We start from the raw sequence: 115,343 nt of genomic DNA, 5'->3' as shown, positions 1-115,343 counted from the left end.
TGCGCGGCAATCCAGCCCATCACTTGCGGCCCGAGCACCATCAGCGCGGCGGCCACCAGCAACATGCCGGCAATGCCCACGGTGTAGAAAATCGACAGCGGAAAACGTTTCCAGATCGGCCGTCCCTCGACCACGTCATACGCGGCGTTCATCGCGCTCATCATCAGGCGCACACCGGCAGACGCGGTGTACAGGGCGATGACGATACCCACCGAGAGCAAGCCGCCCTTGGACTGCTGCAACTGATCGATCACCGGGTTGACCTGCTCCAGTGCCTGCGGCGGCAATACCAGCTCCGACTGCAGGCGCAGCCAGGTGAAGAAGTCCGGCAGGTGCAGGAAACCGATCAAGGCGATCAAAAACAGGATGAACGGGAACAGCGAGAACAGCATCTGGTAGGCCAGTGCCGAGGCGTAGGTCGACATTTCGTCGTCGACGAATTCAGTGACCGTGCGCACCATCACCCGGTGCAGTGGCAGACCTTTCATGTCTGGAAAAATCATTCGCGTCTCCTTTCGCCGCATTACAGGTTGAAGTCGTGGCGACTCAGGGGCCGTTTTCTACATCACGGTAGCCTACTTGGCGACCTTCGTGGATGGCTGTCGGGTTTTGACACAAAAACGGCCATCCTTGGATGGCCGCTCGTGTGTTTCGTTCAAGGCGGAATTACGCCTTGTCGACACCTTTCTTGATGGCGTCTTTGGCTTTGCCGACAGCTTGCTGGGCTTCACCTTTTTTCTCTTGCAGTTTGCCTTCGGCTTGCAGCTTGGTGTTGTCGGTGGCTTTACCGACACCTTGCTTGACGTTGCCGACGGCTTCGTTAGCCATGCCTTTTACTTTATCGCCAGTGCTACTCATGGTGTTTCTCCTTGGTGCATTGAAGGGGAAAAGTCAGTACGTAATGATTGACTGGCCGGGTTTGCCACGAGTTTCATTTATTTTTGCCGTTCATTTCGTCGTGCAATGCAGGTTGGGCTTTATGTTTGCCCCCCTAGCCCCGAGAATGCGCAGCTATGGGCGCGCTGCGCCAACGATCAGACCCCGCAGGAATGTTATGAAACTCGATAAAAAGCAGGCCATTGCCCGTCGCAACCAGGAACTGGGCGGCGCTGTGCTCGGCACCAACAACTGCCACTTCGCCGAACTCAACCGCAACCGCAACATCTGGTGGTTTGACCTGCCGGTGACGCGCCTGGCCGTCGGTCAGTACGAGTGGATTCACCTGCTGATGCACACCCCGGCCACCGACGAACTGCTGCACCTGAAAGTGCCAACCGTGTTCCTGCGGGAAAAGCTCGAAGGCCTGGTGATTCGCAACGAAGGCAAGCGCAAGGCGGCGTTGAGCCTGGAATTGAGTGCAGACAAGGATTCGTACCTGCAGGACATGCGTCCGGCGGGCACCAACGTGAATTTCGCGCCGTTCCGGCAGTAACCATTCCTCGTGGCAACTGGACTCTGTGGCGAGGGAGCTTGCTCCCGCTGGGCTGCGAAGCAGCCCCATAACCCCGTGTCAGTTGAGTCCTGACACACCACATTCACCGTACTTACGACTGCTGCGCAGCCGAGCGGGAGCAAGCTCCCTCGCCACAGGGTCGAAGAACGCCGCCCAACAAAAAGCCCCGCACTTGCGGGGCTTTCTGTTTTACGCGGCGGACTTCGCCTTGATCTTCTTCAGCTCTTCGTCACGCAGCTCGCGGCGCAGGATCTTGCCGACGTTGGTGGTCGGCAGTGCATCGCGGAATTCCACCGAACGCGGCACCTTGTAACCGGTGACGTTGGCGCGCATGTGTTCCATCACGGTTTCCTTGGTCAGGGTCACGCCCGGTTTGGCCACGATGAAGATCTTGATCGCTTCGCCCGACTTCTCGTCCGGCACGCCGATGGCCGCGCACTGCAACACGCCCGGCAAGGTTGCCAGCACGTCTTCCAGTTCGTTCGGGTAAACGTTGAAACCGGACACCAGGATCATGTCCTTCTTGCGATCGACAATGCGCATGTAGCCATCGGGCTGGATCAGCGCGATATCACCGGTCTTCAGCCAGCCTTCGCTGTCGAGGATCTCGTCGGTGGCTTCCTGACGCTGCCAGTAGCCCTTCATCACTTGCGGGCCCTTGACGCACAGCTCGCCGATTTCGCCCATGGGCTGCTCGACACCGGCATCGTCGATGACTTTGCACAGGGTCGACGGCACCGGAATACCGATGGTGCCGATCTGGATGTTCTGGATCGGGTTGACCGTGGCCACCGGGCTGGTTTCGGTCATGCCGTAACCTTCGCAGATCGAGCAGCCGGTCACGGCTTTCCAACGCTCGGCCGCGGCCAGTTGCAGGGCCATACCGCCGGACAGGGTGACTTTCAGGTTGGAGAAATCCAGCTTGCGGAAACCTTCGTTGTTGCACAGCGCCACGAACAGTGTGTTCAGGCCGACGAAACCGCTGAACTTCCACTTCGACAGTTCCTTGACCATCGCTGGCAGGTCGCGCGGGTTGCTGATCAGGATGTTGTGGTTGCCGATCAGCATCATCGCCATGCAATGAAAGGTGAACGCATAGATGTGGTACAGCGGCAACGGGGTGATCAGGATCTCGCAGCCTTCGTTGAGGTTGGAGCCCATCAGCGCCTTGCACTGCAGCATGTTGGCGACGAGGTTGCGATGGGTGAGCATCGCGCCCTTGGCCACGCCGGTGGTGCCGCCGGTGTATTGCAGTACCGCGACGTCGCTGCTGTGCGGGTTGGCTTCGGTCACCGGCTGGCCCTGGCCCTTGCTCAGCACGTCATTGAACTTGACGGCCTTAGGCAGGTGATAGGCCGGCACCATCTTCTTCACGTACTTGATCACGCTGTTGATCAGCAGGCGCTTGACCGGCGGCAGCAGGTCGGCGACTTCGGTGACGATGACGTGTTTGACGCCGGTTTTCGGCACCACGGCTTCCGCCAGGTGCGCCATGTTGGCCAGACACACCAGGGCTTTGGCGCCGGAGTCGTTGAATTGGTGTTCCATTTCCCGCGCGGTGTACAGCGGGTTGGTGTTGACCACGATCAGCCCGGCGCGGATCGCACCGAAGACGGCGACCGGGTACTGCAGAACGTTGGGCAGTTGCACGGCGATTCGATCACCGGGCTGCAAGTCGGTATGCTGTTGCAGATACGCGGCAAACGCACCGGACAATTCGTACAGTTCACCGTAGGTGATTGTCTTGCCCAGGTTGCTGAAAGCCGGTTTGTTGGCGAAGCGTTGGCAGGACTGCTTCAACACTGCCTGAATATTCGGGTACTCGTCTGGATTGATGTCGGCAGCAATTCCAGCCGGGTATTTATCCTTCCAAAAGTCTTCGATCATGGAAGCCCACTCCTCAGCAACGCGAATTCTTCACCGCATTTGATGCGATTATTATTGGTGTGTGTTTTGTATTGGTGAATCTGGCTTTTCTACAGGCCGAGAAGTCACAAAGCGCGCCGAGAGTAGCAGCTTTGCCAAGGGCCGACTAGAGCCAAAAGCGGCCTCCATGGTCACTTTAATGACTCAAGACTTTCTAACAGTCATTTTAGAGCAAAAATCCTATATCACCCTGAAAGCCCCGGTTTTCCGGGCCTTCACCCCCAAAAAGCATCGCGGGCAAGCCCGCTCCCGCAAGGTTGATGGAGATCCCTGTGGGAGCGTGGCTTGCCCGCGATCCGCGCAACGCGCGGCCATTCACCGATCAGGCGATATCGCGCAACTCCCGCCGCAAAATCTTGCCGACCGGCGTCATCGGCAATGACTCACGCAGCACGATGTGTTTCGGCACCTTGTAAGCCGTGAAATTCTCTTTGCAGTACGCCTTGAGCTCTTCGAGGCTGACCCCGGTTTCCCGCGCCACCACAAACAGCTTCACCGCCTCGCCCGAACGCTCGTCCGGCACACCGATCACCGCGCAGTTGGCGACTTTCGGGTGAGCCATCACCACGTCCTCGATCTCGTTGGGGTACACGTTGAAACCGGAGACGATGATCATGTCCTTCTTGCGGTCGACGATGCGCACGAAGCCGTCCGGGTCGATCACCGCAATATCACCGGACTTGAACCAGCCCTCGGCGTCCAGCACTTCGGCGGTGGCCTCGGGTTTGTGCCAGTAGCCTTTCATGATCTGCGGGCCCTTGATGCACAACTCGCCGCGCTCGCCCATCGACTGCTCGACACCCTCGTCATCGATAACCTTCAGCAGCGTACCCGGCACCGGCAGACCGACCGTGCCCAGGCGCGACTTTTCGCCATACGGGTTGGTGCAGGCCACCGGCGAGGTTTCGGTCAGACCGTAACCTTCGGTGATGCGGCAACCGGTGATCTGCTCCCAGCGCTCGGCGGTGGCCTTGACCAGCGCGGTACCGCCGGAGTTGGTCAGCTTGAGGCTGGAGAAATCCAGGGTCTTGAAGTCCGGGTGATCCATCAGCGCGACGAACAACGTATTCAGCCCGAGCAACGCCGAGAATCGCCAGTTCTTCAGTTCCTTGATGAAGCCGGCGATGTCTCGCGGATTGGTGATCAGCACGTTGTGGTTGCCGGAAACCATCATGCACATGCAGTTCGCAGTGAAGGCATAGATGTGATACAGCGGCAGCGGCGCCACCATCACCTCCTGCCCTTCACGCAGCAGTGGCTGACCGTCAGGCCCCAGTTGGGCGAGACAGGCGCGCACTTGTTGCATGTTCGCCACGAGGTTGCCGTGGGTCAGCATCGCGCCCTTGGCCAGCCCGGTGGTGCCACCGGTGTATTGCAACACGGCGATGTCGTCGAGGCTGACTTTCAGCGGTTTGATTCCCAAACCACGGCCCAGCCGCAGCGCACTCTTGAACGAGATGGCCTGCGGCAGCGAATAGTCCGGGACCATTTTCTTCACTTTGCTGACCACAGTGTTGATCAGCCAGCCCTTGGCGGTGGGCATCAGATCGCCCATTTTCGCTTCGATCAAGTATTGCAGGTCGGTGTCCGGCAGCACTTCCTGGACCTTCTGCCCGAACATGTTCAGGTACACCAGCGCCCGGGCACCGGAGTCCTTGAACTGGTGGCGCATCTCGCGCGCGGTGTACAGCGGGTTGGTGTTGACCACGATCAGCCCGGCGCGCAAGGCGCCGAACACGGCAATCGGATATTGCAGCACATTGGGCATCTGCACCGCGATGCGATCCCCCGGCACCAGATCGGTGTGGGCTTGCAGGTAACCGGCGAACGCCGCGCTGTAGCGCTCGAGTTCCGCGTAGGTCAGGGTCACGCCCATATTGCTGAAGGCCGGACGGTCCGCGAATTTCTTGCAGGAACGCTCAAACACCTCGATCACCGACTTGAACTCGCCCATGTCGATGTCCAGGGGTACGCCGGCGGGGCGTTTGTCATTCCAGAAATCAGGTTGCATTGTTCTTGTCCTCTTTACCTGAATCGATCCGGGAGCCGCTTTTCTGTGGTTTCGCGCTTATCCCTGAGGGCACAAAGCAAAAAGCGGAGCTTCACGGACACTAGCAGTTATGGCCATTGAGGCAAATAAGGGCAATGGCGACATTGATCGTATGAATCTTCCTGCCGTGGCGTGAGCTGATCGGACGCGCTATACAATGCTACGACTGCGGGCCGTAACCGCTCGATAAAAAGGAATTGCCATGATCCACCGTGCCTTCTGGCTGGACGCGAGTGACCGCAGCCGCCTGTTCGTCAACCAGTGGCTGCCCGCCGCGCCATTGAAAGCAGTGATCCTGCTGGCCCACGGCATGGCCGAACACAGCGCTCGCTACGAAAGGCTGGCGAATGCGTTCTGCGAACAAGGCTACGGTGTGTACGCCCCGGATTTGCGCGGGCATGGCAAAACCGCCGAACACGGGACGCTCGGGCATTTCGCCGATGACGACGGCTGGTGCAAAGTGATCGGCGATCTGGCCAGCCTCAATCAGCACATCGGCCAGCAGCATCCCGAGGTACCGATCATCCTGCTCGGGCACAGCATGGGCAGCTACCTCGCCCAGGGTTACCTGCTGCATCACAGCGCCAGCCTGCACGGGGCGATTCTCAGCGGCTCGAATTTTCAGCCTGTCGCGCTTTACGGCGCGGCGCGGCAAATCGCCCGTTTCGAAAAACTGCGTCAGGGTGGCAAGGGCCGCAGCGCGTTGATCGAGTGGTTGTCATTCGGCTCGTTCAACAAAAAATTCAAACCGGCGCGTACCCCGTTCGACTGGCTGAGCCGCGACCCGGTGGAGGTCGATCGCTATGCCAGCGACCCGCTTTGCGGCTTTCGCTGCACCAACCAACTGTGGATCGACTTGCTCGGCGGCTTGCAGCAGATCAGCAAAGCGTCCAATCTCGCCCAGATCGACCCGGGCCTGCCGCTGCTGGTGATCGGCGGTGAATGTGATCCGGTGAGCGAAGGCAAGCGTCTGACAGATCTGGCCGAAGCGTTGCGCTCGGCCGGCAGCCAGAACCTGCAACTGAAGATCTACCCGCAGGCGCGGCACGAATTGTTCAATGAAACCAATCGCGACGAAGTGATCGCCGATGTGCTGGCCTGGATCGACCAGGCGCTGAGCCATCGCCGCCCTCATCGCAGCGAATAATTTTTTGTGGATTCACTTTAATCCGTCACAGGAATCAAGACCGATGACCCAGGTTACCAACATCCCTTACGAAGCCCTCGAAGTCGGCCAGACCGCCAGCTACAGCAAGACGGTCGAAGAGCGCGACATTCAGCTGTTCGCCGCGATGTCCGGCGACCACAACCCGGTGCACCTGGACGCCGAGTTCGCCGCCGCCAGCATGTTCAAGGAACGCATCGCCCATGGCATGTTCAGTGGTGCGTTGATCAGCGCGGCCGTGGCGTGCGAGCTGCCTGGGCCGGGCACCATCTACATCGGTCAGCAAATGAGCTTTCAGAAGCCGGTGAAGATTGGCGACACCCTGACCGTGCGTCTGGAAATTCTCGAGAAATTGCCGAAGTTTCGCGTGCGCATCGCCACTCGCGTGTTCAATCAGCGTGATGAATTGGTGGTGGATGGCGAGGCCGAGATTCTCGCGCCGCGCAAGCAACAGACCGTGACCCTGCCGACGTTGCCGGCGATCAGCATCGGCTGATGGAAAAGATCGCAGCCTTCGGCAGCTCCTGCCCTGGAATGCGATCCCCTGTAGGAGCTGCCGCAGGCTGCGATCTTTGGCTTTTCCCTCACGCATAAAAAAACGCCAGACTAGCTGGCGTTTTTTATAACCTGCAAACGCTTACGAACGCGCGCGAGCCTGGTTACGCAGGGCTTTCACCTGGTCGTGATTGCGTTGCACGCCGTGGTACTGACGCTCAACCAGGTCACGGATCCCGACCAGGTTGTGCTTGTTGATTTTCTCGATGGCTTCACGATAAGCCTTGAGTGCATGATCTTCACCGCGCTCGGCTTCGTTCAGTACAGCCTCTTCGTCCTTGCCGGTGAACATGGCTTTGACGTCGACCCAGCGACGGTGCAGGTCACCGCTGACGCTGGTAGAGGTTTCCGGATCACCGCCCATCGAGCGCACGGTAGCCTGCAGTTCGGCAGCGGCAGTGGCGCAATCGGCAGAACGCTTGGCGAACAGCGCTTTGAGTTCTGGATGCTTGATGTCTTCGGCGCAAGTCTTGAACCCTTCCTGACCGTCCTTGCTGGTTTCGATCAGGTCGTTGAGTACAGAGATGGCTTCTTTGTTCATGTCAGTCATTTTTCAATTCCTTGCGGTTGGTTGAAGATGCAAGGGTTATTGCAGTGTGCGTGCCAGCTTTTTGATAAAAAATAAATCCTTATTTTTCAACAACTTAAAGATATTTGAACTATCTGTATCACGGTTATTTGCATGATCTGTCATTTGGCCTGCATGCAGAATGCCTGTATTTTCCAGAGTGTTCCGAAGCCAGATGATTGCCCCTGATGAATCCTGAAAAACTCGAACTGCTGATCACCCGTGAAATGCCCTTTGGCAAGTACAAGGGCCGGATCATTGCCGACCTGCCGGGCCCTTATTTGAACTGGTTCGCTCGCGAAGGCTTCCCTCACGGCGAGCTCGGCGGACTGTTGGCGCTGATGCAGGAAATCGACCATAACGGTCTGTCGGAGCTGCTTGAACCGCTACGCGCCAAACACGGCAAACCCGCCCCGCGCCACTGAAGCGCCCTCCCCCCAAGCCGAGTCGACCATGCCTGACAACACCCGCCGCGCCCGTGACGAAGCATTCTGGCAAACCTTCGCCGATCGCTACGAAGCACAAACCGGTCCGCTGAACCTGGAAAACGGCTACTTCGGACGCATGTCGCGCACGGTGATCGAGGACTACCAGCGCAACATCGAGCTGATCAACACCCGCAACTCGGTGTATGTGCGCCAGCGTTTCGAGCAACACGACAGCCTCGACATCCGCGCGCAACTGGCCGAGACGATCGGCGTGCGCGCGCAGAGCATCGCCTTCACCCGCAACGCCAGCGATGCGCTGCAGTCGCTGATCCGCAATTACAATCGCCTGCAGCCGGGCGATCAGGTGCTGATCTGCGACCTGGAATACGACACGGTCAAAGGCGCCATGCGCTGGCTGGCGCGCCATCGCGGCGTAGAGGTGATCGAGATCAGCCACACCCATCCGGCCACTTTCGACAGCCTGCTGGATACCTATCGCGAAACCTTCGTCCGCTATCCAAAACTCAAGCTGATGGCCCTGACCCACGTGACTCATCGCACGGGGCTGGTGATGCCGGTGCAGGCCATCGCTGCGCTGGCGAAACAACATGACGTAGACATTATCCTCGACGGCGCCCACGCCCTCGGCCAGATAGAGTTCAACCTTGAAGCCTTGGGCATCTCGTTCGCTGGTTTCAATCTGCACAAATGGATTGGTGCACCGTTGACTCTGGGTTTTCTGTACATCGCCCCGCAGCGCCTTGCCGACATTGATCCGGACATGGGCGAAATGCACTTTCCGGCCAGCGATATCCGCGCGCGCACGCCGTACAGCACACCGAACATTCCGGCGTTGATGTCCCTGCCGCTGGCGCTCGAGGAGCATCGTTCGCTCGGCGGCGCAGCAGCCAAGGGCGCGCGACTGAATTACCTGCGCAACCTGTGGGTCAGCGCCGTGCGCCACTTGCCGGGGATCGAAGTGATGACCCCGGACGATCCGCGCTTGTATTGCGGCATCACCTCGATGCGCTTCACTCGCCACACCGATCAACAGGCGATGGTCGAACGTCTGCTCGATGAGTACCACTTGTTCACCGTGGTGCGTAACGGTGCGGCGAGCGGGCCGAGCATCCGTATCACTCCGGGATTGACCACCACGGCGGCTGACATGCAGTTGCTGACCCGTGCACTCAACGAGCTGCGCTGATCCGTTCACACAGTGTACTTGTCGAAGTCCTCGGGCTTGATCTGCGACGAGGCGGCAAAGGTGTCGATGCCGATGGTCAGGTGGCCGAAAAAACCGTCCTCGTGCGATTCACGCCCGATCGGCCACACCGTCAAGGTTGAGCCCTCGCCGCCCATGTTGGCGTAGTAGCTGTCCTCGGCATTGTTCAACGGTGCAGAGGCCCGCCCGCGATAGTCCCGGGCATTGAGCACGGCGCGTGACACCACCTCGGGAAAATACAGCTGACCGACCCAGGCCACGTTGCGCTCATCCAGATATTCACTGCCGGTAACCATGCGCACGGCCACATGAATGTGCAGCGCCCGACCGGCATAGAACCCCGGATAGATGGTGGTGAAGCGCGCCCGTCCCTGCTGATCACAGAACTGGCTGCCGCGCAGGTAGGTGTCATCATCGGTACGCGGGATCGAGCCGATGGCATCGGTGTCGACCTCCCGATCCGGATTGATCCGGCTCCACCCCGAATAGGCGCCCCGCGCATTGCAGTGCCAGATATCCACCAGCGCGCCGCTCACCGGCTCGCCGGTCATCGCGTCGACGATCGTCAGGCGCAGCAGCAGTGGCAGGCCCTCGGCGCCCTCGCTGATATTGCGTCGCAGTAATTTGGGGTTGCGGAAATACGGCCCGGCGATCTGCTCGGGCGCCAGTTGATACACCGGTTGGGGTGTTGCGGCTGAAGTGTCTCGTTCCATGACGCGTTCTCTCTTCCATAAGATGAACGCAGATTAACGGCGCGCGCCGCTCTCGGTGCGGTAACTATGTATCGCGTCATTTCTCATGACTTTTTCCGGGCAAAAAAAAACGGTGCACCGACCAAGCGCACCGTAAAGCCGTAGAACACACAACGAAGTGTCAGGTAAAACGTTTAGTCCAGCAGTGCCAGGGCCTCGGCAGTGCATTCCTGAATGCGCGCCCAGTCGCCGTTCTTGATCCACTCCGGATCGAGCATCCAGCTGCCGCCCACGCACATGACGTTTTTCAGCGCCATGTAGCTCTTGATATTGGCCGGGCCGACGCCACCGGTCGGGCAGAATTTCACTTCACCGAACGGGCCGCCGAGGGCCTTGATCGCCGCCACGCCACCGCTGACTTCCGCCGGGAACAGCTTGAAGCGGCGATAGCCCAGGCCATAGCCTTCCATGATGCCAGAGGCGTTGCTGATGCCCGGCAGCAGCGGAATCGGGCTGTCGACGCTGGCTTCGAGCAGGTCACGGGTGATGCCCGGGGTGACGATGAATTGCGAACCCGCCGCTTCCGCTGCTGCAAGCATGTTGCGATCGAGCACGGTGCCGGCACCGGTCACCAGCTCCGGACGCTGCTCACGCAGGATCTGGATCGCCTTGAGACCGAACTGCGAACGCAGGGTCACTTCCAGCGCCGTCAGACCACCCGCGGCCAGGGCGTCGGCCAGCGGCAGCACGTCCTGTTCACGGGCGATGGTGATCACCGGCAGGATCCGCGCCTTGGCGCAGAGGCTGTCGATCAGGGCAACTTTGTCCGCCATGGAAACGGTCGGGGATGGGGTTGTCATAGCGGCTGTTCCTTGGCTCATGGGCACCAGTAGATCTCTAACGTAGGTTGCAGAAACGCGCGCACCGGCATGGCCGCGACGTCGTCGGATGCCAGTGCGGCATTCAGTGTGGTCAGTTTCGATTGACCGGAAATCGACAGAATCTTGTGCTTCGCCGAAGCCAGCAGTGCGCGGCTCATGGTCAGGCGTTGACGCGGTACGCTCGGCGCCAGCATCGGCCAGCAGCGACGGCTGCCGTCAGCCTGCAAGGCTTCAGTCAGGTTCGGGCTGTCGGGGAACAGCGACGCGGTGTGACCGTCATCGCCCATGCCCAGCACCAGCACGTCGATCGGCGGCAATTCTGCAAGCAAGCGGTCGGCCTGCTCCGCAGCCTGCTCGACGTTGGCCGCCGCGCTGTAGAGGCTGAGGAACTGCGCCTTGGCGGCCGGGCCCTTGAGCAGGTACTGCTTGAGCAGACCAGCGTTGCTGTCGGCGTGTTCAACCGGTACCCAGCGCTCGTCGGCGAGGGTCACGACGACCTTCGACCAGTCCAGCTCCTGCTTGGCCAAGTGCTGGAAAAACGCCACCGGGCTGCGACCGCCAGAAACCACCAGCACCGCGTTGCCGCGTGCCGAAATGGCTTCGCTCAGCTGCTTGGCGACATTCAGCGCCAGACCTTCGGCCAACAGCACCGGACTCTTGAATTCGTGGGCATTCACGCCCGCGGGCAGTTTCACATCAGATATCGCCATACCACGACCTCCCGTCCCGCGTGATCAGTGCAATCGAGCTCATCGGCCCCCACGACCCGGCCGCATACGGCTTGGGCGCGTCACCGGATTTTTTCCAGCCGGCGATCAACTGGTCACACCACTTCCACGCGGCTTCGATTTCATCTTTACGGACAAACAGGTTCTGATTGCCGTTCATCACTTCCAGCAACAACCGCTCGTAGGCGTCGGGAATCCGCGCACTGCGCCAGGTGTCGGAGAAATTCAGTTGCAGCGGGCCGCTGCGCAGTTGCATGCCCTTGTCCAGACCCTGCTCCTTGGTCATCACACGCAAGGAAATGCCTTCGTCCGGTTGCAGACGGATGATCAGTTTGTTGCTGATCTGCAGGCGCTGTTCCGGCGCAAAGATATAGTGCGACGGCTCCTTGAAGTGAATGACGATCTGCGACAGCTTCTGCGGCATGCGCTTGCCAGTCCGCAGGTAGAACGGCACGCCGGCCCAGCGCCAGTTGCGGATGTCGGCACGCAGGGCAACGAAGGTTTCGGTGTCGCTCTGGGTGTTGGAATTCGGCTCTTCGAGGTAGCCCGGTACGGATTTGCCTTCGCTGTGGCCGGCGATGTACTGACCGCGCACCACTTGCGTGGTCAGGCCTTCCGGGCTGATCGGCGCCAGGGCCTTGAGCACCTTTACCTTTTCATCACGAATGCTGTCGGCGGACAGGTCGGCCGGCGGGTCCATGGCGATCAGGCACAGCAGCTGCAACAGGTGATTCTGGATCATGTCGCGCAGCTGGCCGGCCTTGTCGAAGTAGCCCCAACGGCCTTCGATACCGACCTTCTCGGCCACGGTGATTTCCACGTGGGAGATGTAATTCTGGTTCCACTGGGTTTCGAACAGGCTGTTGGCGAAACGCAGGGCGATCAGGTTCTGGACGGTCTCTTTGCCCAGGTAGTGGTCGATGCGATAGGTGCGGTTCTCCGGGAAGAACTGCGCCACGGCGTCGTTCACCTTGCGCGAGGATTCCAGATCGGAGCCGATCGGCTTTTCCAGAACCACGCGGGTGTTTTCTGCCAGACCGACTTTCGCCAGGTTCTCGCAGATCGCGCCGTACACCGCTGCCGGTGTGGCGAAGTAGGCAATCATGCGTTGCCCGCTGCCGGCCGCTTCGGCCAGCGCCACATAGTCTTCAGCCTTGAGGAAGTCGACGTGCAGATAGCTCAGGCGCGCGAGAAAGCGCTCGGCCACCGCCTCGTCCAGCTCTTTGCCGACGTAACGGCGCAATTCGGCGGCGATAAACGCCAGGTGCTGCTGCTCGGAACCGGGTTCACGGGCCAGCGCAATAATGCGCGTGTTCTCGTGCAACAGGTCGGCGCCATCGAGGTGATAAAGGGCAGGAAACAGCTTGCGCAGGGCCAGATCGCCCAGAGCGCCGAACAAGGCAAAGGTGCACGGTTCAACCGTAATCGAAGGCATGATGTTTGTTCTTTTATCAAGTTAAGCTACAAATACCTTTTTTCAAGGCATCACTCAAGGGAAAATGTAGTAATAACCACAACATTTTCGCAAAATACAGATTCCGAGTGGTGGTCGGTCGGAGCCATCAGTAGGATAGGCCACCGTCACGGGCCACATCAAAGGCCCAATTTGCATAGCCCGGCGCACCTTTGCGCAGGTGAATTAGGAATTCCATATGGACCGCGTGCGAAATTTACTGGAACAGATCCAGAGTCGCCTTGAAGAGCTGAACAAGGCCGAACGCAAAGTCGCCGAGGTGATCCTGCTCAACCCGCAGCAGGCCACCCGCTTCAGCATCGCCGCCCTCGCCCAGGCCGCGTCGGTGAGCGAGCCGACGGTCAACCGTTTCTGCCGTTCGTTCGGTGTCAGCGGCTACCCTGAACTCAAGCTGCAACTGGCGCAGAGCCTGGCCAGTGGCGCGGCGTATGTCAGCCGCGCGGTGGAGGCCGATGACAATCCCGAGGCGTACACGCAGAAGATTTTCGGCAGTGCCATCGCTTCGCTGGACAGCGCTTGCCAGGCGCTCGATCCGAACCTGATCAGCCGCGCCGTCGACCTGTTGATCCAGGCGCGGCAGATCCACTTTTTCGGCCTGGGTGCTTCGGCTCCGGTGGCGCTGGATGCGCAACACAAGTTCTTCCGTTTCAACCTCGCCGTCACCGCGCATGCCGATGTGCTGATGCAGCGGATGATTGCGTCAGTGGCACACACCGGCGAGCTGTTCGTGATCATTTCCTACACCGGGCGCACCCGCGAACTGGTGGAAGTGGCGCGCATCGCCCGTGAGAACGGCGCTTCGGTGTTGGGCCTGACCGCAGAGAATTCGCCGCTGGCCAAGGCCAGTACCCTGAGCCTGAATATTCCGCTGCCGGAAGACACCGACATCTATATGCCGATGACCTCACGGATCATTCAGTTGACAGTGCTGGATGTGCTGGCGACCGGCATGACCCTGCGTCGCGGGGTGGATTTCCAGCCGCATCTGCGCAAGATCAAGGAGAGCTTGAATGCCAGCCGGTATCCGGTGGGTGACGAGTTCAACTGAGGCCTGATAATTCTTTATTGAATGATCCGGCCTCATCGCTGGCAAGCCAGCTCCCACAGTGTCCGGGTCGTCCACAAAATCCATGACCGCCACTGAGTCTGTGGGAGCTGGCTTGCCAGCGATGGGGCCAGCAGCCACCGTACAAACTCAGGCAGCAGCCCACGCCTGCAAACTCAAATGCGCCTTCTCCCCCGGCGCCAGATGCAGGCTGTCGGTACCGCCCGCCGCCGCTTCGACACAGACAAACTCCGCCACTTCATCCCAGCTCACCCCCAGCAATGGTCGCGAGCCAGGATGCCAGACCACGGTGTCGCCGCTGTCACCGGTATCGATGCACAATTCGCGCTGCCAGGCATGATCCTTGAGCTGCAATTCGCCGTCGTGCTGGAACACCCGCTGACAACCACCCTCCACGCGCAATTCGCCTTCCTGCTGGCAGGACTGGCGGCTCAACTGGTCATAACCCTGCGCCCCTTCGAGGCCAGACAGCGCTATCTCACCCACGTCACCAATACGCCAGTAAGCATGCAAAGCCTGGCTCAACTGGCACGGCATGTCGTCCTGATGCTCGGTGCTCAGGCGTAATTCCATGCGTTCGCCCAGATGCGCGTGCAGGTCGACCTGCCAGTCGCACAGCTGCAATTGCCAATGCAGGCGCACGCCATCCTCGGCACTGCTGCTGTCGATCAGTTTCCAGTCGAGCAGTCGCGCCCAACCGTGAGAGGGCCAGGCGTTTTCGCTCGGATGGCGGCCATACCACGGCCAGCACACCGGCACACCACCGCGAATGGCGCCCACGTGCGGCCACTTCGCCGCGCACCACAACCACGGTTTCTGCCCGCGCGGCTGAAAGTGCAGCAACTGCGCGCCCTGCCGACTGAACACCGCCTGACACAGCGGATGGTCGATCACCAGCACATCGCGCATCTGATAGCGCTCCCAGGCAAACACCGGTCGTTCGCGCAGGGATTTGAAGAAGCGTTGCAGCGGATGCTCATGCATTGGCCACGGTTCCGAATTCGACTGTCATGGGTTGCGCCACCCTCAAAAAAAAGCGGACAGCCTGGGCTGTCCGCAAATATGCGCACATGGAGAGGAGCTTATCGCAGACGCGTCAGAACGTAGACTGAATTTTCAGGCCAGCGACCAAAGCGTTGTCCACGGCATCAACACCGCCCGGGTGAGTGATGTACTGCAGGTTAGGACGCACGGTCAGCCAGTTGGTGACGTGGAAGCCGTAGTTGATCTCGTAGTTGTATTCGGTTTCACGAATCGGCGAGAACACCGGATTGTCGTAATCCGAGACACCGTTGGAGGCATTCAGCAGTTCGGCGTTTTTCTTCACGTCATCGTTGACGTGGATACGCGCCGCGCCAATGCCGACGTCATCCTTCGGACGGGCGTCGAACGGGCCTTTGTAGACAAACATCACCGACTGGTAGTTATCGATGAAGTTGGTGTCCTTGTCGTGGAAGGTCGCGTTGGCGGCAATGTTCAGACCGCGGCTGGCATCACCGTTGTGGCTGGTGAGTTGCTGCTGCGCGACGAACCAGTAACCGTGTTTGCTGCTGTGGGTCTTGTAGGCGTCACCAGTGGTTGCCGCGTCGAAACCGTTGACGTCTTCGCGGACGTCGCTGGCATCAGCGGTGCTCTTGTAGTAACCGACGCGGTATTCGCCCGGCAGGCTGTTGACCTTCGGCGACCAGACCAGTTCGACTGGCAGAACAGTCCCTTTGGTGCCGCTGCCGCTGAGCTTGAAGCCGTTGCCGTGTTCCAGCTGCGACGGGTTCTGGTTGTACGCACCGATCTGCGCGTAGAGCTCGTCGTTGATGTTGTACTTCACGCGGATCGCGGCCTGGCTGACGGGCCAGTTGTACCAGATGTTGGTCGCCCAGTTACCCACTTGCGAGCCGCAGAACGCCAGGTTCTGGAAGTCGCACGGGAAGGTGTTGAAGTCTTCGCCCTCACCGAAGTAACCGGCCTTGACGTCGAGTTTGTTGTCGAAGAACTGGTGCTGAATCCACAACTGGGTCAGACGCACCATGTGGCCACGGCCGTAGACTTCCTGCGAAGACGACAGCGTGCCGGCACGCGGATCGCCAATACGATCGTTGGAGATGTTCTGACCGTTACGATTGGTCAACTGGATCTTGGCCTGAGTGTTGTCCCAGCCCCAGAGTTTTTGCAGGTCCAGCGCCACGCCCAGACCGAACTGATCGCTGTAGCGACCGGTCTTGTCGTCGTTGTAGCCGCCATGCAGGTTGGCACCCATTTCCCCAACATAGTCGGCCTTGATGTCGATACCCTGCTCGATCAGCTTGGTCCGCTCGCCACCCCAGTCACCGGTCATCCATTTCGAGTCGGAGCTGAACGCATCCGCAGCCATTGCATTGCCGGCCAGCACCAATGCCGCCGCGGCTGACACTTGGCAGATCAACCGGGCATTGACGTGTTTCTTTTTCATCCCTACATCCTCGTCTTTATTGTTATTAACTGTTTTTTTCCAACGCGGTTTACATAAATTGCGCTGGATTACAGGCAATCCAGCGCGTGCTCCTGTTTGGAACCCGATCCCTGTGGGAGCTGGCTTGCCAGCGATGGCGGTGATTCAGGCGACATCCATGTTGGATGTGCCGGCCCCATCGCTGGCAAGCCAGCTCCCACATGACCGCATTCCAGCATTGATCTTCAGCGACCTTTGAACTGCGCCACGTTCGCCGACCGCGCCTCGGTCTGCGCCTGGCCCGCAACGCCCAGACGCTCGCCAGTCTTGGCATCGAACAACAACACTTTCGACGGATCGAATTGCAGGGTCAGGGTTTCGCCCACCTGCGGCGCCACGTCCGGTGCCAGGCGGCAGCAGACCTTGGTCTCATTCAGGTTGACGAACACCAGGGTGTCCGGACCGGTCGGCTCGGTGACCTGCACTTCGGCCTTGATGCTCGGCAGACCATTGCCCTCGCCGTTCGCCAGAACAATCTGCTCCGGGCGCAGGCCGAGGATCACTTCGCGATCTTCCAGCCCTGCATCCTGCATGCTCATCGGCAACTCGCAACGCGCCTGACCGCTGTCGAGCAGTGCCAGCAGACGACCGTCCTTGCGTTGCAGACGCAGCGGAATGAAGTTCATCGGCGGCGAACCGATGAAGCTCGCCACAAACAGGTTGGCCGGGTCGTTGTAAATCTCTTTCGGCGTGCCGAACTGCTGAATGATGCCGTCCTTCATCACCGCAACCTTGTCGCCCAGGGTCATCGCTTCGATCTGGTCGTGGGTCACGTAAACGGTGGTGGTTTTCAGACGCTGGTGCATCAGTTTCATTTCGGTGCGCATCTCGACGCGCAGCTTGGCGTCGAGGTTGGACAGCGGTTCGTCGAACAGATAGATCTTCGGCCGCCGCGCCAACGCACGACCCATTGCCACGCGCTGTTGCTGGCCACCGGAGAGCTGACCCGGCTTGCGGTTGAGCAGGTGTTCGATCTGCAGCAGCTTGGCCACGCGCGCGACCTCTTCGTCGATCGCCGACTGGCTCATCTTGCGAATTTTCAGACCGAACTCGATGTTCTCGCGCACGCTCATGGTCGGGTACAGCGCGTAGGACTGGAACACCATGGCGATGTCGCGATCCTTCGGGCTCATGCCGCTGACGTCCTGGTCGCCGATCATGATCGCGCCACCGGTGATGGTCTCCAGGCCGGCGATGCAGTTCATCAGGGTCGACTTGCCGCAGCCCGACGGGCCGACCAGGATCAGGAACTCACCGTCCTTGATCGACAGTTCGATGTTCTTCAGGGTATCCGGCAGGCCGGCACCGTAGGTCTTGTTGACGTTGCGAAGTTCGAGCGTTGCCATGATTACCCCTTGACTGCGCCGGCCGTCAGCCCGCGCACGAAATACTTGCCTGCGACCACATAGACCAGCAGGGTCGGCAGCCCGGCGATCATCGCCGCTGCCATATCAACGTTGTATTCCTTGGCCCCGGTGCTGGTGTTGACCAGGTTGTTCAGCGCCACCGTGATCGGTTGCGAATCACCGCTGGAGAACACCACACCGAACAGGAAGTCGTTCCAGATCTGGGTGAACTGCCAGATCAGGCAGACCATGATGATCGGGGTCGACATCGGCAGAATGATCTGCCGAAAAATCGTGAAGAACCCCGCGCCATCCAGCCGTGCTGCCTTGATCAGCGCATCGGGAATGCTCACGTAGTAGTTGCGGAAGAACAGCGTGGTGAACGCCAGACCATAGACCACGTGCACGAACACAAGGCCGGTGGTGGTGCTCGCCAGGCCCATCTTGCCGAGGGTGAACGAGGCCGGCAGCAGCACGGTCTGGAACGGCAGGAAGCAGCCGAACAGCAGCAGACCGAAGAACAGCTGCGAACCACGGAAGCGCCAGAACGACAGCACGTAGCCGTTCAACGCGCCAATGGCGGTGGAGATGACCACGGCCGGCACGGTGATCTTGATCGAGTTCCAGAAGTAACCGTCAACCGTGGCCCAGGCCTTGACCCAGCCGATGCCGCTGACCACGGTCGGCCAGCTCAGCAGGTTGCCGGTGCTGATGTCTTCCGGCGTCTTGAAGCTGGTCAGCAACATCACCACCAGCGGAATCAGATACAGCAATACCGCGAGGATCAGCACCGCGTAGATCGCGACGCGACTGAGGCTGAACGCGGGTTTGGCAGCGAGACTAGTCATGACGCTTGGTCCTCAGCTCGGAGTACAGGTAAGGCACGATGATCGCGAGAATCGCACCGAGCATCAGAATCGCACTGGCCGAGCCCATGCCCATCTGGCCGCGACTGAAGGTGAAGGAGTACATGAACATCGCCGGCAGGTCGGAGGAATAACCCGGGCCACCCGCCGTCATCGCCGCAACCAGGTCGAAGCTCTTGATCGCGATGTGGGCGAGGATCATCACCGCACTGAAGAACACCGGACGCAGGCTTGGCAGTACGACTTTCCAGTAGATGGTCGGCATGCTCGCACCGTCGATCTGTGCGGCACGGATGATCGACTGATCAACTCCGCGCAGGCCGGCGAGGAACATCGCCATGATGAAGCCCGAGGCTTGCCACACAGCGGCGATCACCAGGCAGTAAACCACGCGATCCGGGTCGATCAACCAGTCCAGACGGAAGCCTTCCCAGCCCCAGTCACGCAACAATTTGTCCAGGCCCATGCCCGGGTTGAGCAGCCATTTCCACGCGGTACCGGTGACGATCATCGAGAGCGCCATCGGGTACAGGTAAATGGTGCGGATAAAGCCTTCGCGACGGATGCGCTGGTCGAGGAACACCGCCAGCAGCACGCCGATCACCAGGGTGATGCCGATGAACATGCCACCGAACACCGCGAGGTTCTTGCTCGCCACCCACCAGCGATCGTTGTCGAACAGCCGGGCGTATTGCGCCAGACCGGCCCACTTGTAGTTGGGCAGGAATGTCGAGGTGGTGAACGACAGCACGAACGTCCACAGGATGTAGCCATAGAAGCCCACCAGTACGATGAACATGCTCGGCGCCAGCACCAGTTTCGGTAGCCAGCGCTGCAGTGCATCGAACGGCGAGGCTTTGCTGAACACAGCAACAGAACTCATGGGGAAATCCAGTACGAGGGTAGAAAATTCACACGCTTTCCCCTTGTGGGAGCAAGCTTGCTCGCGAAGGCGTCCTGTCAGTTGATATTTCGATTGCCTGACACTCCGCTTTCGCGAGCAAGCTCGCTCCCACAGGGGCTGCGGTGCTGATGCTTATTTGGCCGACTGAACCGCCGCGCCCAGTTTCTTGGCCGCATCGGCCGGGTCGGCTTTCGGGTCGTTGATGTAGTTGGTCACGACATCAAAGAACGCGCCCTGCACCGCCAGCGTGGTCGCCATGTTGTGCGCCATGCTCGGTTGCAGGCCCCCGGACTTGGCGTCAGCCAGGAAGTCCTTGGCAGCGGTCTGCGCGCAGGAGTCGAAACCGAGTTTGTCCATGTTGTTCAACATGTCGTTACGTACCGGGATCGAGCCTTTGTTGATGCTGAAGACTTTCTGGAAGTTTTCCCCCAGCACGACTTTGGCGATGTCTTGCTGACCGGCCGCAGTGCCTTTGTCTTTCTGCTTGAACACCGCCAGGGAGTCGATGTTGTAGGTGAACGCCTTGTCGGTGCCCGGGAAGGCTACGCACTCGTAGTCCTTGCCGGCGACTTTCTTGGCAGCGGTCCATTCGGACTTGGCCCAGTCACCCATGATCTGCATGCCGGCCTTGCCGTTGATGACCTTGGCCGCTTCCAGGTTCCAGTCCTGACCCTTGCCGTCGGCGTCCATGTAGGTCGCGACTTTCTTCAGCTCGGTCAGCGCCTTGACCATTTCCGGGCCGGTCAGCGCTTTGTTGTCCAGATCGACCAGGGCTTTCTTGTAGCCATCAACGCCCATGACCGAGAGCACAACGGCTTCGAACACGGTGCTGTCCTGCCAAGGCTGACCGCCGTGAGCCAGCGGGATGAAGCCCGCAGCCTTGAGCTTGTCGCCGGCGGCGTAGAATTCTTCGAGGGTGGTCGGGTTCTTGGTGATGCCGGCTTTCTTGAAGACTTCCGGGTTGATCCACAGCCAGTTCACGCGGTGAATGTTCACCGGTACGGCCACGTAATCACCGTCGTACTTCACGGTATCGGAGACTTTCTTGTCGAGCAGGCTGTCCCACTTCTCTTCTTTGGCCACGTCCTTCAGGACGTCGGTGTCGAGCAGACCGGTGGAGGCCCATTCCTGAATATCCGGGCCCTTGATCTGGGCGACACCTGGTGGGTTGCCGGCAACGGCGCGGCTTTTCAGCACGGTCATGGCCGTGGCACCGCCACCGCCGGCGACAGCGCCGTCTTTCCAGGTGAAACCGTCTTTTTCAACTTGCGCCTTGAGCACATCGACAGCGGCTTTTTCGCCACCGGACGTCCACCAGTGCACGACTTCGACCGAACCTTTGGATTCGGCAGCGGACACACTGAGGGGCAGAATTGCGAGCGGGAACAGGGAGGCGACAGAAATGACAGTAGCGAGGCGAGAAATCGCATTCATCTGAGATGTACCTTTCTTGTTGTTATGCATGCAAGTCTGGTGCTTGCGCTGCACAGGAGTTTAAACAGGGCGATTCCCTTCGCAGGTAACGAAGGGACGCGCAAATGTCACCACATGGTTACACAGGAACAGCCCGGGATATTTGCGCCAGAGCGGTTGCCATACTCGGTGACAAGGGTAGACGAGGGATCAACACCGCTTGCCACGCGTGGTAGAGATCGGGTTTGCCCGGCCAGATATCGGCGCTCGGACGGTTTTGCGGATCGAGTTCGTGATGCCAACTGCCATCGCAGCGATCGATGAAATGGCCTTCACAGAATTCCCAGAACAGCCGGTACCAGGTCTCGTATTGCGCGTCACCGGTGCGTTTGAGCAAAGCGCTGGCCGCCGCGCTGGCTTCGGCATGGGTCCAGTGCAAGCGATGACGCACCACGGCTTTGTTGTCCCAGTCGAGGGTATAAACGATCCCCGGCGCGCCATCGACGTCCCAGCCGTTTCGGCAATTCTGCTCGAAGAGTTTTTGCGCATCGGTCGCCAGCCAACCGGGCGTGAGCATCCCGGCCTGGACCCGCGCCGCTTCGAGGTGCAGCAGCAGCCGCGCCCACTCGAAACCGTGGCCCGGGGTGGTGCCGTATGGGCGAAAACCATCAGCCGGGTTGTCGTGGTTGTACTCGCGCAGCGGTTGCCAGTCGCGGTCGAAGTGTTCGATGACCATGTAGCCGTTAGCTGCTGCATGACCATGGATCACCCGCTCGACGATGCGTTGCGCGCGCACCAGCCAGCGCGGGTCTTCAGTGACATCGGCCAGCGCGAGGAACGCTTCGGTGGCGTGCATGTTGCTGTTGGCGCCGCGATAGGCTTCTTCTTCGCGCCAGTCGCGATTGAAGAATTCGCGCATGGCGCCCTCTTCTTCGCTCCAGAAATACGTGTCAATGATGTCGATCGCATCATCCAGCAACGCCTGGGCGCCGGGACGCTGCGCGACCACCGCCGAGCTCGCCGCGAGCGCAACAAAGGCATGCAGATAGGCATTCTTGCCGGTGTTGCCATCGCGATGTTCGGCGACCGCAAACCAGCCGCCGTGCAGCGCATCCCGCAACGGCCCGCGCAGGGCTGCAATGCCGTGATCGACCAGTTCGGCAAACCCCGGCAGACCCTGAATGTGAGCCATGGCGAAGCTGTGGGTCATGCGCGCGGTGTTCATGGTTTCAGCTTGCGCGTTCGCCGGCAGATGGCCGCGTTCGTCGAGGTTGCCGAAACCTTCGGGCAGTTTTGCCGCTCTGGCGAATGCCAGCAGGCGCAGACCTTCGTCGGCGAGCCATTGCTGGTGGGCAGGGGCATTCAGCCAACTGCTGAAGTCTGGGTGAAAGGTGTCCATGAGTGGCCCTTTTTTGTTGTTATGACTGCGGGCAGTCTAAACAACGGGCCGGGGTGGGCTTGTAACGAAGGGGGCGGGTTTTGTCACCAGCTCGTGACATTCACATATTACCTGTGGCGAGGGAGCTTGCTCCCGCTGTGGCGCGAAGCGGCACCAAAAAGAGGCCTGCTGCGCAGCCAGCGGGAGCAAGCTCCCTCGCCACGGGGGCAATATCAGTCAACACTGCGCGGCAATTGCAACGTCACCCGCAACCCGCCCTCACGCAGGTTCTGCAACGTCACCTCACCACCATGGCTGTGGGCAATGTTGCGCGCGATGCCCAGACCCAGGCCATAACCCTGCTGCTGCCCGGCCAGTCGGAAGTGCGGCTCGAACACCTGCTCCAGCCGCTGCTCCGGTACGCCCGGGCCTTCGTCGTCGACGTGCAGGACAAACGCGCGCTCATCGTCATCGATGTGCAGGTGCGCGTTCTGCCCGTACTTCAGCGCATTGTCGATGAGGTTGCCGATGCAGCGTTTCAACGCCAAAGGCTTGCCCGGATACGCCGCCAACGCCTTACCTTGCAGGGTCACGCGACCATTACCGTTGGGCGCCAGGTACGGTTCTACGAGGCAGTCGAGTACATGATTGAGATCCACCGGCTCGATGTTCTCGTGGATGTCGGTGTCTTTCACGCATTGCAGCGCGCCTTTGACCAGCAGCTCCAACTCATCCAGATCGCGACCGAACTTGGCTTGCAGCTGCTCGTCTTCGAGCAGTTCGACGCGCAAACGCAGGCGAGTGATCGGCGTGCGCAGGTCATGGGAAATCGCGCTGAACAATTGGCTGCGCTCGGTCAAGTAACGGCTGATGCGTTCGCGCATGGTGTTGAACGCACGGCCCACTTCCACCACTTCACTGCCGCCGCCCTCGGCCACCGGCTCGACATCGGCGCCCAGCGACAGATCCCGCGCCGCGCGCGCCAGACGCTTGAGCGGCCGGCTCTGCCAGTGCACCAGCAAGCCGATAAACAGCAGCAAAAAGCCGCTGGTGAGGACGATGAACCACACCTGCTGCGCCGGCAGGCCTTGTTCTTCAAGACTGGTGTAGGGCTCGGGCAGCAACGAGGCGATGTACAGCCACTCGCCCGGGGCCATTTGAATCTGCGTGACCAGCACCGGCGGATTCACCGGTTCCAGGGTCAACGCGTAATGCGCCCAGGAGCGCGGCAACTCATCGAGTTTCAGCCCGGCATTGAAGATCCGCAGGTCCTCGGGGCTGACGAAGGTCACGGAGATATCAGTGTCATGGCCCAGCGACTGACGCAGCACTTCATCCACCGCTTGAATCACCGCAGCCTTGCGCGGGGTGATCGGCAGCACGTCCATGCCCAGCGGTTTGTCATTGAGCGTCACCACGAAACGGGTGCCGCCCATGCTGCGCAACTGGTCGAGCACCAATGGCCGATACGCCACCGGTAACGAGCGGAAATAACTGACGCTGGCGGTCATCGAATGGGCGAGGCTGCGGGCGCTGGTGACCAGGCCCTCGAGCTGGGTGGCGCGCAGTTGCGAGACCCAGATCACGCTCGACAAAGTTTGCGCGAACAGCACCGCGAGCAACGTCAGCAGCAGCATCCGCCCGAGCAGCGAACGCGGCACCGGTACTGTGTTGGCGAGCCTGCGCAGCGACTCAGTGAGCATTGCCGGCAACCACATTGGCTGCCAGTTGGTAGCCACTGCCGCGCACGGTGCGGATCAGCCGTGGCGGTTTTTCCGTGTCACGTAGGCGCTGGCGCAAACGGCTGACGGCCATGTCGACGATGCGGTCGAGCGGCATCAGGTCACGGCCACGGGTGGCGTTGCCGATGGTGTCGCGGTCGAGAATTTCCTGCGGATGATCGAGAAACAACTTCAGCAGCGCGAAGTCGGCACCTGAGAGAATCACCTCTTCGCCGTCGGTGTGGAACAGTCGATGGCTGACCATGTCCAGCCGCCACTCGTCGAAGGCCAGCACGTCGCTGCCGCTGCGCTCCTGACCGAACTGCGCCCGTCGCAGCAGCGCCTTGATCCGCGCTTGCAGCTCGCGGGGGCTGAAAGGTTTGCCGAGGTAGTCGTCAGCGCCAAGCTCCAGCCCGATCACGCGGTCGGCTTCGTCGGAACTGGCGGTGAGCATGATGATCGGCACCTGCGCCTGACGCGGATGCTGACGCACCCAGCGGCACAGGCTGAAACCGTCCTCGTCGGGCAGCATCACATCGAGGATCACCAGATCGCTCGGCGCCTCGTTGAGTGCCTGGCGGAAACTGGCGCCATCGGCGGTGGCCCGCACCTGAAACCCGGCGCGGGTCAGGTAGGTTTCCAGCAACTCGCGTATTTCCTGGTCGTCATCGACCAACAATATCGACTTGTTGACTGAGCTCACTTCGAAGGCATCCTTGTTGTTGGAATTGGGGCGGATTATGCCTGATGAACCTTGGAAATTTGTTGTCTGTTCTGGCCCCATCGCTGGCAAGCCAGCTCCCACAAGGTCTTGTACACATCCTGAGGATGTCTTCGATCCTGTGGGAGCTGGCTTGCCAGCGATGCAGGCGACTCAGTCTCAAAACTGTTCGAGTGCCACACCAGCGCCAACAAGACCGGAATACGGCGCCGTCACCAGCCACACCGGAATGCCCTTGAAGTAGTCGCTCATGCAGCCCTTGTCGGCGAAACTGCGGGCAAAACCGCTATTGACGAAGAAATCGGCAAAACGCGGAATCACCCCGCCAACGATGTACACGCCGCCACGCCCACCGGTGGTCAGCACGTTGTTGCCGGCCACGCGGCCGAGCCAGCAGCAGAACTGTTCCAACACTTCCAGGGCGATCGGATCGCCAGCCAGACCGGCCGCGGTAATCGCTTCCGGCGTATCAAGCTTTGGTTCATGCCCATCCACCGCACAGATCGCCCGATACACCCGAGGCAAGCCACCACCGCTCAGCGCCGTTTCCGCGCTGACGTGGCCAATCTCGTTGTGGATGTGCTGCCAGAGTTGGGTTTCTCGCGGACTGCTCAGCGGCAGATCGACGTGCCCGCCCTCCCCCGGCAGCGCGGCAAACCGCCCTTCGCCGAGATCAAGCAAGGTACCGACGCCCAGCCCCGTGCCCGGACCGATCACCACCGCCGGGCGCAACGGCTCCGGCGTGCCTTCGCAGACCACACGGAATTCCCCGGGCTGCAAACGGGTCATGCCCAGCGCCATCGCCGAGAAGTCGTTGATCAACAGCAGTTGTTCGACCTGCAAGGTCTTGCAGAACGCCGTGCGACTCAAGCGCCAGTGATTGTTGGTGAATTTGAATTCATCCCCACTCACCGGCCCCGCCACCGACAGGCACACCGAACCGATCGAACCCGGCGCCAGACCGAGGCCGCTCAGGTACAGGCTGATCGCCTGTTCCGGGCTGGCATGGTCGGCTGTGGCCAGCACCTGAACCGATTGCAGTTGGTGGTTTTTCCACAACGCGAACCGCGCGTTGGTGCCTCCGATATCACCGACCAAAGCCAGTTTCAATTAAGCGTCTCCAGGGCAGAAGTGAAGGCGCTGGCGCCCTGCTCCGCCGAGCTGAAGGCCAAACGCATGAAGCCAAACAGTTCGCGACCGCTGCCGATGTTGTTGCCCAACAGGCCTTTGGCGGGTTCGCGCGCTGCAAATTCGGCGGCGTCGACCTTGAGTTCCAAAGTGCCTTTGACGCCATCGACGCGGATGATATCGCCCTCTTGCACCCGCGCCAAAGCACCGCCGACATACGCTTCGGGACTTACGTGAATCGCCGCCGGGATTTTCCCCGACGCGCCGGACATGCGCCCGTCGGTGACCAGCGCGACTTTGAAGCCACGATCCTGCAGCACGCCGAGGAACGGCGTCATCTTGTGCAGCTCGGGCATGCCGTTGGAGCGCGGGCCCTGGAAGCGCATCACCGCAACAAAATCCTTCTCCAGCAAACCGGCCTTGAACGCGTCGGCCAGGTCCTGCTGATCCTGGAACACCATGGCTGGCGCTTCGACGATCTGGTTTTCCAGCGCCACCGCGGAGACCTTCATCACGCCGCGACCGAGGTTGCCTTCCATCACCCGCAGACCGCCCTCGGCGGAGAATGCACGGGCGACCGGACGCAGGATGTTTTCGTCGAGGCTTTCGGTCGGGCCTTCGCGCCACACCAACTCACCGTTATCGAGGAATGGCTCCTTGGTGTACTGGCTCAAGCCGTGGCCGAGCACGGTGTTGACGTCCTCGTGCAGCAGGCCGGCCTCGAGCAGTTCGCGGATCAGGAACGACATGCCGCCAGCAGCCTGGAAGTGGTTGATGTCGGCTTTGCCGTTCGGGTAAACGTGGCTCAGGGTCGGCACGACTTCGGAGAGGTCGGCCATGTCCTGCCAGGTCAGCTGGATGCCCGCCGCCATGGCGATGGCCGGCATGTGCAGGGTGTGGTTGGTCGAGCCGCCGGTGGCGTGCAGTGCGACGATCGAATTGACCAGTGCCTTCTCGTCGACGATTTCGCCGATCGGCATGAAGTTGCCGTTTTGCTTGGTCAGACGCGTGACCTGATGCGCGGCTTCGCGGGTCAGGGCATCACGCAGCGGTGTGTTCGGGTTGACGAAAGACGCGCCCGGCAAGTGCAGGCCCATGACTTCCATCAGCAACTGGTTGGTATTGGCGGTGCCGTAGAAGGTGCAGGTGCCCGGGCTGTGGTAGGACTTCATTTCCGATTCCAACAGCTCTTCGCGGGTCGCCTTGCCTTCGGCGTACTTCTGCCGCACGTCGGCTTTTTCCTTGTTGGAAATCCCCGAGACCATCGGCCCGCCCGGGACGAAGATCGTCGGCAGATGGCCGAAGCGCAGCGAGCCCATCATCAGGCCCGGGACGATCTTGTCGCAGATGCCGAGCATCAGGGCGCCGTCGAACATGTTGTGCGACAGCGCCACCGCCGTCGACATCGCGATCACTTCGCGGCTCGGCAGGCTCAGCTCCATGCCCGGCTCGCCCTGGGTCACGCCATCGCACATTGCTGGCGTACCGCCAGCGAACTGGCCGACCGAGCCGATTTCGCGCAAGGCGTTTTTGATCTGCTGGGGAAACACTTCGTACGGCTGGTGCGCCGAGAGCATGTCGTTATACGAAGAAACAATGGCGATGTTCGCCGAGTTCATCATCCGTAGGCTGTGCTTGTCTTCGCTGCCACATCCGGCCACGCCGTGGGCGAAGTTGGCGCATTGCAGCTTGCCGCGCATCGGCCCGTCAGTGGCGGCGCCGCGAATCAGTGCAAGGTAAGCCTGACGCGTGGCGCGGCTGCGGGCGATAAGCCGTTCGGTGACCTCAAGAACGCGGGGATGCATGTGTAGAACTCCAGGCTAACGGATGTGGCGACCTGATTGTCTATGCTGATCAAACGCCGTTGTTGTTGGAATGACAGACGGCTTTTTTGACCATTCGGACCAGTTGATTCAGGTCACTCGTTGTAGATAAAACAAAATATTGCCACTAAAAAGGCTTGTTTTCTATTTTTATGCGAATAATCTTGTAATTCCAACAACAAAACGACGGCGGCGCTGTTCAATGACTCTTCGAATCGCAATCAATGGTTTTGGCCGCATCGGCCGTAATGTCCTGCGCGCACTGTATACCCAAGGCTATCGACAGGATTTGCAGATCGTCGCCATCAACGATCTGGGCGACAGCGCCATCAATGCCCATCTGCTCAAATACGACACCGTTCACGGCACATTCGACGCCGAAGTGGCCCATGACAATGAGAGCCTGACGGTCAATGGCGACCGCATTGCGGTCAGCGCCATTCGCAACCCGGCCGAGCTGCCATGGGCCGCGGAAAAGATCGATGTGGTGTTCGAATGCACCGGTCTGTTCACCGACCGCGCCAAAGCGGCCGCGCATATTACTGCCGGCGCGCGCAAAGTCATCATCTCGGCCCCGGCCAAAGGCGCCGACGCTACCGTCGTTTACGGCGTGAACCACGACATTCTGCGCCAGTCGCACCAGATCATCTCCAACGCTTCGTGCACCACCAACTGCCTGGCGCCCGTGGCGCAGGTGCTGCACCGCGAACTGGGCATTGAAAGCGGTCTGATGACCACGATTCATGCCTACACCAACGACCAGAACCTCACCGACGTCTATCACACCGACCCGTACCGCGCGCGTTCGGCCACGCAGAACATGATCCCGAGCAAGACCGGCGCCGCCGAAGCGGTAGGCCTGGTGTTGCCGGAACTGGCGGGCAAACTGACCGGCATGGCCGTGCGCGTGCCGGTGATCAATGTGTCGCTGGTGGACCTGACTGTGCAGTTGAAGAAGGAAGCCACGGCCGACGAAGTCAACGCGCTGATGAAAGCCGCCAGCCAACACTCGAAAATTTTGGGTTACAACACGTTGCCGCTGGTTTCCAGCGACTTCAACCACAACCCGCTGTCGTCGATCTTCGACGCCAATCACACCAAATCCAGCGGCAAACTGCTGAAGGTGCTGGCCTGGTACGACAACGAATGGGGCTTCTCCAACCGCATGCTGGATAACTGCCTGGCGCTCTGCAACGCCGAATAATTCCCTGTCCTTGTGGGAGCGAGCTTGCTCGCGAAAGCGCTGGGTCAGTCGCAAGTTGAATTGCCTGACACTACGCCTTCGCGAGCAAGCTCGCTCCCACAAGGTTTTTCGTTGTATTCAAAATCAGGGGTTGACCACTCGACTAGATGATAAGCATTATCATTCGCTCGAAATGGATCAGGTTCCCCCGTGAGTCAATCGCGCTTCAATCACGTCTTCCTCTCTCAGCGCACATCCCTGCTGCGTACGATCGAGCGGATGGTCAACAATCACAGCACCGCCGAAGACCTGTTGCAGGAAACCTACCTGCGCGTCACGCGGGCGTTGAGCGAGCGCGCCATCGATCACCTTGAACCCTTCGTGTTCCAGACCGCGCGCAACCTGGCGCTGGATCACCTGCGTGCGCGCAAGATCCATTCGCGAACCATGGTTGATGACGTGCCGCAGGACGTGGTGCACAGCGTCGCCGCCCCCGCCAGCAGCGCCGAAGACGCCGCCCACGCTGAACAATTGCTGGAGCGCCTGAACGTGAGCCTCAGTCAACTCAGCCCGCGTCAGCAGCAGATTTTCATCCTCAGCCGCCTGCACGGGCACAGTTATCAGGAAATCGCCGACGAGTTGAACGTGTCGCTCAGCACCGTGCAGAAGGAACTCAAGCTGATCATGTCGATCTGCATCGGTGTCGCCGAGCGCTTGAATGGTGCCTGAGGTCGCAGGCGATTTCTGTCAGCATCAGCATCGACTGCACTGATCAGCGGGCTTTGCTACCCTTGCCCGACTTTTACGCTTCACTAAAAAAACAGCCGTGCACAGACACTGCCGAGGAAACACCGTGACGGACACCCACCGCCCGCCTTCGCCCGACACGGCGCAGGACGCTGCCCGTGCAATGGACCAGGCTCTGGACTGGCTCATTGTGCTCGGCAGTGCGGACGAAGAGCAGACCCGGCAATTTCACGCGTGGTTGGCGGCCGATCCGTTGAATGCCGAGGCGTTCGCCAGGGCCCAGGCGATCTGGGACGGGCCGCAAGTGGTGCAATGCGCGCAGAGTCTCGCTGCGAAACCCGCGAAAGTGACGCTCATCAAACGTCTGCGCCCGCACTGGAAACCGTTGGCGACTGCTGCGGTGCTGATCCTCGGCCTGTTCAGTTTCAGCAATCTGCCGATGCGCCTGCAGGCCGATCATCTGACCGTGGTCGGCGAGCGTCAGCGCCTGCAACTGGAGGACGGCTCCAAGGTGCTGCTCAACACCAATTCGGCCTTTTCCAGCAGCATCAATGAGCGCCAGCGCGTGGCGCGGCTGTATCAGGGCGAAGCGTTTTTCGAGGTAGCGGCCAACCGGGCTCAGCCACTGGAAATCGATGCCGGCCCGGTGCAGGCCAGCGTGCGCGACACCGCGTTCGCCGTGCGCTATCTGGACGGCGTGGCGCAGGTCAATGTGCAACGCGGCGATGTCGATCTGCGTGCCACCCACAATGACGCGCGCGTGCGTTTGAGCGCCGGCGAAAGCATCCGTATCGGCCCCAACGGTTTCGATCGTCCGGCCAAACTCGATGCCGCCACCGACCTGGCCTGGGTCCAGGGCCGATTGATCTTTGAAAACTGTCCGCTCGACAAGGTGCTGGCCGAACTGCGCCGCTACTACCCGGGCTGGATCATCAACACCAACGAGCAGTTGGCCGACATCAACGTCACCGGCAACTACCGCCTCGACCAACCGCTGGACGTGGTGCGCTCCCTCGCCCACATCACCTCGGCGCGCCTGCAGGAATTCCCGGCGCTGGTGATCCTGAACTAAATGAGAATTATTTTTACTCGATAGCGAAACCCCATTCGTCTCGTTATAGCCAATGCAATTGATTCGCATCTTCGGAGGCGGATCAGCACCTATAAAGATTCGTGCGACACGGAGCGCTATCGATGTCCTCTCGCCTTACCCGCCAGACTGCTTCCCCTTCCCGCGTATTGTCGCTGCTGACGGCTGCCATCCTCATGGCCGGCACCGCACCGCTGATGGCTGCCACCGAGAAACCGGCACGCAACATGGGTGATTACTCGTTCTCGATCGGCCAGCAACCGCTGGTGTCGGCGCTCAATGCCTTTACCAGCGTGACCGGTTGGCAGGTCGGCTTGCCGGCGGAACTGGGTCAGGGCGTGTCGTCGCCGGGCGTACGCGGTTCGCTGCCGCCGGAGAAAGCCCTGGAACGTCTGTTAGTGGGGACCAACCTGAGCTTCCGCAAGCTGAGCAACAACAACGTGGTGCTGGAAAAACGCAGCACCAGCGGCACCTTGAATCTGGATCAGGTGACCATCAGCGCCACCCGCCAGGAACAGTCGGTCAACAGCGTGCCGGCCACTGTCACCGTGCAGACCCGTCAGGATCTGGACCGCAACAACGTCGACACCATCAAGGATCTGGTGCGCTACGAGCCGGGCGTGTCCGTCGGCGGCGCCGGTCAGCGCGGCGGTATCAGTGGCTACAACATTCGCGGCATCGACGGCGACCGCATCCTCACTCAGGTTGACGGCGTCGAAGTGCCGGATGGTTTCTTCAACGGCCCGTACGCCAAGACCCAGCGCAATTACGTCGATCCGGAGATCGTCAAACGCGTGGAAATCCTCCGGGGCCCAGCCTCGGTGCTGTACGGCAGCAACGCCATCGGCGGCGCCGTCAGCTACTACACCCTCGACCCGGACGACATCATCAAGCCCGGCAAAGATGTCGGTGCCCGGTTGAAGACCGGCTACAGCTCCGCCGATGAGAGCTGGCTGAAATCCGCCACGGTTGCCGGGCGTGCCGAGCAGTTCGACGGCTTGCTGCACTTCAGCCAGCGCGACGGTCACGAAACCGATTCCTACGGCAGCAACAACGGCACCGGCCTCGCCCGCACCGCCGCCAACCCGGAAGACGTCAAAGCCACCAACGTGCTGGCGAAGATCGGCTGGAACTACAACGAAGATTCGCGTCTGGGCCTGACCTACGAAAAGTACAAGGACGACCGCGACACCGATCAGAAAAGTGCCTACGGCGGCCCGTACTTCAACGGTGCCCCGACCATCCCCAACAGCGTACTGCCCGGCGGCATGTATCAGTGGCGCACCGGCAACGACACCATCACCCGCGAGCGTTTCGGCCTGGAGCACAGCTTCGCCCTCGACAGCCTGCTGGCCGACAACGTGAAGTGGAGCCTCAACCACCAGATCGCCAAGACCGACCAGAGCACTGAAGAGTTCTACTACCCGATGACCCGTAAAGTGCTACGCACCCGCGACACGGTCTACGAGGAAAAACAGTGGGTATTCGATGCGCAACTGGACAAGGCCTTCGCCATCGGTGACACCGATCACGTGCTGACCTACGGCACCACGATCAAACAGCAGAAGGTCACCGGCTCGCGCAGCGGCGATGGCAAGTGCCTGGCTGTCGGCCGTGGCTGCACCGCCATCGGCGCCACCAGCGCGGCGGACGTGCTGAAAAAATCCAGCGACTTCCCGGACCCGACCATCAACACCTACAGTTTGTTTGCCCAGGATCAGATCAGCTGGAACAAGTGGACCTTCCTGCCGGGCCTGCGCTACGACTACACCCAGCTCAAGCCGCACATCACTGAAGAATTCCTCAACACCGTGGCCGCCGACGGCAACGGCACCGTCAGCGACGAGAACAAGACCTGGCACAAAGTCTCGCCCAAATTCGGCCTGACCTACGCCCTGACCGACAACTACACCTGGTACGGCCAGTACGCCGAAGGCTTCCGCACGCCGACCGCGAAAGCGCTGTACGGGCGCTTTGAAAACAGCACCACCGGCTACAACGTGGCGCCGAACCCGAACCTGGAACCGGAAAAAAGCAAAAGCTATGAAACCGGTCTGCGCGGCAACTTCGAACAAGGCTCGTTCGACGTGGCGGTGTTCTATAACAAGTACCGCGATTTCATCAACGAAGACGCGGTCACTCCCGGTTACGACGAGCTGACCTTCCAGTCGAGCAACATCAAGCACGCGACCATCAAGGGCGCCGAAGTCAAAGGTCGCCTGAACCTCGATGCGTTCGGCGCGCCGCAGGGCCTCTACACCCAAGGCTCGATCGCCTATGCCTACGGTCGCAACAACGACAACGGCGAGCCTCTCAACAGCGTCAATCCGCTGACCGGCGTATTCGGTCTGGGTTACGACCAGGACAATTACGGCGGCCTGCTGAGCTGGACCGTGGTGAAGAAAAAGGATCGCGTCGACGACAGCAACTTCAAGTCGCCGGATGGCGTCAGCAGCCAGTTCAAGACCCCGGGCTTCGGCATTCTCGATCTGGCCGGCTATTACAAAGTCACCGACGACGTCACGGTCAGCGGCGGCATCTACAACCTGACCGACAAGAAGTACTGGCTGTGGGATGACGTGCGCGGCTACGACAGCGTTGGCGAAGCCTCTGTAACGCAGCCGGCCAACCTCGATCGTCTGACCCAGCCGGGCCGCAACTTCGCAATCAATCTGATCTGGGACATCTGATCCGCACAGCCCTGCGATACGCATTGATCAGCGCGTCGCGGGGCTTTTTTTACGGTTGGGCAGCTGCCCGTTCGTCTCGTTATCAAGCGCCTCTCTTTTATCAAGGACACCCCCATGACCACTTCGGAAAAAGCCCTGCGTTCACAGCGCCTGAACCAGATCACCCACGAGCCGCACAGCAAGCTCGACGCCCTGGTCAAGGCCCACGCGCCGTTCGAAACCCGCGCCAACTTCGCGCGTTTCGTGGTCGCGCAGTACCTGTTCCAGTCGGAACTGGTCGATTTCTATAACAACGCCGAACTGGCTGCAATCGTCCCGGATCTGCCGGCCCGTTGCCGCGCGGATGCGGCCAAGGCTGACCTGGCGGATCTCGACACCGACATCCCGCCACCGGTGGCCGGCGCGCTGAAAAACCCGAGCAAGGCCCGTGCCCTCGGCTGGATCTTCGTCTCCGAAGGTTCGAAGCTTGGCGCAGCGTTCCTGATCAAACGCGCGGTGGCGCTGGAGCTGAGCGAAACCTTCGGCGCCCGCCACCTGGGTGAACCGGAAGGTGGCCGCGCCGAGGGTTGGAAAAGCTTCGTGCGTACTCTCGACTCCCTGCCGTTCACCGCCGAAGAGGAAGCCGAAGTCGAGCAAGGCGCAATCGACGCGTTCAACCGCTTCACCGTGCTGCTGGAACAGGCTTACGCCACCGAAGCCGAACCGGCCTGATTTACCGGCACAACACAAAACCCTGTGGGAGCTGGCTTGCCAGCGATGGCGGCGGGTCAGACAGGATCTATTTCGACTGATACATCGCTATCGCTGGCAAGCCAGCTCCCACAGGGGTCTCCACAAGTCTGTAAGATTCCCTTTTCGCCTCACTGCAACCCCGAGCCCATGCCGCAACCCGCCACCTCAAAACTCGCCCGTCTGCTGTTCGGCCTGTTGGCCTATGTCAGTCTCGGCATTGGCCTGATCGCCATCGTCGTGCCCGGCCTGCCGACCACCGAGTTCATCCTGCTCGCCGCCTGGGCTGCGACCCGCAGCTCGCCGCGCCTGAGTGCCTGGCTGGAAAACCATCGGCTGTTCGGGCCGATCCTGAACAACTGGCGCAACGGCAAGATCATCGCGCGCAAGGCCAAGGTCAGCGCCACCGTCAGCATGCTGCTGTGCGCGACGTTGATGCTGGTAATGCTCGATCACGGCTGGCCGGTGTATCTGGCGATTGCCGGGATGAGCCTGGGCAATCTGTGGATCTGGTCGCGCCCGGAAACCATCGCCTCCTCCTGACTCACAGATTCCCTGTGGCGAGGGAGCTTGCTCCCGCTCGGCGGCGAAGCCGTCGCAAAACCTCCGCATGCGGTGAATCGGCAAGCATGCTGGGGAGCGCTGCGCACTCCAGCGGGAGCAAGCTCCCTCGCCACAACAGCCTTATCATCACCAGTTCCTCAGCGTCACCCGGCTGAAACTTCCCTGTAATTAATCGCCTTTTCAGCACAATCCCCTGCGCAAACGTTTAGCGCTGACCGTTCGTCGGCAAGCAACTCATGCGCGGTCGCTGTGCGCCGATGAGCAATGCATGGCGCTGAATGGATTTGGCGAACCGGGTAGTTCATCCCGTGGCCACCTGCTCATTCATTCACGAGATCGCCCCATGTTCGACTCTCTTTCCATTCGCCTGAAAATCGTCCTGCTCTCCGGTCTGTGTCTGCTCGGTGTGGTTGCGCTGATCGTCGGCATGAACATTTACCAGACCAACCAGAACGACGATCTGGTCAGTGACTCCAGCAGCAAGATGCTCACCGCCAGTGTGCAAAACCTGTTGCAGGCCAAGGCAGCCGAGCAAGCGGTGCGGGTACAGAAGACCTTTGGCGAAAGCCTGACGGTGATCACTGCCCTGGCCGACCAGATCAAGGACATGCGGGTGATGGCCGCCAAGCGTTCGCTGGACGCCGGTGCCCTGCGTGAAGAGTTGAACCAGAGCCTGAAAACCGCGTTCGAGCGCAACGACAAAGTGCTCGGCATCTGGCTCGCCTTCGAACCCAACGGCCTCGACGGCAAGGACAGCGAGTTCGTCAACGATGCCGCGCGCCAGTCCAACGAAGCCGGGCGCTTTGCGACTTACTGGAGCCGTGCCGCCGGTTCCGCGCTGAACACGATCATGGTCGAAGAAGACATGACCAAGACCACCCTCAGCGTCAGCGGCACGCCGTATAACAGCTGGTACACCTGCCCTCGCGACAACAAGCGTACCTGCCTGCTCGACCCGTACGCCGACACCGTGGGCGGCAAGGAAATGTTGATGACCACCATTTCCGTGCCGCTGATCGTCGACGGCAAGGCCATCGGTGTGGTCGGCGTCGATATCGCCCTCGATGCCCTGCAAGCAGCGGCGGTGGACTCCCAGCGCGACCTGTTCAACAACGCCGGGCACATGCTGATCGTCTCCGGCAGTGGCGTACTCGGCGCCGACAGTTCCGACGCAACCAGGGTCGGCAAAAAAATCAGCGATACCCTCGGCGCCGACGGCAAGGACCTGCTGCAACTGGTCAGCAGCGGTACGCCGAAGATTCTTGAACAGGGCGAGCTGATTCGCGCGGTGTACCCGGTCGATCCGATTGGCAATTCGCGGGCCTGGGGCGTGGTCATCGACCTGCCGAAACAGGTGCTGCTGGCCGACTCGGTCAAGCTGCAAGCGGTGCTCGACGATGCGCAGAAAAGCGGTTTGATCAGCGCGTTGCTGGTGGCCGTGGTCGCGGGTCTGATCGGTTTGCTGCTGATCTGGCTCACCGCCTCGGGCGTGACCCGGCCGATCAACAGTGTCGCTGGAATGCTGAAGAACATCGCCAGCGGTGAAGGCGATCTGACCCAGCGCCTGAACTACAGCAAGAAGGATGAACTGGGCGAACTGGTGAACTGGTTCAACCGCTTCCTCGACAAGCTGCAACCGACCATCGCCCAGATCAAACAGAGCATCACCGAAGCGCGTGGCACTGCTGATCAGTCCTCGGAAATCGCCCGCCAGACCAGCGAAGGCATGCAGGTGCAGTTCCGCGAAATCGATCAGGTCGCCACCGCGTCCAACGAAATGAGCGCCACCGCCCACGACGTCGCCAACAGCGCGTCGAACGCAGCAAACGCCGCCAAGGGCGCCGATCAGTCGGCCCGCGACGGCATGTCGATCATCGAACGCAGCACCCGCGACATCAATCAACTGGCCGACGAAGTCAGCAAAGCGGTGACCGAGGTCGAAGCACTGGCGGTCAACAGCGAGCAGATCGGTTCGGTGCTGGAAGTGATCCGCAGCATCGCCGAACAGACCAACCTGCTGGCGCTCAACGCCGCCATCGAAGCGGCCCGCGCCGGGGAAAGCGGTCGTGGTTTCGCAGTGGTCGCCGACGAGGTGCGCAACCTGGCCAAGCGCACTCAGGATTCGGTGGAAGAAATCCGCATCGTCATCGAGCGCATCCAGACCGGCACCCGTGGCGTGGTCGCGACCATGCATTCGAGCCAGACCCAGGCACACAACAACGCCGGGCAGATCCGTCAGGCCGTGGACGCGCTGGGCAAGATCAGCGACGCGGTCACCGTGATCAGCGACATGAACCTGCAGATCGCCAGTGCCGCCGAACAACAGAGCGCCGTGGCCGAAGAGGTCAACCGCAACGTCTCGGCGATTCGCACCGTGACCGAAACGCTGACCGAGCAAGCGACTGAGTCGGCGGCGATCAGCAGCCAGCTCAATTCCCTGGCAAGCCAGCAGATGAAGCTGATGGACCAGTTCCGCGTCTGATAATCACCACCGTCCCTGTGGGAGCTGGCTTGCCAGCGATTGCGGTGTGTCAGTCACTCATGTACTGACTGATCCACCGTCATCGCTGGCAAGCCAGCTCCCACAGGGGGCAGCGTGGGTTGTCCGGAATTTCATCTGGCCCGAGATTCTTTTGCACTATCATCGCCCTCTCTCCCGGAGGGCCTTCGATGACTGATCTACTCACGTCCATTCAAGCCGCACTCGGCTTGCCCCACACGCCGATTCCGTTCACGGGCCATGGCGCCCTGCCCTCGGCGTTCGCCGTGACCGACCTGGCCTGCGCCAGCATCGGCGCTGCCGGGCAGGCCGTCAGCGAACTGCTCCGGCAACAGACCGGGCACTTGCCCGCGGTGGAAGTCGATCGACGTCTGGCCTCGTTCTGGTTCGCCACTTCGCTGCGTCCGATGGGCTGGAACGTTCCGCCGCTGTGGGATCCGGTGGCCGGTGACTACGCAACCGAGGACGGCTGGATCCGCCTGCACACCAACGCCCCGCATCACCGCGCCGCCGCCGAACGCGTACTGGGCACCTGCGCCGACCGTGCCGCCATGGCAGCGAACGTCGCGCAATGGCGCAGTGCCGACCTGGAACAAGCAGTCGTCGACGCCAACGGCTGCGCCGCCGAAATGCGCAGTTGGGCCCAGTGGCAGCAGCATCCGCAGGGGCTGGCAGTGAATGCCGAACCGCTGGTGCATTTCCTCGATGCGCAGGATGAACACACCAACGCCTGGCAAGGCTCGGCAGCGCAGCCGCTGGCCGGCCTCAAGGTGCTGGACCTGACCCGCGTGCTTGCCGGCCCCACCGCCAGCCGTTTCCTTGCCGGTCTCGGCGCCAATGTGCTGCGCATCGATCCGCCGACCTGGAACGAACCGGGCGTTATCCCGGACATGACCCTTGGCAAACGCTGCGCGCGGCTGGATCTGCAGCAACCGGCAGATCGCGTGGTGTTTGAAAACCTGCTGAAGGACGCCGACATCCTCGTGCACGGCTACCGTGCCGACGCGCTGGAACACCTCGGCTTCGGCTCCGAGCACCGGCGGCTACTGGCGCCGGGGCTGATCGACGTCTGCCTCAACGCCTACGGCTGGAGCGGCCCGTGGCAGAACCGCCGTGGCTTCGACAGCCTGGTGCAGATGAGCAGCGGCATCGCCGAGGCCGGGCAACGCTGGAAGCACGCGGATCAACCGACGCCGCTGCCGGTGCAAGCGCTGGACCATGCAACCGGTTATCTGCTGGCGGCGAGTGCGATCCGGCTGTTGACGCAACGTTTGAAGACGGGTCGAGGTGGCTCGGCACGCTTGTCGCTGGCGCGCACCGCCAAGCTGTTGATCGAACAGGGGCCGGGGTCGAGCGAAGCGTTGCGGTCTGAAGATGCGCAGGATCAGAACCCGCTTCTGGAACAAACACCTTGGGGGCCTGCGCACCGCTTGCTGGTACCGGTGAAGATCAGCGGGACGCCGCTGCAATGGCAGTTGCCGGCCACAGAATTGGGTTCACATCGCCCGCTATGGTGAAACCATGGAGGCCTCTTCGCTGGCAAGCCAGCTCCCACAGGTTCAGGGATGTTCACAAACCCTGTGCTCGACACGGACACTGTGGGAGCTGGCTTGCCAGCGATGTGGCAACAACTGACAACACATAATCCGGGTCACCGAAAGGCGAGCGTCAACCTCACAGCGACAACACCCCGCTGTACAACCCATACGCCGCCAGCCCCGCGCCGATGATCACGCCGGTGAAAATCACCTTCTCGACATGGGTGAACAACGGCTCGCCCTGCTCATGCTTGGCCTTGGCGAACAGCACCACGCCTGGCGCATACAGCAGCGCCGACAGCAGCAGGTATTTCACCCCGCCGGCATACAACAGCCACACCGCGTAGCACAGCGCTATGCCGCCAATCAGCAGATCCTTGGTACGTTCGGCCGAGGCATGTTCATAGGTTTCGCCACGCCCGCTGAGCAACACCGCGTACGCCGCCGACCACAGGTACGGCACCAGAATCATCGACGAAGCGAGGTAGATCAGGCTGGTGTAGGTGCCGGCGGAAAACAGCGTGATCAGCAGGAAAATCTGAATCATCACGTTGGTCAGCCACAGCGCATTGACCGGCACGTGGTTGGCGTTTTCCTTTTTCAGAAACGCGGGCATGGTCTTGTCCCGCGCCGTGGCAAACAGGATTTCGGCGCACAACAACGCCCACGACAGCAACGCGCCGAGCAGCGACACCGCCAGACCAAGGCTGATCAACAACGCGCCCCATGGCCCGACGATGTGTTCCAGCACCGCCGCCAGCGACGGGTTTTGCAGGGTCGCCAGTTCTGGCTGGCTCATGATCCCCAGCGATAGCACGTTGACCAGCACCAGCAGTGCCAGCACGCCGAGAAAACCGATCACCGTGGCACGGCCGACATCGGTGCGTTTCTCCGCCCGTGCCGAGTACACGCTGGCGCCCTCGATGCCGATGAACACGAACACCGTCACCAGCATCATGTTGCGCACCTGATCCATCACCCCGCCGAAGCTCGGGTTGCTGCGGCCCCAGATGTCGCGGGTAAAGATATCGGCCTTGAACGCCACCGCCGCAATCACGATGAACATGATCAGCGGCACGATCTTGGCGACCGTGGTCACCTGATTGATGAAGGCCGCCTCCTTGATCCCGCGCATCACCAGAAAATGCACGGCCCACAACAGCACCGACGCACAGCCGATGGCGACCGGCGTGTTGCCCTGGCCAAACACCGGGAAGAAGTAACCGAGCGTGCTGAACAGCAACACGAAATAACCGACGTTGCCCAGCCAGGCGCTGATCCAGTAACCCCAGGCGGACGAGAAACCCATGTAGTCGCCAAACCCGGCCTTGGCGTAGGCGTAGACGCCGGAGTCCAGCTCAGGCTTGCGGTTGGCGAGGGTCTGGAACACGAACGCCAGGGTCAGCATGCCGATGGCGGTGATTCCCCAGCCGATCAGGATCGCCCCGGCATCGGCGCGCGCCGCCATGTTCTGCGGCAGGGAAAAAATCCCCCCGCCAATCATCGAACCTACAACCAGGGCGATCAACGCACCAAGGCGCAGCTTTTGCGTCGGTTGCGACATTCTTGTCTCCCTTAATTCATTTTGTAACAACTATTAACTAAATGTCTGATACCGAATGACGCTTATCAGGTAATGCCGACCAATACCCACTTATATATAGCGACTGACGCTAACGCATAGCACGTCGAGACAGTTTTGTGCGCTGATCCTGATAAATCAATTCTGTACTGAAAACAGATGTGAAAAATTTGCCAAAAGCTGAAAACCAACTAGCGTGATAATTCCAAAGTAATAGGAGAAATTCCCAACCACATCTGCCGCAAGCCTCTGGAATGGGCCTCTTCGGGCAGCAGCTTTATGCCATCAGCCTTTTCATAAGTCATTCATTAACAATGGAATGTGGCCATGAACTGATCTAAGTCAGCTGTTTGAACAGACAACGGCACTACGCTGTGAACTCTTCTCTCCTGCAATGGAGTCATGCAATGTCTGAAGCTCCCGGAAAACTACGACTCGGTGCACTGGTTGCATTGGTAGTCGGTTCAATGATCGGTGGCGGGATATTCTCTTTGCCACAAAACATGGCCGCCAGCGCCGACGTCGGTGCGGTGCTGATCGGTTGGGCCATCACCGCTGTCGGCATGCTCACCCTCGCTTTTGTCTTTCAAACCCTCGCCAATCGCAAGCCTGACCTGGACGGCGGTGTCTACGCCTACGCCAAGGCCGGATTCGGCGATTACATGGGTTTCTCGTCCGCCTGGGGCTACTGGATCAGCGCCTGGCTGGGTAACGTCGGTTACTTTGTTCTGTTGTTCAGTACCCTCGGGTATTTCTTTCCGGTTTTCGGCGAAGGCAACACGGTGGCCGCCGTGATCGGTGCCTCGGTGCTGCTGTGGGCCGTGCATTTCCTGGTGCTGCGCGGAATCAAGGAAGCGGCGTTCATCAACCTCGTGACCACCGTCGCCAAGGTCGTGCCGCTGCTGCTGTTCGTCCTGATCGCGGTCTTCGCCTTCAAACTGGACATCTTCACCGCTGACATCTGGGGCGTGAAAAACCCGGATCTGGGCAGCGTGATGAACCAGGTGCGCAACATGATGCTGGTCACCGTGTGGGTGTTCATCGGCATTGAAGGCGCGAGCATCTTCTCGGCCCGGGCGGAAAAACGCTCCGACGTCGGCAAGGCCACCGTGATCGGTTTCATCACCGTGCTGTTGTTCCTGGTGCTGGTCAACGTGCTGTCGCTGGGCATCATGACCCAACCGGAACTGGCCAAACTGCAGAACCCGTCGATGGCTGCCGTGCTCGAGCACGTGGTCGGTCACTGGGGCGCGGTGCTGATCAGCGTCGGTCTGATCATCTCGCTGCTGGGCGCGCTGCTGTCGTGGGTGCTGCTGTGTGCGGAGATCATGTTCGCCGCCGCCAAAGACCACACCATGCCGGAGTTCCTGCGCAAGGAGAACGCCAACCACGTACCGGTCAATGCGTTGTGGCTGACCAACGCGATGGTTCAGTTGTTCCTGATCATCACCCTGTTTTCGGCCAGCACTTACCTGTCGCTGATCTACCTCGCCACTTCGATGATTCTGGTGCCGTACCTGTGGTCGGCGGCCTACGCCCTGCTGCTCGCCGTACGCGGCGAAACCTACGAAGGCTTCGCCGCCGAGCGCCGCAAGGACCTGATCATCGGTGGTATCGCCCTGATCTACGCAGTCTGGCTGCTGTATGCCGGTGGGGTCAAGTACCTGCTGCTCTCGGCCCTGCTGTATGCCCCCGGCGCGATCCTGTTCGCCAAGGCCAAGCTCGAACTCAAACAAGCGGTTTTCACCAACGTCGAGAAGCTGATTTTCGCCGCGGTGGTCGTCGGTGCCCTGGTGGCAGCCTACGGTCTCTACGACGGCTTCCTGACCCTGTAATTGCCCAAGTTTTTACCTCTGGAGGATCACTGCAATGACCACGGAAAAAGTTAAGTACGGCGTCCATTCCGAAGCCGGCAAACTGCGCAAAGTCATGGTTTGCTCCCCAGGTCTGGCCCACCAGCGGCTGACCCCGAACAACTGCGACGAACTGCTGTTTGACGACGTGCTGTGGGTCGCCCAGGCCAAGCGCGACCACTTCGACTTCGTGACCAAAATGCGTGAACGCGGGATCGACGTGCTGGAAATGCACAACCTGCTGACCGACATCGTCGCCATCCCGGAAGCACTGGACTGGATCCTCGAGCGCAAGGTCACTGCCGATTCGGTGGGCCTGGGCCTGATCAGCGAAGTCAAATCCTGGCTGAAAAGCCTTGAGCCACGGCACATCGCCGAATTCCTGATCGGTGGCGTGTCCGCCGACGATCTGCCGGACAGCTTTGGTGGCAAGACCATCCAGATGTTCCGCGACTTCCTCGGCCACTCCAGCTTCATCCTGCCGCCGCTGCCGAACACCCAGTTCACCCGCGACACCACTTGCTGGATCTACGGTGGCGTGACGCTGAACCCGATGTACTGGCCGGCGCGCCGTCAGGAAACCCTGCTGACCACTGCCATCTACAAATTCCATCCGCAATTCACCAACGCCGATTTCGAGATCTGGTACGGCGATCCGGACAAGGACCACGGCAGCTCGACGCTGGAAGGCGGCGACGTGATGCCGATCGGTAACGGCGTGGTGTTGATCGGCATGGGCGAACGCTCATCCCGACAGGCCATCGGCCAACTGGCGCTGAACCTGTTCAAGAACAAAGCCGTGGAGAAAGTCATCGTCGCCGGCCTGCCGAAGTCCCGCGCCGCGATGCACCTGGACACCGTGTTCAGTTTCTGCGACCGCGACCTGGTGACGATTTTCCCGGAAGTGGTGAACCAGATCGTCGCGTTCACCCTGCGCCCTGACGAAAGCAAACAGGGCGGCATCGACATCCGCCGCGAAGAAGGCAGCTTCCTCGACACCGTGGCCAAAGCCCTCAACCTGTCGAAGCTGCGCGTGGTGGAAACCGGCGGCAACAGCTTCGCTGCCGAACGCGAGCAATGGGACGACGGCAACAACGTGGTGGCGGTGGAACCGGGCGTGGTCATCGGCTACGACCGCAACACCTACACCAACACCCTGCTGCGCAAGGCAGGCGTCGAAGTCATCACCATCAGCGCCGGCGAACTCGGCCGTGGTCGCGGCGGCGGCCACTGCATGACCTGCCCGATCATCCGCGACCCAATCGATTACTAAACGACCATCTCCCCGGCCGCACTCACCCTGTAGCGGCCGGGCCGATTACCGAATCCAAGGAGAATCATCATGGCGTTCAACATCCACAACCGTAACCTGCTCAGCCTGGAACACCACACCCCGCGCGAGCTGCGTTATCTGCTCGACCTGTCCCGCGATCTGAAACGCGCGAAATACACCGGCACCGAGCAGCAACACCTCAAGGGTAACAACATCGCCCTGATCTTCGAAAAAACCTCGACCCGCACCCGTTGCGCGTTCGAAGTGGCGGCCTATGACCAAGGCGCCAATGTCACCTACATTGACCCGAACTCATCGCAGATCGGCCACAAGGAAAGCATGAAAGACACGGCCCGCGTGCTGGGTCGCATGTACGACGCCATCGAGTACCGTGGCTTCAAACAGGAAATTGTCGAAGAGCTGGCGAAATTCGCCGGGGTGCCGGTGTTCAACGGCCTGACCGATGAATATCACCCAACGCAGATGATCGCCGACGTGTTGACCATGCGTGAACACGCCGACAAGCCGATCCACGAAATCAGCTACGCCTACCTCGGCGATGCGCGCAACAACATGGGCAATTCGCTGCTGCTGGTCGGTGCCAAACTCGGCATGGACGTGCGCATCTGCGCGCCAAAAGCCCTGTGGCCGCATGACGATCTGGTGGATCGCTGCAAGAAATACGCGGAAGAATCCGGTGCACGTATCACCCTCACCGAAGACCCGAAAGCGGCGGTCAAAGGCGTGGACTTCATCCACACCGACGTCTGGGTGTCGATGGGCGAACCGGTTGAGGCATGGGCCGAACGTATCCAGCAACTGCTGCCATACCAGGTCAACGCCGAGCTGATGAAAGCCACCGGCAACCCACGCACCAAGTTCATGCACTGCCTGCCGGCGTTCCACAACAGCGATACCAAGGTCGGCAAACAGATCGCCGAACAGTACCCGCACCTGGCCAACGGCATCGAAGTGACCGACGACGTGTTCGAGTCGCCCGCCTGCATCGCCTTCGAGCAAGCGGAAAACCGCATGCACACGATCAAGGCGATTCTGGTCTCGACCCTGGCTGATCTGTAAACCAATACAGCTCTCACTGACACGACACGGTCACTGTGGGAGCTGGCTTGCCAGCGATGCCGTGTGTCAGCCAGCGACAACGTTGCCTGATCCACCGCCATCGCGGGCAAGCCCGGCTCCCACAGGGACCGCATTCGTCCTGCGAGCTTTCACTGTTTTCCAGAAGGACATGCATTATGCGCATCGTCGTAGCTCTGGGCGGTAACGCCCTGCTCCGCCGTGGCGAGCCGATGACCGCTGACAACCAGCGCGCCAACATCCGCATCGCCACCGAGCAAATCGCCAAGATCCATCCCGGCAACCAACTGGTCATCGCCCATGGCAATGGCCCGCAAGTCGGCCTGCTGTCGCTGCAAGCGGCGGCGTACACCTCCGTCACCCCTTACCCGCTGGACGTGCTCGGTGCCGAAACCGAAGGCATGATCGGCTACATCATCGAACAGGAACTGGGCAACCTGCTGGACTTCGAGGTGCCGTTCGCCACCCTGTTGACCCAGGTCGAGGTCGACGCCAAGGACCCGGCCTTCCAGAACCCGAGCAAACCGATCGGCCCGGTCTACGAGAAAGCCGAAGCAGAAAAGCTCGCCGCTGAAAAAGGCTGGGCCATCGCTGCGGACGGTGACAAATTCCGCCGCGTGGTGGCCAGCCCTCGGCCAAAACGCATCTTCGAAATCCGTCCGATCAAGTGGCTGCTGGACAAGGGCAGCATCGTGATTTGCGCCGGTGGCGGCGGCATTCCGACGATGTACGACGAGCACCGTAACCTCAAGGGCATCGAGGCGGTGATCGACAAGGATCTGTGCTCGTCGCTGCTGGCCGAGCAACTGGAGGCCGATTTGCTGGTGATCGCCACGGACGTCAACGCGGCATTCATCGATTACGGCAAGCCAACCCAGAAAGCCATCGCCGAAGCGCACCCGGACGAACTGGAACGCCTCGGTTTTGCCGCCGGTTCCATGGGGCCGAAGGTACAGGCAGCTTGCGAGTTCGCGCGCCATACTGGCAAGGTCGCAGTGATCGGTTCGCTGGCGGACATCGAAGCCATCGTTCAGGGCACCGCCGGAACCCGTGTCAGCACCGCGAAGCCGGGCATCAGCTATCGATAACCAGAAACTCCGGGGGCAGGCCCAGGGTCTGCCCTTCTCCCATGCCTTGAGAAGGAGAAACCCATGGCCATATTCAACCCCGGTCATTTGCACATCGAGCGACATGCGTTGACGCCAGATGACGTCAGTTACGACCTGTGCCTCGACTATGAAGTGTTCACCGATCCGCAAAAAGGCAAAGGGATACAGTTCACCCTGCACGGCAATATGCAGGGCAAGGACATGAAGGAAGCGTTTTTCCTGCCCAAGGAAGAGGCTTACAACTTCGCCCGCGACGTGACCCGGATTGCCGAGAAGTACGGGATTCCAAAGGCTCACAGCCAGATCGGCTCGGTGCACAAGCATTACGACCTGATGTTTGAGGACATTCGGCAGAAGTTGAATATGCAATCCGGAGATCCGGTCAATCCCGAGCACTTCGAATAACCATTCCCCTGTGGGAGGAGCCTGCTCGCGAAAGCCATCTGTCAGTCAATATTTTCACTTCTGACACACCGCTTTCGCGAGCAGGCTCGCTCCCACCGGGGATTTGAGTTGCCCGGAAAATCGTTGTCCATTTCACCAATCCCCCGCCCCAAGGCATACTTGCCCCCCTCCGCATTCCAGAACACTGAACCGCCCCATGCGTATCCACGTCAGCTTCATCGACCGCGTCGGCATCACCCAGGAAGTCCTGGCGATCCTCGGTGGGCGCAATCTCAATCTGGATGCGGTGGAGATGATTCCGCCCAACGTCTACATCGACGCCCCGACCTTGAGCCCGCAAGTGCTCGAAGAACTCAAAGATGCGCTGTTTCGGGTGCGCGGTGTCGAAGCGGTCACGGTGGTCGACATCCTCCCCGGCCAGCGTCGGCACCTGCAGCTCGATGCATTGCTCGCGGCGATGACCGATCCGGTGCTCGCCCTCGACAGCGCCGGGAAAGTGCTGCTGGCCAACCCGGCACTGATCGCGCTGTACGGACGCGAACCGGCGGGTGAAAGCGTCTCTGAACTGTTCAACGATCCCGGCCTGCTGGAAACCCTGCTCGAACAAGGCTTCCGTCTGCCGCTGCGCGAGATCACCGTCAACGGCCAGACCCTGTTGCTCGACGCCACGCCGATCACCGACGCCGGCGCGCTACTGACCCTGTATCAACCGAACCGTATCGGCGAACAGCTCTCGGCGTTGCACCACGACCATGCCGAAGGTTTCGATGCGCTGCTCGGCGAATCCCCGGCGATCCGTACCCTCAAGGCCCGCGCGCAACGGGTCGCCGCACTCGATGCGCCACTGCTGATTCAGGGCGAAACCGGCACCGGCAAAGAGCTGGTGGCCCGCGCCTGCCATGCGATCAGTGCGCGACACAGTGCGCCGTTCCTCGCCCTGAACTGCGCGGCCCTGCCGGAGAACCTCGCCGAGAGCGAGCTGTTCGGCTATGCCCCCGGCGCCTTCACCGGCGCGCAGCGTGGCGGCAAACCGGGGCTGATGGAACTGGCGAACCAGGGCACAGTGTTTCTCGACGAAATCGGCGAGATGTCGCCGTACTTGCAGGCGAAACTGCTGCGCTTTCTGAACGACGGCAGCTTCCGCCGGGTGGGTGGCGATCGCGAGGTGAAGGTCAACGTGCGGATCCTCAGCGCGACCCACCGCGACCTGGAGAAAATGGTCAGCGAAGGTCTGTTCCGCGAAGACCTGTTCTATCGCCTCAACGTGCTCAACGTCGAAGTGCCGCCGCTGCGCGAACGCGGTCAGGACATCCTGTTGCTGGCGCGCTACTTCATGCAGCAGGCCTGTGCGCAGATTCAGCGGCCGGTCTGTCGCCTCGCGCCCGGTACCTATCCGGCACTGCTCGGCAACCGCTGGCCGGGCAACGTGCGGCAGTTGCAGAACGTGATCTTCCGCGCGGCGGCGATCTGCGAAAGCAGCCTGGTCGACATCGGTGACCTCGACATTGCCGGCACTTCGGTGGCGCGGCAGACCGACAGCGACGTCGAGAGCCTTGAACAAGCCGTCGAGTCCTTCGAAAAATCGCTGCTGGAAAAACTCTACGCCAGCTACCCCTCGACCCGCCAACTGGCCAGCCGCTTGCAGACTTCGCACACCGCGATTGCCCATCGCCTGCGCAAGTACGGCATTCCGGGCAAGTCTTAAACTCACCGTAAATTTCCCTGTGGGAGCTGGCTTGCCAGCGATGACGTCGGCACATGCACCATTGAGGGTGACTGATCCAGCGCTATCGCTGGCGAGCCAGCTCCCACAGAGTTCTGTGACGGATTCGAAATCCGTTCAAAAACGACCTCCATCTGTACTGAAAGCGCTACAGCGGAACGATATCGCTACACCCTTCGCCAGCGACCGCTGTGCAAGGCTTTGATCCGCTTCAGCTTTTCTCCCCGCCCTGATCTGTAGCGATTTCGCTACAGCTATCCCTTCATCAGGCTCACAGATAATCAATAAGCCATTGTTTTATATAGATAAATCCAAGATGGCCGCGTTCTTGCTAAGTAACCGCTCATAAAATCAGGGCTTTCATGCCCACGCCTTCCACCGCGTCCACCAGACGAGTCTGGCCCCTTAGGAGTTTCCATGAGCGAGTTGCGTTTTACTGAAGATCACGAATGGCTGCGCACCGAAGCTGACGGCAGCGTTACTGTCGGCATCACCGCTTTCGCGCAGAACGCCCTGGGCGACGTGGTGTTCGTGCAACTGCCTGAGCTGCAGGCTTACGAAAAAGGCGCCGAAGCCGCCACCGTGGAATCGGTGAAAGCCGCCAGCGGTGTGTACATGCCCCTCGACGGCGACGTCCTGGAAGTTAATCCGGCGCTGGAAGACGCTCCCGAACTGGTCAACGAAGATCCGCTGGGCGAAGGCTGGTTCTTCCGCTTCCAGCCAAGCGACGCCTCGGCGGTGGCGAAATTGCTGGATCAGGACGCCTACGACCGTCTGATCAAAGCCCAAGCCCAAGCCTGAGGAGTAACGACATGACCCAAGTAAACCTCGGCACTGCCAACGAATTCATCGCCCGTCACATCGGCCCGCGCGCCGGTGACGAGCAAGCCATGCTCAACAGCCTCGGTTTCGACTCGCTCGAAGCGCTGAGCGCCAGCGTCATTCCTGAAAGCATCAAGGGCACCAGCGTGCTCGGCATGGACGACGGCCTGAGCGAAGCCGACGCCCTGGCGATGATCAAATCCATCGCCGGCAAGAACCAGCTGTTCAAGACCTACATCGGCCAGGGCTACTACAACTGTCACACGCCGTCGCCGATCCTGCGCAACCTGCTGGAAAACCCGGCCTGGTACACCGCTTACACCCCGTACCAGCCGGAAATTTCCCAGGGCCGTCTCGAAGCGCTGCTGAACTTCCAGACCCTGATCAGCGACCTCACCGGCCTGCCGATCGCCAACGCCTCGTTGCTCGACGAAGCCACCGCCGCTGCCGAAGCCATGACTTTCTGCAAACGCCTGAGCAAGAACAAGGGCAGCCACCAATTCTTCGCCTCGATCCACAGCCACCCGCAAACCCTCGACGTGCTGCGCACCCGTGCCGAGCCGCTGGGCATCGAAGTGGTGGTTGGCGATGAGCGTGAACTGACGGATGTCACGCCGTTCTTCGGCGCGCTGCTGCAATACCCGGCGAGCAACGGTGACCTGTTCGACTACCGCGAACTGACCGAGCGCTTCCACGCCGCCAACGCGCTGGTGGCCGTGGCTGCCGATCTGCTGGCCCTGACTTTGCTGACCGCTCCAGGCGAGTTCGGCGTGGACGTCGCCATCGGTTCGGCGCAACGCTTCGGTGTACCGCTGGGCTTCGGCGGCCCGCACGCCGCCTACTTCTCCACCAAGGATGCATTCAAGCGTGACATGCCGGGCCGTCTGGTCGGTGTTTCGGTTGACCGTTTCGGCAAGCCGGCCCTGCGCCTGGCGATGCAGACTCGCGAGCAACACATCCGCCGTGAGAAAGCCACCTCGAACATCTGCACCGCGCAAGTGCTGCTGGCCAACATCGCCAGCATGTACGCGGTCTACCACGGCCCGAAAGGCCTGACCCAGATCGCCAACCGCGTACATCACCTGACCGCGATTCTCGCCAAGGGCCTGAGCGCACTGGGCCAGACCGTCGAACAGGCAAGCTTCTTCGATACCCTGACCCTCGCCACCGGCGCGCACACTGCCGCGCTGCACGACAAGGCGCACGCTCAGCAGATCAACCTGCGGGTGATCGACGCCGAGCGTCTGGGCCTGTCGGTGGACGAAACCACCACCCAGGCTGACATCGAAACCCTGTGGGGCCTGTTCGCCGACGGCAAGACCCTGCCGGACTTCGCTGCACTGGCCGCTTCGGTGCACAGCACCATCCCGGCGGCGCTGGTGCGTCAGTCGCCGATCCTCAGCCACCCGGTGTTCAACCGTTATCACTCGGAAACTGAGCTGATGCGCTACCTGCGCAAACTGGCGGACAAGGATCTGGCACTGGATCGCACCATGATCCCGCTGGGCTCGTGCACCATGAAACTCAACGCTGCCAGCGAAATGATTCCGGTGACCTGGGCCGAATTCGGCGCCCTGCACCCGTTCGCTCCGGCCGAGCAAAGCGCCGGCTACCAGCAACTGACCGATGAACTGGAAGCGATGCTCTGCGCCGCCACCGGTTACGACGCGATCTCGCTGCAACCGAACGCCGGTTCGCAGGGTGAATATGCGGGTCTCTTGGCAATCCGCGCTTACCACCAGAGCCGTGGTGACGAGCGCCGCGACATCTGCCTGATCCCGTCGTCCGCCCACGGCACCAACCCGGCCACCGCCAACATGGCCGGCATGCGCGTGGTCGTGACCGCGTGCGATGCCCGTGGCAACGTCGACATCGAAGACCTGCGCGCCAAAGCCATCGAGCACCGCGAACACCTCGCAGCGCTGATGATCACCTACCCGTCGACCCACGGCGTGTTCGAAGAAGGCATCCGCGAAATCTGCGGGATCATTCACGACAACGGCGGCCAAGTGTACATCGACGGCGCCAACATGAACGCGATGGTCGGCCTCTGCGCACCGGGCAAGTTCGGCGGCGACGTCTCGCACCTGAACCTGCACAAAACCTTCTGCATCCCGCACGGCGGTGGCGGCCCGGGCGTCGGCCCGATCGGCGTCAAGTCGCACCTGACCCCGTTCCTGCCGGGCCATGGCCAGATGCAACGCAAGGAAGGCGCGGTCTGCGCAGCGCCGTTCGGCAGCGCGAGCATTCTGCCGATCACCTGGATGTACATTCGCATGATGGGTGGCGCCGGTCTGAAGCGGGCTTCGCAACTGGCAATCCTCAACGCCAACTACATTTCCCGTCGTCTGGAAGAGCACTATCCAGTGCTGTACACCGGCAGCAACGGTCTGGTGGCGCACGAATGCATCCTCGATCTGCGCCCGCTGAAAGACAGCAGCGGCATCAGCGTCGATGACGTCGCCAAGCGCCTGATCGACTTCGGCTTCCACGCCCCGACCATGTCGTTCCCGGTGGCCGGCACGCTGATGATCGAGCCGACCGAAAGCGAATCCAAGGAAGAACTGGACCGCTTCTGCGACGCCATGATCCGCATCCGCGAAGAAATCCGCGCAGTGGAAAACGGCACGCTGGACAAGGACGACAACCCGCTGAAGAACGCCCCGCACACGGCGGCAGAGCTGGTCGGCGAGTGGACGCACCCGTACAGCCGCGAGCAAGCGGTATATCCAGTGGCGTCGTTGATCGAAGGCAAGTACTGGCCGCCGGTCGGTCGCGTCGACAACGTGTTCGGCGACCGCAACCTGGTCTGCGCCTGCCCGTCGATCGAAAGCTACGCTTAAACGAAAGAGGGGCAGGTCACCTGCCCCTTTCTCCAGAACACCACAAATCCCTGTGGGAGCTGGCTTGCCAGCGATGAGGGTGGATCGTCTCCATCTCTGTTGCCTGACACACCGCCATCGCTGGCAAGCCAGCTCCCACAAGAAACGCATCAAGCCTGATATTCCGCCAATTCCTATAACAAGAAACCGGAGAACCACTCATGTCGTTAAGCGTGTTCGACCTGTTCAAGATTGGCATCGGCCCTTCCAGCTCCCACACCGTCGGCCCGATGCGTGCCGCTGCGCGCTTCGCCGAAGGCCTGCGCCGCGATGACCTGCTGTCGGCCACCAGCACCGTCAAAGTCGAGTTGTACGGCTCGCTCGGCGCCACCGGCAAAGGTCACGGCAGCGACAAGGCCGTTCTGCTCGGTCTTGAGGGTGAACACCCGGACACCGTCGATACCGAAACTGTCGCCGCGCGCCTGCAGGATATTCGTGGCAATGGCCGGCTGAATCTGCTCGGCGAACACGGCATTGCCTTCAATGAGAAAGAACACCTGGCGATGATCCGCAAACCGTTGGCCTATCACCCCAACGGCATGATCTTTCGCGCATTCGATGCAGCCGGTATTCAGATCCGCAGCCGCGAGTACTACTCGGTCGGCGGTGGTTTCGTCGTCGATGAGGATGCCGCCGGCGCTGACCGCATTGTCGAAGACGCCACACCGCTGACCTTCCCGTTCAAAAGCGCCAAGGACTTGCTCGGCCATTGCGCCACCTACGGCCTGTCGATCAGTCAGGTGATGTTGACCAACGAAAGCGCCTGGCGCCCGGAGGCCGAGACCCGCGCCGGTCTGTTGAAAATCTGGCAAGTGATGCAGGACTGCGTCGCCGCGGGCTGTCGCAACGAAGGCATTCTGCCAGGCGGGCTGAAGGTCAAGCGCCGGGCGGCGGCGCTGCATCGACAGCTGTGCAAGAACCCGGAATCGGCGCTACGCGATCCGCTGTCGGTGCTCGACTGGGTCAACCTCTACGCCCTCGCCGTCAACGAAGAAAACGCCAACGGCGGGCGCGTGGTCACCGCACCCACCAACGGTGCGGCCGGGATTATTCCGGCGGTGCTGCATTACTACATGCGGTTTATCCCGGGTGCGAACGATGACGGCGTGGTGCGCTTTCTGCTGACCGCCGCCGCCATCGGCATTCTGTACAAGGAAAACGCCTCGATCTCCGGCGCCGAAGTCGGCTGCCAGGGCGAAGTCGGCGTGGCCTGCTCGATGGCCGCCGGCGCGTTGTGCGAAGTGCTCGGCGGCAGCGTGCAGCAAGTGGAGAACGCCGCGGAAATCGGCATGGAACATAACCTCGGCCTGACCTGCGACCCGATTGGCGGGCTGGTGCAGGTGCCGTGCATCGAGCGCAATGCCATGGGCTCGGTGAAAGCGATCAACGCGGTGCGCATGGCCATGCGCGGCGACGGGCAACACTTCGTCTCGCTCGACAAGGTCATCCGCACCATGCGCCAGACCGGCGCCGACATGAAAAGCAAATACAAGGAGACCGCCCGCGGCGGTCTGGCAGTCAACATTATCGAATGCTAATTAGTCCCCTCTTCCTCCGGGAGAGAGCTGGTATGAATCAAGGAGTCACGCATGTCCACCGAACAACTGTCGAAAACCCCGCTGCACGCTCTGCACCTCGAACTCGGCGCCCGCATGGTGCCGTTCGCCGGCTACGACATGCCGGTGCAATACCCGCTCGGCGTGATGAAAGAGCACCAACACACCCGTGAGCAGGCCGGGCTGTTCGATGTCTCGCACATGGGCCAGATTCGCCTGACCGGCGCCAATGCCGCCAAGGCCCTGGAAACCCTGGTGCCGGTGGACATCATCGACCTGCCGGTGGGCATGCAGCGCTACGCGATGTTCACCAACGACAACGGCGGCATCCTCGACGACCTGATGGTCGCCAACCTCGGTAACGACGAGCTGTTCCTGGTGGTCAACGCCGCGTGCAAGGATCAGGACCTGGCGCATCTGCAAAAGCACATCGGTGATCAGTGCACCATAACGGAGCTGTTCGAAGCGCGTGCGTTGCTGGCGTTGCAAGGTCCGGCTGCAGTCACCGTACTGGCGCGTCTTGCACCAGAGGTGGCGAAGATGACGTTCATGCAGTTCAACCGCGTGCAGCTGCTGGGCATCGATTGCTTCGTCAGCCGTTCGGGTTACACCGGTGAAGACGGTTTTGAGATTTCCGTACCGGCAGCCGATGCGGAGAAACTCGCCCGTGCCCTGCTGGCCGAACCGGAAGTCCAGGCCATTGGCCTCGGCGCCCGCGACTCGCTGCGCCTGGAAGCCGGCCTGTGCCTGTACGGCCACGACATGAACACCGACACCACCCCCATCGAAGCCAGCCTGTTGTGGGCGATCTCCAAGCCACGCCGCGCCGACGGCGCGCGAGCCGGCGGTTTCCCGGGCGCAGAGCAAGTATTTGCTCAGCAGCAAAACGGCGTGGCACGCAAACGTGTCGGCTTGCTGCCGCAAGAACGCACGCCAGTACGTGAAGGTGCGGAAATCGTCAACGAAGCCGGCGAAATCATCGGCAGCGTGTGCAGCGGCGGCTTCGGTCCGACCCTGGGCGGGCCGTTGGCGATGGGTTATCTCGACAGCGCTTATGTGGCACTGGACACGCCAGTCTGGGCCATCGTTCGTGGGAAAAAGGTGCAAATGCTTGTAAGCAAAATGCCATTTGTTCCACAACGCTACTATCGTGGTTGATTGACTGTTTCTATAAGTAACGCGATTGCGTTATGCGTGCACTAATGTGTAACGCAATCGCCACAAAAAAGTGCATTTTCTAACATCTGATTCGAATATGAACTTTGCTTATAACGATCGAAAACAATTGAACCCGTTCATCGTCTAAGCCGACACTAGTGGATTGACTAACTGCCAGCAAGTGCAGGAAAACCGGGCCTTCGCGGGGCTTGTTTTTTCTCCCGTAGTTGGCGTAGAGTTTGTCCACTGTGTTTGCATGGGTCAGCTTGGAATCGTGACCTGGGCAGTAGCCTACAAAGTTAGCTACATCCCGCTCGACGTCTTCTTACTCTCCTGCAACCAGCCCCAGTACTCTTTCATGAGAAAGAGACTGTCATCAATTTATGCGTCAAAGGAAATAAGAAATGTCGACACGTCAGAGCGGTACCGTCAAGTGGTTTAACGACGAGAAAGGTTTTGGTTTTATCACTCCAGAAAGCGGTCCGGATCTGTTCGTGCATTTCCGCGCCATTCAGGGCAACGGCTTCAAGAGCCTGAAAGAAGGCCAGAAAGTGACCTTCGTTGCTGTGCAAGGTCAGAAAGGCATGCAGGCTGACGAAGTCATCGCCGAAGCCTGATTTTCTGTCACAAAAAAGCCCCTGATATTGATATCAGGGGCTTTTTTGTGCGCGCGAATCCGTAAAATGGCGCTTCATTTTGCGCCCAGAGGCTGCCATGTCGAAAAACCTGCTCACTCCCCAGGGCGACTTCCCTGCTGTTGGCCTTGGCCGGCGTCTGGCAGCAATGTTCTATGACTTCCTGCTGTGCACCGCCCTGCTGATCGTCACCGGCTTCGTTTACAAGTTGATCCAGGCAGCGATCATCGGTGAAGAACGCCTGCGTGCACTGACCGATGCCGGCAAGATGGATGGCGATCCGCTGTATTCCACGGTGCTGTTGCTGGTGCTGTTTGCGTTCTTCGCCAAGTTCTGGACTCACGGCGGGCAGACACTGGGCATGCAGGTGTGGGGGATTCGAGTGCAGAACGCCGATGGCAGCGCGATCAGCCTGTGGCAGGCGCTGCTGCGCTTCATGGTGTCGATCGCGTCGTGGCTGTGCGCAGGGCTTGGATTTCTCTGGTCGCTGTACGACAAGCAGAAGCGCACCTGGCACGACATCTATTCCGATACCCGTGTGGTGCGGATTCCGAAGAAGAGCAAATAACTTCCTGACACCGAATACCACTGTGAGAGCGAGCCTGCTCGCGAAAGCGTAGTATCAGCCGACATTTATGTTTGCTGATTCACCGCCTTCGCGAGCAGGCTCGCTCCCACAGGTTTTGCGCTGTTTCTGAAGGACCTCAGGCGTTACCCGCCAGCTTCATCCGCGCTGCCTGGGTGAAATCCAGCATGCGCTTCAACGGGCGTATCGCCTGCGGAATCAACGCCGGATCGACAAAGATCTCGTTCGTCCCTTCCTTCAGGCTCTTGAGCGTGCGCTCAAGGGTGTTCATGGCCATCCACGGGCAATGTGCGCAACTGCGGCACGCGGCGCCGTTACCGGCGGTTGGCGCCTCGATGAAGACCTTGTCCGGGCACAACTGCTGCATCTTGTAGAAAATGCCGCGGTCAGTGGCGACGATCAGGGTCTTGTTCGGCAGGCTTTGCGCGGCTGCGATCAACTGACTGGTGGAACCTACTGCATCGGCCAGCTCGATCACCGAGGTCGGTGACTCCGGGTGCACCAGAATCGCGGCGTCCGGGTACAGCGCTTTCATATCTTCGAGCTGCTTGGATTTGAATTCTTCGTGGACGATGCAGGCACCGTCCCACAGCAGCATGTCGGCGCCGGTCTTGCGCTGAATGTAAGTACCCAGATGCTTGTCCGGGCCCCAGATGATGGTCTCGCCGTTGTCCATCAGGCTTTCGACGATCTCCAGTGCGCAGCTCGACGTCACCACCCAGTCAGCGCGGGCTTTGACTGCGGCCGAAGTGTTGGCGTACACCACCACTGTGCGCTCCGGGTGCTGATCGCAGAACGCCGAAAACTCGTCCACCGGGCAACCGAGGTCCAGCGAGCAGGTCGCGTCCAGGGTCGGCATCAGCACGCGTTTTTCCGGGTTGAGGATCTTCGCGGTCTCGCCCATGAACTTTACGCCGGCGACCACCACGGTCTTGGCCGGGTGAGCGTTGCCGAAGCGCGCCATTTCGAGGGAGTCGGACACACAGCCGCCGGTTTCTTCGGCCAGGGCCTGAATCACCGGATCGCAATAGAAGTGGGCCACCAGTACCGCGTCCTGAGCCTTGAGCTCGGCGGCGATGGCAGAACGGTAGTAGGCCTCTTCCTCGGCAGTCAGCGGTTTGGGCTGTTTGGCATCGAGGTGGGCTTGAACCAGAAGGCGTTCGGAAATCTGCGTCATGTTCGCAAGACCTGCAGGCGCTTTCGCGCGAAAGTCGAGTATACACCCGGCTCCGGACCACTTGAGGGTACCGCCGGGAGAGTGAGTATTATCAGGCACGGACAGCATTGAAGCTGCGCAAGGCTACAGAATATCCCGTTGATACAAAAGATGATTCTGACCTGTGTCAGCGCAGGCAATGATGAAAGGAGCGGTGCCTGATTCGCAGGCAAAAAAAAACCCGGAAATCCTCACTTTCGTGGGCCTTCCGGATTTTCTAAACCGCCAAATATGGTGGGTCGTGTGGGATTCGAACCTACGACCAATTGGTTAAAAGCCAACTGCTCTACCAACTGAGCTAACGACCCGCTGTGTGGTGGCGCGTATAATACTGATTTTTAAGGACTATTCAACACCTTTTTGAAAAAAATCAAAAATAAGGTGTTGGATCGCTTACACCGGCCGCCGCAAAGCCCTCTGCACGCAGGCGGCAGCTGTCGCATTTACCGCACGCACGGCCTTCATCGTCCGCCTGATAGCAGGAAACGGTCAGGCCATAATCGACGCCCAGCTTCACGCCCGCCTGGACGATCTGCGCCTTGCTCAGGTTCTGCAGCGGCGCCTGGATACGGAAACCGTTGCCTTCCACACCCGCCTTGGTTGCCAGGTTGGCCATGCGCTCGAACGATTCAATGAACTCGGGACGGCAATCCGGGTAACCGGAATAGTCCACGGCGTTGACGCCGATAAAGATGTCACGCGCGCCGAGCACTTCGGCCCAGCCCAGTGCCAGCGACAGAAACACCGTGTTGCGCGCCGGCACGTAGGTCACCGGGATGCCCTCGCCCAGCTCTTCCGGGATGTCGATGCTGGTGTCGGTCAGCGCCGAGCCGCCCATGCCGTTGAGGTTCAGGCCGATCACTTTGTGCTCGACCACACCCAGATCGCGAGCGACGCGCGCGGCGGCATGCAGCTCCGCATGAGAGCGCTGGCCGTAATCGAAACTCATGGTGTAGCAGGCGTAACCTTCAGCCCGGGCCATCGCGACCACAGTGGCCGAATCGAGGCCACCCGATAACAGGATTACCGCACGTTTTTCGTGAGTGTTCAGTTGTTCAGTCATATCAGCGCCCCGGCTCGTCATTCCATAGATATTTATGCAGCTGCAACTGCAACCGCACTGGCAGGTTATCTGCCACCACCCAGTCCGCCAGATCCCTGGCATTGAGGTCATGATGACTTGGGGAAAACAGCACTTCACCCGCACGGCGATCAAGACCGTACTGGATCAGCTTCGAGACCGCCCAGTCATAGTCGTCCCGCGAGCAGATGACAAACTTCACCTGATCGTTGGGCGTCAACAGTTCGATGTTTTCGTAGCGGTTGCGGTGCGCCTCTTTGGAGTCCGGCGTCTTCAGGTCGACAACGCGACTGACGCGCGGATCGACCGCCGAGATATCGAGCGCACCGCTGGTTTCCAGTGACACTTCATAACCGGCATCGCACAGCTGCTTGAGCAAAGGGATGGCATTGGGCTGTGCCAAAGGCTCACCGCCGGTCACACAGACATAGCGTGGGCGAAACCCGGCCACTTGCTCGAGGATGTCGTCGAGGGTGCGGATCGTACCGCCGCTGAACGCATAGGCACTGTCGCAGTATTGGCAACGCAATGGGCAACCGGTCAGGCGCACAAAAACCGTGGGCAGCCCGGCAGTCCGCGTTTCCCCCTGCAACGAGTAGAAAACTTCGGTGATTCTCAATGTGTCTTGCATAGTCGCCACGGGCGTAACAGCTAAACAGGCTGTCCGCCTCCGTCAGGCACTTCAGGCAACCCCGCCAACGCGTAGATCACCAGAAGCGTGTTTCAGAAAAAGGGCGTGAATTCTAACGAAAAAACCCGCGACAAGCGCGGGTTTCTTCCAAACGGGTCAAACACACTTACATGCGTTGCAGATCGCGTTGGGCCAACTGAGCAGCGGAGGTCCCCGGGTATTGGGAAACCACCTGTTGCAGTATGCCTTTGACCTTGTCGGTATGACCGAGGCGGCGCTCTACATCAGCCAGCTTGTACAGCGAATCCGGCACTTTGGCGTGCTTGGGATAGAGCTGTGAAACCTTGGCAAAAGCCTGACCCGCACCTTGCAGATCGCCCTTGGCCAGGTTCACTTCGCCCAACCAGTACTGGGCATTGCCCGCATATTGGCTGTTCGGGTATTTGCGCAGGAATGCCGAGAAAGCCTGGCTGGCCTTGTCGAAATCCTTGGCTTTGATCAGGTCGAAAGCCGCATCGTAATACAGCTTTTCCTTGGCCGGATCACCCGGTTCGCTACTGGCAGCAGGTGCCTGGGCGGCAGTAGCCCCGGCGCCAGCGGCAGCACCGGCAGCAGCACTTGCATCGCCACCGGCAGAAGAATTCTCAGGAGTCGCGGCAGGTGCAGCACCGGATCCTATGCGCCGATCAAGATCCTGGTATCGCTCCAGGGATTCCTGCTTCATGCGCGCAACCTGATTCTGCAGTTCTTCGATCACACCTTGCTGGCGCGATATCTGATCCTGCATCTGTTGCAGTTGGTTGAACAGCATGCCCTGTGCCGAGGCAGGGGCCGAAGCCGCTCCCCCGGCATAGGCGCCGTTCGTACCGTAACCCGCAGGCGGATAACTGCTCCCGCTATTGTTATAACCGGAGTTGTCATCGACCACAGGAACCGCAGCCCACGCCGCAAGCGGCGCGAGGCTGAGAGCCAGAACAGTTACAGCACGACGGCACGTTCGCATATCGAATTACTTACGCAGTTCGACGCGACGGTTTTGAGCCCAGGACTGCTCGTCGTTGCCGGTAGCAACTGGACGCTCTTCGCCGTAGGAAACCAGTTCCAGCTGAGCTGGGGAAACACCTTGCAGTACCAGGTAGCGCTGAACGGCTTTCGCACGACGCTCGCCCAGTGCCATGTTGTACTCACGAGTACCACGTTCGTCGGTGTTGCCTTCCAGAACAACGCGAGCGCCGTTTGCTTTCAGGTCTTTGGCGTGAACGTCCAGAGCGCGCATGGCTTCTGGCTTCAGGTCCGAGCTGTCGTATTCGAAGTAGAAGGTGGTGATTGCGCGCAGAGCAGCTTCTTCGCTCAGGGAACCGTCAACGGCACCAGTGTTTGCGCCGTAACCAGCGTTTGGATCAACAGCGCCTTCACCGGCGTTGTCGCCGCCTTTGGACGAGCAACCTACAGCTACAGCCATGGCCAGAGCCAGCGCAGCAAATTTACCAAACTTCAGCATTTCCATCGTGAAACTCCTAATGAACCCCAGTGTGTTAAGTAAAACGTAAAGCGCCGCGTCAGTTCAGGTAAGGGGACCAGGACGGTTCTCTGACTTCGCCTTGTGCGGTAGGAAGCGGGAGCCTCACGCGTCCATTAATGGACACGAGCATCAAGACTCCCCGGCCCTGCTGGCGGGTGGCGTAGATTACCATGGTGCCGTTGGGCGCAACAGTGGGTGACTCGTCCAGAGTGCTATCAGTGAGGATCTTTACACTGCCTCGCTGCAAATCCTGGGCCGCCACCTTGAAATTGGTGAAACCGTCCTGGCGATGGATCATCACCAGGGTCTTTTCATCAGCCGAAAGCTTCGGGTTGGCGTTGTAGTTGCCAATGAAGGTCACACGCTCGGCACCACCGCCGCTGGCGCTGGTCTTGTAGATCTGCGGCTTGCCGCCACGGTCCGAGGTGAAGTAGATGGTCGAACCATCCTTGCCCCAGTACGGTTCGGTGTTGATGCCAGGGCCTGCAGTCACACGAGTGATCTGACGCGAACCCAGGTTCATCACATAGATGTCCGGGTTGCCGTCTTTCGACAGTACGAACGCCAGGCGATTGCCATCCGGCGACCAGGCTGGTGCGCCGTTCAGGCCTTCGAAGTTGGTGATCTGCTCACGGCGACCGGTGTCGATGTTCTGCATGAAGATCCGTGGACGCTTCTGCTCGAACGACACGTAGGCAATGCGCTTGCCATCCGGTGCGAAACGCGGCGACAGGATCGGCTCGCGCGATTGCAGCAGAGTCACGGCACGGGCACCGTCGTAGTCCGAACGCTGCAGGGTGTAGCGAGTGTTCTTCTCGGAGAAACGCTCGGCTGTCACGTACAGCAGACGGGTCGAAAACGCACCTTTGATACCGGTGAGTTTTTCGAACGACTGGTCCGAAATGAAGTGCGCCATGTCACGCAGTTGCTCGGTGGTACCGGAAACACTGCCGTCAGCCACTTTCTGCTCGGTGGCCACGTTGAACAGTGCCCACTGCACCTGCAGACGACCGCCCGCTGGCGCAATGCTGCCAACCATCATGTATTGAGCACCCACCGCCTTCCAGTCACGGAAGATGATTTCGCTCGGCTGGCTTGGCTGGCTGATCATGTTCTGCTTTGGAATCGGCGAGTAATAGCCCGAGTTCCGCAAATCGTTACCAATGATTTCAGCCATGTCGTCCGGCAACACGGCACCGCCCTGCATACCGAACGGTACGACGGCAATCGGAGTCGCCCGATCGCTGCCGCTGGTGACCAGAATGTTCTTTTCATCAGCCATCGCGATCCCTGCCATGCAGCAGATCACGACCAGCATTCCTCGAAGAAGGTTTCTCACAAGGCTAGATCCTCAGGTGTGAATGTCATCTTGAATGAACGATACGGAGCGAAATCGCTCGGCTTCATTCCCTGCATTTCCGTCAAACGTCCAATATTTTTGACCGCCGCGACCGCCGAAGCATCGAACGGACCGTCGCCACTGGATTTGGCCACGCTGACCGAAGTCACCGTACCGTCCGGCAACATGCCGATTTGCAGCACGACCGTCATGCCTTTGCGTGCCGAAGGAGGACGAGCCCAGCCTTCCGCTGCCCGCGCACGAATCAGGTCATCGAAACTGCCCGCGACTTCGTCACCCTGCTCATCGGCCAAGGCCTGCTGACGCTGTGGCGTATCGGAAAGCAAATCTGCCAGGGCCTGAGCCTTTTTCTCTTCGGCGGATTTACGTGCCGCTTCCTGCGATTTTTTCTTCGCAGCATCGGCAGCAGCTTTCTTCTTCGCTTCGTCGGCGACTTTCTTCTTCGCCTCTTCAGCTTCAGCTTTTTTCTTGGCGTCTTCGGCGGCTTTCTTCTTCGCGTCTTCGACGATCTTCTTCTTGGCTTCTTCAGCGGCCGCTTTCTTGGCCTCTTCTTCAGCCGCCTTCTTGGCTTCTTCTTCGGCTTTCTTCTTGGCTATATCAGCCAATTGTTTCTCTTCTGCCTTCTTGGCCTCGGCTTTCTTCGCATCGTCGGCTTTCTTGGCTTCATCAGCCTTTTTCGCCTCGTCCGCTTTCTTCGCCTCGTCGGCCTTCTTGGCTTCCTCGGCCTTTTGAGCCGCTTCTTCTTTCTTTTGTTCCGCAGCCTTCACCGCTTCCTGCTCGACCTTTTTCTGTTCCATCTGCTCGACTTCGGTCTGGCGCGCGGCGGATTTCTTCGCCTCACCCGCAATCTTCTGATTGGTCTGGGTGGTTGCCTGACTTTTCGATTTCAGCTGGTACAGGGTCGCCTGGACAATCGGCTTGGCCGGCGGCAACTCGGGTGTGAAGGCGAAACTGACGAACAGCATGCCGAACACCAGCACGTGCAGGACAATCGCCAGAACACTGGGCCAGAAGTAGCTTTCCGAGGCGGACGGCTCTCGCTGTTGCTGCATCAGGGGGCCTCGGTAATCAAACCAACATTACCGACCCCGGCTTTCTGCAACCCGCCCATGGCACCCATGACGGCGCCGTAGTCGACCGACTTGTCGCCACGGATAAAGACCTGGGTACGCTTGCCGCCTTCGGTGCCGGCGCGAATGATCTTGGTCACTGCGTCAGTCATCTGTGGCAGCGTCATTGCCCTGTCCTGCTGCTTTTCAGTATCGACTTCGCTGCCAAGGTTCCAGTAGTAGGTCTTGTCAGCCTTGATCGAAATGGTCAGCACCTGAGTGTTGTTGTCCTGCGGCAAGGCTTCGCTGGAAACCTTGGGCAGATCCACTTTCACGCCCTGATTGAGCATCGGCGCGGTCACCATGAAGATAACCAGCAGCACCAGCATCACGTCGATGTATGGCACCACGTTCATCTCGGCGACCGGCTTGCGCTTGTTTCGGGCTCGAGCGATTAAAGCCATCGGGAAATACCTGCTTATTCTTCGCTGGTGTGCACTTTGCGGTGCAGGATCGCCTGGAACTCATCGGCGAAGGTGTAGTAGCGGCTCAGCAAGGTTTCGCTGCGGGCAGAGAAACGGTTGTAAGCGATAACGGCCGGGATCGCGGCAAACAGGCCGATCGCAGTGGCGATCAGGGCTTCGGCGATGCCCGGGGCCACGGTGGCCAGGGTCGCCTGCTGGGCGCTGGCCAGACCGCGGAAGGAGTTCATGATGCCCCACACGGTACCGAACAGACCGATGTACGGGCTGACCGAACCCACGGTGGCGAGAAACGGCAGGCTCTGCTCCAGCTTTTCTTCTTCGCGGGAGATGGCAACGCGCATGGCCCGCGCCACACCTTCCATCACCGCTTCCGGGTCAACACCTGGCTGCTGACGCAGACGGGAGAATTCCTTGAAGCCGGCACGGAAGATCTGCTCCACGCCGGAATCCGGATCCGGGTTGCTGCCGGCCTGACGGTACAGCTTGGACAGGTCGATACCCGACCAGAAGCGCTCTTCAAAGCTCTCCAGGGCGCGTCGACCGGCGCGCAGCAGATTGCTGCGCTGAAAGATCATGATCCATGAGGTCACCGATGCGGCCACCAGGGTCAACATTACCAACTGCACCACGATGCTGGCATTGCTGACCAGGCTCCACATGGAGGAATGGTCGACGACGTTAGCTTCCACGCTTTATCTCCTGCTTTGAGTGTGTACCCGTGCCGCCCGCGTCGGCAAAGGCCGCACGCAAGGATTCGGGCATGGCCCGGGGTTTCAAACTGTCGGTGCGCACGCAGGCCACCAGAAACTGCCCTTCACAGAGCAGCACATTATCCGTGGCCCGCCTGACCTGCTGTTTGAAGCGCAGGCTGGCACGGTTCAATTCGATTACATCAGCGCTTACCAGCAGTTCGTCGTCCAGTCGCGCCGGCGCGTGGTAGCGCGCTTCGCTGGAATGCACGACAAACAACAGGTCCTCTCCGGCCAGTTCCGACTGGGCAAAGCCCAGCGTCCGGAGCCGCTCGGTTCGAGCCCGTTCCATAAACTTGAGGTAATTAACGTAATACACGATGCCGCCCGCATCGGTGTCCTCGTAATAAACGCGACAACGATGTGCGAACGGCTCAAGCCCGTTTTGCGCGCGCATACTCTAGTGCTTACTCCTCGGGTTGCCAATCCGGCCAGGCAACTGTTTTTTCAGTGTTTAAGGCTTTACCGCAAAAGTACCGTCCTGTGACAGTACAAACGCTGAATAAATCGCCAAAAAATGTGTATCAATCGTCCACGGCATCGAGAAACTCGTCTGCCACGGGCATCTCGCCCATTCGTGACGGAATGTTTAAACCGAAATGCAGGTACGCATGCCGCGTCACCACCCTGCCCCGCGGCGTACGCATGATGTAGCCCTGTTGAATCAGGTACGGCTCCAGCACGTCCTCGATGGTGTGGCGCTCTTCACTGATCGCCGCCGCCAGACTGTCAATGCCCACCGGGCCGCCATCGAACTTCTCGATCATGGTCAGCAGCAAGCGCCGGTCCTGGTGATCGAAGCCGTGTTCGTCGACGTCCAGCAGGTTCAACGCCAGATCGGCCACCGACTTGGTGATGTGGCCCTTGGCCCGCACTTCGGCAAAATCGCGTACCCGCCGCAGCAGACGGTTGGCGATCCGCGGCGTACCGCGAGCACGACGAGCAATTTCAAAAGAGCCCTCCGGGTCCAGCGGCAGTCCGAGAATAGACGCCGAACGACTGACAATCGTCGCCAGATCCGCCGTGCTGTAGAACTCAAGACGCTGGACGATACCGAAGCGGTCACGCAACGGATTGGTCAGCATGCCGGCACGGGTTGTGGCGCCCACGAGAGTGAACGGTGGCAGATCCAGCTTGATCGAGCGTGCCGCCGGCCCTTCACCGATCATGATGTCGAGCTGGAAGTCCTCCATCGCCGGGTACAGCACTTCTTCAACGATGGGTGACAGACGATGGATTTCGTCGATGAACAACACGTCGTGCGGCTCAAGGTTGGTCAGCAGAGCCGCCAGATCGCCCGGACGTTCAAGTACCGGACCGGACGTGCTCTTGATCGACACGCCCATTTCCTCGGCGATGATGTTGGCCAGTGTGGTTTTGCCCAGACCCGGCGGGCCGAAGATCAGCGTGTGGTCGAGGGATTCACTACGGCCACGCGCCGCCTGGATGAACAGTTCCATCTGCTCGCGCACGGTCGGCTGGCCAATATAGTCGGCCAGACTGACCGGACGAATGGCCCGATCCTGGACTTCTTCGCGCTCGCGCGGACTGTGCGCGGCGGCGATCAGACGATCAGCTTCAATCACTTAAATCATTCCCTTCAGGGCACGGCGGATCAGGTCTTCACTGCTCAAATTCTTGTCCTTGATGGCGGTAATCGCCTTGCTCGCTTCCTGCGGCTTGTAGCCCAGGGAAATCAGCGCACTGACGGCATCGTTCTCGGCAGTGCTGACCGGCGCCGGGCCGTCCGGCTGGTTCGGCACCAGAGCGAACATGGCTGGCGAGGTTTCCCAGGCCTTGAAGCGATCCTTGAGTTCGACCAACAGGCGCTCAGCGGTTTTCTTGCCGACACCCGGGACCTTGGTCAACGCCGAGGTGTCCTGCGATTGCACGCAGCGGATCAGCTCATCGACTTCCAGACTCGACATCAGCGCCAGGGCCAGTTTCGGCCCGACACCATTGAGACGGATCAACTCACGAAAAAAGTCTCGCTCACGCTTGCCAGCGAAGCCATAGAGTAACTGCGCGTCTTCGCGTACGACCAAATGGGTGTGCAGCGTCAGCGGTTCACCGACCGACGGCAGACGATAAAGGGTGGTCATGGGCACTTCTAGCTCATACCCGAGGCCGTTTACATCCAGAATCAGGTGCGGCGGCTGTTTCTCAGCCAGGGTGCCGCGCAAGCGTCCAATCACGTTTCAGATCCTTGAGCGTTGGCCAGCCGTGGGCTGGCGACAGATGGAAGGCGGGAATCGGGCCGACGACCCAGGCGCGAAATCCGCGTTCCGCAAAAATGATTGCTGATGCTATCAGAGACGCAGGCGCCCGCCACGACTGCGTGCGGTTCCCAAACCATGCGGCAGCAGGCTGGAACGGGTATGCGCGTGACAAATGGCAATGGCCAGAGCATCCGAGGCATCGATCTGCGGCTTGCTGGTCAGCTTGAGCATGTGCATGACCATCATCTGCACCTGTTCTTTATTGGCCGCGCCGGTGCCGACCACGGCTTGCTTGACCTGAGTCGCGGTGTACTCGGCAATCTCCAGGCTCTCCTCGGCGCCAGCCACAATGGCGGCGCCGCGGGCCTGCCCGAGTTTGAGGGCGGAATCGGCGTTTTTCGCCATGAACACTTTTTCGATGCCCATGGTCACCGGGCCATAGGTCTGAATGATTTCACGCACACCGCGATAAACGATCTGCAGCCGCTCATGCAGCTCGCCAGCGCCGGTACGGATGCAGCCCGAGGCCACATAGATGCAGCCGCCACGTCCGGTATCGCGAACAATCCCGTAACCGGTGATGCGCGAGCCGGGGTCGATACCCAGAATTAATGTCATAACGCCTGCTGGTTCGAAATAACACAAAAACAAATGTGGGAGCTGGCTTGCCAGCGATGACGGAGTGTCAGGCGCCATCATTGCCTGAGGTGCCGACGCCATCGCTGGCAAGCCAGCTCCCACATTGAATCGTAGTCGCTCTTAACCGAGCTGAGCGGCCACGTCTTCCGGAATGTCCGCGTTGGAATAGACGTTCTGCACGTCATCCAGATCCTCAAGCATGTCGATCAGCTTGAGCACCTTCTCCGCGCCTTCCAGATCCAGTTCGGCGCTGGTGGTCGGCTGCATGACGATTTCCGCGTCGTCGCCCTTGAACCCCGCCGCTTCCAGCGCGTTGCGCACGGCATAGAAGCTGGTGAACGAGGTGAACACGTCGATCGAGCCGTCTTCATGGCTGACCACGTCGTCGGCATCGGCTTCCAGCGCCGCTTCGGTCAGGGCGTCTTCATCGACGCCCGGGGCAAAGCTGATCTGCCCTTTGCGCTCGAACAGGTACGCCACCGAACCGTCGGTGCCGAGGTTGCCGCCGCATTTGCTGAATGCATGGCGGACGGCTGCAGCGGTACGGTTGCGGTTGTCGGTCATGCATTCGACCATCACCGCCACGCCGCCCGGGCCGTAACCTTCATAGGTCAGCTCTTCAACGTTGTCCGCTTCCGTCGCACCGGCGCCACGTGCCACGGCGCGGTCGATGATGTCGCGGCTCATGTTCGCACCGAGGGCCTTGTCCAGGGCCAGGCGCAGACGCGGGTTGGAACCCGGATCGCCGCCGCCCTGACGGGCCGCAACGGTCAGTTCACGGATCCACTTGGTGAAGATCTTGCCTCTCTTGGCATCCTGACGTTCTTTGCGGTGCTTGATGTTCGCCCACTTGGAATGACCTGCCATAACTCGCTCCGAATTCTCTTGAAACGTTGCCCGCCCTGCTCACGCAGTGGCCAGCAAACAAAAAATCTCGACCTGCTCTCTATAGAAAGAAAAAAGGCGCATCCGAAGATGCGCCTTCAGGCCCGTCTTACTCAGCCTTTGGCGTTTCGCGCAAACGAATGTGCAGCTCGCGCAGCGCCTTGGCATCCACCACACCCGGCGCTTGCGTCATGACGTCCGCAGCACTCTGGGTTTTCGGGAAAGCAATCACTTCACGGATCGACTGGGCGCCGGTCATCAGCATCACCAGACGGTCCAGACCGAAGGCCAGACCACCGTGCGGCGGCGCACCGTACTTCAGCGCGTCGAGCAGGAAGCCGAACTTCTCTTCCTGTTCCGCTTCGTTGATGCCCAGCAGGCGGAACACCGCTTGCTGCATTTCCTTGCGGTGGATACGGATCGAACCGCCGCCCAGCTCGGTGCCGTTCAGTACCATGTCGTAGGCACGGGACAGAGCGCCGGCCGGATTGGCTTCCAGCTCTTCAGGCGAGCACTTCGGTGCGGTGAACGGGTGGTGCAACGCAGAGAAGCTACCGTCGTCGTTTTCTTCGAACATCGGGAAGTCGACGACCCACATTGGCGCCCATTTGCAGGTCAGCAGGTCGAGGTCGTGGCCCAGCTTGATACGCAGCGCGCCGAGGGCTTCGCTGACGATCTTGGCCTTGTCGGCGCCGAAGAACACGATGTCGCCGTCAACTGCACCAACGCGATCAAGGATCACGTTCAGGTTGGCTTCAGGGATGTTTTTCACGATCGGCGATTGCAGACCGTCAACACCGGCAGCGCGCTCGTTGACCTTGATGTACGCCAGGCCCTTGGCACCGTAGATGCCGACGAACTTGGTGTAGTCGTCGATCTGCTTGCGCGGCATGCTCGCTCCGCCTGGAACACGCAGTGCAGCGATACGGCATTTCGGATCGTTGGCCGGGCCGCTGAAGACCTTGAATTCGACTTCTTTGAGTTGATCGGCAACGTCGACCAGTTCCAGCGGGTTACGCAGGTCCGGCTTGTCGGAGCCGTAACGACGCATGGCTTCTTCGAAGGTCATGTGCGGGAATTCGCCGAACTCCAGATCCAGCACTTCCTTGAACAGGTTGCGGATCATGCCTTCGGTCAGGCCCATGATGTCTCTTTCGTCGAGGAAGCTGGTCTCGATGTCGATCTGAGTGAACTCAGGCTGACGGTCGGCACGCAGGTCTTCGTCACGGAAGCACTTGGCGATCTGGTAGTAGCGGTCGAAACCGGCAACCATCAGCAGTTGCTTGAACAGCTGAGGCGATTGCGGCAAGGCGAAGAAGGAACCGGCGTGAGTACGGCTCGGCACCAGGTAGTCGCGAGCACCTTCCGGGGTCGCGCGGGTCAGGATCGGCGTTTCCACGTCAAGGAAGCCGTTCTCGTCGAGGAAGCGACGGATACTGGTGGTCATGCGCGAACGCAGACGCAGCTTCTCGGCCATTTCCGGACGACGCAGATCGAGGAAGCGGTAGCGCAGACGGGTTTCTTCGCCGACGTCGGAGTATTCGTTGAGCGGGAACGGCGGGGTTTCCGCTTCGTTCAGCACTTCCAGCTCGTAGCCCAGCACTTCGATCATGCCCGACGCCATGTTGGCATTGGTTGCACCAGCCGGACGCAGACGCACCTTGCCGGTGATTTTCACCACGTACTCGCTGCGCACGCGATCGGCGGCGGCGAAGCTTTCGGCGCGATCCGGATCGAACACCACCTGCGCCAGACCATCACGATCACGGATATCGAGGAAAATCACCCCGCCGTGGTCGCGACGACGGTGAACCCATCCGCAAAGGGTAATTTCCTGGCCTTCCAGGCTTTCGTTCAGTTGGCCGCAATAATGGCTGCGCATCATGGTAGTGGTTTCGCTTCTCGTAATTCGAAATTCGGTGGAGATACCGTCGCACTCAAGCACTGCGGAATCTCACGCGTGTCGTTCGACCTGGGCCTGAACCCTAGTCAGATTTGTCGCCACCGGCCAGATTCTTCTTGGCTCCGGTCTTGAAATCGGTTTCGTACCAACCGCTGCCGCTGAGGCGAAAACCCGGCATGGACAGCTGTTTTTTGAGCTCTGGCGCCTGACAGGCAGGGCAGTCGACCAGCGGTGCCTCGCTGATCTTTTGAATGGCTTCCAACTGATGACCACAGGAAGCACATTGGTAATCGTACATCGGCATGGGGGTGTCTCGGCGATCAGATTGCCACCGCGCGCAGGGCTTTGCGGCGAAAGAGCGGGATTATATCCATTAAATGCGGGCTGTGCAGCCGTAAGACTGCACAGCCCGCCACGTCATTTCAAGTATTGGTCGTTCCGGGCATGACGGTCGCCGGGGTATCCCGCAGACCATTCATCACACACACCACCCGCACCAGACCGCTGAAGTTTTTCACCCCGCCGTGGCGCAGGTGCACTTCACGGTCCACATGTGACAGCAGCGTACTGACCGAACAGCCGTTGTGCCCGGCCATGTCACCAAGAATGTTCCAGTAAACCTGCTCGAGCCTCAAGCAAGTGGCAAACCCGTTCAAACGCACCGACCTTGCCAGCGGCCGGATCAACTCAAAATCAAAATCGCTGACAAACGGATCGACCTTCATTTCCCGTTGCGAACCGACATGCTCGCATCGCCTGTCTCCACCTACCATATCGCTGACACTCCTTTGCCATCGCTGCTTGTAATAAAGACAACATCCTGTGCCTTCATAAAAACGCAGACGCAAAGTCAGCGCCAGATGACTAGTTGCCCAGCAACGTAGGATAAGCCGACATGTTCAGTAAGATTTGAAACAGTACGCGGACATCCCCCCGGACATCCGCGCAAACGCTTGTCAGGTCTCGAGCAACGCGCGCAGCATCCACGCAGTCTTCTCATGCACCTGCATGCGCTGAGTCAGCAGGTCGGCTGTCGGCTCGTCACTGACCTTGTCCAACAGCGGGAAGATCCCGCGAGCGGTACGAGTCACAGCCTCTTGGCCCTCGACCAACTGCTTGATCATGTCCTCGGCGCTTGGCACGCCGACTTCCTCTTTAATGGAGGAGAGTCGCGCGTAAGTCGCGTAGGCACCCGGCGCCGGAAAACCCAGGGCGCGGATACGCTCGGCGATCAGATCCACCGCCAGCGCCAGCTCGTTGTATTGTTCTTCGAACATCAGATGCAGGGTCCTGAACATGGGACCTGTGACGTTCCAGTGGAAGTTATGGGTTTTCAGATACAGCACATAGGTGTCCGACAACAACCGCGACAGCCCCTCGACGATGGACTTGCGGTCTTCTTCACTGATACCGATATCGATTGCCATGCTTACCCCCTAAGGCGATTGAATTCATCCAACAGGTGCAGACCCACTCTAGCAAGGGAGCCGCGACCTCGCAGCCGGCAATTTTCGCTCGCCGTGCGACAAATCGACCGGGCAGGTGCCGCTGGCCGGGGTGATTTGAGTCGCTGCAGGCTTTGCTGTTAAATAGGCAGTGTGTCGCTATGCCCCATTTTTCGGGGCCTCGCGCATAGGCTGATGCCGGGCACGTGTCCAACGCCTCTTTATTGTTTCCGAAGCGAACCGTGCGCCTTCAGCTCTTCCTTGTGAGCCGTCATAACGTGAGCCAATCAAAATGTTGAAAATCGTCCACCTGCTAATGGGCGCAGCGGCTTTGCTGCTGTCGTTCATACCCAGCTTGAAAGCCGAAGCTGTTCCTTACCTGCAACAACCCGATGCACTTTACCTGGCCTTTTTCGGCCTGCTGAATCTGGTCATCGCTCCAGTGATTCCTTACTGGAACAAAGGCCCGCGCCAGCATCTGCAAAATCTGGTCAGCGCTCTTCTCGTGCTGACTGTCGTCCTGCAAACCCTGACCCTGATCGCACCGATGCCTGTCATCGCCGGTCAACCGGCCGTGTTGTTCAGCCTGGTGATCGCCCTGGTTGCCGTGGTCCTGCATCTGGCCATCAGCTTCTACAAGTCTTCACCGGCCGCCGCACCGACTACCTATGACATGAGCAACCGCGATACCGGTACCGTCAAGTGGTTCAACACGTCCAAAGGCTTCGGCTTTATCTCCCGGGATTCCGGCGATGATATTTTCGTGCACTTTCGTGCAATCCGTGGCGAAGGCCACCGCGTCCTGGTCGAAGGCCAACGCGTGGAGTTCTCGGTGATGAACCGGGACAAAGGCCTGCAAGCCGAGGACGTGATCGCCGCCCTGCCGCGTCGCTGATTCGAGGCAACAAAAAACCGCGAGCAGCCAGGCTGCTCGCGGTTTTTTTACGCCTGCACAAACGTGTTGGCATCAGTAATGCGGCGGTGGTGCTTCTTCCTCGAAAGAATCGAATTGCCCGACCATCTCTTCCTGACGCTTGAGCAGGGCCGCCATCTGCAGTTGCAGGCGTTCGATCACGCGCTGCTGCGCCACCAGTTCGTCGTTCAACGCCTGAATGGTGTCATCCTGAAAAGCCAGACGGCTTTCCAGATCGGTGACGCGTTCTTCAAGGTTCATGGTTCAACCCTCCAGAAACGTGAAGTGTTCGGTCAGCACCAGACTCAGCCGCTCACGAATGCCCGCAACCTCCTCGGCGCTGTAGGGTCTGGCCGGGTGTTTACCCCAGACCGGCGCCGGCCAGGCCGCGTCATCACGCTTGCGCACGATCACATGCATGTGCAACTGGCTGACAACGTTGCCCAGCGTTGCAACGTTCAACTTGTCGGCGTCGAACAGATCCTTCAGCAGCTCGGCCAGCGCCGTGGTCTCCTGCCACAACTGCTGCTGATCGGCGACATCCAACTGAAACAACTCGCTGATATCGTCGCGACGTGGCACCAGGATGAACCACGGGTAATTGGCATCGTTGGACAGCAGCAGCCGGCAGAGCGGGAAGTCACCGATGGTCAGGGTGTCCTGTTGAAGTCGTGAATCTAAAGCAAACACTGCGTGCACTCCCGGCTGATCGACATAATTCAGCTTAGCGGCCATGAAAGACAGGCGACACACCAAGCGACAGGCAGGCAGCATACCTGCGAATCCATCAGGCTTCACGAGCGCCGTGCCCACCCAGGCCATCACAGCCCAGGCAAGGGACATTTGCAGAGACCGCGCACCATTACAGCGCCAGGACGGTGCCCGGACACGGGCAAACACCCGAAATGGGCAGATTCATTGACAGCGGGCTCGTCACAAGCTGTATGAATCCGGTACAGCCTGTAAATTTTTTGCACCAAAACCGCACAGTGCGTCTACGCTCAGTGCGTCGGGCATCCGCCAAATACTCACTGACGGGGTGAACCGGTAACGTTTTTGGTTGTCATGGCCCCACGCGAACCTGACAACACGATGCAAAGGTATGCGTCAAGCCCCTGATACAAAAGGGCTTGAACCCCCGTTTTTATGCGGTTTTTACAGCGAAAGGCGGGTGTGCAGAAAAATAAACGTGGCAACCCTGCACTTTGTGCACGCTTGTTGCATTGAGACACACATGGTCTATAGCGCACCACGGGAAGTGGCAGCTTGAGACCAAACAAATACGGTGGCAGGGTTGCCCCAATGGAGATTCAAGTGTTTTGCCAGGGACTCTTTTTTACCGATGCAAAAAGGCCCAGAAACAGCGATAAAGTTGTCAGCCCGGCTGCATGGGTAACGTGAATTTGCGACATCAACCCAGCTGTTTGCGACGTCGTCGTAAAGATCATGAAAGGTTGTATGAGCAAGTATCGCCAACATTGTCGGCGTGATATAAGTTTGCGCCGACACAAAAAGAAAGAGCCGCCCAGATAATAAAACAGGTGGGACGGCAGTACTCTTCTAAAACCAAAGGAGCAAATCACGATGCGCGTGATGAAGTGGAGCACAATCGCACTGGCAGTTGCAGCAGCAGCCAGCACTCAGTTGGCTACGGCCGCCCCGTTTGTTAGTGACCAGGCAGAAGCCAAAGGTTTCGTTGAAGATGCAAAACTCACCGAAACGTTGAAGAACTACTACTTCAACCGCGACAACAAGAACGGCGGCCACGACCAGAAAGACTGGACTCAGGGCTTTCTCGGTAACTTCACTTCCGGTTACACCCAAGGCACCGTAGGCGTCGGTATCGATGCATTCGGTTACCTGGCGGTCAAACTGGATGGCGGTGATGGTACTTCCGGCACCGGTAACATGAGCCGTAGCGACACCGTCAAAGCCAACGGTTATGCACACGACGTTAACGACAGCCAAGGCAAAGCCGGCGCAGCCGTTAAATTCCGCATCTCCAAAACCGAGCTGAAATTTGGTGACATGCAGCCAAGCACCGCTCCGGTATTCGCTGTTGGCGGCTCCCGTATCCTTCCGCAAACGGCCACTGGCTTCCAGTTGCAGAGCAGCGAAGTCAAAGACCTTGACCTCGAAGCCGGTCACTTCTACTCGGCCACCAGCCAGGACAAAAACGCTCGTGAAGGCGGCCTTTACGCCACTTACGCGGGTGTTGAAGCCAAAAACATCGACTACTTCGGTGGCAAATACGGCATCACTGACAACCTGACTGCCTCGCTGTACGGCGCCAAGCTGGAAGACATCTGGAACCAGTACTACGCCAACGTGAACCTCACCACCCCATTCGGTGGCGACACTTCGCTGAACACTGACTTCAACATCTACCGCACCACCGACACCGGCAGCGCCAAAGCGGGCGACATCAGCAACACCGCCTTCTCGCTGGCAACCGCCCTGTCGTTCCTGAAGGCACACACCTTCACCCTGGCCTTCCAGAAGGTCAACGGCGACACTCCGTTCGACTACATCGGCGTAGGCAAGAACAACCGTGGTGGCGACTCGATCTTCCTCGCCAACTCCATCCAGTACTCCGACTTCAACGGTGCAGGCGAGAAATCCCTGCAAGCCCGTTACGACCTGAAAATGGCCGAGTACGGCGTTCCTGGCCTGAGCTTCATGGTTCGTTACGTTAAAGGTTGGGATATCGACGGTACCCACACTCCAGCGGGTAGCGCTTACGCCGGCCTGTACGGTGAAGACGGTAAACACCACGAAACCAACTTCGAAGCCAAGTACGTTGTTCAGTCTGGCCCAGCGAAAGACCTGTCCTTCCGCATCCGTCAAGCCTGGCACGTTGCTAACGCTGACGAAGGCGAAGGCGACGTTAAAGAGTTCCGCCTGATCACCGAATACCCACTGAACATCCTGTAATTATCAGTGGTTAGTTTGGAAGCATAAAAAAAGGCCCATCTTCGGATGGGCCTTTTTTATTGCCTGTCACTTGTCATAAATGCCTGACCAACAAGTCAGGCATTTAATTAGCAACCTATCATTGTGTAGCTGTTTCCTGAACCACACGAATCACCCGCTGTGGAAACGGAATATCAATACCGGCCGTCTTCAAACGATCACGCGACTGTTCGTTAAACATGAACATCACGTCCCAGTAGTCTGCAGTTTTAACCCATACACGCAGGGAAACAGTGATCGAACTGTCACCCAGCGTTGAAATGACCGCTTGTGGCGCAGGGTCCTGCAATACGCGCTCATCCTTGGCCAGATCCAGCAGTACCTGACGGGCTTTCTGCAGATCCGCTTCGTAATCCACACCTACGTCGAACACCACTTTACGGGTTGGCTGACGGTTGGTGTTGGTGATGATGCCGTTCGACAGATTGCCGTTCGGGACGATGATGGTCTTGTTGTCACCGGTACGCAGCACGGTGTGGAAAATCTGGATGCTGTCGACAGTACCCGCCACGCCTTGCGCTTCGATCCAGTCGCCGATACGGAACGGACGGAACAGCAGAATCAGCACGCCGCCAGCGAAATTCGCCAGGCTGCCCTGCAACGCCAGACCGATGGCCAGGCCAGCAGCACCGATCGCGGCCACGAACGAGGTGGTTTCCACGCCGATCATTGAGGCGACGCTGACGATCAGCAACACCTTGAGGATGATGTTCGCCAGGCTGCTGATAAAGCCTTGCAGCGCCAGGTCGGCATTGCGCAGGGCCAGCAGACCGCCAAGCTTTTGCGTGACCTTGTTGATCAGCCACCAGCCGATCGCCAGGGTAATCACCGCCAGCAGCACACGACTGCCGTATTCCATGATCATCGGAATCCACGCCTGGGACGCCTTGACCAGGTTGTCTACCTCAGCATTCAAATCCATCTTCCATCTCCTGATTTCCGGCTACCCGGGCTGTAAAAAATCAGCGGCAGAAACCGCCAGGTATACATAAAACAATGTGGGAGCGAGCTTGCTCGCGAAGGCGATGTGTCAGTCAACTCATGGCTGAATGACATACAGCTTTCGCGAGCAAGCTCGCTCCCACAGATCATCTGACCGAGCTTAGTCGCGGAAGTTGTTGAACTGCAGCGGCATGCCGAATTCCTTGGCACGCAGGGCCGCGATGGCTTCCTGCAGGTCATCGCGCTTCTTGCCGGTCACACGCACCTGTTCGCCCTGAATGGCGGCCTGCACCTTGAGCTTGGCGTCCTTGATGTGAGCGACGATTTTCTTCGCCAGCTCCTTGTCGATGCCTTCCTTGAGGATCGCGTCCTGCTTCATCAGCTTGCCCGAGGCGTAGGCGTCTTTGACTTCAAGGCACTGCACATCAATCTTGCGCTTGGTCAGGGCCAGCTTCAGGATCTCGATCATCGCTTCCAGCTGGAACCCGGCTTCAGCGGTGAGGTTGACGGTCAGGTCCTTTTCCTTGAACTCGAAGCTGCCTTTGCCTTTCAGGTCATAGCGACGGTCGAGTTCCTTCACGGCGTTCTCGACCGCGTTGGTCAGCTCGTGTTTGTCCAGTTCGGATACCACGTCGAACGACGGCATGTAGTCTCTCCAATAAAAAGGCGCGCTCGATCAGGAGGGAGCGCGCTTGGCTTGCGGTTAAAATCCGGCTCATTATAACGGGTCTTTTCCCACCGATACGGCGAGCCTTGCATGCCAGTACCTTACCGAGTGAAAAACTGATGTCCACCCCCTGGCACGTTCTCGGCGCCGGCAGCCTCGGCACACTCTGGGCCACGCGCCTGGCCCGCGCGGGTCTGCCGGTGCGGCTGATCCTGCGTGATGCCGAGCGTTTGCGCAGCTATCAGGCGGCCGGCGGGCTGACCCTGGTCGAGCATGGCGCATCCACCACCTATGCCGTCCCCGCGCAAACGGCGGATGACCCGGAGCCGATCCGCCGCCTGCTGGTCGCCTGCAAAGCCTATGACGCCGAAAGCGCGGTCGCCCGCCTCGCCCCGCGCCTGAGCGCAGATGCCGAGCTGATCCTGCTGCAGAACGGCCTCGGCAGCCAGGACGCGGTCGCAGCGGTGGTTCCGCAGGCACGCTGCATCAGCGCCTCCAGCACCGAAGGCGCATTCCGCGACGGCGACTGGCGCGTGGTGTTTGCCGGGCACGGTTTCACCTGGCTGGGCGATGCCGGTCATCCGGTGGCGCCGATCTGGCTGGACGACCTGCAAGCGGCGAACATCCCCCACGAATGGAGCACCGACATCCTCACCCGGCTGTGGCGCAAACTGGCGCTCAATTGTGCGATCAATCCTTTGACCGTGCTTCACGATTGCCGTAACGGCGGACTGGAGCAGCATCAATGCGAAGTCGCCACGCTGTGCGCAGAACTGGCCGAGTTGCTGGAGCGTTGCGGTCAACCGGCAGCCGCGCTCAATCTGCAACAGGAAGTCGAACGAGTAATCCACGCCACGGCGGTCAACTACTCGTCGATGTATCAGGACGTAGCGAACCAGCGCCGCACCGAAATCAGCTACTTGCTGGGCCACGCCTGCAAAGTCGCCACCCGTCATCAACTGAACCTGCCGCACCTCAAGCAATTGCAGCAGCGTCTGGTCGAGCATCTGCGCAGCCTTGGATTGCCCAGCGACTGAGCAGCGGCTACGCTGCCCACTTGTTCCTCTGCTGCGATAAACCTGATGCCATTGCGCCAGCGCCTTGAAAACCTGCCGGTCGGCCAGAAACTGCTGGCCGCCCTGCTGGTGTTGTTGACCACCGTTCTGCTGGTCGCCAACCTGACTTTTATCAGCGCCGCCTATTACATCTCCCAGGAAAGCATGGCGCCACAGGCGCTGCAGACCATCGGCCGGCTGATCTCCAACCCGAGCCTGGTCGCGCAAGCTCTGGAATCGCCACAAAGCGCCGAACGCCTGCTCAAGGAACTCGACAGTTATTCGCCGCTGCGCGCGGCAGCGCTGTATGACGGCAAAGGTGACCGTCTCGCTCAGGTGCAGCGTGGCGACAAGCTCAATCTGCCGGAACACTATCGACACATCGAAGCCTGGCAACTCACCGAGTTTCGCAGCAACCAATTGATCACCTTGCCTCGCCCGGGCACTGCACCGGGTCATCTGCTGCTGGTGGCCAGCAGTGAACTGCCGATGGCGTTTTACACCGGCACCCTGACTGCCAGCCTCGGCATCCTGATTTTCAGCGTGCTGCTATGGCTGGTAATCGCGCGGCAGATCAAACGCCTGATCACCCGCCCGATCCATGAGCTGGAGGAGCTCTCGCGCCAGGTCACTCGCGAAGAGAACTACGCCCTGCGCGCCTCGCGCGGCAATCACGACGAAATCGGCAGCCTCGCCGAGGCGTTCAACACCATGCTCTCGCGCATCGAAGCCCGCGAGCAGCAGCTCAAGCGCGCCCGCGATGACTCGCAGGCCGCCTACGATCAGGCTCAGGGGCTGGCCGAAGAAACCCGTCACACCAACCGCAAGCTGGAACTGGAAGTCCAGGTTCGCAGCAAGATCGAGAAGAAGCTCACCGGCTTCCAGAACTACCTCAACAGCATCATCGACTCCATGCCCTCGGCGCTGATCGCCCTCGACGAACAGCTCTACGTGACGCAGTGGAACCAGGAGGCCAGCGCCCTCTCCGGCACGCGCCTGGATGAAGCGTTGAACCAGCCGATCTTCCTCGCCTTCGAACCGCTCAAGCCGTTTCTGCCGCAACTCAAGCAGACCGTGGAAGAACACACGGTGGCGAAGATCGAGCGGGTGACCTGGTTCAAGGACGACGAGCCCAAGCATTACGCCCTGACCTTCTACCCACTGATGGGCGGTGCCGGGCGCGGTGTGGTGATCCGCATCGACGACATCACCCAGCGCCTGTCGCTGGAAGAAATGATGGTGCAATCGGAAAAAATGCTTTCGGTCGGTGGCCTCGCCGCCGGCATGGCCCATGAGATCAACAATCCGCTCGGCGCGATCCTGCACAACGTACAGAACATTCGCCGGCGGCTGTCGGCGGATCTGCCGAAGAACCTCGAAACCGCTGAACAGCTCGGCATCGAACTGGACACGGTCAACCGTTACCTGCAAAGCCGCGAAGTGCCGAAACTGCTCGACGGCATCCAGCAGGCCGGCGCCCGCGCGGCAAAAATCGTCACCCACATGCTCAGTTTCAGCCGGCGCAGCACCCGGCAAATGGCCCCGTGCGATCTGCCCGCGTTGATCGATCAAGCGGTGGAAATTGCCGGCAACGACTTCGATCTGGCGATCGGTTTCGACTTCAAGGGTCAGGCGATTATCCGCCAGTTCGACCCGGCGCTCGGCCCGGTGCCAGGCACCGCCAACGAACTGGAGCAGGTGCTGCTCAACCTGCTGAAAAACGCTGCGCAAGCCATTCATCAGCGCGACGATGACAGCGAGCCCGGGCGGATCATCCTGCGCACCCGACTCAATCCGCCATGGGCCGAGATTCAGGTCGAAGACAACGGCATCGGCATGAGCGAGAGCGTGCGCAAACGCACCTTCGAGCCCTTTTTCACCACCAAGGAAATCGGCCAGGGCACGGGGCTGGGGCTGTCGGTGTCGTACTTCATCATTACCAACAACCATAAAGGCCAGATGGAAGTGCAATCGGCGCCGGGCCAGGGCACCTGTTTCACCCTGCGTCTGCCGCTGACACAACCGGCAGCCATCGCCGCCGAAACCAATCAACTAACGAGGTAACCCATGGGCTTTCGCTTGTCGAAGATCTACACCCGCACCGGCGACAAAGGCGAAACCGGCCTGGGCGATGGCCGCCGCGTGCCCAAGGATCACCCGCGCATCGAAGCCATTGGCGAAGTCGACACACTGAACAGTCAGGTCGGTGTGCTGCTGGCCGGGCTGATCGCCGAGCGCGAGGCGTTCCCCGATCTGAATGAACTGATCGAGGTGCTCGCGCCTTGCCAGCATCGTTTGTTCGATCTGGGCGGTGAGCTGGCGATGCCGGCCTATCAGGCGCTGAACACGGCGGAAATCGAACGCCTGGAAGCAGCGATTGATGTGTGGAACGAAGAATTGGGGCCGCTGGAGAATTTCATTCTGCCCGGCGGTTCGATGCTGATCGCCCAGGCTCATGTATGCCGCAGCCTGGCGCGCAGTGCCGAGCGGCGCTGTCAGCATTTGAATGCGATTGAGCCGTTGACCGGGGTGGGGTTGGCGTACATCAATCGGTTGTCAGATTTGCTGTTTGTGGCCGCAAGGTTGATTGCGCGGCGGCAGGGGATTGCAGAGATTCTGTGGCAGCCGGCGGCCAAACCTTCAGGAACGTAGTGTTTGATCGGCCGCCATCGCTGGCAAGCCAGCTCCCACAAGGTTTTGTGTCGTTCTCCGCATTTGCGGTGCATCCAATACCTGTGGGAGCTGGCTTGCCAGCGATGAGGCCAGTGGCCTCAGCACATAATCAAGCTTGCGGCCAGAATGCGCGAATCCCCGCTACACCCTGAGCCCCGACACCCCAAGCCTTCTCGCGCTCCGCCGGGCCAACGCCGCCGAGCAAGAACACCGGCTTGCTGAAGCCCTCGATCAACATCGACGCTTGCTCCCAGCCCAACGGCTGCGCATCCGGATGGGTCAGGGTCGGCTGTACCGGCGACAGCGTGACGAAATCCACGCCCATTTGCTCGGCCAGCGCCAGCTCCTCAGCGTTATGGCACGAAGCCGCGAGCCAGCGCTCCGCCGGCAACGGGCGCCCCGCTTCGGCGTATTTGCGCAGTTGCGCGGCGGTAATGTGCCAACCGGCCGACGGGAAATCACCGAGCCATTCGAACGGCCCCTTGATCATCAACTGCGCCTTGCCAGCACACAGGCCGACCGCATCCACCGCCAGGTCTCGATACTTGGGGTCATAGCCGTTCGGTGCGCGCAGCTGGATCAGTTTGATCCCGCCGGCAATCGCCTTCTGAATGCCGCGCAGCAAGGCCGGGGCTTCCAGATCTTCCGGAGTGATCAAGTATTCGCCGGGCAAACGCGCGGCGGCGACAATCGGCTGGTTGGCGGCCGGGAATTCGTAGTTCAGCAGATCCTTGGCGCTGACCCAGGCCAGTGGCTGACCTTCGGCACCGTGCGGTTCGCCGCTGAACTGCGACACTTCCCAGACATCCAGCAACACCTGCTTGTCCGGGTAATCATGGCGGACCTTGATCAGCGGACGAGCAGCGCCGACGACAATGCCCAGCTCTTCGTGCAGCTCGCGCGCCAAGGCGCTTTCGACGGATTCATCAGCCTCGACCTTGCCACCGGGAAATTCCCATAGACCTCCCTGATGCTGGGTATCAGCACGGCGGGCGATCAGGATCTTGCCACTGTCGTCACGAATGACGGCAGCGGCGACATGTACGCGTTTCACGGATTCAACTCCTCCAGTCCAGCCTTTTGCCATGCCTTGAAGGCGGGCCATTGGTAGACGGTTTCAACATAGGCTTGATCAACCGCCGGTAACGGCACCTGGTAAGTTCGCAGACGCACGGCAATCGGTGCGAAGAACGCGTCAGCCAGGCTAACCCGGCCAAACAGATACGGCCCGGGCTCCGTGGCGGCGGCGCGGCATTCAGCCCACAACGCGAGCATGCGTTCGATATCGACCTTCACTTCCGGCGGTACCGGGTTGAGCGGAGCATCGTGGCTCAGGTTGAACGGCATGTGATTGCGCATGGCGAAGAAGCCACTGTGCATTTGCGCGCACGCAGAACGGGCCTGAGCGCGAGCGTAAACATCGCCCGGCCAGAGCTGTTCGGCCGGGAACTGCTCGGCCAGGTATTCGGCAATCGCCAGAGAGTCGGCGATGGTGCCGCGAGAGGTTTGCAGCAACGGCACCTTGGCGGTCGGCGAATGCTTGAGCAGTCGCTCGCGGGTGTCGGGCTTGCCGAGCTTGATCAGTTCTTCGCTGTAAGGGGCGCCGGTCAGTTCCAACGCCAGGGCGGCGCGCAAAGACCAGGAGGAAAGCAGTTTGTCGCCGATGATCAGGTGCAGGGACATGGTGTGGCGCCTTTTCGTCAGTGGAAAGCTTCAAGACTTGTAGTGACTGGACCGACGCTTTCGCGGGCAAGCCCGCTCCCCCAGTAGTTTCGGTCGTGCACAAATCTCGTGTACACCACAGAACCCTGTGGGAGCGGGCTTGCCCGCGAAGAGGCCGACACATTCAACATTGATGTTGCCTGACACAACGCCATCGCGAGCAGGCTCACTGCTACAGGGGATCCGTGTCGTTCACTAATCTACTGTAGGAGTGAGCCCGCGCGCGATGGCGGCGACTCGGTCTCAGATTAAATCAGGTGCGGTACTCGGCGTTGATCTTCACGTACTCATGCGACAGGTCGGTGGTCCAGATGGTTTCGCTGCAGTCGCCGCGACCCAGTTCGATACGGATGGTGATCTCTTCCTGCTGCATCACCGCCGAACCCTGCGCTTCAGTGTAGGTCGCTGCGCGCGCGCCACGGCTGGCGATGCACACGTCGCCGAGGAACACGTCGATCTTGCTCACATCCAGGTTCGGCACGCCGGCACGGCCGACAGCCGCCAGAATACGGCCCCAGTTCGGATCGGAAGCAAACAGCGCGGTCTTGATCAGCGGCGAGTGGGCCACGGTGTAGCCGACGTCCAGGCATTCCTGATGATTGCCGCCACCGTTGACTTCAACGGTGACGAACTTGGTTGCGCCTTCGCCGTCACGCACGATGGCCTGGGCCACGTCCATGCACACTTCGAATACCGCCTGTTTCAGCTTGCCGAACAGCTCGCCTTCGGCACGGGTGATTTCCGGGAGGGCAGCCTTGCCGGTGGCAATCAGCATGCAGCAGTCGTTGGTCGAGGTGTCGCCGTCGATGGTGATGCGGTTGAACGATTTGTTCGCACCGTCGAGCATCAGGTTGTGCAGCACGTCGCGGGAAACTTTGGCGTCGGTGGCGATGTAGCCGAGCATGGTTGCCATATTCGGGCGAATCATGCCGGCGCCTTTGCTGATGCCGGTAACGGTGATGGTCACGCCGTCATGCTGGAACTGGCGGCTGGCGCCCTTGGGCAGGGTGTCGGTGGTCATGATGCCGGTGGCGGCCGCTTCCCAGTTGTTTTCCGACAGATCATCCAGCGCCGCTTGCAGCGCGCCTTCGATCTTCTCGACCGGCAGCGGTTCACCGATCACACCGGTGGAATACGGCAGGATCTGGCTGGCATCGACACCGGTCAGTTCGGCCAGTTTCGCCGTGGTGCGCTCGGCAGCCGCCAGGCCCGGCTCACCGGTGCCGGCGTTGGCGTTGCCGGTGTTGGTCAGCAGATAACGCACGTCGTTCTGCACACGCTTTTTCGCCAGGATTACCGGCGCGGCGCAAAAGGCGTTCAGCGTGAACACCCCGGCCACGGTCGAGCCTTCGGCACAACGCATCACTACCACATCCTTGCGCCCGGGGCGCTTGATGCCGGCCGAAGCGATACCGAGTTCAAAACCGGCAACCGGGTGCAACGTTGGCAAAGGACCAAGACCAACAGCCATGAATGCGCTCCTTACTCAATGATGTCAGCACCGCTCAGAGTGATGGCGGTGGTGTAAATGGCAAAACGCCGCGACGGCAGGAGCCGGTCGCGGCGCGGGTATTTCAGCGATTGAAACGGGGTTTACTGGATCTGCCCGTGGCAATGCTTGAATTTCTTGCCCGAACCGCAGTAGCACAGTTCGTTGCGACCCAGCTTCTGCTCGTTGCGAACCGGCGCGGTGGCGAGGGCTACATCGACCTCTTCACCTAACACTTCCGGCTGCTCCAGACCAGGGGCCTCGGCGTGTTCGAACTGCATGCGCGCGGCCAGTGCTTCGGCTTCCTCACGCAGGCGTTGTTCTTCGGCTTCCGGATCTTCGCGGCGCACCTGAACGTGCGACAGCACACGGATTGAGTCGCGCTTGATCGAATCCAGCAGCTCGGAGAACAGCGTGAACGACTCGCGCTTGTATTCCTGCTTCGGGTTCTTCTGGGCGTAGCCACGCAGGTGGATGCCGTGACGCAGGTGATCCATGGTCGACAGGTGGTCTTTCCACAGATCGTCCAGAACGCGCAGAACGATTTGTTTCTCGAACGAGCGCAGTGCTTCGGCACCGGCCTGATCTTCTTTCTCGTTGTACGCTGCCATCAGCTCGACCATCAGCTTCTCGCGCAGGGTCTCTTCGTACAGGTGATCGTCTTCGTCGAGCCATTGCTGGATCGGCAGTTTCACCCCGAAGTCGCTGGCAATCGACGCTTCCAGACCGGCCACGTCCCACTGCTCTGGCAGCGATTGCGGTGGAATGTGCGCGCTGACGGTGGCGTTGAGCACGTCCTGACGGAAATCGGCGATGGTTTCACCGATGTTGTCGGCGGCCAGCAACGTGTTACGCATGTGATAGATCACCTTACGCTGTTCGTTGTTGACGTCGTCGAACTCGAGCAGTTGCTTGCGGATGTCGAAGTTGCGACCTTCCACCTTGCGCTGCGCCTTTTCGATCGCGTTGGTCACCATGCGGTGCTCGATCGCTTCGCCCGGCTGCATGCCCAGGGCTTTCATGAAGTTCTTCACCCGGTCAGAGGCGAAGATGCGCATCAGGCTGTCTTCCAGCGACAGGTAGAAGCGGCTGGAACCGGCATCGCCCTGACGGCCGGCACGGCCACGCAGCTGGTTGTCGATACGACGGGATTCGTGACGCTCGGAGGCGATCACCTGCAGACCGCCGGACTCCAGCACTTGCTGGTGACGTTTCTGCCAGTCGGCCTTGATCTGGGCGATCTGCTCAGGACTCGGGTTTTCCAGCGCCGCGACTTCCACTTCCCAGTTGCCGCCCAACAGGATGTCGGTACCACGACCGGCCATGTTGGTGGCGATGGTCAGGGCGCCCGGACGACCGGCTTGCGCGATGATCTCGGCTTCTTTTTCGTGGAACTTGGCGTTCAGTACCTTGTGCTCGATACCTTCCTTGTTGAGCAGGCTGGACACGTGCTCGGAGGTTTCGATGGTCGCGGTACCCACCAGGATCGGACGGCCCTGGGCCATGCCTTCCTTGATGTCGTTGATGATCGCCGCGTATTTCTCTTCGGCGGTCAGGAACACCAGGTCGTTGTAGTCTTTACGCGCCAACGGCTTGTTCGGCGGAATCACCATGACCTGCAGGCCGTAGATCTGGTGGAATTCGAACGCTTCGGTGTCAGCGGTACCGGTCATGCCGGACAGCTTGGTGTACAGACGGAAGTAGTTCTGGAACGTGGTCGAGGCCAGGGTCTGGCTCTCGGCCTGGATGTTCAGACCCTCCTTGGCTTCGATGGCCTGGTGCAGGCCTTCGGACAGACGACGACCCGGCATGGTACGACCGGTGTGTTCGTCGACCAGTACGACCTGACCGTCCTGCACGATGTATTCGACGTTGCGGTGGAACAGCTTGTGCGCACGCAGACCCGAATAAACGTGGGTCAGCAGGCCCAGGTTATGCGCCGAGTACAGGCTCTCGCCTTCGGCTAGCAGGCCGACGCCGGTGAGCATTTCTTCGATGTACTGGTGACCGGCTTCATTGAGTTCGACCTGACGGGTCTTCTCGTCGATGGTGTAGTGACCGGCCTTGGTGACCTGGCCTTCGACTTCTTCGACATGCAGTTCCAGCTGCGGGATCAGTTTGTTGATCTCCATGTACAGCTTGGAACTGTCCTCGGCCTGACCGGAAATGATCAGCGGGGTACGGGCTTCGTCGATGAGGATGGAGTCGACTTCGTCGATCACGGCAAAATTGAGTTCGCGCTGGAATTTCTCTTCCATGCTGAACGCCATGTTGTCGCGCAGGTAGTCGAAACCGAATTCATTGTTGGTGCCGTAGGTGATGTCGGCAGCGTAGGCGGCGCGCTTCTCTTCCGGCGGCTGAAACGGCGTCACGACGCCGACGGTCAGGCCGAGGAATTCATACAGCGGGCGCATCCAGTTGGCGTCGCGGCGGGCCAGGTAGTCGTTCACGGTCACAACGTGCACGCCCTTGCCGGACAGCGCGTTGAGGTAAACGCCCAGGGTGGCCACGAGGGTTTTACCCTCGCCGGTACGCATCTCGGCAATCATGCCTTCATGCAAGGTCATGCCGCCGATCAACTGGACGTCGAAGTGGCGCATGCCCATGACGCGCTTGCCGGCTTCACGGGCGACCGCGAAGGCTTCAGGCAACAGCTTGTCGAGGGATTCCCCTTTGGCGATACGGGCCTTGAACTCATTGGTCTTGGCGCGCAATTGATCGTCCGAAAGGGCCACCATTTGCTCTTCGAAGGCATTGACGAGCTGCACCGTCTTGAGCATGCGTTTGACTTCACGCTCGTTCTTGCTTCCAAAAAGTTTCTTTAACAAAGGCGCAAACATATCGGCAGGATCTTCCACACTAAAGGGATGGAGGGCGGCCCCGTGAGTCGCCCGTGCAGCCCTCATGGCCGCATGCGAACGAGCATTCTACCCGGAAACGGTGGTGAGGAAAGTGGCGATATTCCACGATGCTGGCACTGCGCTTTGACGGGGCTCACTTAAAATAAGGGCGTTTTGCTCAACTTCAACCCATCAAGGCAAGAAGTTAGTTGTTGATTTAATGGGTAAAGCAGGGACAAAAGCAATGGGCGAGTGGTTCCGTTGCTTTCTGCTACCATGGCGCTTCTGTTACTTCAGGTGTTCGATCATGGCATTTCGCCCTCTCACAGCCAGAGCGCCCGCCGTTCTGCTACGCGAAGCCAAGCCGCTTAAAGCCATTCTCGGCCATGCCCAACGACTCGCTCATCTGCAACGCCTGCTTGAAAGCCAGCTGCAACCGGCCGCCCGCACACATTGCCATGTGGCCAAGTGGCGTGAAGGCCAATTGACGCTGGTGGTGACCGACGGGCACTGGGCGACGCGCCTGCGTTACCAGCAAAAACGCCTGCAACGCCAACTGCAGCTGTTCGAAGAATTCGCCAACCTGACGCGCATCCTGTTCCGCGTGCAACCGCCACTGGTCCAGCATCGGCCAGGCGGACACTCAATGGATCTGTCGACGGATGCAGCGCAGACGATTCAATCAACGGCCGACGGGATCAGCGATCCAGGTCTGCGTGCAGCGCTTGAGCGTCTGGCGGCGCACGCTAAAGACAAAAGCTGAAGGCAAGATCAAAGGATCGCAGCCTGCGGCAGCTCCTACATTGGGAATGCGTTCCCCTGCAGGAGCTGCCGAAGGCTGCGATCTTTGCTTTTAGCGGCGTTTGCTGCCGCCGAGCAACGAGCCCATCAGCCCTCTCACCAGTTGTTTGCCGAGATTGTTGGCCGCCTGACGCATCGCTGACTTCAGCGCCTGCCCCGCCGCCGTCCCCAGGAATTCCCCGGCACGGTCGGCCAGGCTCGGTTCTTCAGGCGCGGCCTTACCGGTCGGCACTTCTGCCTCCGGCGCCAGATCCTTGCGGCCCATCAGGATTTCATACGCCGATTCACGATCGATCGGCTTGTCATATCGGCCCTTGAATGGTGACCCGGCGATCAGCATCGTGCGTTCGGTCTCGCTCAGTGGCCCGATCCGCGACTGCGGCGGCGCCACCAGCACCCGCTGGACCATTTCCGGCGTGCCCTTTTCCTGCAGCGTCCCGACCAGTGCTTCGCCGATGCCCAGTTCGGTCAATACCGACAACGTATCGAACGCCGGATTCGGCCGGAAGCCATCGGCCACCGCGCGCAGGGATTTCTGTTCCTTGGCGGTAAACGCGCGCAAACCGTGCTGGATGCGCAGGCCAAGCTGCGCCAGCACGTTATCCGGCAAATCCCCCGGCGACTGGGTGACGAAATACACGCCGACACCTTTCGAGCGGATCAGCCGCACCACCTGCTCCAGACGTTCCTGCAACGCCTTTGGCGTATCGCCGAACAACAAATGCGCTTCATCGAAGAACAGCGCCAGCAGCGGTTTGTCGGCGTCGCCGCGCTCCGGCAATTGCTCGAATAGCTCGGCCAGCAGCCACAACAGGAACGTCGCGTAGACCTTCGGCGCCTCGTGTACCAGACGGCTGGCATCAAGCAAATGAATCCGCCCACGGCCATCGGCGGACGGTTGCAGAATGTCTTCGAGTTGCAGCGCCGGTTCGCCGAACAAGGCTTCAGCGCCCTGCTGCTCCAGGGTCGCCAGCCGGCGCAACAGTGCCTGGCTGGAACCGGTGGTCATCAGCGCGGCGTCTTCGCCCAACAGTTGCGGGTTGTCCTTGAGGTGGTTGAGCAGCGCTTTGAGGTCTTTCAGGTCCAGCAACAACAGTCCCTCACGGTCCGCCACTTTAAATGCCGCGTACAGCGCCGCCTGCTGGCTGTCGGTCAGTTCCAGCAGGCTGCCGATCAGCAGCGGGCCCATTTCACTCAAGGTAGTGCGCAACGGATGACCGGATTCGCCGTGAATGTCCCACAGCGTTACCGGATAGGCCTGCGGCTTGTGGTCGAGCCACGGCATCCCGGCGATGCGCTCGGCGACCTTGCCCTGCGGATTGCCGGCAGCGCCCAGGCCGCACAGGTCGCCCTTGATGTCGGCGGCGAACACCGCGACCCCGGCGTCACTGAACGCTTCGGCAAGACGTTGCAAAGTCACGGTCTTGCCGGTCCCGGTCGCACCGGCGATCAGCCCGTGGCGGTTGGCCAGGCGCATGGCCTGAGCAATCGGTTGCCCCGCCAGATCGGCGCCGATAACGAGTTGCGATGTGTCAGGCATTTTGTCACCTATGGTTAATCTTTAATCCGCTGTGGCCGATAGCTAAGGGCGAGAACCTGACTGAAAAGTCGGTCGGACATTTCCCTAAGGAGAGCCGGAAATATCAGTTTTTTTCACCCTTGCCCATATTGCGCGTCTTCATAAAAGCACGCCCAGGACATTAAGACCTTAGCGGAACCCCAAGCCATGAACAAAAACCTGCGCTTCAGCCATAAAATTTTGCTTGCCGCCGCCCTCATCGTCATCGCCGCTTTCGCCTCGTTCACGCTGTACAACGACTGGCTGCAACGCAACGCGATCCGCGATGACCTGAACAACTATCTCAACGAGATGGGCGAAGTCACCGCCGATAACATCCAGACCTGGCTCAACGGGCGCATTCTGCTGGTCGAGAACGCCGCCCAGAATATTGCCATCAATCCGGAGCCGGCCAACGTCGCCAGCCTGCTGGAACAGAAATCCCTGACCTCGACGTTCATGGCCACTTACCTGGGCGATGCCACCGGTCACTTCACCATCCGTCCGGACGTGAAGATGCCGGACGGCTTCGATCCACGGGTGCGCCCCTGGTATAAAGGGGCCGAGAGCAGCAGCGCCTCGACCCTGACCGAACCGTACATCGACGCCGCCACCGGACAGTTGATCATCTCCATCGCCACCGCCTCGAAAAAAGCCGGTCAGAGCGTCGGCGTGGTGGGCGGCGACCTGAGTCTGCAAACCCTGGTCGACACCCTCACCGCCCGGGACTTCTCCGGCATGGGCTACGCGTTCCTGGTCAGCGCCGACGGCAAGATCCTCGTGCACCCGGACAAGGCGCTGGTGATGAAGTCACTGAAAGAAGCCTATCCGCAGGACACCCCGCGCATCAGCAGCGACTTCAGTGAAATCACCGTCGACGGCAAGACGCGCATCGTCAGCTTCACCCCGATCAAAGGTCTGCCATCGGTGAACTGGTATATCGGTCTGTCGGTGGACAAGGACAAAGCCTTCTCGATGCTCAGCGAGTTCCGCACCTCGGCGGTGATTGCCACCGTGATTGCGGTGGTGATCATCATTGCGCTGCTGGGCATGCTGATTCGCCTGCTGATTCAGCCGCTGCACGTCATGACCCGCGCCATGGAAGACATCGCCGATGGCGAGGGCGACCTGACCAAGCGCCTGACTATCGTCAACAACGATGAATTCGGCGTGCTGGGTACCGCATTCAACCGCTTCGTCGAGCGTATCCACGGCTCGATCCGCGAAGTGTCGTCGGCCACCGGCCAGGTCAACGAGGTCGCGCTGCGCGTGGTCGCCGCGTCCAACTCGTCGATGTACAACTCCGACCAGCAAGCCTCGCGCACCAGCAGTGTCGCCGCCGCGATCAATCAACTGGGCGCTGCCGCCCAGGAAATCGCGCGCAATGCCGCACAAGCCTCGAACCAGGCCAGCGACGCCCGCGGCCTCGCCGAAGACGGCCAGCAAGTGGTGGATCGCAGCATCAAGGCGATGAACCAACTGTCGAGCATGCTCAGCGCCTCCAGCACCAATATCGAGTCGCTGAACAGCAAAACCGTGAACATCGGGCAGATCCTCGAAGTGATCACCAGCATCTCCCAGCAAACCAACCTGCTGGCCCTCAACGCCGCCATCGAAGCGGCGCGTGCCGGTGAGGCCGGACGTGGTTTTGCCGTGGTCGCCGACGAAGTGCGCAACCTGGCGCACCGCACTCAGGAATCGGCGCAGCAGGTGCAGACCATGATCGAGGAGCTGCAAGTCGGCGCCCGTGAATCGGTGAGTACCATGAGCGACAGCCAGCGCCACAGCCAGGACAGCGTGGAAATCGCCAATCTTGCCGGCGAACGCCTGAACAGCGTGACCCAGCGCATCGGCGAGATCGACGGGATGAACCAGTCGGTGGCCACCGCGACCGAAGAGCAGACGGCGGTGGTCGAGTCGATCAACGTCGACATCACCGAGATCAATACATTGAACCAGGAAGGCGTCGAAAACCTGCAGGCGACCTTGCGCGCCTGTTCGGATCTGGAGCAGCAGGCTTCGCGGCTGCAGCAGTTGGTCGGCAGTTTCCGCATCTAAGGCGCTGCCACTGGCCTCTTCGCGAGCAGGCTCGCTCCCACATTGTATCTGTGTCGTTTGCAGATCCCTGTGGGAGCGAGCTTGCTCGCGAAGGCATCCAGTCAAACACCACAACACCTCGCAAAAACCCCTCCGCGTATTCCCGACCGAACATCTATTCTGGATAAAGGTCAACCAAGGGAGAGCAGCACAGCGGAGGGCTCGTCATTGTGCACATCGCCGATATCACCATGTTCTACGCCCCGGCTAGCGGCGGCGTACGCACGTACCTGGACGCCAAGCATCGACGATTGGGCGTCAAACCGGGCATTCGCCACAGCCTGTTGATCCCCGGTGCGCACTTCGGTGAACACGACGGCGTCTACACAGTGCCCGCACCCGCCCTGCCCTTCGGCAAAGGTTATCGCTTCCCCGTGCGTCTTGCGCCGTGGCGCAATGTCCTGCAGGACTTGCAACCGGATCTGATCGAAGTCGGCGACCCGTACCTGACTGCCTGGGCGGCGCTCGACGCGCGGCGTCAACTGGATGTACCGGTGATCGGCTTTTATCACTCGGACCTGCCGTTGCTGGTGAGTAACCGAATGGGCCATTGGCTCACGCCGAATGTCGAGGCTTACGTCAGCAAACTGTACGGCAACTTCGACCGGGTGCTGGCGCCGAGTCAGGTGATGGCCGACAAGCTCCGGGGCCTGGGGGTGCGCAACGTGTTCGTGCAGCCGCTGGGGGTGGATCTGCAAACTTTCCATCCTGGCGCCCGCGACAAGGGTTTGCGCGCCGAACTGGGAATTGCCGAAGACACCCGTCTGCTGATCTTTGCCGGACGCGGCTCCAAAGAGAAGAACCTGCCGGTGCTGCTCCAATGCATGCAACGCCTCGGCCCGCGCTATCACCTGTTGCTGGTCGGTTCATCGATGCCCGCCGTGGTGCCGGACAATGTCAGCGTGATCGACGGGTTCTGTCCTGCCGCCACCGTGGCGCGATTAATGGCCAGCGCCGACGCCCTGATCCATGCCGGCGATCAGGAAACCTTCGGTTTGGTGATCCTCGAAGCCATGGCCTCCGGGATTCCGGTAGTCGCCGTGGCGGCCGGTGCGTTTGAAGAAATCATCGCCGAAGACTGCGGCTTGCTCTGTGCACCGAACAACCCGCAAGCCATGGCCAATGCGGTGCGCGAGCTGTTCAGTCGCGGCTGCCTGAAACTCGGCCGACAAGCGCGACAACATGTCGAACGGCGTTATTCCTGGGACAGCGTGGTCGACAGTCTGCTCGGTCATTACCACGCGGTGCTCGGTCACTCGCGGCAAAGAGTGGCCAATGGCTGATTCCTTGAATGACCGCGCAGTGCTGCTGGTGCTGCACGACGTGGCGCCGTCGACGTGGACGGATTATCGGCCATTTGTCGAGGCGGTCGACGCAATGGGTGGCGTGCCGATGACCTGGCTGGTCGTTCCGGATTTCCATGGTCACGATGCGCTTGAGGATCATCCCGCGTTCTGCCGAATGCTCGGCGAGCGGCTTGTCCGTGGCGATGAACTGGCCTTGCACGGCTATTACCATGACGACCGCGAGCCAGCCCCGACCACGCCCCGCGACTGGTTTATGCGCCGCATCTACACCCACGAGGGTGAGTTTTATCGCCTGTCCCGGGAAGCGGCGCAGGCTCGCCTGCGCCACGGCATCGAACTGTTCCGGCGCAATGGCTGGCCGTTGCACGGCTTCGTCGCCCCGGCCTGGCTGATGAGCGAGGGCACCCGCCAGGCCCTTCGTGAAACGCCATTGAGCTACACCAGCGACCCGCAACATCTTTATCAACTGCCGGATTTCACCGCCATCAACGCCCCGGGTCTGGTCTGGAGCGCGCGCAGTGCCTGGCGCCGGGGTTTGTCAAAAATCGTCAGCGAACAGCGCCAACAGCACTGGCGCGACGCCGCGGTGATTCGTCTAGGCTTGCATCCGGTAGACATGCGCCACGCCTTCGCGCGTGATTACTGGCTGCAAACCCTTGAACGGCTGCTGGCAGAAGGACGCACGCCCATGAGCAAAATCGACTGGCTCACCGATCACCGCGAGCGAATGGAGCACGCTGCATGAGTCGCGGCATTGTGTTGTTGATCGGCCTGCTCGCCGCTGTACTGATCCCGGTGCTGCTCGGCGGCGGCGAGATCGGCGCGCGGTTGCAGAACTTTCCGCTGCACTGGCTGCTGATCATGTTCGGCATGATTCTGCTCTGCTGGGGCATCAACACCCTGCGCCTGCGCCTGCTGCTGGGCGATCAGCGGGATCGGGTCACGCCGCTGAAAAGCCTCGGTGTGGTGATGGCCGCGGAGTTCGCCTACTGCGCCACGCCCGGCGGCAGTGGCGGGCCGCTGACGATCATGGCCTTGCTGGCGCGCAGCGGCGTGCGCCCGGCCCGAGGCAGTGCGGTGTTTGCCATGGATCAGTTGAGCGATCTGCTGTTCTTTCTCTGCGCCCTGAGCGGGATTCTGATTTACGCGTTGTTCCAGCACCTCAGTGATCGTCTGGAGTGGCTGCTGATGGTCAGCGCCGTGTCACTGTTCGGTGGGTTGTTCAGTTGCGTGCTGCTGGCGCGCTACCACCGTCGACTGCTTCTTCTGAGCGGACGCCTGCTCGCCCGCCTCAATGTGCAACCGGCCACGCGCCGGCGCTGGGCACGCAAGCTGCTGCATTTTCTCGATGCGTTTATCGACACACTCAAGTTGCCGTGGCAGACGCTGACCAAGGTTTTCGCCCTGACCTGCATGCACTGGCTGCTGCGTTACAGCGTGCTGTATCTGGCCCTGCGCGGACTCGGCGCGGACCTGCAGTGGGCCTGGAGTTTTCTGGTGCAGATGCTGTCGCTGGGAGCTGGTCAAATGAGCCTGTTGCCCGGTGGCGCGGGGGCGGCGGAACTGACTTCGGCGGCGCTGCTGGCACCGATGGTCGGCAAATCCACCGCGGCGGCAGCGATTCTGATCTGGCGGGTGGTGACGTTCTATTTCTATCTGGTGGTGGGCGGCCCGGTGTTTCTGTTGATGCTCGGGCGGCCGCTGCTCAAGAAGCTGCTGAAGTTCAGGCAGGCTTCTTAGGTTCGTCCGTCTCCTTCATCTGCTCCCACAACTCGGCGGCGCCGGGAAACTCGGTGCCGTCTTCCGGGCTCAGGTCATCCGGGTCAAAACGGCTCAGACAACCTTCGCCCAATGTGGCTGGCGCTTTCGAAGTGGCTTTGTCCAGTGGGTCGCTCACGGGCAGTTCCTCAAGGGGCTGAAACGAAAAAAGGGCCTGGGACGATTGAACGCCCAGGCCCTTCTTTATTCAAGCACGCGTGGGGTAGATCAGAACACCACGGTCTTGTTGCCGTGCACCAGCACGCGGTCTTCGAGGTGATAACGCAGGCCACGGGCCAACACCATCTTCTCGACGTCACGGCCGAAACGCACCATGTCTTCGATGCTGTCGCTGTGGCTGACGCGCACCACGTCCTGCTCGATGATCGGACCGGCGTCCAGCTCTTCGGTCACGTAGTGGCAAGTCGCGCCGATCAGCTTCACGCCGCGCAACGACGCCTGATGGTACGGCTTGGCACCGACGAACGACGGCAGGAAGCTGTGGTGAATGTTGATCACCTTGTGCGCGTATTCGCGGCACAGCGCCGGCGGCAGGATCTGCATGTAGCGCGCCAGCACCACCACTTCGGCGTCGTGCTGTTTGACCAGACGCGAGACTTCGGCGAACGCTGGCTCCTTGTCCTGCGGATTGACCGGGACATGGTAATAAGGAATGCCGTGCCACTCGACCATGCTGCGCAGGTCATTGTGGTTGGAAATCACGCAGGAGATTTCGCAATCGAGCTCGTCGCTGTGCCAGCGGTGCAGCAAGTCGGCCAGGCAGTGGGATTCGCGGCTGGCCATCAGCACCACGCGTTTCTTCTGCTCGGTATCAGTGATTCGCCAGTCCATCGAGAACTCTTCGGCAATCGGCGCAAACTTCTCGCGCAGCACTTCGATACCGAACGGCAGCGAATCGGCGCGGATCTCGTGACGCATGAAGAACCAGCCGTTCTGATTATCCGAGTGATGGCTCGCTTCGGTGATCCAGCCGTTGTGGGATGCCAGAAAGTTACTGACTTTGGCAACGATGCCAACGCGGTCAGGGCAGGAAATCACCAACCGAAAGGTGCGCATGAGGGGGAAACTCCAGAACTTCGCAAAGGCGGCCATTCTAGCGACTGTGCGCGGAAACTGCAGTATTGATCAGCACTCGCCCCGAGAAGGCGCGATTCATGGCGCCTGAGCGCACTGTACGACAAAGCGATGATGTGCTCGTGAAGCTGTTCGGCCAGATAATTGTGAATATTCGTGATGACTGCATCACATTATTTAGATGACCATTCAATTTACCGGTTATTTCACGTAACTAATTCAAATAAAAAAACCGCTTAAATGTTTACTTGATGAAACAGCCTGACTATTATTGCCGCACTGTCCCCTGCCATTCAACACATCCGCATAAGGTAGTTACCATGTCCTTGATCAACGAATATCGCGCCACCGAAGAAGCTATCAAAGAGCTGCAAGCCCGTTTGAAGAATCTGTCGCAAGACGACAAATTGCAAGCCGAGCTGGAATTCGAAGGCAAACTGCGCACCCTGATGGGCGAATACTCCAAGTCCCTGCGCGACATCATCGCCCTGCTGGATCCGGAATCGAAAACCAAAGGCACCCGTGGCGTCGCAGTCAAAACTACTGGCACCAAGCGCGCACGCAAAGTTAAACAATACAAAAACCCGCACAACGGCGAAGTCATCGAAACCAAAGGTGGCAACCACAAGACGCTGAAAGAGTGGAAAGCCAAGTGGGGCGGTGACGTGGTTGAAGGCTGGGCTACCCTGCTGGGCTAAGCCGCAACGCCGGTCGCCGATAGCCTCTGCGACCCATGAAAAACGCCAGCATACGCTGGCGTTTTTTTATGCGTGATGTTTCATCGACGCACTATGTTCGATTTCAAAGATTCAAACGTTTGCGCAATGCCTGGACATAATTCTGCCACTCATTGAGCACTTGATTCTGCATCGGCGTAGCACTAAGCGCCCATTGCTGCGCGGCTTCGGCAAAAGATTGCAGGGTATTAGGTGCGCCCATGTGCGGCTCGGACAAACGCTGCTGACAGAATATTCTCCAGCGCTCTTGCTCGGCAAAACTCAACGTATCGGGAAAGTTGCGTGCGCGATATCGAAAGAGTAATTCCGGTAGACGTTCATCATCGAACGGCCAGTGCTCTTGCGCTAATTGCGCCGGATCCGCTGTCCTCACTTGCTCGCACAGGCGCCGATCGCGATCACCGATAAATCCATCGTACAACTGCTGTTCCGGATCTTCATTCGGGGTGAAATCTTCGCTGGCATAAATTGCCGTTACTTTATCTTTCCAAACTTGTTGTGCGTCACTTAGCCGCAGCGCACGCGCCTGATACAGCGCCATGTCCAGGTCCAGGCGCTGCTGATCTGCGGCACGCAATACCGACAACGGCGCCACCACCGGACAACGGTTGATGTGAATCAGTTTGAGCGGCACCGGCAGTTCCCCCTCGGCGAGGTCGTCGCGACGGGTGTACAGGCGCTGACGCAGCGTTTCGGCGTCCAGATCGAGCAGACCTTGCGGGTCAAGGTGCAAGTCACAGACGATCAGGGCATTGCGATTGCGCGGATGCCAGGCCAATGGCAATACCACACCAACATAGTGGCGCGCCGCCGAAAAGCGCCCGGAGATGTGCACCAGCGGCTGCAACAGGCGAATCTGATCCATGACTTTCTGTTTGCTGCGCAGTTGGAACAGCCACTCATACAACTTCGGCTGTTTCTCGCGGATCAACCGCGCCAGGGCGATGGTGGCACGTACGTCCGACAGCGCTTCGTGAGCATGCCCATGGTCGATGTTGTTGGCGACCGTCAGGCGTTCGAGCTTGAGGGTGACCTTGCCTTCGTCATCGGTCGGCCAGACCAGACCGTCGGGGCGCAATGCATACGCGGCGCGCACCACATCGATCAGGTCCCAACGACTGTTGCCGCCCTGCCATTCACGGGCATACGGGTCGAAGAAATTGCGATAGAGGCTGTAGCGGGTCATCTCGTCGTCGAAACGCAGGGTGTTGTAACCCGCACCGCAAGTTCCGGGTGCCGCCAGTTGCGCATGCACCCGAGTCATGAAGTCGGCTTCGCTCAAACCCTGTTCGGCGAGACGGCTCGGGGTGATACCGGTAATGGCGCACGCCGCCGGGTGCGGCAGGATGTCTTCGCTGGGCTGGCAGTAGAGGTTGACCGGTTCGTCGATTTCATTGAGATCGTGGTCGGTGCGAATCCCGGCGACCTGCAGCGGACGGTCATTGCGCGGATTGATGCCGGTGGTTTCGTAGTCGTACCAGAAGATTGAAGTCACGGGCGGTTCCTGAACTTGAGATCGGCAAAGTCTAGGCGTTCAACCGCCATTGCGGCCAGCGCCGTGTCATTCGGCCAGCCTTCGCCACACGCGGTGCAATACATAGTTATGTCGTTTTCCCCCAAGAGGCTGCTAGCATCGGACAAATCTCGTATCCCGATCCGGCCCCCTCAGGTAGCCCATGCTCGAGAACACAGCACTGCCACGGAAAGCACCGCTGAACCCGCCACTCGATACCCGCTATCCAGTGGAAACCCCGGAGGGCATCGACCTGCCGTTGCGCCCGGCCGGTCTGTTGGTGCGCAGCCTCGCCTTCGGCATCGACCTGGGCATTCGCGGCGCCATCCTCGGCGTGCTGTTCCTGGTGCTGGCGTTTCTTGGCCAGCTCGGCATGGGCCTGGGTTCGTTGTTGCTGTTTGCCGTCAGCTGGTGGTACATGGTGCTGTTCGAAGTGCTGCGTCAGGGCCGTTCGCCAGGCAAGCAATGGATGGGCCTGCGAGTGATCCACGACAACGGCACACCGGTCGGCTGGTCGGCGTCACTGCTGCGCAACCTGCTGCGCTTTGTCGATCTGCTGCCCTTCGGTTACGCCTTTGGCGCCATCAGTTGCCTGCAACATCCCACCTTCAAACGCCTGGGCGACATCGCCGCCGGCACTCTGGTGGTCTACAGCGAACCCGCCCTGCTTCGCCCACAATTACCCGACGTCCAGCCGCGCCGCTCGCCCGTACCGCTCAACCTCAGTGAACAACGGGCCCTGCTCGCCTTCGCCGAACGCCAGGCCGAACTGTCGCCGGCGCGGGTCAATGAGCTGGCCGCCCTGCTCGCCCAGCCGCTGCACATCCCGGCGCCCAAAGCGGTCAGCGAGCTCAATGGCATCGCACGCGGCTTGCTGGGTCCGACATGAAGCAAAGTCTTTTCGAAGCTCGCCACAAGGCCGAATGGGTGCGTTTCACGCTGGCTCTGGAACGCCTCGAACGTGGCAAGGACACTTCGCAGGTGGCCGGATTCCCCAAGGCTTATCGACGCCTCTGCCAGCATCTGGCATTGGCGCAGGAGCGCGGCTACAGCAGTTTTCTGATCGACTCGCTGCAACAACTGGTGTTGCGCGGCCACCAGCAGCTGTATCGGCACCGCAGTCGCTTCGCCGCCAACCTGCTCGGTTTCATCCTCGCTGACTTCCCCCGGCTGGTGCGCGCCGAATGGCCGTTCGTGCTGGCCGCTGGCCTGGTGTTTTTCGGCAGCCTGATCGGCTTCGCCTTGCTGGTGTATGCCTTTCCCGAACTGATCTACAACCTGATCCCCGCCGAACAGGTGCGCGAGATGCAGAGCATGTACGACCCGGTGGCCGGGCATCTCGGGCGCTCGGCCGAGCGGGCGGCCAGTGAGGACTGGGTGATGTTCGGCTATTACGTGATGAACAACATCGGTATCGCCTTCCAGACCTTCGCTAGCGGTTTGCTGCTGGGCGTGGGCAGCGCATTTTTCCTGTTCTACAACGGGCTGGTCATCGGTGCGGTGGCCGGGCACCTGACCGAAATCGGTTTTGGCCAGACGTTCTGGTCATTCGTGATCGGCCACGGCGCCTTCGAGCTGACGGCCATTGCCCTGGCGGGGGCGGCGGGGCTGAAACTGGGCTGGAGCGTGATTGCGCCCGGGCGGCTGACGCGCGGCGAAGCGCTGGTGGAGGCCGCGCGCAAAAGCGTGCTGCTGGTGTGCGGGGTCATGCTGTTCCTGTTGATCGCGGCGTTCATCGAAGCGTACTGGTCGTCGAAGACCGGGGTCACGCCGCAGATCAAATACGCGGTCGGTGCTGCGCTGTGGATCGCCGTCGCGGCTTATCTGCTGCTCGCCGGAAAGACACGCCATGCGCCTGAGTGATGCCACCGTGGCGATCCGCCCGCGCAGCAGCTGGGAAGCCATGGACCTGGGCGTGCTCATGAGCCAGCAGCATCGACGCCTGTTGATGACCAGTTGGGCCATCGTCACCCTGCCGCTGTTCGCCGTGCTGACCTTGCTGCTGTGGGATTCGCCGTCGCTGGCGGTATTGATTTTCTGGTGGCTGAAACCGGCGTACGAGCGCCTGCCGCTGTACATCCTGTCCAAGGCCCTGTTCGGCGAAACGCCCACGCTGAAACAGGCCCTGCGCGAATTTCCGCGGCTGTTGAAACCACAGCTGCTGGCCAGCCTGACCTGGCGCCGCCTGAGCCTGAGTCGCAGCTTCCTGCTGCCGGTGGTGCAACTCGAAGGCCTCGACGGCACGGCGCGTCAGCAGCGCTTGCAGGTGTTGCTGCAACGCAATGCCGGCGCCGCGCAATGGCTGACGATCATCGGCATGCACCTAGAGACCGCGCTGTGGATCGGCCTGATGGTGCTGTTCTACATGCTCCTGCCGCAGCAGATCGAAACCGACTGGGACTGGCAATCGCTGATCCTCGACAGCGATCACCACTGGCGTTGGCTGGAGCACCTGACCAACGCTTTCTACGCGCTGGTACTGGTGCTCTGGGAACCGGTGTATGTCGCCTGCGGTTTCAGTCTGTATCTGAACCGACGCACTGTACTGGAGGCGTGGGACATCGAACTGGTATTCCGCCGTTTGCGCCAGCGCCTGAGCGGCAGCGCTCTGGGCCTGCTGTTGGCCGTTTGTCTATGGTTGCCGACAGTGCCGCCGGCGTGGGCGGATGCGCCGGCCAACGCCCCGGAGGCACCTCGCCTGCTGAATCAACCGCTGACCAGTCTGGCTGCGCACGACAGTATCAAGGCGCTGCTCGAGCAACCACCGTTCAAGAACAAGGAAAGCGTGACCCGCTATCGCTTGGGTGACGACCCGGCAGCCCCGGCCGAGAGCAAACCCGGCGAGGCCCCGCAATGGCTGAAAACCCTGCTCGGCTGGCTCGACGGTCAACGCTTCAATGCTTTGGCGGTCTTGATCGAAGTGCTGCTGTGGGGCGCGTTGCTCGCGGCTATCGGCTGGCTGATCTGGCGCTACCGCGAATTCCTGCGCACCTTCGTCAGCCGTCGGCCGAAGCCGCCCGCGCGCGTCCGGCCTCCTGCTCCACAGCAAGCATTCGGCCTTGACCTGAACCCGCAATCCCTGCCCGACGACATCGCCGCCAGCGCCGAACAACTCTGGCAAACCCAGCCGCGCGCCGCGCTGGGCCTGCTCTATCGCGGATTGCTCAGCCGTCTGCTGCACGATTTTGCCCTGACCTTGAAACCCGCCGACACCGAGCATCAGGTACTGCTGCGGGTTGAGCAATTGCAGCGCCCTGAACTGCTGGCGTTCAGTCGCAGCCTGACGCTGCACTGGCAGAACATGGCCTATGGGCACCGCGAGCCGGCGGCCCATCTGCGACAAGAACTGTGTGACGGTTGGCGCGCCTTGTTCGACCATGGAGCGCACGCTTGAGCCGGCGCAGCGCGTGGCTGCTTGTCGGGCTGATCGTCGCCCTGCTCGCCGCGTTGAGCGTTTATCTGTACCTCAAGGCCCGGCCCTATCAGGAAGTGATCGATCACGGCCCGTCGCCCCAGGCGCAAGCCAATCCTTATCTGGCGGCAGAAATGTTTTTGCGCGAGCACGGCCTCAACGTCAGCCATGCCGAAACGCTGGCGGTGCTGCCCGATATTGATCCGCGCCGGCATACCCTGCTGTTGTTTGGCGAGCGTTCGCGGATGACACCACGGCAAGTTGATCAAGTGTTGAACTGGGCTCGCGCCGGCGGGCGAATCGTGTTCGTGGCCGAAGCGTTGTGGGACAAGCAGGCCAAACAGAGCGATGACCTGTTGCTGGACCGGGTGCAGTTGCACCAGTCGCTGAGCAAGGATCTCAAGGAACCGCCGGCGGACCTGGCCGATGACCCGTACCCGAACCTGACCAAACTCTACCTCGAAGACGAGGACGCGCCGGCCTACGCCGGTTTCGACACCGCGTTCCATCTGGACGACCCGAAGAATCTCGCCCAGGCCTGGGCCAACAGCGCCAAGGCCACGCACATGATGCAATTACCCTACGGCGTCGGCTCGATCACGGTGGTCACCGATGCCGAACTGTGGAAAACCCCGGCTATCGGCAAGCACGACAACGCCTGGCTGCTCTGGTACCTGAGCGCCGACACCGACGTCACGCTGATTTACAGCACGGCGCACGATGGTCTGCTGACCTTGCTCTGGCGCTACTTCCCGCAAGCCATCGTCGCCCTGCTGGCGCTGATCGTCCTTGGTTTGTGGCACGTTGCTGTGCGCCAGGGGCCACTGCAGGCACCTGCCCCGAGTGGCCGTCGCCAGTTGCAGGAACACTTGCGCACCAGTGCTGATTTCATCCTGCGCCACAACGGTCAGCACACGCTGTTGCAAGCCCTGCAACAGGATGTGCTGCGCCGCGCTCGCCGCCGCCATCCCGGCTTCGACCAGTTGAATGTGGCTGAGCAATGGCTGGTGCTGTCGCGCCTGACCCGACAGCCGACCCGCGCCATCAGCCAAGCCCTGAGCCCGGTGCCGAAACAGCGCATGAGCAGCGCCGATTTCAGTCGCCAGGTGGCCCACCTGCAAACCTTGAGGAACACGCTATGAGTGAACAGATCGAGCCCGGCAGCGCCACTCACGCCGCCCAGCAACGCCAGCGTGCCAGCCAGTTGGCGCAAGCGCTGCGCGGCGAATTGCAGAAGGCCTTGATCGGCCAGAACAGCGTGATCGACGACGTGCTGACCGCATTGATCGCCGGCGGCCACGTGCTGCTCGAAGGCGTCCCCGGACTTGGCAAGACGCTGCTGGTTCGCGCCCTGGCGAAATGCTTCGGCGGCGAGTTCGCGCGCATCCAGTTCACCCCGGACCTGATGCCCAGCGACGTCACCGGCCACGCGGTCTACGACCTGCAAAGCGAACAATTCAAGCTGCGCAAAGGGCCGTTGTTCACCCACCTGCTGCTGGCCGACGAAATCAACCGCGCCCCGGCCAAGACTCAAGCCGCATTGCTCGAAGCCATGCAGGAACGCCAGGTCACCCTCGAAGGCCGGGCGCTGCCGATACCCCAGCCGTTCATGGTGCTCGCCACGCAAAACCCGATCGAACAGGAAGGCACTTATCCGCTGCCGGAAGCCGAGCTCGACCGCTTCATGCTCAAGGTGCGCATGGATTACCCGGAGGCCGAGCAGGAGTTGAACATGGTGCGTCAGGTCAGCCGCTCGACCCGTGCCGACATGCTCGATGTGCAACCGCTGCGCACGGTCTTGCAGGCCAAGGATGTGCAGGCCTTGCAACGCATCGCCAGCGACCTGCCGATTGACGACCAAGTGCTGGATTACGCGGTGCGACTGGCACGCAGCACCCGCTCCTGGCCCGGCCTGACCCTCGGCGCTGGCCCGCGAGCCTCGATTGCGCTGGTGCGATGCGCCCGCGCCCGTGCGTTGCTGCGTGGCGGCGAGTTCGTGATCCCTGATGACATCAAGGGTTGCGCGCTCTCGGTGCTGCGCCATCGGGTGCGAGTAGCGCCAGAGCTGGACATCGAAGGCCTGCAGGTCGATCAGGTGCTGCAGCAGTTGCTCGACCAAGTGCCGGCGCCGCGCTTGTGAGAGTTCAGGAAAGATCAAAAGATCGCAGCCTTCGGCAGCTCCTACACGGAATCACGCTCCCTGTAGGAGCTGCCGCAGGCTGCGATCTTTTCAGCAGACAACCCGGTACAGCGCCATGAAACCTTCGCGCCTGTTATTGATCTGGCTCGCCGCCCTGTGCCTCATCGGTATCCTCACGGGCACCCTGCAAGCCCTCGACATCGACGTGCCCGCCCCGCTGTCGGCGGTCAACTGGGGCTTGCTCCTGGCGCTGCTGGTACTGGCGATCATCGATGCGCTGCGCCTCAGCCACCTGCCGTCGCCGCGTATACAGCGCCAGACGCCCGGCAGCCTGGCGCTCGGACGCTGGAGCGAGGCACGGCTGCAGCTCAGCCATGACTTCAAAGAACCGGTTGCGGTGGATATTTTCGACCATGTGCCACGGGGGCTGAGCTTCGAAAACCTGCCGCTGGCGGTCGAACTGCAACCCGGGCAATACAGCGAGGTCGGCTATCGCCTGCGCCCGCTCAAGCGTGGCCACTTCAGCTTCGAGCATTGCGAAATCAATCTGCCCAGCCCGTTCGGTCTGTGGACAGGCAAACGCCTGCTCGACGTGCGCGGCGAGATCCGCGTCTATCCCGACTTCGCCCGGCTGTACGGCGGCGAACTGCTCGCAGTGGACAATTGGCTCAGCCAGCTCGGCGTACGTCAGCGCCAGCGTCGTGGCCAGGGGATGGAATTTCATCAACTGCGCGAATTTCGCGAGGGCGACAGCCTGCGCCAGATCGACTGGAAAGCCACCGCCCGTCAGCGCACGCCGATTGCCCGCGAGTATCAGGACGAGCGTGATCAACAGCTCATGTTCATGCTCGATTGCGGCCGGCAAATGCGCAGCCAGGATGGTGAGCTGTCGCATTTCGACCATGCGCTGAATGCGTGTCTGCTGCTGAGCCACGTGGCCCTGCGTCAGGGTGATGCCGTGGGGCTGAGCACATTCGCCGTCGCGCAACCGCGTTTTCTCGCGCCGATCAAGGGTGCCAGTCAGCTCAAGGTCCTGCTCAACGCCGTTTATGATCTGGACAGCAGTCAGCGTCCTGCCGACTATTCAACCGCGACCAATCAGCTGTTGGCGCGGCAGAAGCGCCGGGCGCTGATCGTGCTGCTGACCAACCTGCGTGACGAGGACACCGAAGACCTTCTCGCCAGCGTCAAACGTCTGAGCCAGCAGCATCAAGTGCTGGTGGTCAGCCTGCGCGAGGAAACCCTAGATCGCGTGCGCAATGCTCCAGTACAAACGCTGCCCGAAGCACTGGCTTATTGCGGCACGGTGGATTACCTCAATGCCCGGGCCGAGCTGCATGAGCAGTTGAATGCGCAGGCAGTCCAAGTGCTTGATGTACAACCCGCAGAGCTGAGCGCCGCACTGGTTACTGAGTACCTCAACTGGAAGAAGGCCGGTACGCTCTGAGCCCGTCTGCCGTTCCCTCACAAGTTCTCAGTTACGGTAATGAACAGCTCCACGAAGGCCAAAAAGGTTTGGGCGCTCAGTTTTTCCCGACCTGCTCGCGGGAAGATGAATTTGACGTAGGCGATCCCGTCAGCGTCGGACCTCATCGAGGCCAGCGACAAATTCGAATAGAACCACGCAATATTTCTGTTGGCTACAGGCAGCCGTGTCTGCTGGTCTATGATTCTGACTTCGACATGTGCCTCGCTGCCGACAACATTTTGCGGTGAGAGATTAGTGATGCGCGCAAACATGGGAATTTGTGCAGGATCGAATACGTAAAAAGTCCATGTTTTGGAACTTCCAAGACCAACAGTCGCTTCGAGCCTGTTCGGCCCCAACTCGTTCGGGCTCAGTTGCAGTGTCGACTTGCCATCCTCATTTGTGGCGGTGACAGGCAAATCCAGACCAGGCATCCGCCACCGGACTTTAATCCCTTCCAGCGGTTGGCCATCATTCCGGGAAACTACACGCACAACCGCGCTGACTGACTGCCCCAAGTTGATGTCACTGTACAAACTGGTCAACGACTCAATCACCGGCACCAGCCCGCCATACACCAACTGCGCCATATCCCAACCGCCTACTCCACCACTGACCGTGGCAGACAATATGGCATCCTGCTCAGCAGAATAGGTAAAGGTCAAACGCGCAAGCCCCTCCTCATCCGTCACCGACGGCGTCAAGGCACTGCCAGCAAAATCCCAGCGCACCTGCACCCCCGCCAGCGGCAAACCGGTGCGTGCCGACACCACTTTGGCGATGGCTCGCGCGCGTTCCTCATTGGGTGGCAAACGAGAGTCTTCCGGTTCGTACAATTCGCTGATGACGCGCGGTTCTTCAAGCGTATACCGCAGCTCAACCGATTCCCCATGCGCCGTCTCTCCCACCTTCGCCGTCACTACCGCCGGGCCCGGCGTCTGCGGTTTGAAGCGCACAGTGGCAACACCATAAAAGTCGGTCAGACTGGTGGTCGTCCCCAGATCTTCGTTGCGCCAGGTCACCAATACGCCGGCAATACCTTGACCGGAAACGGACGACACCACTTTCACCTGCTCGACCAGTTCCTGCTCCCATTCCAGTACTTGCTGAGCGCTGCTACTGGTAAGAAGCTTCCACACCTGCGCGCCCTCCCCCAACGACATCGCGTTGGCCGGCGACAGGCTGGCGAGGCGCTCGGCTCCAAGGCGCAGCGCGAAGCTGCCGTCCTTCAGGTCGGCGCAACGCAAGGAATAGCGCAGAAAACCGAAGGCTGAAGGCTGGCGTGGCGCGCCGAGTGCGGGTTCGAAACTCAGCCCCAGTTCCACGGGCCCGGTACCGGTCGATCCCAAGGTCAGATCCTGCTCCAGTAACGGGCTGTTGTCCGGGAACAGCACTTCGACGACATGTGAACCGTTGCGTCGCGGAAAGAAGGTGTGACTGCCCCATGGATGTTCATCATGCCCATCGAACCGCACCCGCACATCCTCCCAAGGGTCACGGGCAAGTGCCGTAAAGGACAGGGCACGCTGCTCTTCGTAGCCATCAAAGCGGCTGTGCACGTTAGCCACCACCTCCTGCTGACCCGCCGTAACCGGCAGCAGGCCAAACCCCGACCAGCCGAGGTCATCGCTGGCGACAGTGTCGGAGCCGATTGCGCTCGTCCACTGCACCGCCACCTGCGCGACTGCCTGGTGGGTGAAAGCCGAGACCACCCGGATCCAGCTCCAGGCTTTATCCTTGCCAAGGACGGCATCGACCGCAGACTCACGCCAGTCTTCGATTCGCAACTTGTTGTGGCCGAGCTGCATCGGGTTGGCGGTCATGGACAGGTTCAATGCCGGCAAATAAAGACCCAGCATAAAGGTGCCGGAGACCTTGCTCGCGCTGAAGTCCAGTACCCATCCGACACCGCCGTCTTCGAGTGGCCGGGCAGTATCGAGCGGAGGCTCGACGCTCGCGTCCAGCTCTTCAGCCGGGGTTCCCAGCCACATCAACGTCCCCTGCAGCCCCACCAGAGGGCTCAAGGCATTGGGCAGGTAGCGCAAGCTGTGCGTGGCCCCGATGCAAGGAAACATTCTCTGACTGGCGATGGTCGCAGTCATCTGATCCAGCATCACCGTCAGTTCATCTACAAGCTCCGTAGAGATCAGCCGACCGAACAACTCCCGGGGTGCGGCCAGCACCGGACTGCTCAAGGTCAGGCTGAACAGACTGCTGGTACTCGAGGCGACCTGCGAACTGAACGTCCACTCCAGCCCTTTTGCCTCAAGCTTGCGCGGCTCGCCGATAGACGTGACGGTCAACCCGATTCCCGGCGACTCCCCCCGCCATTGCAGCGTCACCATCTGGTCAAGCAGCACACTGCCGGCCGTGGGTTCGACTTTCAGTGTATGGGGGGCTCCGCGCCAGCACAGCAACCCCAACTCGGCCAGATCGACTGCGACATCGTCGAACAAAATCCTGACCTGATTCTTCCACGGACTGCTGGCCAGCGCCGTCACTGCAAACGTTCGCTCCATCGGCACCGCGTCATCGTGTGCCCGCACGCGAGCGGTCACCAGCAGCTCACCGGCGCGGCTCGGTTGATACAGCACACTGGCCCAGCCGCCGAGCCCCGATCGGGTGACAATCGTGCCTTCGGGCGTCTGCCAGTCCACCCGTGCATTGTTGACCGGCTCGCCGTCGCCGCTGGTGACCACATGCACCACCTGCACCCGCAACAGAACACTTTCGCCTTCGTCCACCACGGGAAACTTATTGGCCTCCTGAACGTCGCCAATGCGCACCAGGTTGCGTGCCAATGACATCTGTTTCCCGTTTGAACGCAGTAGCAACTTCGAGCACGACAGCAGCAGCTGGAAACGCCCGTCAAGCTCGTCCCGGCAGTCCAGTTCCCAGCTCAAGTCAGCGGCGTCGGACGGCACCCATTCCTCCAGCTCGGGACGTACCCGCACACCCAACTGTGCCGCAGAATCGCCTTCCCAGCGCATCGCCAGTTCGGTGCCACGTAACGCCTCAGGCAGCCGCACACTCAGCTGATAAGTCGAACCCCGATTGGGATAACCGGTCTTTTGCGCCCAGGGCGAGGCATCGCCTTCTACCACGGCCAGTACGTCCTTCCATGGATCGGTCGCCAGCACACGAACGTCCAGCTTCGTGGTCTCGACCCCGCTGGCGTAGTAAGGGCTCGCCACCGAGGCCAGAATGACGATGTCGCCTGCTGCAACGGGAAGATAATCGAAATACGCCCAGCCTTCCCGATCGGTCGGTGTCGTGCTCAGAACCCCCCGCTCTTCTGTGGCCCAGGTCACCGTGCGCCCAGCCAGAAACTGACCGGTGTACCAGGACGCCACTCGCACCCCCAGACGCACTGATTGCTCCAACTCCAGCACCGGGAAATACGCGGCCTCCAGCACCTCACCGAACATCAGCCGGTGATGCCCCAGCGAGACCTGCATCGAGTAAGGCTCGGCGGTGAACTGGTTCACCAGTTGCACCGTGAACAAGTAAGGTTCCTGGTCACCGATCAACGGGCATTGAAGGAACCACGGTGAATCGAGTGGTTGATCCACGCCCCAGTCAGGGGTCGCAATAATGGCGCCTTGTGGATTGTCATCGCACACCAACGCAGCTTTGGTGTGCAGCCAGGGACTGTCGGGGGCGAGTATGAACTCAAGTCGGTGCTGCAAGTCCTCCGTTGCGCCCAGACCTAGAAAAACCGACTCGCCAGGCAACAAGTGCTCTGCGTCTACCCTAACCGTGCGCATCTGCGGCAGCGCAAGGTGCAAGTCCAGGCGAATGCGGGTGATCACAACCTGCAGGTGATAGTCCTCGGGATCAGCATTGGCCGGAGCGACGATTGTGAGGCGAATCTTGTCCTGGCGCTGCACCGGCAGATCGAACGGAGCGTTGTAGATCTTCGGTTTGAATTCCAGCGGCTGCCCACTGGCAATCCGGATCTGATCTTCTGCAGAGTTGCGAGGGTCGCCCGGCGGCAGCCGTATTTCTCTCAGCAGGGTGCCATTTTCAGCCGTGATGAGCATTTTTCCCGGGTCGGTGTGCCGCGTTTCATACAGAAAACTCAGCACATACCTGGCGCTGGCACCCGGTTCCAAAGGTAAAGTGAACTGTTGAGAGACAGAGGCACAGTTTCCCGCAGTAAGCACTTTAATCTGCACATCTTCATACACCTCGCCGGTGACTGAAATCTCACGGGGATTGTCGCCCTTTTCCCAGAACTTCAGAGCCTCACGGAAATCCCCATTGAGCACCAGACTGTCATTAGCCTGAATCACCGGTTCAAACATGATGGTCTGCTCCTTGATTATTACGTGACTGGCGGGAAGTCAGCGCCCGGGTGACCAGGTCTTTGACAGCGAGGGTAAACGTCGGCTCACCGGCCTTGGCCGTGTACCGGACGCGCACAATGATGTCGGTAAGCGATTCGAGCATCGACGCTTGCCCCTCGCTTTTGGGCCAGGGAAAGTGCAACTGCCAGCGCGAAACCGCGCCGGTGTTCTCGAACGGGTTGAGCAAGCCCTCGTCCGGTTTACCGGCGTTCATGCCGGTGTCGGCGAGCCCTGCCGATAAACCGATCTGCTGACCACTGCGCAAGTTGAACAGCACCTCGGCCGGCGCCACCTTGCCCGCCGGCTGATGCAGGTACTCGACCGAGCGTGCCGAGGCCTGGGTAGCGGTCATGCTGCCAATCTGCAGCAGCGTCGCCTGTACATCCTGATAAGGTCCGAGCAGTCCGGGCAGATCGATCTCGACCAGGTTGATCTGCCGGCAATACTCGCCGGGGTGATCGCGATCGAATGACAGCTGCGTCAGCTGAAACTCCAGCGTGCCCTTGTCGATCAGCTCTTTTAGTGCCTGGGCCCAGTCGGAAAAACCCGTCTGCGGATCAACCCGGTCATCGAACAACCGTCGAAACGAAACGGTCTTGACCCGCTCCAGACGGCGCTCATGGCTTTGCAGGTACAGGCGATCCATGCGCAGCAGGTATTCGCGCAAATGCTCACCGGCGGTCAATCCGTGACGGTTGTCCAGCCAGACCTGCGGTAACGCTTCCGCGGTTTCGTAATCGCCGGTTTCAGCACTCAACGACGCACGGGCACTCAGGCACAGACTGACCACCGCATCGTAAGCCTGATAGTGCAAGGCCTTGAGCTGACCCAGAAGCCAACCGAACAATTCTGCGTTGGTCGCACGTTTTTTCAGATAGTTGTAGAGCGTCAGAGCCTGACCGTTGGCCCGCCGGGTTTGCTCCAGACTCGTCCTGGCCGCTTCGAGGGCGAATGTTTGCGCGGTGATCTGCTCGGCCAGCGCCGCGACTTCGGCCAATGCCTGATCGCGTTGCAATTCCCACTCTCTGCGGCGCAGGCGGTAGCTTTCGGTGATGGCCTGTTTATCCGCGTCGACCTGCAACAGCATCGCGCCGATTTCCAGACCAAAAACCACGGCATCGGCGATTTTTTCTGGACGATGGCCACCGTTGGCCATGCCGAAAATGCTCGGCAGGGCCCCCACGACCGCGCCTCCGGTCTTGATCGCGTGCGTCCCGGCATTCATCCATTTGACGGCCTGCAGCTTTTCCATGACCTGGTATTCGGCATCGCTGATGTGTTCGTCGTACCAGGCCTTGTATCGATCGGCCCGCTGCCTGGCCATGGCCTGACTCTGCCTCAGGGCCGTGAGCCCCGCTTCAAGCTGGGCAATGGATTGTTCTTGAATCGCGTGGGCGTATTCGCCCAGTTCCTTGAGATGCTCTTGTTGCAGTTCTTCCTGCTCGGCCCGATCGCGCTGTTCCAGCAGGCGCAAAACCTGGCTGCCGTAATCCTGCAAGGTCTGCACGGCGCGCAAGGCCGCCTCGTAGGTGACCCGCCAGCGGAAGGCCCCCACCACCAGACGTCCGCCCATCGGCCGCGGCATGCCAACCCCGCCAGCGGCCAGATCACGCAACAATTGGTCGGGATCGGTGGGCGGGCTGAACAGCGGAACATCCAGTAGCTTGCCATCCAGGGTCAGATTGTTGCGCAGGTTGTTCAGACGCTGGCCCGGCCAGTCGAACAGATCAAGCAACTGTTCGTTGATCGGCAGTTTGAACGGCTCGTTCGCCAGCAGGCCCAACAACGGTGACGCTTCGGCAGCCGGAGGAATGTCTGCCGGAGAAAACTGCAGTTCCTGCTCGAACTGTTCGAGCGTCGGGCGGTTCGTGCTCTGCTTCAACAAGTCATCTACCGTCCGCGCTTGCCAGCGAGTGACCGCCCGGGCAAAGGGCGGTTTGCCCATCAGAAACTCGGCTTGTACGTAACACAGTTTTGCCGCCACCAGCGCATCGCGGGTGAGCTGGCGGTAGTACCAGTCGCCCCACGCGACCAGGTTTCTCACGTATTCGGTGAACACCAGAATCCGATAGTGTCGTGGCGCGGCATAGGCAATCGCATCAGGATCGGTGGGCATCTGCGTTTCGTACCCGGCGTTCCCCTCGCTCGCCAGGGGACGGCAGCGCCAATAACGAGGCTTCTTCGGTTCGACCGACGTTTCAACGGCTTGCGGATCGAACACATAATGCAGCCAGTTCTGCGCCTCCAGATAGCGATCCTCAGCCCGCAAACGGGTCGCCACCAAATGCGGCAGATGAAAAAACAGCTCCCAGAAATACAGACCATTGGCCCCGTCGAACGCCCCGTTCGGCTCAGCGATCGGACCCGCAGCTGGAGGGGGTTCCGTCAGGAACTGGGTGTCCCAGTCCAGTACGGCATCCACGGAAATATTGCTCCGCAGCACCAGCTCCGGGCCGAACAGCGAGTTCAAGCGTGTGCGGGGCAACATGTCGGGCTGTCTGAATCCGATGAACTGCGCGGCATTCAGCGTATTTTTTTCCAGCGTCGGCGGCACGAAACGGGTGATCCCGGTCAGCGAGACTGTAAATTGCCTGCTGCCTTGTTCGGCGTTGCTCAACGAGAACTCGAACAACCCGGTGAATCCTCCTTTCAAGCGCTTGAGGTGCATCCAGTCGGTGGCCCACCCCCCTGCAACCGGTTTTGAAGCCTTGACAGGTGTAGGGTCACCTTCTGCACCATCGCGGAACGCCAGCTCAAACTCGGCAACTTCGCTGGTGATTCCGCCCTTTTCCCGACACAGCCCCCTGACCCAGAGAAAATCCTCTGTGCCCTCCTCCGAAAACACCGCCTGCAGCCCGTAATAATCCGTCAGCGCCCCCGAAGTCTCACTCTTGATCGCGACCACTGGCTGATTCTTCGGTGTCAGCGGATGTTGCAAGGTCAAAATATCGGTGAAGCGATGAGTGGCCAGATGATTGAGCCAAGTGCCGTCGTCTTCGGCCAGCGGACGAAAAAACACATCACGGGTGGCGCGTATGTTCAGACCCGCCGGGCTGGTGAGCAATACACCCAGCCGTCCCTTGGGGTGAATGAGGTCATCGGCCAACGTCATCGCCAGCAACCGGGCACCCGCACCGGTATCACTGTCCTGATCAGCGCTGTACAAGCTCAGGGGTGCAGACCATTCCGCGTTCTGGCTCATGAACGCCAGGTTGATATCCAGCTTGGGGGGCAAATAGCCGTCCTCCCCTTTTTTACCCACCTGGTCGCGCCATTCGGCCCACACCAGACACATGCGTCCCGCCCAGAACAACGGCCGTAAATCCAGAACCCGGCCCCCCACCGGAATGTCGATAGGTTGCCATTCACTCCATGTCGCCGGGTTGACTGGATTACCGGCAGCAGTGAGTTCGATGTCGGCCTTGCGCCAGTAATACTGCAACGGCTGCACCCGCTGACGACCAACGAAATAGTAAGTTGCACGGCTTGGCGAATCGCCATCCAGACAGGCGCTGATAACGTCCAGATTGCAGGTCTGTTCGAATGCCTTGAGATATCCCTGCAACGCACGCCGCACCGAATCGTCGGTCAGACGCGTCTGATTCAAATCATTTTCCAGCGCCTTGAACAGACGTGTCTTGCGTTGCCGCACAAAGGGATTGATGAAGTTTTCCGGATAGACCGCGATCAACGCCAGCGCCGCCCAGTCGGGGTAATTGCTGTACAGCTCCCAGAGCTTCAATTCCGCCGCCGGGAATGCGGTGTCTTGGTAGCCTGGCTCAAGCTTGCGATAAGCCGCATGAATGAATTGCTGCGCGCAACTGGTCGCCTCGGCAACCCATGAACTTTGCACCGGGTAGTTGTCCAGCGGATCCATGCGCAATAACTCGAACAGATCCTGCGGCGTTTTCACGAAAGGGTAATTCTTCCTGGCAGCCTGACCGATGCAGTACTCGACCAATGCTGCGCGGCGTTTTTCCAACAAGGGAGACAATTTGCGTTGGGTCATGGTCTTGTCCTGAGTCGTGGGGTGAACGCTGCGTCAACCAACGCTGTCATTGGAGAATCGGGGCTTCGGTGAAAGTGACCGGGTCAAAAAATATTTCGCTGTTATTGGCATCGCAGCGCACGCTGAAAGTGAACGTGCCACCGGACGAACTCGACACGTACACCCGTGTAATCCCCTCGGCATCGGCATAATTCTGTTCGGGACGGATCACCGCCGAGCCGCTACTGCCGCTGACGGGTACGGCAAACCAGCGCACCAGACGGTTGCGCCCGGGGTTTCGATAGTTGTCGCGCAGCGTGGCGTACAACGCGACTTCCTGCCCCGCAGGAACCGGCTCCAGCGGCACCAGAGACGTTAATGGTCCCGGGAAGGAGAGCGTCTCGGGGTCATCGGAGATGTTGATGGTCGGAGCCTGTTGCGCGTCGATCAGGTCAAGCCAGAACAGTGGCGTTTCCTGCCCCATGACCTTGCCCGGCAGATACTCGACCGATACCGTTCCGTCGACATCGGTGGCCTTGGTCGCAAGTGTGCCGAGGCTCACCTGCCAGTACACATTGACACCCCTCAATGGCCGCTTGTCGGCATCGCGCAGCGTCACGGTAAACGTCACTTTCTCGCCGGGTTTGCCGGCCACCACCTCAGTCTTGTCTACAACACAGGTCATGGTGACCAGCGGTTGCGCTACCTCATCGGCGAAGGCGCCCTCCGACTCACGGTTGCCTGAAAGGCTGAACAGCGAGCGCTCGGCAGCGACTCGATAAGCCTCCCTGTCTACGGTCTGTGGCAGGTTTCCCACGAGGAAAATCGTCAGGGCATCCATGCCGCTGTCCCGGGCCAATACGCGGATGCGCATCAGCAAATCGAGCTGGGGCAGTGTCTTGAGAATCTTCAACGTCGGGTCGATGCGGCTGACACACTCACGCACCTCCTGCACGCTCCAGTCGAAAAACGCCGCCAACCGCAACGCGGCCGCTTCCTGTGCCAGGCGCAACGCATCGCCTGTCAGAGGGCTGGGCAATGCATTGACCTGACGCAGGTAATCGAGCAGTTTGCCGGCCGGCTGCTCGCTCAGCTCGAAAGCCCGACCCAGTGTGCTCAGGTAATACAGGGTACGGATAGACAGCAGATGTCGATCGTTCTGAGCCATCCAGGCCTTATGGCCGTATTGCAGAAAATCTTCGAGCAACACCGCAGACAGATCCAGCTTGTTCGTCACGGCGCTGCGACGTCGCACATCAGCCAACAGGCTCAGCAGCGGGTCGGGTTGTTCAGAAGCACGTGCAGCGTGGCTGAGCGCATCAGCGGCATCACGATCGGCACGCGCGCTGACCTGAGACAACAATTGATAAACCGTGGACTTTGCCCAGGTCAGCATCAGCAATCCGCGTTCGATATCAAGGCCGGTGTACGCCACCAGGCACTCCCTGGCGACCGAGAACTGCGCTTCCCGCGCCTGCAACAGCACGCCAAGCATTCGCTCGACAAGCGCGCCCCGAACACTGGCATCGTCCTCGCCCAGCCCTTCCCTGATGGCCTGGTCGAAAATCTCCCGGGCAAGGCTCAAGTATTGGGCCTCGGGTAATTGCAGATCGATGATCAACCCCTTGTGGTCGACCAGCTTGGTCAGCAATTGCAGCCAGTCCAGCCCCTCCAGCGAGGGTACGCCAGCCATCGACAACCCGGCATTGTTGAACAGCGTCGCCGGCAGCAGGTTGAGAATCTGCTCAAACAACCGACGCTCAGCTTGCGTGGCCACCGCCAGCGCCTGCAGCGGTGCCACCTGATTCAACATCCACAGGACAGGGATTTCGCGATCCCTGCACCAGGAAACACAGGCGTGCAGGGCATCAATCAGATTGAGCACATCCGGTGGGGTTTCGCTTTCGAGCCGTGTGTACAGGCGCGGTACGCCTGCGAGCCCGTCGACCCAGCGCTCGCCACCCAACAGGGTCAGCATCAGCACCCCTTCGACCGGGGTGATGCCCAGTAACCGTGGCAACTTCACCAATCGGTAGAAACTCGAAATGACTGCCGGGGTGCGCCAGAGCGTGCCGTTAAACCCGTGTGCCCGTTCGATCGCGACCGCAAGGTAGGCATACGTCTGCAGATCGATAGCCAATCCGCTGCACAACTGGCTGATCGTCAGCTCCGCCCCAGACTGCACCGGCAGCGTCGCAAATGCTTCGCCGTCCAGCACCAGCGGCTGACGATAATTGCCCTGGCTGTTGAAGGTACGATCGAACAGTGACAGGGCATCGGCACGGCCGTAAATCGGGATTTCATCGATAAATACCGCGAAGTCCTCTGCCGAACAGCCATAACGTTCACGCAGCGATTGAAACAAGCCAAGGGCCTGCACCTGATGGGTGGAAATCCACCACGGGTCTGCCAGTTTCGCCTGACGTGCCTCTGCCCTGATCGCCGCCGTCAACAACGCATCCACCTGCTCGCTGGGCAGCTCCAGCCATCGATCCAGGCGCAACTTGCGATTCATTCGCTCGTAGCGGTCAATGGTGTCCGGGTCTTGTGTAAAACGATGCAGAAAAGTTGCGCTGTCTTCACTGTAAGCAATGCCGAGTGCCGGGCTGGTCGCGGCATTGAGATACACCGAGCCGGATCGCTGGCTCTCGTCAGCGCCCGGCTGCTCGTTCTCATACACGGTGACGTTGGCCGAACGCGTCGGGGCGAATTCGCGAATCGACAGCAACGACTCGATATCCCGGGTGTCCAGCCCTGTTTGCTGGCCAAAGAACTTCACCTGATTGAGGTCCTGCCAATCGTCTCCGGTCGTACCAAAGTTGCGTTGGTAATATTCGAGTTTGTTTGCCTCGTCAGTGGGCGCTTCCGTCAACAGTTCACGCTGGTGAGGCCCCAACCGCGACGCATGGGTAAAGGCGCGACCTGCATCGTTGTCCCACGCCT

The 115,343-nt window shown here is 60.3% G+C and carries 97 protein-coding genes, 1 tRNA gene and 2 pseudogenes (2 of these 100 running past the window's edge); 45 read left to right on the top strand and 55 right to left on the bottom strand.

The genetic code is table 11. The features are described 5' to 3' along the window. Positions 1 to 503, bottom strand: the 5' portion of a protein-coding gene (locus B1722_RS06605; protein WP_041068694.1) for a YihY/virulence factor BrkB family protein. Its footprint begins 448 nt before the window's first position; the window shows 503 of its 951 coding nt (coding positions 1-503); its start codon is at positions 501 to 503; its stop codon lies beyond the left edge, outside the window. A 163-nt stretch (positions 504 to 666) separates the two neighbouring features. After that, a complete protein-coding gene (locus B1722_RS06600; RefSeq protein WP_027612573.1) occupies positions 667 to 858 on the bottom strand; it encodes a CsbD family protein in 192 nt (63 codons plus the stop codon). A gap of 196 nt (positions 859 to 1,054) precedes the next feature. On the opposite strand from B1722_RS06600, the gene B1722_RS06595 reads away from it, so the two are divergent. Further along, positions 1,055 to 1,432 carry a hypothetical protein gene (locus B1722_RS06595; RefSeq protein ID WP_007969330.1) on the top strand — a complete coding sequence of 126 codons (378 nt, stop codon included), beginning with the start codon at positions 1,055 to 1,057 and terminating at the stop codon, positions 1,430 to 1,432. Positions 1,433 to 1,642: 210 nt separating this feature from the next. Here B1722_RS06595 and fadD1 read toward each other — a convergent pair whose 3' ends face one another. Next, entirely contained in the window at positions 1,643 to 3,340 is a 1,698-nt protein-coding gene (gene fadD1, locus B1722_RS06590; RefSeq protein ID WP_086791900.1) for a long-chain-fatty-acid--CoA ligase FadD1, read from the bottom strand. Between the two features lie 361 nt (positions 3,341 to 3,701). Further along, on the bottom strand, positions 3,702 to 5,390 hold the full coding sequence (fadD2, locus tag B1722_RS06585) for a long-chain-fatty-acid--CoA ligase FadD2 (RefSeq protein WP_086791898.1): 1,689 nt from the start codon (positions 5,388 to 5,390) through the stop codon (positions 3,702 to 3,704). Between the two features lie 241 nt (positions 5,391 to 5,631). Between fadD2 and B1722_RS06580 the strand changes: the two genes are divergently transcribed. Further along, on the top strand, positions 5,632 to 6,576 hold the full coding sequence (locus B1722_RS06580; RefSeq protein WP_041068683.1) for an alpha/beta hydrolase: 945 nt from the start codon (positions 5,632 to 5,634) through the stop codon (positions 6,574 to 6,576). A gap of 43 nt (positions 6,577 to 6,619) precedes the next feature. Beyond that, positions 6,620 to 7,090 (top strand): MaoC family dehydratase, encoded by a 471-nt coding sequence (locus B1722_RS06575; protein ID WP_003227420.1) that lies wholly within the window; start codon positions 6,620 to 6,622, stop codon positions 7,088 to 7,090. A gap of 141 nt (positions 7,091 to 7,231) precedes the next feature. Here B1722_RS06575 and B1722_RS06570 read toward each other — a convergent pair whose 3' ends face one another. After that, positions 7,232 to 7,699, bottom strand: coding sequence for a PA2169 family four-helix-bundle protein (locus B1722_RS06570; RefSeq protein ID WP_025112834.1), 468 nt, complete (start codon positions 7,697 to 7,699; stop codon positions 7,232 to 7,234). A 206-nt stretch (positions 7,700 to 7,905) separates the two neighbouring features. On the opposite strand from B1722_RS06570, the gene B1722_RS06565 reads away from it, so the two are divergent. Next, on the top strand, positions 7,906 to 8,142 hold the full coding sequence (locus tag B1722_RS06565) for a DUF3820 family protein (RefSeq protein WP_003213031.1): 237 nt from the start codon (positions 7,906 to 7,908) through the stop codon (positions 8,140 to 8,142). A gap of 28 nt (positions 8,143 to 8,170) precedes the next feature. After that, positions 8,171 to 9,352, top strand: coding sequence for an aminotransferase class V-fold PLP-dependent enzyme (locus B1722_RS06560; protein WP_086791896.1), 1,182 nt, complete (start codon positions 8,171 to 8,173; stop codon positions 9,350 to 9,352). A 5-nt stretch (positions 9,353 to 9,357) separates the two neighbouring features. On the opposite strand, the gene B1722_RS06555 is transcribed toward B1722_RS06560, so the two are convergent. From B1722_RS06555 to zwf, 4 genes are all read right to left on the bottom strand, one after another. After that, the gene (locus B1722_RS06555) at positions 9,358 to 10,083 is read right to left on the bottom strand and encodes an intradiol ring-cleavage dioxygenase (RefSeq protein WP_041068667.1); all 726 of its coding nucleotides are present in this window, start codon (positions 10,081 to 10,083) and stop codon (positions 9,358 to 9,360) included. A 173-nt stretch (positions 10,084 to 10,256) separates the two neighbouring features. Next, positions 10,257 to 10,922 carry a bifunctional 4-hydroxy-2-oxoglutarate aldolase/2-dehydro-3-deoxy-phosphogluconate aldolase gene (locus B1722_RS06550; RefSeq protein WP_007969324.1) on the bottom strand — a complete coding sequence of 222 codons (666 nt, stop codon included), beginning with the start codon at positions 10,920 to 10,922 and terminating at the stop codon, positions 10,257 to 10,259. 17 nt (positions 10,923 to 10,939) lie between these two features. Beyond that, the gene (gene pgl / locus B1722_RS06545) at positions 10,940 to 11,653 is read right to left on the bottom strand and encodes a 6-phosphogluconolactonase (protein WP_086791894.1); all 714 of its coding nucleotides are present in this window, start codon (positions 11,651 to 11,653) and stop codon (positions 10,940 to 10,942) included. Then, positions 11,640 to 13,106 (bottom strand): glucose-6-phosphate dehydrogenase, encoded by a 1,467-nt coding sequence (gene zwf / locus B1722_RS06540; RefSeq protein ID WP_041068660.1) that lies wholly within the window; start codon positions 13,104 to 13,106, stop codon positions 11,640 to 11,642. Before zwf ends, pgl begins: the two co-directional genes overlap by 14 nt. Before the next feature lie 226 nt (positions 13,107 to 13,332). Between zwf and B1722_RS06535 the strand changes: the two genes are divergently transcribed. Next, positions 13,333 to 14,193 carry a MurR/RpiR family transcriptional regulator gene (locus B1722_RS06535; RefSeq protein ID WP_169842436.1) on the top strand — a complete coding sequence of 287 codons (861 nt, stop codon included), beginning with the start codon at positions 13,333 to 13,335 and terminating at the stop codon, positions 14,191 to 14,193. Between the two features lie 147 nt (positions 14,194 to 14,340). Here B1722_RS06535 and B1722_RS06530 read toward each other — a convergent pair whose 3' ends face one another. From B1722_RS06530 to edd, 11 genes are all read right to left on the bottom strand, one after another. Further along, positions 14,341 to 15,195: a D-hexose-6-phosphate mutarotase gene (locus B1722_RS06530; protein ID WP_086791892.1), complete on the bottom strand. Its 855-nt coding sequence runs from the start codon at positions 15,193 to 15,195 to the stop codon at positions 14,341 to 14,343. Positions 15,196 to 15,307: 112 nt separating this feature from the next. Then, the gene (locus tag B1722_RS06525) at positions 15,308 to 16,657 is read right to left on the bottom strand and encodes a carbohydrate porin (protein ID WP_086791890.1); all 1,350 of its coding nucleotides are present in this window, start codon (positions 16,655 to 16,657) and stop codon (positions 15,308 to 15,310) included. Between the two features lie 224 nt (positions 16,658 to 16,881). Next, positions 16,882 to 18,042, bottom strand: coding sequence for an ABC transporter ATP-binding protein (locus B1722_RS06520; protein ID WP_027612564.1), 1,161 nt, complete (start codon positions 18,040 to 18,042; stop codon positions 16,882 to 16,884). Positions 18,043 to 18,044: 2 nt separating this feature from the next. Then, positions 18,045 to 18,890: a carbohydrate ABC transporter permease gene (locus B1722_RS06515; protein ID WP_007969317.1), complete on the bottom strand. Its 846-nt coding sequence runs from the start codon at positions 18,888 to 18,890 to the stop codon at positions 18,045 to 18,047. Next, positions 18,883 to 19,791, bottom strand: a complete 909-nt coding sequence (locus B1722_RS06510) for a carbohydrate ABC transporter permease (RefSeq protein WP_003227452.1) — start codon at positions 19,789 to 19,791, stop codon at positions 18,883 to 18,885. Before B1722_RS06510 ends, B1722_RS06515 begins: the two co-directional genes overlap by 8 nt. Positions 19,792 to 19,944: 153 nt before the next feature. Further along, on the bottom strand, positions 19,945 to 21,246 hold the full coding sequence (locus tag B1722_RS06505) for an ABC transporter substrate-binding protein (protein WP_007969316.1): 1,302 nt from the start codon (positions 21,244 to 21,246) through the stop codon (positions 19,945 to 19,947). A 118-nt stretch (positions 21,247 to 21,364) separates the two neighbouring features. Further along, positions 21,365 to 22,624: an AGE family epimerase/isomerase gene (locus B1722_RS06500; protein ID WP_086791888.1), complete on the bottom strand. Its 1,260-nt coding sequence runs from the start codon at positions 22,622 to 22,624 to the stop codon at positions 21,365 to 21,367. Positions 22,625 to 22,836: 212 nt separating this feature from the next. Further along, positions 22,837 to 24,306: an ATP-binding protein gene (locus tag B1722_RS06495; RefSeq protein WP_041068645.1), complete on the bottom strand. Its 1,470-nt coding sequence runs from the start codon at positions 24,304 to 24,306 to the stop codon at positions 22,837 to 22,839. Beyond that, on the bottom strand, positions 24,296 to 25,027 hold the full coding sequence (locus tag B1722_RS06490; RefSeq protein WP_007917879.1) for a response regulator: 732 nt from the start codon (positions 25,025 to 25,027) through the stop codon (positions 24,296 to 24,298). The genes B1722_RS06495 and B1722_RS06490 overlap by 11 nt, the downstream gene beginning before the upstream one ends. 177 nt (positions 25,028 to 25,204) lie before the next feature. Next, on the bottom strand, positions 25,205 to 26,155 hold the full coding sequence (locus B1722_RS06485; protein ID WP_086791887.1) for a glucokinase: 951 nt from the start codon (positions 26,153 to 26,155) through the stop codon (positions 25,205 to 25,207). Next, the gene (gene edd / locus B1722_RS06480; protein WP_041068637.1) at positions 26,152 to 27,978 is read right to left on the bottom strand and encodes a phosphogluconate dehydratase; all 1,827 of its coding nucleotides are present in this window, start codon (positions 27,976 to 27,978) and stop codon (positions 26,152 to 26,154) included. Before edd ends, B1722_RS06485 begins: the two co-directional genes overlap by 4 nt. A gap of 220 nt (positions 27,979 to 28,198) precedes the next feature. On the opposite strand from edd, the gene gap reads away from it, so the two are divergent. From gap to B1722_RS06440, 9 genes and pseudogenes are all read left to right on the top strand, one after another. Then, positions 28,199 to 29,200, top strand: coding sequence for a type I glyceraldehyde-3-phosphate dehydrogenase (gap, locus tag B1722_RS06475; protein ID WP_086791885.1), 1,002 nt, complete (start codon positions 28,199 to 28,201; stop codon positions 29,198 to 29,200). Between the two features lie 189 nt (positions 29,201 to 29,389). After that, positions 29,390 to 29,908: an RNA polymerase sigma factor gene (locus B1722_RS06470; RefSeq protein WP_041068631.1), complete on the top strand. Its 519-nt coding sequence runs from the start codon at positions 29,390 to 29,392 to the stop codon at positions 29,906 to 29,908. A 124-nt stretch (positions 29,909 to 30,032) separates the two neighbouring features. Beyond that, positions 30,033 to 30,998 (top strand): FecR domain-containing protein, encoded by a 966-nt coding sequence (locus B1722_RS06465; protein ID WP_086791883.1) that lies wholly within the window; start codon positions 30,033 to 30,035, stop codon positions 30,996 to 30,998. A gap of 122 nt (positions 30,999 to 31,120) precedes the next feature. Beyond that, positions 31,121 to 33,706: a TonB-dependent receptor gene (locus B1722_RS06460; protein WP_086791881.1), complete on the top strand. Its 2,586-nt coding sequence runs from the start codon at positions 31,121 to 31,123 to the stop codon at positions 33,704 to 33,706. Between the two features lie 114 nt (positions 33,707 to 33,820). Beyond that, positions 33,821 to 34,417 carry a biliverdin-producing heme oxygenase gene (locus tag B1722_RS06455; protein ID WP_041068623.1) on the top strand — a complete coding sequence of 199 codons (597 nt, stop codon included), beginning with the start codon at positions 33,821 to 33,823 and terminating at the stop codon, positions 34,415 to 34,417. Between the two features lie 168 nt (positions 34,418 to 34,585). Continuing rightward, positions 34,586 to 34,978 (top strand): YbaN family protein, encoded by a 393-nt coding sequence (locus tag B1722_RS06450; RefSeq protein WP_086791878.1) that lies wholly within the window; start codon positions 34,586 to 34,588, stop codon positions 34,976 to 34,978. Between the two features lie 289 nt (positions 34,979 to 35,267). Further along, positions 35,268 to 36,575, top strand: a pseudogene (locus B1722_RS30070) (cache domain-containing protein); the annotation flags it as partial. Positions 36,576 to 36,725: 150 nt separating this feature from the next. Then, the gene (locus B1722_RS30065; protein WP_371851367.1) at positions 36,726 to 37,481 is read left to right on the top strand and encodes a methyl-accepting chemotaxis protein; all 756 of its coding nucleotides are present in this window, start codon (positions 36,726 to 36,728) and stop codon (positions 37,479 to 37,481) included. A 188-nt stretch (positions 37,482 to 37,669) separates the two neighbouring features. Next, the gene (locus tag B1722_RS06440; protein WP_086791874.1) at positions 37,670 to 39,016 is read left to right on the top strand and encodes a CoA transferase; all 1,347 of its coding nucleotides are present in this window, start codon (positions 37,670 to 37,672) and stop codon (positions 39,014 to 39,016) included. Positions 39,017 to 39,173: 157 nt separating this feature from the next. Here the strand turns inward: B1722_RS06440 and arcD (B1722_RS06435) are convergent, their stop codons facing one another. Then, positions 39,174 to 40,601 (bottom strand): arginine-ornithine antiporter, encoded by a 1,428-nt coding sequence (gene arcD / locus B1722_RS06435; protein ID WP_041068612.1) that lies wholly within the window; start codon positions 40,599 to 40,601, stop codon positions 39,174 to 39,176. Between the two features lie 425 nt (positions 40,602 to 41,026). Here arcD (B1722_RS06435) and arcD (B1722_RS06430) point away from each other — a divergent pair, with 425 nt between their 5' ends. The 12 genes from arcD (B1722_RS06430) to B1722_RS06375 all read left to right on the top strand — a co-directional run bounded on the left by arcD (B1722_RS06430) (position 41,027) and on the right by B1722_RS06375 (position 55,701). Next, positions 41,027 to 42,454 carry an arginine-ornithine antiporter gene (gene arcD / locus B1722_RS06430; protein WP_041068609.1) on the top strand — a complete coding sequence of 476 codons (1,428 nt, stop codon included), beginning with the start codon at positions 41,027 to 41,029 and terminating at the stop codon, positions 42,452 to 42,454. Positions 42,455 to 42,488: 34 nt separating this feature from the next. After that, positions 42,489 to 43,745 (top strand): arginine deiminase, encoded by a 1,257-nt coding sequence (gene arcA / locus B1722_RS06425; protein ID WP_041068607.1) that lies wholly within the window; start codon positions 42,489 to 42,491, stop codon positions 43,743 to 43,745. 69 nt (positions 43,746 to 43,814) lie between these two features. Beyond that, entirely contained in the window at positions 43,815 to 44,825 is a 1,011-nt protein-coding gene (locus tag B1722_RS06420) for an ornithine carbamoyltransferase (protein WP_047296014.1), read from the top strand. A gap of 176 nt (positions 44,826 to 45,001) precedes the next feature. Next, positions 45,002 to 45,931, top strand: a complete 930-nt coding sequence (arcC, locus tag B1722_RS06415; protein WP_041068605.1) for a carbamate kinase — start codon at positions 45,002 to 45,004, stop codon at positions 45,929 to 45,931. Positions 45,932 to 45,994: 63 nt separating this feature from the next. After that, positions 45,995 to 46,357, top strand: a complete 363-nt coding sequence (locus tag B1722_RS06410; protein ID WP_041068604.1) for a DUF5064 family protein — start codon at positions 45,995 to 45,997, stop codon at positions 46,355 to 46,357. 196 nt (positions 46,358 to 46,553) lie between these two features. Next, entirely contained in the window at positions 46,554 to 48,062 is a 1,509-nt protein-coding gene (locus B1722_RS06405) for a sigma-54-dependent transcriptional regulator (RefSeq protein WP_041068602.1), read from the top strand. 435 nt (positions 48,063 to 48,497) lie between these two features. Continuing rightward, positions 48,498 to 48,881 carry a glycine cleavage system protein GcvH gene (gcvH, locus tag B1722_RS06400; RefSeq protein ID WP_086791872.1) on the top strand — a complete coding sequence of 128 codons (384 nt, stop codon included), beginning with the start codon at positions 48,498 to 48,500 and terminating at the stop codon, positions 48,879 to 48,881. An 11-nt stretch (positions 48,882 to 48,892) separates the two neighbouring features. After that, positions 48,893 to 51,745, top strand: a complete 2,853-nt coding sequence (gene gcvP, locus B1722_RS06395; RefSeq protein WP_086791870.1) for an aminomethyl-transferring glycine dehydrogenase — start codon at positions 48,893 to 48,895, stop codon at positions 51,743 to 51,745. Between the two features lie 200 nt (positions 51,746 to 51,945). Next, positions 51,946 to 53,322 (top strand): L-serine ammonia-lyase, encoded by a 1,377-nt coding sequence (locus B1722_RS06390; protein WP_041068596.1) that lies wholly within the window; start codon positions 51,946 to 51,948, stop codon positions 53,320 to 53,322. A 51-nt stretch (positions 53,323 to 53,373) separates the two neighbouring features. Beyond that, complete coding sequence (gene gcvT / locus B1722_RS06385; RefSeq protein ID WP_041068588.1) at positions 53,374 to 54,498, top strand: glycine cleavage system aminomethyltransferase GcvT; 1,125 nt, start codon at positions 53,374 to 53,376, stop codon at positions 54,496 to 54,498. Positions 54,499 to 54,902: 404 nt separating this feature from the next. Then, positions 54,903 to 55,115 (top strand): cold-shock protein, encoded by a 213-nt coding sequence (locus tag B1722_RS06380; protein WP_007951194.1) that lies wholly within the window; start codon positions 54,903 to 54,905, stop codon positions 55,113 to 55,115. Positions 55,116 to 55,212: 97 nt separating this feature from the next. After that, the gene (locus B1722_RS06375; protein WP_041068583.1) at positions 55,213 to 55,701 is read left to right on the top strand and encodes an RDD family protein; all 489 of its coding nucleotides are present in this window, start codon (positions 55,213 to 55,215) and stop codon (positions 55,699 to 55,701) included. Between the two features lie 136 nt (positions 55,702 to 55,837). Here the strand turns inward: B1722_RS06375 and nadA are convergent, their stop codons facing one another. From nadA to B1722_RS06280, 19 genes are all read right to left on the bottom strand, one after another. Continuing rightward, positions 55,838 to 56,896: a quinolinate synthase NadA gene (gene nadA / locus B1722_RS06370; protein ID WP_003227499.1), complete on the bottom strand. Its 1,059-nt coding sequence runs from the start codon at positions 56,894 to 56,896 to the stop codon at positions 55,838 to 55,840. Positions 56,897 to 57,167: 271 nt separating this feature from the next. Next, positions 57,168 to 57,243 (bottom strand) — tRNA-Lys (locus tag B1722_RS06365). Positions 57,244 to 57,305: 62 nt separating this feature from the next. Then, positions 57,306 to 57,998: a 7-cyano-7-deazaguanine synthase QueC gene (gene queC, locus B1722_RS06360; RefSeq protein WP_003227501.1), complete on the bottom strand. Its 693-nt coding sequence runs from the start codon at positions 57,996 to 57,998 to the stop codon at positions 57,306 to 57,308. Between the two features lies 1 nt (position 57,999). Further along, positions 58,000 to 58,647: a 7-carboxy-7-deazaguanine synthase QueE gene (gene queE / locus B1722_RS06355; RefSeq protein ID WP_041068581.1), complete on the bottom strand. Its 648-nt coding sequence runs from the start codon at positions 58,645 to 58,647 to the stop codon at positions 58,000 to 58,002. A 166-nt stretch (positions 58,648 to 58,813) separates the two neighbouring features. Continuing rightward, a complete protein-coding gene (gene ybgF / locus B1722_RS06350; protein ID WP_041068579.1) occupies positions 58,814 to 59,650 on the bottom strand; it encodes a tol-pal system protein YbgF in 837 nt (278 codons plus the stop codon). Positions 59,651 to 59,656: 6 nt separating this feature from the next. Beyond that, on the bottom strand, positions 59,657 to 60,154 hold the full coding sequence (gene pal / locus B1722_RS06345; protein ID WP_003178634.1) for a peptidoglycan-associated lipoprotein Pal: 498 nt from the start codon (positions 60,152 to 60,154) through the stop codon (positions 59,657 to 59,659). 52 nt (positions 60,155 to 60,206) lie between these two features. Beyond that, positions 60,207 to 61,487, bottom strand: coding sequence for a Tol-Pal system beta propeller repeat protein TolB (gene tolB, locus B1722_RS06340; RefSeq protein WP_164747834.1), 1,281 nt, complete (start codon positions 61,485 to 61,487; stop codon positions 60,207 to 60,209). A gap of 17 nt (positions 61,488 to 61,504) precedes the next feature. Next, positions 61,505 to 62,581 carry a cell envelope integrity protein TolA gene (gene tolA / locus B1722_RS06335; RefSeq protein WP_041068568.1) on the bottom strand — a complete coding sequence of 359 codons (1,077 nt, stop codon included), beginning with the start codon at positions 62,579 to 62,581 and terminating at the stop codon, positions 61,505 to 61,507. Beyond that, positions 62,581 to 63,033 carry a protein TolR gene (gene tolR, locus B1722_RS06330; protein WP_161794900.1) on the bottom strand — a complete coding sequence of 151 codons (453 nt, stop codon included), beginning with the start codon at positions 63,031 to 63,033 and terminating at the stop codon, positions 62,581 to 62,583. Before tolR ends, tolA begins: the two co-directional genes overlap by 1 nt. 23 nt (positions 63,034 to 63,056) lie before the next feature. Further along, positions 63,057 to 63,752, bottom strand: coding sequence for a protein TolQ (gene tolQ, locus B1722_RS06325; RefSeq protein ID WP_007912733.1), 696 nt, complete (start codon positions 63,750 to 63,752; stop codon positions 63,057 to 63,059). Further along, positions 63,742 to 64,209, bottom strand: coding sequence for a tol-pal system-associated acyl-CoA thioesterase (gene ybgC / locus B1722_RS06320; RefSeq protein ID WP_027612533.1), 468 nt, complete (start codon positions 64,207 to 64,209; stop codon positions 63,742 to 63,744). Before ybgC ends, tolQ begins: the two co-directional genes overlap by 11 nt. Positions 64,210 to 64,336: 127 nt before the next feature. Further along, entirely contained in the window at positions 64,337 to 65,398 is a 1,062-nt protein-coding gene (gene ruvB / locus B1722_RS06315) for a Holliday junction branch migration DNA helicase RuvB (protein WP_041068559.1), read from the bottom strand. Beyond that, a complete protein-coding gene (gene ruvA / locus B1722_RS06310) occupies positions 65,399 to 66,007 on the bottom strand; it encodes a Holliday junction branch migration protein RuvA (RefSeq protein WP_086791868.1) in 609 nt (202 codons plus the stop codon). Between the two features lie 114 nt (positions 66,008 to 66,121). Beyond that, the gene (ruvC, locus tag B1722_RS06305; RefSeq protein ID WP_007951206.1) at positions 66,122 to 66,649 is read right to left on the bottom strand and encodes a crossover junction endodeoxyribonuclease RuvC; all 528 of its coding nucleotides are present in this window, start codon (positions 66,647 to 66,649) and stop codon (positions 66,122 to 66,124) included. A 141-nt stretch (positions 66,650 to 66,790) separates the two neighbouring features. Further along, complete coding sequence (locus B1722_RS06300) at positions 66,791 to 67,537, bottom strand: YebC/PmpR family DNA-binding transcriptional regulator (protein WP_003227527.1); 747 nt, start codon at positions 67,535 to 67,537, stop codon at positions 66,791 to 66,793. A gap of 127 nt (positions 67,538 to 67,664) precedes the next feature. Continuing rightward, on the bottom strand, positions 67,665 to 69,440 hold the full coding sequence (aspS, locus tag B1722_RS06295) for an aspartate--tRNA ligase (RefSeq protein WP_041068550.1): 1,776 nt from the start codon (positions 69,438 to 69,440) through the stop codon (positions 67,665 to 67,667). A gap of 100 nt (positions 69,441 to 69,540) precedes the next feature. Continuing rightward, positions 69,541 to 69,762, bottom strand: a complete 222-nt coding sequence (locus tag B1722_RS06290; protein WP_003227532.1) for an FmdB family zinc ribbon protein — start codon at positions 69,760 to 69,762, stop codon at positions 69,541 to 69,543. A 118-nt stretch (positions 69,763 to 69,880) separates the two neighbouring features. Beyond that, positions 69,881 to 70,231, bottom strand: coding sequence for a ribbon-helix-helix domain-containing protein (locus tag B1722_RS06285; RefSeq protein WP_041068547.1), 351 nt, complete (start codon positions 70,229 to 70,231; stop codon positions 69,881 to 69,883). A 183-nt stretch (positions 70,232 to 70,414) separates the two neighbouring features. Further along, positions 70,415 to 70,885, bottom strand: a complete 471-nt coding sequence (locus B1722_RS06280; protein WP_003227537.1) for a Dps family protein — start codon at positions 70,883 to 70,885, stop codon at positions 70,415 to 70,417. Between the two features lie 310 nt (positions 70,886 to 71,195). Here B1722_RS06280 and B1722_RS29975 point away from each other — a divergent pair, with 310 nt between their 5' ends. Further along, positions 71,196 to 71,798 (top strand): cold-shock protein, encoded by a 603-nt coding sequence (locus B1722_RS29975; RefSeq protein WP_041068544.1) that lies wholly within the window; start codon positions 71,196 to 71,198, stop codon positions 71,796 to 71,798. A gap of 72 nt (positions 71,799 to 71,870) precedes the next feature. On the opposite strand, the gene B1722_RS06270 is transcribed toward B1722_RS29975, so the two are convergent. Continuing rightward, on the bottom strand, positions 71,871 to 72,077 hold the full coding sequence (locus B1722_RS06270; RefSeq protein WP_007962092.1) for a SlyX family protein: 207 nt from the start codon (positions 72,075 to 72,077) through the stop codon (positions 71,871 to 71,873). A 3-nt stretch (positions 72,078 to 72,080) separates the two neighbouring features. Beyond that, complete coding sequence (locus B1722_RS06265) at positions 72,081 to 72,506, bottom strand: HIT domain-containing protein (RefSeq protein WP_041068712.1); 426 nt, start codon at positions 72,504 to 72,506, stop codon at positions 72,081 to 72,083. An 894-nt stretch (positions 72,507 to 73,400) separates the two neighbouring features. Here B1722_RS06265 and B1722_RS06260 point away from each other — a divergent pair. Then, a complete protein-coding gene (locus B1722_RS06260; protein WP_041068541.1) occupies positions 73,401 to 74,750 on the top strand; it encodes an OprD family porin in 1,350 nt (449 codons plus the stop codon). Positions 74,751 to 74,868: 118 nt separating this feature from the next. On the opposite strand, the gene B1722_RS06255 is transcribed toward B1722_RS06260, so the two are convergent. Both B1722_RS06255 and B1722_RS06250 read right to left on the bottom strand, forming a co-directional pair. Further along, on the bottom strand, positions 74,869 to 75,711 hold the full coding sequence (locus B1722_RS06255; protein ID WP_041068538.1) for a mechanosensitive ion channel family protein: 843 nt from the start codon (positions 75,709 to 75,711) through the stop codon (positions 74,869 to 74,871). A gap of 180 nt (positions 75,712 to 75,891) precedes the next feature. Continuing rightward, positions 75,892 to 76,377: a YajQ family cyclic di-GMP-binding protein gene (locus tag B1722_RS06250; RefSeq protein ID WP_003227548.1), complete on the bottom strand. Its 486-nt coding sequence runs from the start codon at positions 76,375 to 76,377 to the stop codon at positions 75,892 to 75,894. Between the two features lie 140 nt (positions 76,378 to 76,517). On the opposite strand from B1722_RS06250, the gene B1722_RS06245 reads away from it, so the two are divergent. From B1722_RS06245 to B1722_RS06235, 3 genes are read left to right on the top strand one after another with little or no spacing between them, the layout of a single operon-like run. Continuing rightward, positions 76,518 to 77,435 (top strand): putative 2-dehydropantoate 2-reductase, encoded by a 918-nt coding sequence (locus B1722_RS06245; RefSeq protein WP_086791866.1) that lies wholly within the window; start codon positions 76,518 to 76,520, stop codon positions 77,433 to 77,435. Between the two features lie 45 nt (positions 77,436 to 77,480). Further along, positions 77,481 to 79,517, top strand: coding sequence for a HAMP domain-containing sensor histidine kinase (locus B1722_RS06240; protein ID WP_041068533.1), 2,037 nt, complete (start codon positions 77,481 to 77,483; stop codon positions 79,515 to 79,517). A 3-nt stretch (positions 79,518 to 79,520) separates the two neighbouring features. Then, positions 79,521 to 80,105 carry a cob(I)yrinic acid a,c-diamide adenosyltransferase gene (locus tag B1722_RS06235; RefSeq protein WP_086791864.1) on the top strand — a complete coding sequence of 195 codons (585 nt, stop codon included), beginning with the start codon at positions 79,521 to 79,523 and terminating at the stop codon, positions 80,103 to 80,105. Between the two features lie 130 nt (positions 80,106 to 80,235). Here the strand turns inward: B1722_RS06235 and B1722_RS06230 are convergent, their stop codons facing one another. The 4 genes from B1722_RS06230 to secA form a co-directional block, all read right to left on the bottom strand. Then, positions 80,236 to 81,180, bottom strand: coding sequence for a Nudix family hydrolase (locus B1722_RS06230; protein WP_086791862.1), 945 nt, complete (start codon positions 81,178 to 81,180; stop codon positions 80,236 to 80,238). Next, positions 81,177 to 81,809, bottom strand: a complete 633-nt coding sequence (locus B1722_RS06225) for a glutathione S-transferase family protein (protein ID WP_047296068.1) — start codon at positions 81,807 to 81,809, stop codon at positions 81,177 to 81,179. Before B1722_RS06225 ends, B1722_RS06230 begins: the two co-directional genes overlap by 4 nt. Positions 81,810 to 82,101: 292 nt before the next feature. Continuing rightward, entirely contained in the window at positions 82,102 to 83,319 is a 1,218-nt protein-coding gene (gene argJ, locus B1722_RS06220; protein ID WP_041068525.1) for a bifunctional glutamate N-acetyltransferase/amino-acid acetyltransferase ArgJ, read from the bottom strand. Positions 83,320 to 83,441: 122 nt separating this feature from the next. Beyond that, a complete protein-coding gene (secA, locus tag B1722_RS06215) occupies positions 83,442 to 86,177 on the bottom strand; it encodes a preprotein translocase subunit SecA (protein ID WP_041068523.1) in 2,736 nt (911 codons plus the stop codon). Between the two features lie 307 nt (positions 86,178 to 86,484). Here secA and B1722_RS06210 point away from each other — a divergent pair, with 307 nt between their 5' ends. Next, the gene (locus B1722_RS06210) at positions 86,485 to 86,940 is read left to right on the top strand and encodes a DUF721 domain-containing protein (protein ID WP_041068521.1); all 456 of its coding nucleotides are present in this window, start codon (positions 86,485 to 86,487) and stop codon (positions 86,938 to 86,940) included. A 90-nt stretch (positions 86,941 to 87,030) separates the two neighbouring features. Here the strand turns inward: B1722_RS06210 and B1722_RS06205 are convergent, their stop codons facing one another. Further along, positions 87,031 to 88,518 (bottom strand): helicase HerA-like domain-containing protein, encoded by a 1,488-nt coding sequence (locus B1722_RS06205; protein ID WP_086791859.1) that lies wholly within the window; start codon positions 88,516 to 88,518, stop codon positions 87,031 to 87,033. Positions 88,519 to 88,704: 186 nt separating this feature from the next. Between B1722_RS06205 and B1722_RS30060 the strand changes: the two are divergent. From B1722_RS30060 to B1722_RS06185, 5 genes and pseudogenes are all read left to right on the top strand, one after another. Beyond that, positions 88,705 to 89,736: pseudogene (locus B1722_RS30060) on the top strand (cache domain-containing protein); the annotation flags it as partial. A gap of 93 nt (positions 89,737 to 89,829) precedes the next feature. Continuing rightward, positions 89,830 to 90,594 (top strand): methyl-accepting chemotaxis protein, encoded by a 765-nt coding sequence (locus B1722_RS30055; RefSeq protein WP_371260380.1) that lies wholly within the window; start codon positions 89,830 to 89,832, stop codon positions 90,592 to 90,594. Between the two features lie 230 nt (positions 90,595 to 90,824). Next, on the top strand, positions 90,825 to 91,916 hold the full coding sequence (locus B1722_RS06195) for a glycosyltransferase family 1 protein (protein ID WP_176393371.1): 1,092 nt from the start codon (positions 90,825 to 90,827) through the stop codon (positions 91,914 to 91,916). Further along, positions 91,909 to 92,685, top strand: coding sequence for a DUF2334 domain-containing protein (locus B1722_RS06190; protein ID WP_086791855.1), 777 nt, complete (start codon positions 91,909 to 91,911; stop codon positions 92,683 to 92,685). The genes B1722_RS06195 and B1722_RS06190 overlap by 8 nt, the downstream gene beginning before the upstream one ends. Next, entirely contained in the window at positions 92,682 to 93,680 is a 999-nt protein-coding gene (locus tag B1722_RS06185) for a lysylphosphatidylglycerol synthase transmembrane domain-containing protein (RefSeq protein WP_041068512.1), read from the top strand. The genes B1722_RS06190 and B1722_RS06185 overlap by 4 nt, the downstream gene beginning before the upstream one ends. Here the strand turns inward: B1722_RS06185 and B1722_RS29555 are convergent. Both B1722_RS29555 and purU read right to left on the bottom strand, forming a co-directional pair. Beyond that, positions 93,664 to 93,837, bottom strand: coding sequence for a hypothetical protein (locus B1722_RS29555; protein ID WP_174376823.1), 174 nt, complete (start codon positions 93,835 to 93,837; stop codon positions 93,664 to 93,666). The two genes, B1722_RS06185 and B1722_RS29555, sit on opposite strands and share 17 nt — an antisense overlap. Before the next feature lie 89 nt (positions 93,838 to 93,926). Next, entirely contained in the window at positions 93,927 to 94,775 is an 849-nt protein-coding gene (gene purU, locus B1722_RS06180; protein WP_003227580.1) for a formyltetrahydrofolate deformylase, read from the bottom strand. Between the two features lie 338 nt (positions 94,776 to 95,113). Between purU and mvaT the strand changes: the two genes are divergently transcribed. Further along, positions 95,114 to 95,491, top strand: a complete 378-nt coding sequence (gene mvaT / locus B1722_RS06175; RefSeq protein WP_041068510.1) for a histone-like nucleoid-structuring protein MvaT — start codon at positions 95,114 to 95,116, stop codon at positions 95,489 to 95,491. Positions 95,492 to 95,594: 103 nt separating this feature from the next. Here the strand turns inward: mvaT and sbcB are convergent, their stop codons facing one another. Continuing rightward, positions 95,595 to 97,025, bottom strand: a complete 1,431-nt coding sequence (gene sbcB, locus B1722_RS06170; protein WP_041068508.1) for an exodeoxyribonuclease I — start codon at positions 97,023 to 97,025, stop codon at positions 95,595 to 95,597. A 181-nt stretch (positions 97,026 to 97,206) separates the two neighbouring features. On the opposite strand from sbcB, the gene B1722_RS06165 reads away from it, so the two are divergent. The 6 genes from B1722_RS06165 (at position 97,207) to B1722_RS06140 (ending at position 104,042) form a co-directional block, all read left to right on the top strand. Continuing rightward, positions 97,207 to 97,932 (top strand): RDD family protein, encoded by a 726-nt coding sequence (locus B1722_RS06165; RefSeq protein ID WP_041068506.1) that lies wholly within the window; start codon positions 97,207 to 97,209, stop codon positions 97,930 to 97,932. Further along, entirely contained in the window at positions 97,929 to 98,906 is a 978-nt protein-coding gene (locus B1722_RS06160; RefSeq protein ID WP_086791853.1) for a stage II sporulation protein M, read from the top strand. The genes B1722_RS06165 and B1722_RS06160 overlap by 4 nt, the downstream gene beginning before the upstream one ends. Then, positions 98,893 to 100,437, top strand: coding sequence for a DUF4129 domain-containing protein (locus B1722_RS06155; protein ID WP_086791851.1), 1,545 nt, complete (start codon positions 98,893 to 98,895; stop codon positions 100,435 to 100,437). Before B1722_RS06160 ends, B1722_RS06155 begins: the two co-directional genes overlap by 14 nt. Then, positions 100,434 to 101,597 (top strand): DUF4350 domain-containing protein, encoded by a 1,164-nt coding sequence (locus B1722_RS06150; protein ID WP_041068500.1) that lies wholly within the window; start codon positions 100,434 to 100,436, stop codon positions 101,595 to 101,597. Before B1722_RS06155 ends, B1722_RS06150 begins: the two co-directional genes overlap by 4 nt. Then, complete coding sequence (locus B1722_RS06145) at positions 101,594 to 102,595, top strand: MoxR family ATPase (RefSeq protein ID WP_041068499.1); 1,002 nt, start codon at positions 101,594 to 101,596, stop codon at positions 102,593 to 102,595. The genes B1722_RS06150 and B1722_RS06145 overlap by 4 nt, the downstream gene beginning before the upstream one ends. A gap of 115 nt (positions 102,596 to 102,710) precedes the next feature. Beyond that, the gene (locus B1722_RS06140) at positions 102,711 to 104,042 is read left to right on the top strand and encodes a DUF58 domain-containing protein (RefSeq protein WP_086791849.1); all 1,332 of its coding nucleotides are present in this window, start codon (positions 102,711 to 102,713) and stop codon (positions 104,040 to 104,042) included. Positions 104,043 to 104,059: 17 nt separating this feature from the next. On the opposite strand, the gene B1722_RS06135 is transcribed toward B1722_RS06140, so the two are convergent. The 3 genes in view from B1722_RS06135 to B1722_RS06125 are tightly spaced (at most 46 nt apart) and all read right to left on the bottom strand, a layout consistent with a single transcriptional unit that may run on beyond the window. Then, positions 104,060 to 108,370: a hypothetical protein gene (locus B1722_RS06135; RefSeq protein WP_086791847.1), complete on the bottom strand. Its 4,311-nt coding sequence runs from the start codon at positions 108,368 to 108,370 to the stop codon at positions 104,060 to 104,062. Beyond that, on the bottom strand, positions 108,363 to 112,421 hold the full coding sequence (locus B1722_RS06130) for a neuraminidase-like domain-containing protein (protein WP_086791844.1): 4,059 nt from the start codon (positions 112,419 to 112,421) through the stop codon (positions 108,363 to 108,365). The genes B1722_RS06135 and B1722_RS06130 overlap by 8 nt, the downstream gene beginning before the upstream one ends. Before the next feature lie 46 nt (positions 112,422 to 112,467). Next, positions 112,468 to 115,343, bottom strand: partial view of a Tc toxin subunit A gene (locus B1722_RS06125; protein ID WP_086791842.1) — the 3' portion only. Its footprint extends 748 nt past the window's final position; the window shows 2,876 of its 3,624 coding nt (coding positions 749-3,624); its start codon lies beyond the right edge, outside the window — the gene reads right to left on this strand; it ends in the stop codon at positions 112,468 to 112,470.

This window comes from Pseudomonas sp. SCPG-7 (genome assembly GCF_002156405.1).
Classification (GTDB): domain Bacteria; phylum Pseudomonadota; class Gammaproteobacteria; order Pseudomonadales; family Pseudomonadaceae; genus Aquipseudomonas; species Aquipseudomonas parakoreensis.
Note: the sequence above shows the minus strand (reverse complement) of the source record. Positions and strands in the feature narration are given on the sequence as shown.

Excerpts from the sequence above, each read along its gene's own strand:
- B1722_RS06600 (WP_027612573.1), bottom strand. The coding sequence starts at position 858 with ATGAGTAGCACTGGCGATAAAGTAAAAGGCATGGCTAACGAAGCCGTC.
- B1722_RS06595 (WP_007969330.1), top strand. The coding sequence starts at position 1,055 with ATGAAACTCGATAAAAAGCAGGCCATTGCCCGTCGCAACCAGGAACTG.
- fadD1 (WP_086791900.1), bottom strand. The coding sequence starts at position 3,340 with ATGATCGAAGACTTTTGGAAGGATAAATACCCGGCTGGAATTGCTGCC.
- fadD2 (WP_086791898.1), bottom strand. The coding sequence starts at position 5,390 with ATGCAACCTGATTTCTGGAATGACAAACGCCCCGCCGGCGTACCCCTG.
- B1722_RS06580 (WP_041068683.1), top strand. The coding sequence starts at position 5,632 with ATGATCCACCGTGCCTTCTGGCTGGACGCGAGTGACCGCAGCCGCCTG.
- B1722_RS06575 (WP_003227420.1), top strand. The coding sequence starts at position 6,620 with ATGACCCAGGTTACCAACATCCCTTACGAAGCCCTCGAAGTCGGCCAG.
- B1722_RS06570 (WP_025112834.1), bottom strand. The coding sequence starts at position 7,699 with ATGACTGACATGAACAAAGAAGCCATCTCTGTACTCAACGACCTGATC.
- B1722_RS06565 (WP_003213031.1), top strand. The coding sequence starts at position 7,906 with ATGAATCCTGAAAAACTCGAACTGCTGATCACCCGTGAAATGCCCTTT.
- B1722_RS06560 (WP_086791896.1), top strand. The coding sequence starts at position 8,171 with ATGCCTGACAACACCCGCCGCGCCCGTGACGAAGCATTCTGGCAAACC.
- B1722_RS06555 (WP_041068667.1), bottom strand. The coding sequence starts at position 10,083 with ATGGAACGAGACACTTCAGCCGCAACACCCCAACCGGTGTATCAACTG.
- B1722_RS06550 (WP_007969324.1), bottom strand. The coding sequence starts at position 10,922 with ATGACAACCCCATCCCCGACCGTTTCCATGGCGGACAAAGTTGCCCTG.
- pgl (WP_086791894.1), bottom strand. The coding sequence starts at position 11,653 with ATGGCGATATCTGATGTGAAACTGCCCGCGGGCGTGAATGCCCACGAA.
- zwf (WP_041068660.1), bottom strand. The coding sequence starts at position 13,106 with ATGCCTTCGATTACGGTTGAACCGTGCACCTTTGCCTTGTTCGGCGCT.
- B1722_RS06530 (WP_086791892.1), bottom strand. The coding sequence starts at position 15,195 with ATGCATGAGCATCCGCTGCAACGCTTCTTCAAATCCCTGCGCGAACGA.
- B1722_RS06525 (WP_086791890.1), bottom strand. The coding sequence starts at position 16,657 with ATGAAAAAGAAACACGTCAATGCCCGGTTGATCTGCCAAGTGTCAGCC.
- B1722_RS06520 (WP_027612564.1), bottom strand. The coding sequence starts at position 18,042 with ATGGCAACGCTCGAACTTCGCAACGTCAACAAGACCTACGGTGCCGGC.
- B1722_RS06515 (WP_007969317.1), bottom strand. The coding sequence starts at position 18,890 with ATGACTAGTCTCGCTGCCAAACCCGCGTTCAGCCTCAGTCGCGTCGCG.
- B1722_RS06510 (WP_003227452.1), bottom strand. The coding sequence starts at position 19,791 with ATGAGTTCTGTTGCTGTGTTCAGCAAAGCCTCGCCGTTCGATGCACTG.
- B1722_RS06505 (WP_007969316.1), bottom strand. The coding sequence starts at position 21,246 with ATGAATGCGATTTCTCGCCTCGCTACTGTCATTTCTGTCGCCTCCCTG.
- B1722_RS06500 (WP_086791888.1), bottom strand. The coding sequence starts at position 22,624 with ATGGACACCTTTCACCCAGACTTCAGCAGTTGGCTGAATGCCCCTGCC.
- B1722_RS06495 (WP_041068645.1), bottom strand. The coding sequence starts at position 24,306 with ATGCTCACTGAGTCGCTGCGCAGGCTCGCCAACACAGTACCGGTGCCG.
- edd (WP_041068637.1), bottom strand. The coding sequence starts at position 27,978 with ATGCATCCCCGCGTTCTTGAGGTCACCGAACGGCTTATCGCCCGCAGC.
- gap (WP_086791885.1), top strand. The coding sequence starts at position 28,199 with ATGACTCTTCGAATCGCAATCAATGGTTTTGGCCGCATCGGCCGTAAT.
- B1722_RS06460 (WP_086791881.1), top strand. The coding sequence starts at position 31,121 with ATGTCCTCTCGCCTTACCCGCCAGACTGCTTCCCCTTCCCGCGTATTG.
- B1722_RS06455 (WP_041068623.1), top strand. The coding sequence starts at position 33,821 with ATGACCACTTCGGAAAAAGCCCTGCGTTCACAGCGCCTGAACCAGATC.
- B1722_RS06450 (WP_086791878.1), top strand. The coding sequence starts at position 34,586 with ATGCCGCAACCCGCCACCTCAAAACTCGCCCGTCTGCTGTTCGGCCTG.
- B1722_RS30065 (WP_371851367.1), top strand. The coding sequence starts at position 36,726 with ATGCAGGTGCAGTTCCGCGAAATCGATCAGGTCGCCACCGCGTCCAAC.
- B1722_RS06440 (WP_086791874.1), top strand. The coding sequence starts at position 37,670 with ATGACTGATCTACTCACGTCCATTCAAGCCGCACTCGGCTTGCCCCAC.
- arcD (WP_041068612.1), bottom strand. The coding sequence starts at position 40,601 with ATGTCGCAACCGACGCAAAAGCTGCGCCTTGGTGCGTTGATCGCCCTG.
- arcD (WP_041068609.1), top strand. The coding sequence starts at position 41,027 with ATGTCTGAAGCTCCCGGAAAACTACGACTCGGTGCACTGGTTGCATTG.
- arcA (WP_041068607.1), top strand. The coding sequence starts at position 42,489 with ATGACCACGGAAAAAGTTAAGTACGGCGTCCATTCCGAAGCCGGCAAA.
- B1722_RS06420 (WP_047296014.1), top strand. The coding sequence starts at position 43,815 with ATGGCGTTCAACATCCACAACCGTAACCTGCTCAGCCTGGAACACCAC.
- arcC (WP_041068605.1), top strand. The coding sequence starts at position 45,002 with ATGCGCATCGTCGTAGCTCTGGGCGGTAACGCCCTGCTCCGCCGTGGC.
- B1722_RS06410 (WP_041068604.1), top strand. The coding sequence starts at position 45,995 with ATGGCCATATTCAACCCCGGTCATTTGCACATCGAGCGACATGCGTTG.
- B1722_RS06405 (WP_041068602.1), top strand. The coding sequence starts at position 46,554 with ATGCGTATCCACGTCAGCTTCATCGACCGCGTCGGCATCACCCAGGAA.
- gcvH (WP_086791872.1), top strand. The coding sequence starts at position 48,498 with ATGAGCGAGTTGCGTTTTACTGAAGATCACGAATGGCTGCGCACCGAA.
- gcvP (WP_086791870.1), top strand. The coding sequence starts at position 48,893 with ATGACCCAAGTAAACCTCGGCACTGCCAACGAATTCATCGCCCGTCAC.
- B1722_RS06390 (WP_041068596.1), top strand. The coding sequence starts at position 51,946 with ATGTCGTTAAGCGTGTTCGACCTGTTCAAGATTGGCATCGGCCCTTCC.
- gcvT (WP_041068588.1), top strand. The coding sequence starts at position 53,374 with ATGTCCACCGAACAACTGTCGAAAACCCCGCTGCACGCTCTGCACCTC.
- B1722_RS06380 (WP_007951194.1), top strand. The coding sequence starts at position 54,903 with ATGTCGACACGTCAGAGCGGTACCGTCAAGTGGTTTAACGACGAGAAA.
- B1722_RS06375 (WP_041068583.1), top strand. The coding sequence starts at position 55,213 with ATGTCGAAAAACCTGCTCACTCCCCAGGGCGACTTCCCTGCTGTTGGC.
- nadA (WP_003227499.1), bottom strand. The coding sequence starts at position 56,896 with ATGACGCAGATTTCCGAACGCCTTCTGGTTCAAGCCCACCTCGATGCC.
- queC (WP_003227501.1), bottom strand. The coding sequence starts at position 57,998 with ATGACTGAACAACTGAACACTCACGAAAAACGTGCGGTAATCCTGTTA.
- queE (WP_041068581.1), bottom strand. The coding sequence starts at position 58,647 with ATGCAAGACACATTGAGAATCACCGAAGTTTTCTACTCGTTGCAGGGG.
- ybgF (WP_041068579.1), bottom strand. The coding sequence starts at position 59,650 with ATGCGAACGTGCCGTCGTGCTGTAACTGTTCTGGCTCTCAGCCTCGCG.
- pal (WP_003178634.1), bottom strand. The coding sequence starts at position 60,154 with ATGGAAATGCTGAAGTTTGGTAAATTTGCTGCGCTGGCTCTGGCCATG.
- tolB (WP_164747834.1), bottom strand. The coding sequence starts at position 61,487 with ATGCTGGTCGTGATCTGCTGCATGGCAGGGATCGCGATGGCTGATGAA.
- tolA (WP_041068568.1), bottom strand. The coding sequence starts at position 62,581 with ATGCAGCAACAGCGAGAGCCGTCCGCCTCGGAAAGCTACTTCTGGCCC.
- ybgC (WP_027612533.1), bottom strand. The coding sequence starts at position 64,209 with ATGCGCGCGCAAAACGGGCTTGAGCCGTTCGCACATCGTTGTCGCGTT.
- ruvC (WP_007951206.1), bottom strand. The coding sequence starts at position 66,649 with ATGACATTAATTCTGGGTATCGACCCCGGCTCGCGCATCACCGGTTAC.
- B1722_RS06300 (WP_003227527.1), bottom strand. The coding sequence starts at position 67,537 with ATGGCAGGTCATTCCAAGTGGGCGAACATCAAGCACCGCAAAGAACGT.
- aspS (WP_041068550.1), bottom strand. The coding sequence starts at position 69,440 with ATGATGCGCAGCCATTATTGCGGCCAACTGAACGAAAGCCTGGAAGGC.
- B1722_RS06290 (WP_003227532.1), bottom strand. The coding sequence starts at position 69,762 with ATGCCGATGTACGATTACCAATGTGCTTCCTGTGGTCATCAGTTGGAA.
- B1722_RS06285 (WP_041068547.1), bottom strand. The coding sequence starts at position 70,231 with ATGGTAGGTGGAGACAGGCGATGCGAGCATGTCGGTTCGCAACGGGAA.
- B1722_RS06280 (WP_003227537.1), bottom strand. The coding sequence starts at position 70,885 with ATGGCAATCGATATCGGTATCAGTGAAGAAGACCGCAAGTCCATCGTC.
- B1722_RS29975 (WP_041068544.1), top strand. The coding sequence starts at position 71,196 with ATGTTGAAAATCGTCCACCTGCTAATGGGCGCAGCGGCTTTGCTGCTG.
- B1722_RS06270 (WP_007962092.1), bottom strand. The coding sequence starts at position 72,077 with ATGAACCTTGAAGAACGCGTCACCGATCTGGAAAGCCGTCTGGCTTTT.
- B1722_RS06260 (WP_041068541.1), top strand. The coding sequence starts at position 73,401 with ATGCGCGTGATGAAGTGGAGCACAATCGCACTGGCAGTTGCAGCAGCA.
- B1722_RS06255 (WP_041068538.1), bottom strand. The coding sequence starts at position 75,711 with ATGGATTTGAATGCTGAGGTAGACAACCTGGTCAAGGCGTCCCAGGCG.
- B1722_RS06250 (WP_003227548.1), bottom strand. The coding sequence starts at position 76,377 with ATGCCGTCGTTCGACGTGGTATCCGAACTGGACAAACACGAGCTGACC.
- B1722_RS06245 (WP_086791866.1), top strand. The coding sequence starts at position 76,518 with ATGTCCACCCCCTGGCACGTTCTCGGCGCCGGCAGCCTCGGCACACTC.
- B1722_RS06240 (WP_041068533.1), top strand. The coding sequence starts at position 77,481 with ATGCCATTGCGCCAGCGCCTTGAAAACCTGCCGGTCGGCCAGAAACTG.
- B1722_RS06235 (WP_086791864.1), top strand. The coding sequence starts at position 79,521 with ATGGGCTTTCGCTTGTCGAAGATCTACACCCGCACCGGCGACAAAGGC.
- B1722_RS06225 (WP_047296068.1), bottom strand. The coding sequence starts at position 81,809 with ATGTCCCTGCACCTGATCATCGGCGACAAACTGCTTTCCTCCTGGTCT.
- argJ (WP_041068525.1), bottom strand. The coding sequence starts at position 83,319 with ATGGCTGTTGGTCTTGGTCCTTTGCCAACGTTGCACCCGGTTGCCGGT.
- secA (WP_041068523.1), bottom strand. The coding sequence starts at position 86,177 with ATGTTTGCGCCTTTGTTAAAGAAACTTTTTGGAAGCAAGAACGAGCGT.
- B1722_RS06210 (WP_041068521.1), top strand. The coding sequence starts at position 86,485 with ATGGCATTTCGCCCTCTCACAGCCAGAGCGCCCGCCGTTCTGCTACGC.
- B1722_RS06205 (WP_086791859.1), bottom strand. The coding sequence starts at position 88,518 with ATGCCTGACACATCGCAACTCGTTATCGGCGCCGATCTGGCGGGGCAA.
- B1722_RS30055 (WP_371260380.1), top strand. The coding sequence starts at position 89,830 with ATGTACAACTCCGACCAGCAAGCCTCGCGCACCAGCAGTGTCGCCGCC.
- B1722_RS06195 (WP_176393371.1), top strand. The coding sequence starts at position 90,825 with ATGTTCTACGCCCCGGCTAGCGGCGGCGTACGCACGTACCTGGACGCC.
- B1722_RS06190 (WP_086791855.1), top strand. The coding sequence starts at position 91,909 with ATGGCTGATTCCTTGAATGACCGCGCAGTGCTGCTGGTGCTGCACGAC.
- B1722_RS06185 (WP_041068512.1), top strand. The coding sequence starts at position 92,682 with ATGAGTCGCGGCATTGTGTTGTTGATCGGCCTGCTCGCCGCTGTACTG.
- purU (WP_003227580.1), bottom strand. The coding sequence starts at position 94,775 with ATGCGCACCTTTCGGTTGGTGATTTCCTGCCCTGACCGCGTTGGCATC.
- mvaT (WP_041068510.1), top strand. The coding sequence starts at position 95,114 with ATGTCCTTGATCAACGAATATCGCGCCACCGAAGAAGCTATCAAAGAG.
- B1722_RS06165 (WP_041068506.1), top strand. The coding sequence starts at position 97,207 with ATGCTCGAGAACACAGCACTGCCACGGAAAGCACCGCTGAACCCGCCA.
- B1722_RS06160 (WP_086791853.1), top strand. The coding sequence starts at position 97,929 with ATGAAGCAAAGTCTTTTCGAAGCTCGCCACAAGGCCGAATGGGTGCGT.
- B1722_RS06155 (WP_086791851.1), top strand. The coding sequence starts at position 98,893 with ATGCGCCTGAGTGATGCCACCGTGGCGATCCGCCCGCGCAGCAGCTGG.
- B1722_RS06145 (WP_041068499.1), top strand. The coding sequence starts at position 101,594 with ATGAGTGAACAGATCGAGCCCGGCAGCGCCACTCACGCCGCCCAGCAA.
- B1722_RS06140 (WP_086791849.1), top strand. The coding sequence starts at position 102,711 with ATGAAACCTTCGCGCCTGTTATTGATCTGGCTCGCCGCCCTGTGCCTC.
- B1722_RS06135 (WP_086791847.1), bottom strand. The coding sequence starts at position 108,370 with ATGTTTGAACCGGTGATTCAGGCTAATGACAGTCTGGTGCTCAATGGG.
- B1722_RS06130 (WP_086791844.1), bottom strand. The coding sequence starts at position 112,421 with ATGACCCAACGCAAATTGTCTCCCTTGTTGGAAAAACGCCGCGCAGCA.